This is a genomic window from Kribbella sp. NPDC059898, from assembly GCF_042730855.1.
In the GTDB taxonomy this organism is placed as follows: domain Bacteria; phylum Actinomycetota; class Actinomycetes; order Propionibacteriales; family Kribbellaceae; genus Kribbella.
Genome location: NZ_JBHWKR010000005.1, coordinates 444,110 through 555,161, shown reverse-complemented (window position 1 = coordinate 555,161; position 111,052 = coordinate 444,110). Strand labels below are relative to the sequence as shown.

Genomic DNA, 111,052 nt, shown 5'->3' with positions numbered 1-111,052 from the left:
AGTTCCGGGCCGGGCGGATCTGATGAGTACGCAAGCTCTTCCGGCCCGCCGGAGCGCTCGCGGGATCGACCTGTTGTCCGCCGAGTGGATCAAGTTCTGGTCACTGCGCTCGACCCCGATCGGCCTGGTGCTCGGTACGGCGCTGTCGATGTACCTCGCCATCGACAACAGCCGGCACGGCGTGCTTCCACTGGCCGGATCGCACGGCCCGCTCACGCCTGAACAGGCCGCGTTCGACGGATTCTCCTGGCTGCCGGCCATGCTCGGCGCGGGGCTGCTGGGGGCTCAGTTCGTCGTCGGGGAGTATGCCTCCGGCTTGATTCGTACGACGTTCACCGCGGTACCGGACCGCCGCCGGGTGGGCGCCGCCAAGATCGCCGTCCTTTCCGCCCTCACCGGCGCGGGTGCCCTGGTCATCGCAGCCTGCGGCCTGGTGATCGCGCTCAACGTCGTACCGCACCCGGATCCGGCCGGTACGCAACCGTTTCATGCGGTCTTGGCGTCCGTCCTGGCGCTGCCGACCTGCGCCCTCGTCGGTATGGCGCTGGGCGCCGTTCTCCGCAATGCGGCCGGAGCCGGGATCGGTGTCTGCGCTCTGCTCGGATTCGTACCAATCTTGGTGCGTCCAAACAGCAATCACTGGCTTACCGACATCGCGAACGCGCTGCCCTATTACTCGTGGGGCCGCCTGACGGCCGGCGCGGGAGCAGCTGGCACCATGCCGGTCACCACTGCCTGGGTCACCCTGGCCGCGTGGGTCGCCGGTTCAGTCGTCGTCATCGTCGTCACGCTCGACCGGAGGGATGTATGAACACGCTCACCCAGGTCCGCTTCCACCATCTGTTCGGTGCCGAATGGATCAAGCTCCGATCGCTGCGGTCCAACTTCGCCATCCTGGCCTTCGGCGTGCTCTTCGCCGCCGTCGGTGCCTGGCGGCTGGGCGGCCATGTCCGCGTCGCGCCCGGCGCCGCCGGTTCGTTCAACCCGCTGAGCTACCCATTCGATCAGCTCACCTGGGGTTTCGTCACCGTGCTCGCCGCGAGCTTCGGCGTACTGGCCATGACCGGCGAACTGTCGACCGGGCTGATCCGAACCACCCTCATCGCGGTCCCCGACCGGCGGCGCGTGATCGCGGCAAAATCCCTCACGGTCGCGCTGGTGATGCTCGTCTTCGGGCTGATCACCTCGTTCGCCTCCCTGTACATCGCGCGACAGGCCCTGACGAGTCAACTGTCCGGCCTCTCACTCAGCGACGGCCCGGCACTACGCGCCGCGCTGCTGTCGGCGGCACTCCCAGTCCTCGGCTCCCAAATAGGTCTCGGGATCGGCGCACTCATCCGCCACCCGCTGGCCGCCGTCGGCGCCACCTGGGGGCTCCTGCTGTTGCTACCGATGCTGCTCTCGAGCGGCACCCTCGGACTCGGCGTCATCACCGAGGCAATGCCGCTCTCAGCCTGGACGACCCTGGCCCACACCGCACCGACCGCGACCAACCAGAGCCCGACCCCGCCCGCCGGACTCGCCCTGACCCTCCTCCTCGCCTGGCCACTGGCAGGCATCGCGGTAACCGCGACCACCATGGCGAGCAGAGACGCCTGAACCCCGACCCACGAAGCCGAGCGAAGCGAAGGCACCCACGTAAGCCCGGATGGTGACCGACCCAGCCAACCCGACCACGGAGCCGAGCGAAGCGACGGCACCCACGCAGTACCTCAGCCCGAACGGCGACCGACCCACCCAACCCGACCCAAGAGTCGAGCGAAGCGAAGGCGTGAGGGGGTGCGGGTGGCGGAGCCCCCGCTCGGCGGCGAGCGAAGCGACGCCGCACAAATGACGAAGGCGACGTGGTCAGCAAAGCGGAACGCTTCGCGACACACGTCGCCCATCGCCTTCGTGGCGGGTGCAGGGTTCGAACCTGCGTAGGCATACGCCGACAGATTTACAGTCTGCTCCCTTTGGCCGCTCGGGCAACCCGCCAGGGGGGTGGTGCTGGTCCGAGGACCAGCGGGAGAGACTATACGACAGACAGTGCCCCTGACAGCAAATCGGAAAGGTAGTGCCCATGGCTTCGGAGTCCTCCTTCGACATCGTGAACAAGGTGGATCACCAGGAGGTGGACAACGCCGTCAACCAGGCGGCGAAGGAGATCAGCCAGCGGTTCGACTTCAAGAACGTGGATGCCGGGATCAAGTGGTCCGGGGAGTCGGTCGAGATGCAGGCGAACACCGAGGAGCGGGTGAGCGCCGTACTGGACGTGTTCAAGGACAAGCTGGTGAAGCGGCAGATCTCGCTGAAGGGGCTGGAGGCGGAGGACCCGAAGCTGTCGGGGAAGATCTACAAGATCGTGGCGACGATCGACGCCGGCATCACGCAGGAGAACGCGAAGAAGATCTCGAAGCTGATCCGCGACGAGGGCCCGAAAGGTGTGAAGGCGCAGATCCAGGGCGACGAACTGCGGGTGTCCAGCAAGAGCCGGGACGACCTGCAGGCGGTGCAGGCGCTGGTCAAGGGCCAGGACTACGACTTCGCGGTCCAGTTCGTGAACTACCGCTGACCGCGGCGCCCGGTAATCGGCTCGCTCGTGGGGCGGTTGCCGGGCATGCTGGCGGGCGTGGGTGACACGTTGCTGCGGAAGTGGTTGCTGGCGGACTTCGGGCTCGACGTGGTGCAGCTCACACCGGTGGCGTACGGCGCGGACGTCGCGGCGCAGGTGTGGCGGGCGGCGACGGCCACGAACGCGTACGCCGTGAAGTGGAGCGGCGCGGGGACGAACACCGGGCATCAGGTCGCGGCGTTCCTCGCCGACAGCGGGCTGCCCGGCGTACCGGAGCTGATCCGGACGTCCGAGGGCGGGCTGTGGAGTGTGCACGCGAAGAAGCGGTTGACGGTGACGCCGTGGATCGAGGGTCCGCGGGCGGCGGAGACGGGGCTGACGGACGAGCAGTGGTCGGAGTACGGCGTACTGCTCCGCCGGGTGCACGACGCGGAACCGCCGCCGCGGCTGCGGGACGCGCTGCCGAAGCACAGCCACATCGACGCGCGGACGCCGGCGGTGGTGGCCGACGTACGGCGGCGCCTCGAGACGCCGGAGGGGGAGGTCGCGGAGGAGCTCGCGGCGGTGTGGGCGACGTACGACGACATCCTCACCGACCTGCTGACGAACCGCCCGCCCGCGCCGGCCGGGCCGCGGGTGGTGTGCCACGGCGACCCGCACATCGGGAACGTGCTGGTCGACGGCGGGTTGCATCTGATCGACTGGGACGACGTGATCCACGCGCCGCGGGAGCAGGACCTGATGTTCATGCTCGGCGGCATGGGCGACGTCGGCCCGACCACGCCCGCTCAGCGGGAGGCGTTCCTGGCCGGCTACGGCCCACACACCCTCGACGAGGACGCGATCCACTACTACCGCCACGTCCGCGCCTACGAAGACGTCATCGGCTGGTCCCACCAGGCCCTCACCGGCCCCAACGAGCCGTACGCCCTCCAGGTCACCAAAGGCATCCTCACCACCGGCCTGGCCGCCCTGGCGGTGCAGTAGATGCTGACGGTCGAACAGATCCAGCAACACTTCATCGAGGGGCTGAACGGCGCGGTGCGCCGGCCGGGGATGTACGGCGGCGAGCTCGGGCTGTTCTACAAGTTCGACGAGGTCGTCTATGTCACCGAGACAGGCGCCAGCCGGACCTGGCAGGAGGCGCTGGAAGCTGCCGGTGCCTGGTCGTCGATCGGTGTTGCCGGCGTGGTGCGTCGTCTGATGCCGGGCGACGGAGCGGAGGCGATCGCGTCTGCGTACGCGGACTATGCCCACCAGCAAGGCTGGCTGACGATCGACCGGACGCTCGATGGGCTCGACCACGGCGACCTGCGCGGGCGGCTCGCCGGGTACTGCGCGACGGATCACACGGAGGCGGACGTACTCGACCTGTTCGGGGAGCCGTCGGTGCGGATCGGTGGGACCAATCCGCGGTATCCGAGTGTCCTCGGCTACGTGGATGCTGATGGGCCGATCGTGTGGTTCTACCTGTGGAATGGGAGCAAAACCGGGCGAGCCGGACAGCTGGCCCGTGTACGACGAGCCGGTTCTGCTGGCCGGCCGGTGCGGGCTTGCGCCGTTCAAGGAATCGTTCGTCTTCACACCCGAGGGTCAGGTGTGGCGGAGCCAGATGTTGGGTTCGACGTAGCGGCCGGTGTCGGCTTCGTGGTCTATGGCGAGGGTGGTGAGGCCGGCGGGGATTGTGTACGTGCCGGTGGAGGGGAAGCGCATCTTGGTCCAGGATTCCCAGTCGGCTACGGAGCCGGTCATGGTTTGGGAGGCGGGGGCCGGGGCGAGGAGGGTGGCGCCTAGGCGGACGTGGGTGCGGAGCCAGGGGTCGAGGGGGAGGCCGTCGGGACGGGTCCAGGTCATGAAGGTTTCGATCGGGGTGAGCGGGTAGCTCGACTTCAACGTCGGGCGGACCGGGGCGATCACCCGGGCGAGGCCGTGAGACACGGCGTGGTCGCGGACCGCGGTGATGACGCGGCCGGCGTGGCCTTGGCCCTGTTCGTCGGAGCGTACGGCGGCGGCCATCAGCACGAAGGTGTTCGGTACGACGCCTTCCTCGTACGACGTGACCGACCGCGCCAGCGCGTCCGTGAAGCCGCCGGGCAGGTCCTCGACCGTGCCGTCCCAGGCGAGCGGTACTCCCCAGCAGCCGGCGATCAGGTGGTCGCCGGAGACGAAATAGAACTCCCACTCGGGGAAGTACGCGACCCGTCGCTCGCGGTACTTCGGCACCTCGGCGTCGTGGAAGATGAACTCCGGCCAGTCCTCGGCGAACCGCACCTCGGCCTCGGCGTCGTACTGCGGGGCGTCACCGGCGGGGATCAACTCGTACATGCCCGGAACGCTAGACCCCCTGCCCGGCCCCGGCTACCACATTCCGTACGGCGCGTGGCGCGGCGCCGAGCTCCCGCCGGCAGGTCTTGTTGAACGCCTGCAGGTCCGGAATGCCGACCGACGCGGCGATCGCCGGAATCGACAGCGTCGACGACACCAGCAGGTGCCGGGCCCGCATCATCCGCCGCCGGCGCAGGTAGGCGACGACCGTCGAGCCGGTCTCGGCCACGAACAGCCGGGTCAGGTGGTTGTGCGAGACCCAGGCGATCCGGGCCAGCTCCGGGACGGTGAGCGGCTGCGCGAGGTTCGCCTCGATGTGCGCGATCGCGGCCGCGACGGCCGGGTGTCCCTCCTCGACCGGTGCGGGTGTCAGCTCGGCGATCCGCCACAGCGCGGTCCACACCTCGGCCGTCATCCGCGACGACCCGGACGGCGACGACTCGACCGCCGACCGCAGCAGCCCGGACAGCAGCGGCGCCGCCGCGCCCGCGTCCTGGACGACCGGGACGTACGACGGTTCGCCGACGGGAACCGGACGGAAGTGCACGTACAGGTGCTCGGACCGCCCGCGGTAGTCGAACCGCACCTGGGTCCCGGCCGGGGTCAGGGAAACGAATCCGGGTGCGACGGAGAACGTCTCGCCGAGCAGCGTCAGCTCGGCCGAGTAGTTGTACAGGTGCAGCTGCCACAGGTCAGGCAACCGGAAGACGTCCCGCCGGACCCGTGTTCCGTGGATTCCGGCGCCGGCGTTCACGACCTCCGGCGGTTGCGCCAGATGCAACTCGATCACGGTGAGAATTTACCACCAGTAGTGATCACAACCCACGCGAGACAACGGTGGTCGATCGCAGAATGGAGGAGTAGTGACCACTACCGGGAACAGGGAGTCTTCATGCCCCAACCGCATCGCAAGCATCTGCTCACCTCGGTGCAGATGGCGCACTTCGTCGCCACCGGCGCCCTCCGGATGGACGCCGTCGTACCGGACGACATGAACCAGCAGGCGATCGAGGTCCTGAACAACGGCATTCCGGGCGTTCCGTACGGCACCCCGCTGTCGGAGGCGTTCGTGGACAGCGAGTTCGTCCAGCGGCTGGTGCAGTTGCCGGAGGTGGCGGGCGCGATCCACAGCCTGGTCGGTCCCGAGCCGACCGTCGACCACCACGCGGTGCACATCCGCCGGGCGAACGAGGGCGAGGCGCAGAACCTGCACGGCGACGCGATCATCGACGTCCGTACGGACGCCTTCGACGTGCAGCTGATGTACTACCCGCAGGACGTCACGCTCGAGATGGGCGGCACACTCAGCGTCCCGGGCAGCCACCTGCGGCGGACGAACGAGTCCGACACCGGCCGGTACCAGAACCTGCTCGGCCAGACCCGCCTGGTCTGCCCGGCCGGCACCGTGGTGTTGCTGCACCACGGCATCTGGCACGGCGGCCGGAAGAACGACAGCAACGTCGACCGGTACATGTTCAAGATCCGCTTCAACCCGACGGTCCGTCAGGTGCGGCTCTGGAACACCGACGACCTGTACGACGAGGCGGTCGCGGCCGAGCTCGAGCAGAACTTCCCGTGGTACGAGAACGCCACCGGCCGGCTCGAACGGTACAACCGGATCCTGATGTGGCGCGCGATCAGCGGCGACGACACGTACGACCCGAACTACTGGGTCACGCGCGTCACCAACCGCCCGCAGCGGGTGGTGGCCGACCGCGTCGACAACCCGCACGCCGCCAACAAGAAGGAGATGGCATGACCGCCACGGCCGAGAACCCGCAGCGCACCGGCCTTCGCCAGCAGGTGCTGGTGCTGTACCTGGCGTCGTCCGCGCTGGACGCCCGCGTGGTCGGCTGGTCGACGTACGACGGCACGGGCGAGACGCACCCGACGACGGGTGACAGCGACGTACCGCCGTACGAGACCGGGCTGGACGCGCTCAAGGACGGCTGGCGGCTGTTCCAGGCGGCGCAGCTGAACCCGCCGTACCCGGGTCACGAGTACGACGTGTCCTTCCTCAAGCACGAGTTCTTCTTCGAGAAGCTCGTCTAGATCGGCAGGATGCACACCGGCCGCGGCCAGCTGACAGGCTCTCCCTGAGCGGTCAGCCGGCCGTCGTCGATGGTGAACGTGGCGATCTGGTCCGACTGCTCGTTGGCGGCGTACAGCACCGTGCCGTCGTTGCTGAAGGCAAGGTGTCGCGGCCAGTTCCCGCCCGACGAGATGGTCTGTACCAGCTCGACGCTCAGCCCGTCGTCGGCGACCGCGAAGACCGCGACGGTGTTGTCGCCGCGGTTCGAGCCGTACAGGAAGCGGCCGTCGGACGAGATCAGCAGCTCGGCCGGGTAGTTCTCGCCCGGCGAGTCGGCCGGCCGGGTCGACGCGGTCTGCACGGTCTGCAGCTTGCCGTTCGCGTAGCTGCAGACGGTGAGCGTCGAGTCGAGCTCGTTGATCACGTACGCCGCGCCGCCCGCCGGGTGGAAGACCAGGTGCCGCGGGCCGGCGCCCGGGTGGATGTGCAGCCGGTCGACCTCCTCCAGCTGACCGTCCGGGGTGAGTGTCGACGAGTAGACGGTGTCCGACCCGAGGTCGACGTCGAACACGTAGGTGCCCTCGACGTCGAACGCGATCTGGTGCGCGTGCGGACCTTCCTGGCGGTCGGCGTTCGGCCCGGAGCCTTCGCGCTGCAGGTACTGCGTGGCCTCGCCGAGCGAACCGTCCGCGGCGATCGGGTGGATCGCGACCGAGCCCGAGGTGTAGTTGGCGGACAGCAGGTACTGCCCGGACGGGTCGATGTCGAGGTGGCACGGGTGCGCGCCGTTCGTCGGCTGCTGGTTGAGCAGCTCGAGCCCGCCGTCCGCGCCGATCGCGAACGCCGCGACCTTGCCGTCCTGTTCCTCGTTGGTGGCGTAGAGGAACCGCCCGTCCGCGGACCTGACCAGGAACGACGGGTCGGCGATCGTCGCCGCCACGGCGAGCCCGCCCAGCGGGCCGACCGCGATCCCGTCCCCACCGCCGGCCTGAGTGGTGTAGCTCCCGACAAAGATCCGCTCAGCAGTCATGACGCCTACCCTGCCAGGTCAGGAGGTTTCCGGCACTCCTTTGTCCAGTCCGTAGAGGGCGCTGCCCCAGCCGAGGTCGGGGTAGAGCAGTTGCCAGCCCAACCGCCGGTACAGGCGCGGCGCCGGACCGTCGTCGACGTCCGTGCCGAGCAGCGCCCGGCGGTGCGGGAGGTCGCGCATCAGTTCGGTCATCAGCGCGGTGCCGAGCCCCTGGCGCTGGGCTTCCGGGTGTACGGCGAGTTCGACCACCTCGAAGTGTCCGCCGACCCACTCCGCGGCCAGCTCAGCCCCGACCGCCTCCACCACCCGCTCAGGCCACCACTGCCCCCGCTCCCCCGTATAGCCATAGGCGAACCCGACGAGCGGACCGTCCTGACGAACCGCGACCAACCGGAAGTCGGCGCGGGCCGCGTGTTTGGGGAGGGTTTCGGTGGTGAACCGGTCGGTGTCCTCCTCGGGGCCGAAGGAGGCCGCGTACAGCGGGCCGAGCTCGTCGGCGATGGCAATAGCTGCAGGTCCGTCGAGAACGTCGATCACCTCACCTAGCCTAGGGCGCATGGACACCACGGCCTTCCTGCAACGGATCGGGATCGACAGGTACGACGGCCCGCCGCGGCTGGAGGCGTTGACGCAGCTCCACGAGGCCTTCGTGGACCAGGTCCCGTACGAAACCGTGCAGTACCAGGTCACGCCGGGCGGCCCGCTCGATCCGGAGGAGGTTGCGAAGCGGATCGTCGCGCGCGAGACCGGCGGCTACTGCTTCCAGCTGAACGGCACGTTCGCGTTGCTGCTCACCGAACTCGGCTACCGCGTGCAGATGTACCGCGGCGGCGTGGAGACGGTCAACCGACCCAGCGTCATCGACGGCAGCCACCTGGTGCTCACGGTCAGCGGGCTGCTCGAGGACCCGGAGCGGGAGTGGCTGGTGGACGCCGGCCTCGGCGACGGCCTCCGCCACCCGATGCCGCTCGCGCCGGGCGAGGCCGAGCAGTACCCGTTCACCTTGCGGCTGCGCCCGTCCGAGATCGCCGACGGCTGGCGCCTCGACCACGACCCGCGCGCGAACCTGATCGGCATGGACTTCGAGGCATCCCCTGTGTCCCTCGAGTCCTTCACCGCGAAGCACGCGGAGCTGTCCGCCGACCCCGGCTCACGCTTCGTCCGGCTGGCCTCCGCGTTCCGCCGTACGCCGGAATCCGTTGTGGTACTGCGTTCCATCGGCCTGAGCGAAACGTTCGCCGACCGCGTCGACAACCGCCTGCTGGACAACCGCGCCGACTACTTCGCCGCCCTCGCGGACGTCTTCCACCTGCCGCTCCCGCACTACACCGAGGCGGATCGCGACGTACTGTGGCGGCGGGTGTGGGCGCAGTACGAGGACTTCCTGGCGCGGGCTACCCCTTCCTGAACCTCACGATGACGGTGTCGCCCTCGGCGTACGTCAGCGTCGCGATGTGGACCGGCCCGTTGCCGTCGTTCCACTGGACCGCGGCGAGCCCGCCGGCCACGCCGCCGACGCTGCCGTTGCCGGTGCGGCTGGAGGACGAGCCGGTCCGGCTCAACGAGATGTACCCGTGCGAGTCGGTGAGCTTGAGCGTGCCTTTCGCCACCGTCGCGGTGAACTTGTCCCCGTTGAGGTCAATCAAAGCCTTAGCCCGAACCAGCACCTCACAAGCACCGTCCACGCAGGCCTTGTAGTTCTGCCCGTCCTTCGCGGCCGGAACCGCCGGCGTCGGCGTCGCGGTGGTCGAAGACGCCGTGCTCGAAGGCGGCGTGGTGGAGGGCGCGGCGGTCGAGGGCCCCGAGCTTGGTGCGCTGGTCGGTGCGGGCGTCCCACTCTTGGTCGAGCCGCCGCAGGCGGCGAGTGTGAACAGCAGAACGGCGCCGGCAACTCCTCGTGCTTTCACCCACCGCAAGTTACCGACCCCGGCAGTCCATCGAGCCGCCCTTGACCGGAACCTGTCAGGTGACCAGCGCGAACATGATGCTGGGCAGCACCGACAGGACCGCGGTGAGGGCGGCGCAGGAGGTGAGCATGGCGACAGCCGGGGTTTCGATGTCGACCGAGAACGGGTCGTCGGCGGGTAGCCGGAAGAGTTCCGCGATCCAGCGCAGGTACACGGCCAGGCCGATCATCACGTTGATCGCCATCACGATCGCCAGCCAGCCGAGGTGGGCGTCGATCACCGCCTGGAACGCGGCGAACTTCGTGAACAGCCCGGCGAGGCCCGGCGGCAGCCCGGCGAGCACCACCAGGAAGAAGACCAGCGCCGCCGCCAGCCCCGGCTCGGACCGCACCATCCCGCGGTAGTCCGTGAGCAGCCCGCCCGCTCGATGCCGCTGCACCACGGCCACCGCTCCGAAGGCGCCGAGCGTCACCACGACGTACGCCGCCAGGTATCCGACAACGGCCCGCGCGTCACCGGCAGCGAGCGGTGCGAGCAGGAACCCGACCTGTCCGATCGACGACCAGGCGAGCAGCCGGACGGCCTCGACCTGGCGCAGGGCGGCGAGGTTTCCGACCGTCATCGTCACGGCGGCCAGGATCGCGACCACGGTCCGCAGCTCCGAACCGGCCGGTGCGATCCCGGACGTCACGATCACCAGCAGCCCGGCGACCCCGGCCGACTTCGACACCACGGCGAGGAAGGTCGTGACCTCGACCGGCGCCCCGACGTACGTGTCCGGCAACCACGCGTGGAACGGCACGGCCGCGATCTTGAACGCGAACCCGACGATCACGAACAGCCCGGCCGCGAAGGCGACCCGGGCGAGGTCCGGGTCGAGCCCGCTCAGCCGGTTCGCGATCGTCGTCAGGTACAGCGAACCGGTCACGCCGTACAGGTAGGAGACGCCGAACAGCATCACCGCCGTCGACAGCACCGAGACCAGGAACGCCTTCAGCGCGCCCTCGGACCCCCGCCGGTCGCGGCGCAGCCCGACCATCGCGAACGTCGGCAGCGACACCACCTCGAGCGCGATCACCAACGTCGCGAGGTCCCGCGCACCCGCGAGCACGGTCGCGCCGGTCAGCGCGCTGAGCAGCAGGAAGTGGTACTCCCCGATCGGTACGTCCTTGGCGAGCAGCCGGTACGTCGACAACCCGGCCACGCTGAGCCCGCCGATCAGCAGCACCGCCCACAACCCGGCCGTCAACGGCTCGAACACCAGGCTGCACTCGGCCGGCCCCTCGACCGCCGGCCGGCAGAACGCGGGCTTGAAGTCGCCGTGCTGCGCCCACACGAACACGAGCCCGAACAGGATCACCACGCTGGTCAGCACCGTGACGACGAGGTGCCGCAGCTCCGCCGGCGCGCTCTTCCAGAAGCTGTCGACGAGCAGTACGGCGATCGCACCGATCGCCAGCACCAACGGTACGGCGACGGCCTGCCAATCGGTCCACGTGAGCGTCATAGGACCATCCACTCGTTGAGCAGGGTGAACGGCCACAGGCCTAGCGCCACCGTGAGTACGGCGAGTGGCGCGAAGGTGGCGAACTCGATCCGGCTGAGGTCGACGGCGAACGGCGCGGCCGGGTACTCGGCCGGGTCGCCCTGGCAGAGGTTCCGGATCAGCCGGAGGAAGTACGCCGCGGTGAGGACGGCGCCCAGCCCGGCGATCACCATCAGCACCAGGAACGTTGCCCGCGGCAACCCATCGGCCGGGTGGTACGCGCCGAGCAGGACCAGCATCTCGCCCCAGAACCCGGCCAGCCCCGGCAGCCCGAGGGACGCCAGGCACGCGTACGTGAGCAGCCCGCCGATCCGCGGCAGCCGGGCGTACAACGCGCGGCCGATCGCCCGCAGGTCGCTGGTGTCGTGCCGGTCCTTGATCGCCCCGGCCAGGAAGAACAGCAGCCCGGTGATGACGCCGTGCGCGATGTTCGCGTACAGCGCGCCATTCAGCCCCTCCGGTGACAGCGTCGCGATGCCGAGCCCGATGAAGCCCATGTGCCCGACGCTGGAGTACGCGATCAGCCGCTTCACGTCGGTCTGCGCCAGGCAGGCCAGCGACCCGGCGACGATCGCGACCACGGAGAAGCCGGCCAGGTACGGCGCGATCGTGGCGGTCGCGTCGGGCAGGATCGGCAGCAGGATCCGGATCATGCCGTAGCTGCCGAGCTTCAGCAGGACGCCGGCCAGCAGCACCGAGCCGACCGTCGGCGCCTTCGCGTGCGCGTCCGGCAGCCAGATGTGCAGCGGCCAGAGCGGCATCTTCACCGCGAGCCCGACCGCGATCAGGACCGCCGCGGCGAGCGGGATCCCGTGCCCGCCACGCAACGGGTGCTCGCCGAGGAACGCCACGTCGAACGTCCCGGTCTGCCGATGGATCAGCAGGAAGCCAAGCAGCATCAACGCGGAGCCGAGCACGGTCATCAGGATGAACGTGTTCGCCGCCCGGCGCCGCCCGGCCCGGTCGTGGTGGTCGCCCCAGATGTCGATCACGAGCCACATTGGGATCAGGACGATCTCGAAGAACACGAAGAACAGCACCAGGTCGGCGGCCGCGAAGGTGCCGATCACCCCGGTCTCGATGAGCAGCAGCAGCGCGATCAGCGAGCGCATCCGGCCGATCTTCGGCGTGATCTTCAGCGAGTACAGGCTGCAGAGCAACACCAGCAGCGCGGTGAGCGTGATGAGCGGCATCGAGATGCCGTCGACCGCGAGGTGGAACCGCACGTCGAGCTGCGGGATCCAGGACACGTCGGTCTGGGCGTACGGCAACAACTTGCCTGGCAAGTTCCGCGGCGGGGATTCAAAGCCCACGAAGGTCGAGCTCACGGTGCACGGGCAGTGCGGACGACGCATGTCCCACCACAGGAACACCGAACCGGCCAGAACCAGACCCGACACCGCCGACCCGACGGTCGCCGCCACCCGTTCACCGATCAGCACCGGCAGCGCCCACAGCACCCCACCGGTCACCGCGGGAACGGCCACCAGCGCGATCAGCAACCACTGGCTCACGACCCGATCACCCCCGCCAGGATCGCCAGCGCGACCACCCCGACCACCGCGGCCGTCAGGTACGTCTGCACGTTCCCCGTCTGCAACTTCCGGACCCCGGCCGACGCCAGCACACCCGCCCGCCCGGTCGCCCGCACGTACGCCCCGATCACGTCCTGGTCCCCGCCGACCGTCAACCGCGCCAGCCACCGCACCGGCACGACGACCAGCCGCTGGTACGCCGGATCCACGCCGTACTCACGTTCCAGCAGCACCGGCCGCGGGTCTGCCCCGCGCCGCCACAGCGAGTACGCCGGCAGCGCGCCGAGCACCGCGAGCACGGTCGTGATGCCCGCGATCGGCCAGTTCACGTGGGCACCGTCGGCGTACCCGAGCCCGATCGCGCCGAGCGTCAGCAGGACCATCGGCGCCAGCATCAGCCAGGACCCCTCGCGGAGTTTGCGCACGTCCGGCTCGTCCAGGTCCGCCATCGCGTCGTCGTCCTCGAACGCACCGATCGCACCGACGACGGCCGGCGTACGGAAGAACACCCACAACCACAGGCGGACGCAGTAGAACGCGGTCATCATCGCGGTCACGCACACCGACACCAGCACGATCCAGCCCACGACCGAACCGTCCCGGGCGGTCTCCCAGGCCGCTTCGACCACGGAGTCCTTGGAGAAGAACCCGGCCAGCCCCGGTACGCCGGCCAGCGCCGCGAGGCCGATCGTCATCGTCACGAACGTCACCGGCAGCCGCTTCCGCAGCGCACCGCGCCGCGAGTACTTCCGCAGTACGACGAACGCCGCGCTGCCGACCTGATGCAGCAGGACGCCCGCGCAGAGGAACAACAAACCCTTGAAGGCCGCGTGCGTCAACAGGTGGAAGAGCGCCGCGTGCCGCCCGTCGCGGGAGCCGAGCGCGAGCCCGGAGAACATGATCGCCAGCTGGCTGACCGTCGACCAGGCGAGCACCCGCTTCACCTCGACCGCAGCCATCGCGCAGGACGCCGCGAACAGCATCGTCACGCAGGCGACCACGGCCAGCACCGTCAATGTGGTCTCGGCCTCGACGAACAGGTCGAACAGCCGCGCGATCAGGAAGACGCCCGCGGCAACCATCGTGGCCGCGTGGATCAGCGCGCTGACCGGGCTCGGGCCGGGCATCGCGTCCGGGAGCCAGGTCTGCAACGGGACCTGCGCCGACTTGCCGACCACGCCGACGAGCAGCAGCAACGTGCCGATCGTCAGCGTGTGCGGCTCGATCGGGCTGTGGCCGAGCTCGGAGATCCGGAACGTGTGGTACCCGACGCCGAGCACGAAGACCCCGAACAGGAAGCCGACATCGGCGAACCTGGTCATCAGGAAGGCCTTCATCGCACCGGCGCGGGCGTCCCGCCGCTCCCAGTAGTGGCCGATCAGCAGGTACGAGCAGGCGCCCATCACCTCCCACCCGATCAGCAGCAGGAACAGGTTGTCCGACACCACCACGGTCACCATCGCCGCGGTGAACAGCGTGACGAGCGCCGTGTACGACGCGACACGCTCGCGGACGTACCCGATCGAATAGACCTGCACGCACGCCGACACCACACCGACCACGGCGAGCATCAGCACGGTCAACCCGTCGGTGCGGAACTCGTACGAGAACCAGAAGTCCTCACCGATCATCGCGCCGCCGGCCGTGGTGTGCTGCGGCGTCACGCCGTACAGCAGGGCCGAGGCCAGGACGACGAGGAGCGAGAAGCCGACGCCGACGACCCGCCACGCGGTGCCGATCACGAAGCCTCCTCGGGCTCGAGCAGGTCCCGGGCCCGGTCGGCGTCGACATGACCGTGCCCGCGGAACAGCAGCAGCACGATCGCCAGGCCGAGCCCGATCTCGGCCGCCGCCAGCGTGATCACGAAGACCGCGAGCGTCTGCCCGGTCGCCTCGGTCACCCGCCAGGCGTCGAAGGCGACCAGGTTCAGGTTCACGGCGTTCAGCATCAGTTCGAACGACATCAGCAGCGTGATCACGTTCCGCCGGGCGAGCACGCCGTACACGCCGACGCAGAACAGCACCACTGCCAGCAGCAGCGGGAGGACCAACGGCATGTCAGTCCTCCTTCTTCCGCTGGGAGAGGGCGATCGCGCCGATCAGCGCGGCGAGCAGCAGGACGGACAGTACTTCGAACGGGAGGACCCAGTGCTTGAACACCTGGGTCCCGACCGCGGTCGCGGAGCCGTCGGCCACCGGCTTGACCTTCTCGTTGCCGAAGGCAAGGACGACGCCGGTGCCGAGGAGCACCGCGAGGACACCGGCGACCACGGCCGCGAACGGGCTGCGGCCGGTGGTCAGCTCGGGCAGCGGGTTCGTCGGGGCCTTGGTGAGCATCAGCGCGAACAGCACGAGGACGACGATCGCGCCGACGTACACGAGGATCTGGACCAGCGCCACGAACTCCGCGTGCAGGGCGCCGAAGCAGCCGGCCACGGCGCCGAGCGCGACCACCAGCCAGAGAGCGGCGTGCACGATCCGGCGGGAGGTGACGACCAGGACTGCGGCGGCGACCGCCACCACACCGGCGACGGAGAACAGGACCGTTGTCACTCGGCGTCCTCTGCGTCCCTGGGGTCCTCGGCGGCCGGGCCCGGGTCGATCGGCTGCGGCGCCGGGACGGTCCACATCCAGTCCCGGAGGCGCTCCTTCTCGTGGGTCAGGTTGCGGATGTCGGTCTCGGCGTACTCGAACTCCGGCGACCAGAACAGCGCGTCGAACGGGCAGGCCTCGATGCAGATCCCGCAGTACATGCAGAGGCTGAAGTCGATCGCGAACCGGTCCAGCACGTTCCGGCTGCGCTCCCGGGCCTGCTCACCGACCGACGGCGCGGTCTCGGTGTGCGAGTCGATGTAGATGCACCAGCTCGGGCACTCGCGGGCGCACAGCATGCAGGAGGTGCAGTTCTCCTCCAGCAGCGCGATCACGCCCCGGCTGCGTGGCGGCAGCTCCGGCTGGACGTCCGGATACTGCTCGGTGACGGACCGCCGGGCCAGCGTCCGCGCAGTGACCTTCAAACCTTCGACCAGCCCCTTGCCAGGCAGCCCCACACTCCACCTCCCGTCGGTTAACAGGACACTAGCGTCCCATGCTCCGTAGCAGGAACGCCCGTTCGGCTTGGTTGGTGTTGTGCGTGAGTGCGGTCTCATATGCCGCCTGCGCCTCCGCCGTGCGGCCCAGCCGGGTCAGCAGGCCGGCGCGGATCGCGTGAAAGAGGTAGTAGGTGTCGAGGGAGAGGTCGTCGACGAGCGCGAGCGCGGCGGCGGGGCCTTCCACCTCGGCCACCACGACGGCCCGGTTGAGGGCGACGACCGGGGTCGGGTCCAGCGTCAGGAGGTGGTCGTAGAGCTGGAGGATCTGCGGCCAGTCGGTCGCCTCGGCGGTGGCGGCGTCGGCATGTACGGCGTTGATCGCCGCCTGCAGCTGGTACGGACCGGGGTGGTTGCGGCGGAGGCAGCGCCGTACCAGGTCGTGCCCTTCGGTGATGAGGGCGCGGTCCCACCGGGTCCGGTCCTGGTCGCGGAGGCGGATCAGCGAGCCGTCGGGCGCGACCCGCGCCGGGCGACGGGAGTGCTGGAGGAGCATCAGCGCGAGCAGCCCGACCGCCTCGGGTTCGTCCGGCATCAGGTCGACGATCAGCCGGCCGAGCCGGATCGCCTCGACCGCGAGCTCGTCGCGGACCAGGGTCTCGCCGGACGACGCGGCGTACCCCTCGTTGAAGATCAGGTACACGACCGCCAGTACGCCGCGGACGCGGTCTGGCAGGTCCGCCTCGTACGGCACCCGGTACGGGATGCCCGCGACCTTGATCTTCGCCTTCGCGCGGACCAGGCGCTGCGCCATCGTCGCTTCCGGGACCAGGAACGCGCGGGCGATCTCCGTCGTACTGAGTCCGCCGAGCATCCGGAGCGTGAGGGCGACCCGGACGTTCAGCGCGAGGGCAGGGTGGCAGCAGGTGAAGATCAGCCGCAGGCGGTCGTCGTGCACGGCACCCTCCTCCACCGGCTCGGCCTCGGCGTGCAGCAGCGCCGCCTGGGCGTGTTTGTCGGCCCGCGCCGACTCCCGGCGCAGGCGATCGATCGCACGGTTCCGCGCGGTCGTGATGATCCAGCCGGCCGGACTCGGCGGTACGCCGGTCTCCGGCCACTTCTCCAGCGCCGCCGCGAACGCGTCCTGGACGGCGTCCTCGGCGATCTCCAGGTCGCCGAACACGCGCGTCAGTACGGCGACCGCGCGCCCGTGCTCGGCCCGGAAGATCGCCGCGAGGTCGGGAGTCACGACTGCGACGGCCGGACCTCTACCGGAAGACCGAGCACCGTGGCGAGGCGGCGTCCCCAGTGCAGCGCGGCGTCGAGATCCTCGACGCGGATCACGATGAAGCCGCCGAGGTGTTCCTTGCCCTCGGTGAACGGGCCGTCGGTGACCAGGACCTCGTCACCCTTCACCCGCAGCACGGTCGCGGTCTCGGGCGGGTGCATGCCGGCGTCGAACACCCAGACTCCGGCTTTCCTGAGGTCCGCGTTCAGGACTTCGAGGTCGCGCATGATCGGGTCGAGGATCTCGGGAGCGGGCGGCGGGCCGTCGGGCTGGTAGATGCTGAGTACGTACTGGGTCATGGAGTCCTCCTTCTCGTCACCTACACGAACGGCCTCACCCTGGATCGACAGGCAGCACCACAGTAATTTCCAGACCACCTCCGGCGCGCGGTACGGCGTCCACCGTGCCACCGTGCGCCTCCGCCACCGACCGCACGATCGACAACCCGAGCCCGGCCCCCTTCCCGCCGACGAGCCGTTCGGCGCCGAGGCGGTAGAACGGCTCGAACAAACTCCCCACCTCGTACGGCGGGATCTCGGGCCCGGTGTTCGTGACGACGACCCGCACCTCGTCGCCGACGCACTTGCTCACCACCCTCACCCACCGCTCGCCCGCTCCGGCGTTGTGGCGGATGCCGTTCTCGACGAGGTTGTGGACGAGCCGTTCCAGCAGCAGCGCGTCACCCTTGGTCGGGGCGTCGCCGGGGCCGCGGATCACCTCGACGCCGGCCGCGGCGGCCTCGCTCGACAGCTGGCCCGCGACGTGCGTGACGACATCGCTCAGGTTCACCGGGTAGACCGCGGTCAGCTGCTTCTCGGAGTCCGCGAGGATCAGCAGCCCCTCGATCAGCTGCTCGTGCCGGGCGTTGATCGTCAGCAGACTCTCGCCCAGCTCCTTCACGTCCGCGGACGCCGTACGCCGGTGCATCGCGACCTCGACGAGCGCCCGGCCGAGCGTCAACGGCGTACGCAGCTCGTGGGACGCGTTCGCGACGAACCGGCGCTGGCCGTCGAACGAATGGTCCAGCCGCTCGACCATCGTGTCGAACGCGTCTGCCAGGTTCTTCACCTCGTCGTCGGGTCCGTTCAGCCCGATCCGCTCGTGCAACGCGGCCAGCGAAGCCGCAATCCGCCGAGCCGTGTCCGTCACCCGATGCAGCGGCGCCAGCACCCGCCCGGCAACCAGCCAGCCGAACCCAGCGGCCAGCGCACCGACAGCCACGAGCGCGATGCTCCCCTGCGTCAACATCGACTTGATCGCCGCCTGCCGCACCTGCTCACGCTGCTCGTTCATCACGCGTTCGGCGTCGGAGCCGGTCAGCAGCGCACCGTCCTTGTTCAGCACGTACGCCTGATCAGGTGGCGGCGGCTTGGTCGCGGTACCCGAAGGATTCAGGTACGTCCCCTTCACGATCACCTGGTACTTCTGGCCCAGGTTCGCGCTGAACAGTGCATAGGTGACGCCGAGCAGCAGCACGCCAGCGACCAGGAACAGGCCGCCGTACAGCAGGGTCAGGCGGCCACGCAGCGAGAGCCGCCTCAGGGGATTCTGTAGCCGACGCCGGTGACGGTCTCGACCAGTCCCGGCTCGCCCAGCTTCCGGCGCAGCTTCAGGATCGTCAGTCGTACCGCCCCCGTGAACGGGTCCACGTGCTCGTCCCATGCCTTCTCCAGCAGTTGTTCGGCCGACACTGTCGCGCCGTCGGCCCGCAGCAGCTCCGCGAGTACGGCGAACTCCTTCTTCGACAACGGCACGTACCGGCCGTCGCGGAACACCTCGTGCCGCGCCGGATCGAGCGCGACCCCGGCACGGCGCAGTACGGGCGGATCGGCCGGGCGGCTGCGGCGGCCGAGCGCCAGTACCCGGGCCGCCAGCTCCGCGAACGCGAACGGCTTCGTCAGGTAGTCGTCCGCGCCGAGCCCGAGGCCCTCCACCCGGTCCGTCACCGCGGCCGCCGCGGTCAGCATCAGCACCCGCGTCGCCGACCCGGACGCCACCAGTTGCCAGCACACCTCGTCGCCGTGAACGACCGGGATGTCGCGGTCCAGGACGAGTACGTCGTACCCGTTCACGGACAGCCGCTCGAGGGCGGCGCCGCCGTCTGCGGCCACGTCGACGGCGTGCGAGTCGTCGCGCAACCACTCCGCGATCGCTGCCGCCAGCAACGGTTCGTCCTCGACCACCAGTACCCGCACGCACCCCATGGTGCCCGACGGCGCTGTTTCCCCGGTGTTTCCGTCCGCGGAAACGGTCCGGAAACGACGGACCGCGCAGGGTTTCCAAAAACTGATTAGGAGCAACGATGCGCAACACCATTCTGGCCGCGTCTGTTCTGCTGGCCGGCCTGATCCTGACCGGCTGCGGAGCCGACAAGCCCGACGCCCAGGTCGCGTCCGGCGGGGAACCCCAGTCCACCGCGGCGAGCAGCGCCCCGGCCAGCCTCAGCCAGGACGAGATGGCGGTCAAGTTCACCCAGTGCCTGCGGGAACACGGCCTGAACGTGCCGGACCCGGAACCCGGCAAGGGTCCGATGCTGAAGTTCGACAAGAACTCCGGCGTCACCCAGGACCAGGTCCAGAAGGCGATGGAGGCATGCCGGGAGTACGACCCGCAGGCTTCCGGGAGTGCCAATCCGCAGCAGCAGGAGAACGGCCGGAAATACGCGGAGTGCATGCGGAAGAACGGCGTCGAGAAGTTCCCGGACCCGAAGCCGGACCAGCGCGGGATCATGATCGGCCCGGGCGTCGCGGACGACCCGGACTTCACGAAGGCACAGGACGCGTGCCAGAGCATCCTGGCGGCGCGCTGATGCGGAAGGCGATCACCGCGGTCGTGGTGCTCGCTGCCGGCGGCGCCGCAAGCTTCTTCTTGGTGAACCGGGGCGACGCCGGCCAGGCCGCGAGCCAGGCAGCGCAGCCGCTCCCGGTCAACACCACCAAGGTCACGCAGCAGACCCTGAAGGACACCGAGACGCAGAACGGCACACTCGGCTTCGGCAGCACGTCCGCGGCGGTGGACCGGGTCGCCGGCACCGTCACCGCCGTACCGGACAGCGGGCAGGAGCTGCGGCGCGGGAACACCGTCTACAGCATCGACAACAAGCCGACGACGTTGCTGTACGGCGCGCTACCGGCGTACAGGCGGCTCGCGGTCGGGACCGAGGGGACCGACGTCCTGCAGCTCGAGCAGAACCTGCGGGCGATGGGCTACACCGGGTTCACCGTCGACGACACGTACACGGCCGCTACGGCGACCGCGGTGAAGGCGTGGCAGGACGACCTCGGGCTGGACGAGACGGGCGTGGTCGAGCTGGGCAGTGTGCTGTTCGCGCCCGGGCACATCCGGGTGGACAGCGTGCCGGCGCAGGAAGGTTCACCACTCGGGCCGAACCAGCCGGTGCTCAACTTCACCGGGACGACGCGGGCGGTCACCGTGCAGCTGGACGCCGCGGATCAACGGCTCGCGGTGATGGGTGCGGCGGTGTCGGTCGCGTTGCCGAGCGGGGAAGACGTCGTCGGAAAGATCCAGAAGGTCTCCACGGTGGTGATTCCGGCGGAGAGTCCGGACAAGGACCCGGAGACGAAGGTCCAGGTGATCGTTGGGATCGCCAATCAGAAGGCGGTGGCGGCCTGGACCTCCGCGGCCACCGACGTCACGTTCACCGCATCGGAGCGGAAGAACGTGCTGACCGTCCCGGTCGCGGCGCTGGTCGCGCTCCGGGAGGGCGGGTTCGGGGTGGAGGTCACGGACGGTACGACGTCGCGGTACGTGCCGGTGAAGACCGGGCTGTTCGCAAGCGGGCAGGTCGAGATCAGCGGGACCGGGATCACCGCCGGGACGACGGTAGGGATCCCGAAATGATCGAGTTGCGGGACGTGACGAAGGTGTACGCGGGCGGGGTGCGGGCGCTCGGCGGAGTGAGCCTGCGGATCGAACCCGGCGAACTGGTCGCGATCGTCGGCCCGTCCGGCTCCGGGAAGTCGACGATGCTGAACGTGCTCGGGACCCTCGACCGGCCGACGTCCGGGACGGTCCGGATCGACCGGTACGACGTGGCGCGGTTGTCCGACGCGGGGCTGTCGGCGTTGCGGGCGAGCCGGATCGGGTTCGTGTTCCAGCAGTTCCACCTCGCGGCCGGCGTACGGGCGGTCGACAACGTGGCGGACGGGTTGCTGTACTCCGGGCTGCGGCTGTCGGCGCGTCGTCAGCGTGCGGCGGCCGCGCTGGAACGGGTCGGTCTCGGCCATCGCCTGCGCCACGAGCCGCACGAGTTGTCCGGCGGCGAGCGTCAACGCGTCGCGGTCGCCCGAGCCGTCGTCGGCGAACCCGCCGTACTCCTCGCCGACGAACCCACCGGGGCCCTCGACTCCGCCTCCGGCGCCGGCGTCATGCAACTCCTCCGCGACCTCAACACCACCGGCACCACTGTCGTCGTCATCACCCACGACCGCGACATAGCCGCCACCCTCCCGCACCAAGTCCACATGCGAGACGGCCACCTAGTCGAGGAAGTCCACCCATGAGCAACCAGAGGGAGTTGAAGCCTGCCAGCCTTGGATTGTGGGATGTGGTGCGGGTGGGGGCCGTTGGGTTGCGGACTCGGCCGACGCGGGCGTTGCTGTCGGCGTTGGGGATTGCGATCGGGATTGCGGCGATGGTTGCCGTGGTGGGGATCTCGTCGTCGTCGCGGGCGCAGCTCGACGGGCAGCTGGACGCGTTGGGGACGAATCTGCTGACCGTGACCCCGGGAACACGCCTGACCGGCGGCCAGGCGCAGTTGCCGTTGGCCGCGGAGGGGATGGTCGCGCGGATCGCCCCGGTGCGGGCCGAGTCGGCGATCGGCAAGGTGGACGACGCGTCTGTGTACCGGACCAACAAGATCCCGGACGTCGAGACGAACGGGATCATCCCGTACGCCGCCCGCCCCAACCTGCTCGACACCATCGGCGGCACGGTCCGCAGCGGGAAATGGCTGGACACCGCGACCGGTACCTTTCCGGCGACCGTTCTCGGTGCGACCGCCGCGGACCGGCTCGGGATCACCAAGGCCGGCCCGGACACCCAGGTGCTGATCGGCACCACCTGGTTCACCGTGCTCGGCATCCTCGAACCGGCCGCGCTCGCCCCGGAACTCGACAGCGCCGCCCTGATCGGCTGGCCCGCCGCCAGCGGGAGGCTGTCCTTCGACGGCCATCCGACCACGATCTACACCCGCTCCGACGACACCCAGGTCCAGGCGGTCCGATCGGTGCTCGGGGCAACGGCCAACCCGGAGGCGCCGAACGAGGTCGAGGTCTCCCGCCCGTCCGACGCGCTCGCCGCGAAAGAGGCCGCCGGGCAGGCGTTCACCGGCCTGCTGCTCGGCCTCGGCGCGGTCGCGCTGCTGGTCGGCGGGGTCGGTGTCGCGAACATCATGGTGATCTCGGTCCTCGAACGCCGCGCCGAGATCGGCCTCCGGCGTTCCCTCGGCGCCACCCGCGCCCAGATCCGTACCCAGTTCCTCACCGAGTCGCTCCTGCTGTCCGCACTGGGCGGCCTCGGCGGCGCACTCCTCGGAGCAGCCGTCACCGCGGCGTACGCCTCGTACCAGAACTGGCTCACCGTGATCCCGGTCTGGGCGCTCGCCGGTGGGGTTGTCGCCACCCTCGTGATCGGCGCACTGGCCGGCCTCTACCCCGCCGTCCGAGCCTCCCGCCTCGCCCCGACGGAGGCGCTCGCGACCCCCTAGAACAGAACGACGCCGATGCCGGTGAGCGCGAGCTGCAGCAGCGCCACCGGGACCAGGCCCTGCCACGCCAGCTTCTGGAGTTGGTCGGCGCGCATCCGCGGGAACGACACCCGCACCCAGATCACCACGACCGACACCAGCGCGACCTTCACGATCGTCCAGATCCACCCGATCGACTCCGGCCCGGGACCGCTCCAGCCGCCGAGGAACAGCACCGTGGTGAGGCCCGCGAGTACGACGATCCCGGCGTACTCGGCGAGCAGGAACATCGCGAACCGGAGCCCGGTGTACTCCGTGTACGGCCCGAAGATCACCTCGGAGTCCGCGACCGGCATGTCGAACGGCGGCCGCTGCAACTCGGCCAGCCCCGCGATGAAGAACACGACCATGCCGGGCAGCTGCCACAGCAACCACCACGGGTTCCACGCGTGGGCGATCGTGGTCAGGCTCAACGACCCGGCCGCGACCGCGACGCTCGCCGCGGAGAGTACGAACGGCAGCTCGTAGCTCATCAGCTGGGCCGCCACCCGGAGCCCACCGAGCAGGCTGTACTTGTTCCCGCTGCCCCAGCCCGCCATCAGCGAACCGAGTACGCCGATGCTCATCACCGCGAGTACGAAGAACAGGCCGGAGTCGAGGTCCGCGCCGACGATCCCCGGCGCCAGCGGGATCGCGGCGAGCGCGGCGAGGTACGGCAGGATCGCGACCACCGGCGCCCACTCGAAGACCCGCTTGTCCGCGGCCGCCGGGACCACGCTCTCCTTCTGGACGAACTTCACGCCGTCCGCGACCAGCTGCGCCCAGCCGTGGAACCCCCCGGCGTACATCGGGCCGAGCCGTGACTGCATGTGCGCCATCACCTTGTGCTCGGCCTGCCCGACCAGCAAGGGCGCCACCAGGAAGGCGACCAGAACGCCCACCACCCGCACCACGAACTCCAGCATGAACGTCAGCCTAGTGCGTCCGGCTTGACCTCAACCAGCGTTCAGGTCCGAGGGTGGGGGGCATGAGAACAATCCTTGTCACCGGAGCCACCGGCCGCGTCGGCCGGCACGTCGTCGACGGACTGCGTGCGGCGGGCGTCTCCGTCCGGGCCCTCGTCCGTACGCCGGAACGCGCCGCCCTTCCGCCCGACGTCGAGCTGATCCAGGGCGACATCACCGACCCGGCCGCCGTACGACGGGCCGCGGACGGCGCGGACGCGGCGTTCCTGCTCTGGCCGTCGTTCAGCGCCGACGGAGCAGCGGCCGTGGTCCCCGAACTGCCGCAGCGCGTCGTCTACCTGTCCTCGTTGAGCGCGCCGTCCGGCGGGGTGTGGGGCGACGTCGAGGCGTTGCTGAAGGACAAGGACTGGACGTTCGTCCGCCCCGGCGGGTTCGCCGTGAACGCGCAGGGCTGGGCCGACGACTTCCGCACCGGCGACGTGGTCCGGGTCGCGTACCCCGAGGCCGGGCGGTCGCTGATCCACGAGCGCGACATCGCCGCGGTCGCCGTACTCGCGCTGCTCGGCGACCACCACACCGGCCGGAGCTACGACCTCACCGGCCCGGAGGTGCTGACGCAGGCCGAGCAGATCCGCACCATCGCGCGCGTGGTCGGCAAGCCGATGCGGGTCGAGGCGCTGTCCGCCGACGCCGCCCGGCAGGCGATGCTCGACCTCGGCGCCGACCCGATCCTCGCGGACAGCTCGGTCAACTACTGGGCCGGACTCGTCGACAACCCCGAACCGGTCACCACCACGGTCGCCGAACTGACCGGCCGGCCCGCCCGCACGTTCGCCGAGTGGGCCGCGGACCACGCCGCCGAGTTCCGCGTACCGACGACGACCGAGGTCGCCCGCCAGTACACCGCCGCTCTCTCCACGGGCCGCCTCACCGAAGCGCTCGCCCTCACCGCCCCCGACATGGTCCGCGTCGCACCCCTCGAAACCGACGGCGAAGAACTCGAGATCAAAGGCACCGACGCCATCCTCGCCCACGCCCACCAGCAAACCGCCGACACCCAGCACGACGCCATCGACGTCCTGGGCCCCCTCGTCACCGACGATCACTTCGCCATCCGCTTCACCTTCCACCACAACACCACCCAAACCACCAAACTCTCCCTCTGCACAGTCAAGTCCGGCCGCATAGTCCGCGAGGAAGTCTTCTACTACACGCCGCCTCGCGCTTGATATCATCAGATATCAGAAGAAGGGAGCCGTACATGAGTGACGTGCTTATTCGCGATGTACCCGACGAGGTGCTCGCCGTGCTCGACCAGCGAGCAGCCAGCCAGGGGTTGTCCAGAAGCGAATACCTGCGTCGGCAACTCAGCCAGGAAGCGGCGCGCTCCGAGGTCACTGTCACGCTCGCGGACCTCCAGCGACTGTCGGAACTGGCTCGCGACGTGAAGGACCCTGAGGTCATGGCTCAGGCCTGGTCGTGACTCCGACGCTCGACTCACGGCGCTGGCTGATCGACAAGTCGGCCCTCGTGCGGCTGGGCGCCGCGCCCGATTGGGAGGACTGGGTAAATCGCATCAGCCGCGGACTCGTGCACGTCAGCACGATGACCTTGCTCGAGGTCGGGTTCTCCGCGCGATCGGCGGAGGAACATCGAACTCTCCTGCAACAACCGCCAGTCGCTGCGATGCCGGTGGAGAACGTCACCCCAGCGGCTGAGCGCCGTGCCGTGGTAGTGCAGGCGCAACTGGCGTCCGCGGGCCAGCATCGAGCACCGTCTGTGCCGGACCTGCTGATCGCGGCCACGGCGGAACAGACGGGTCTGATCGTGCTGCACCTCGACAAGGACTTCGAGCTCATCGCCAACCTGACCGGGCAGCCGACCGAGCGGCTGAGTCAGAGCGGGAGCTGAACCCAGCCGCCTACGTCGTGGCGGCCGGAGGTGAGGGCGGCGGTGCGGGCGCCGTGGTTGGCGGAGTGGATGGTGCCGATCAGGATGCGGGTGGGGTCGGGGAGGGACTGGGCCAGGAGGGCGCTCAGGTGGCGGCCGTAGCCGTGGCCGCGGTGGGCGGGGGCGAGGACGAGTTCGCGGACGACGTACGCGGGCAGGCCGAGCGCGTCGTCGGGTTTGATGATCGCGGCGGCGTACCCGGCCCACTCGTCGTTCACGGTGACGTCGTACAGCAGGCCGTCGTCGGCGGACTCCTGCAGGTCGTCGAGGTCCTGGAGGGTCGCCTCGTCCGCGTGGTGCGGGTGTTCGGCGTCGACGGCGGCGTACGCGCGGCGGGCGTCGTCGTAGTGGTCGACGGTCTTCGCCGGGCGGAGCGCAAGGCCTTCCGGTACGTCGTACGGCCGCAGTTCGCTGATCGGCGCGCCGAGGAACCGCCGGTCGGGGGCAGTGCCGTCGATGCCGGCGCCGGCGGTCCAGAGGCGGACGTAGAGCGGGTTGTGGATGCCGTAGTACTCGCGGGCCGCGGCGGCGAGCGCGGCGAGGTCGGACTGCTCTGGGGTGCGGGTCATCGGGGTGGCGTCGACGAACGGCTTCGCCAGGTTCATGTTCTCGAAGCGCATGCTGAACATCACGCACAGGTCGTTGCCGACGGCAACCCAGCGGTTGAGCATCGACTCGGCCGGCTTGCCCGGGGCCAGCCGCTGCGCCCGCGCGGCGGCGATGTCCAGGTCCTCGGCCAGCAGGATGTCCAGCGCGGCATGCTCCTCGGCGAGGATCGCCAGCCGGCGCGCGTCGTCCACCCACTCCCGCGTGAGCGGATGCTGCCGCTCCAACGTCCAACCGGCCAGCTCTTCAGCAGTAGGAATCACAACCGCTCACCCTACGACTCGGGCGGCGGTTCCGAGGGAGGGGCTTGGCGGCGGGTGCGTCGTTCGCCGGGGGCGGTGGTGCGTCGCGGGCGGGCGGGAGTGGCGGCAGCTTCGGCAGGGGCCAGGGGGTCGGGTGCCGGGGAGCCGGGTGGGCGAGGGCCCCAGGTCTCGGGGTCGGGGACGCCGGGCGGGAGGGTGCGGCGGCGGCTGGGGGCTCCGGACGGGGCGTGGTCGGATTCGCCGGGTTCCTTGGCGCCGGGCCACGGCTTGGCGACGCGCGAAGCCAGCACGAACTCCTTGCGCAGCGGGTGGCCCTCGAACTCCTCGGGGAGCAGCAGCGTCGTCAGGTTCGGGTGCCCGGTGAAGTCGATGCCGAACATCTCGTGCGTCTCCCGCTCGTGCCAGTTCGCCCCGGCGTACACCTCGGTCAACGTCGGCAGTACGGCGTGGTCCCGCGGCACCAGCGTCCGCACCAGCACATGGTCGACGTGCGACCCGCCCCAGAAGTCCGCGAGGTGCGACACCACCCGGAACCCGTCCTTGAGCTCGTCCGACGCGCTCAGGAAGTCGAAGAACGTCAAGCCGACCGCGTCCCGCAGTACCTCGTGCGCCGCGACCCACGCCGACGCCGGTACGTCGATCGCGACCGGCCCGAACGAACTCGCGGACGTCGCGGCGATCCCGGCGCCGGTCAGCGCCTCGACAGCGTCGGTGGTCAAGGCTGCACCAGGCCCCGCGTCAGGGCGGCCGCCGACGGCTCCTCGTACCGGCTCGCGACGGTCTCGCCGGCGATCTTCTCCTGCAGCTTGAGGATGCCCTGCAGCAGCGCCTCCGGCCGCGGCGGGCAGCCGGGTACGTACACGTCGACCGGGATGATCTGGTCGACGCCCTTGGTCACGCAGTACGAGTCCCAGTACGGGCCGCCGGAGTTCGAGCAGGAGCCGAAGCTGATCACGTACTTCGGTTCCGGCATCTGGTCGTACAGCCGTTTGATGGCGGGCGCCATCTTGTCCGTGACGGTGCCGGACACCACCATCAGGTCGGCCTGCCGCGGTCCGGGCGCGAACGGGATCACACCGAGCCGGATGAAGTCGTGCCGGCCCATCGACGCCGCGATGAACTCGATCGCGCAGCAGGCGAGGCCGAAGTTGAACACCCAGAGCGAGTACTTCCGGCCCCAGTTCAGCAGGTACCGCACCGGCTCCGGCGCGAGCCGTGCCAGCGCGCCGACTGCCGGTCGCACCGTCGGCATCCCCAGCTCGGTCTCGGCCATGCGCTCAGCCTAGTCCGACAATCTCCTCCGCGAGGATCTCCGGGTACTCGAGCGGCGCGTAGTGCCCCACACCGTCCACCGGCCGGACCCGGAGGTCGCTGAAGTAGTCGTCCACCCGATCCGACCAGGCGCGCGGGAACAGCGGGTCGAACTCCGGCCAGAGCACGACGGTCGGTACGGCGATCCGGTCGTACGACGGGGGCGCGGTCTCGGCCGCGGAGACGGCGACCGCCCCGGCACCTGCCCGGTACCAGTTGATCGACGCGGTGAAGGCGCCCGGCGCCGAGTACACCTCGACCAGGTGATCGAGGTCCGGCTCGAAGCCCGGACCGGACCAGTGCGTCCAGAAGTGCCGCAGGTACGCGCGGACCGCGGCCGGCTGCCCGTCGATCAGCTCCTCGACCACCGGCAGCCGGTGGAACGCCTGGTACCAGAACTCCGTCTGCGCCTGCTCGGAGAACACCCGCTTCCCGATCCCCGGCAGCGGCGGCGCGATCACCAGACCCTCCACCAGTTCGGGACCGGTCCGCGCGATCCGCTGCGCGATCCGGCTGCCGATGTCGTACCCGGCGAGCACCGGCCGGTCGAGCCCCAGCTCCTTCACCAGCGCGAGCACGCTCCGTGCCTGCGCGTCGGCGCCGTACTGCACCGGGTCCGGGTCGGAGCGGTCCGACGCACCGAATCCGCGCAGGTCCGGCACCACGACCTCGCATCCCCGCTCCACCAGCATCGGCGCGAGCACGCGGTAGTCCGTGCGGTCGCCGGGCCAGCCGTGCAGCAGCACGACCGCCGGTCCTTCGCCGTACCGGTCGTAGGCCAGCCTGAACCCGTCCACCGCGCCGCTGAGCTGCATGGCATTCATTGTTGACCACCCGACCGGCCGGGCCTACCGTGTTTGAACAGGACTGAACAGGTTCATTTGAGGAGCCGAGATGACCGGTCAGGTCGAGGTGCAGCAGACTCGCGCGCTCTCCGTCGAGAGCAACGGGCTGAACGTGATCGCGGACGCGGACCGGAAGGGCCGCCCGAGCCAGCTGTTCTGGCCGTGGTTCGGGGCCAACGTCTCTGTCCTGGGGCTGAGCTACGGCGCGTTCGCGCTCGGGTTCGGGATCTCGTTCTGGCAGGCGGTGATCGCCGGGCTGATCGGGGTGGTGTTCTCGTTCCTGCTCTGCGGGCTGATCGCGCTGGCCGGAAAACGTGGTTCGGCGCCGACGATGGTGCTCGGCCGGGCCGCGTTCGGGGTCCGCGGAAACAAGCTTCCGTCGCTGGTTTCCTGGCTGCTGACGGTCGGCTGGGAGACCGTACTGACGATCCTCGCGACGCTGGCGACCGCGACCGTGTTCGACCGGCTCGGCTGGGGCGGCGGCGCGCTGACCAAGGTGATCGCGCTGGTCGTGGTCGGGCTGCTGACGGTCGCGTGCGGCGTGCTCGGGTTCGACCTGATCATGCGGGCGCAGACCGTGATCACGATCGTGACCGGCGTACTGACCGTCGTCTACATGATCCTGGTCGCCGACCAGATCCACTGGACGACGGTGTCGCAGATTCCGAACGGTTCCACCCAGGCGGTGATCGGTGCGCTGGTGTTCCTGATGACGGGCTTCGGGCTCGGCTGGGTGAACGCGGCGGCGGACTACTCGCGGTACCTCCCGCGCCGGGCGTCGAGCCGGGGCGTGGTCGGCTGGACGACGGTCGGCGGCTCGGTCGCTCCCGTCGTCCTGCTGGTGTTCGGGCTGCTGCTCGCCGGGTCGTCGAAGGACCTGAGTACGGCGATCGGCGGGGACCCGATCGGTGCGCTGGCGGCGACGCTGCCGACCTGGTTCCTGGTGCCGTTCGTGATCGTCGCCGTACTCGGGCTGGTCGGTGGCGCGGTGCTCGACATCTACTCGTCGGGGCTGGCGCTGCTGGCGCTCGGGTTGCCGGTCAAGCGGTACGTCGCAGCGTTCGTCGACGGGGTGGTGATGATCGGCGGGACGATCTACGTGGTGTTCTACGGCGGGAAGTTCCTCGCCCAGTTCCAGGGGTTCCTGATCACGCTCGGCGTACCGATCGCGGCCTGGTGCGGGATCATCCTGGCCGACATCGCGGCCCGCCGGCGCGACTACGCCGAGGACGACCTGTATCGGCCGGCCGGGCGGTACGGCGATGTCCGGTGGCTGCCGGTACTGACGATGGTCGTTGCCACGGGCATCGGGTGGGGGCTGGTGACGAATACGGCGGCGTCGTGGCTGACCTGGCAGGGGTACCTGCTCGGACCGCTCGGGCTCGGCCCGAAGGACGGCGCGTGGGCGTTCGCGAACCTCGGCGTACTGGCGGCGCTGGTGCTCGGGTTCGTCGCGCAGTGGTTCGGCGGACGGTCCGCCGTACGGCGGCAGGAGGCGTGAGACGTGCTGGCACTGATCGATCTGCAGCGGATCTTCGCGGACCCTTCGTCGGGGTGGGCGACGCCGGACTTCCGGCGGGTGATCGAGCCGACGCGGGAGCTGATCAGGCTGTTCTCGCCGGAGGTGGTGTTCACGCGGTTCGTCGCGCCGGACAAGCCTGACGGGGCGTGGGTGGGGTACTACGAAGCGTTCCCGTTCGCGTTGCAGCCGGCCGATGCGGCCGACTACCAGTTGGTGGACGAGTTCAAGGGCGCTCCAACTCTCGACAAGACGACGTTCGGTGCCTGGGGCCCCGAACTGGCGGCGCAGGTCGACGGGCGGCTCGTGCTGGCCGGCGTGGCGACCGACTGTTGTGTGATCAGTACGGCGCTGGCCGCGGTCGACGCCGGCGTACAGGTGCAGGTGGTGGAGGAGGCGTGCGCCGGGTCCACCGCGGAGAACCACGCGAAGGCGATCGACCTGATGCGGTTGTACGCGCCGATGCTGGAGATCGTCAGCGTGGAGCAGTTGCGATGATCCGGCTCAAGCACGAGCGGGTGGCCCGGGTGCTGGCGCGGGAGATCAAGTCCGGCGTCGTCCGGCCCGGTGCGCAACTGCCGGGCGAGATGGAGTTGGCGCGGCGCTTCGCGGTCAGCCGGAACACGGTCCGCGCGGCCCTCGCCGTACTCGCGGAGGACGAGCTGATCGCCACCCGGACCGGGAAGGGTTCGTACGTGCTGTTCGACGGGCGCCCGTTGGACGGGCGGCTCGGCTGGACGCACGCCCTGTCCGAACAGGGCGTCGAGACCCGGATGCGGACGGTACGGATCGAACGCGAGGAGGATCCGGCGCTGGCCGAACGCCTCGGGCTCGGCTCGTCGTCGTTCGTGGTGATCGAACGCGTCCGGCAGCTGACGGACGGTACGGCGATCTCGCTCGAGCGGAGCCAGGTCCCCGCGCTCGAGCAACTCCGCGACCTACCGGAGCGCGGGCTCGACAACGGCTCGATCAGCGTCACGCTGAACCGCGCCGGGCTGTACCTCGACCACTGCGAACAACGCCTCCGCGGCCGCGTCCTCACCCCGATCGAGGCCGGCCACCTGGAGCGGCCGGACAACACCTGGTTCCTGCACACCACCCGCACCAGCTGGACCGCGACAGACGAGTTCGCCGAACACGCCGACGAACTCCTCGACCCCACCCACTACGAGCTCAACCTCACCTACAACGCCTGACTAAGGGGGTAGTTGCCGCAGGCATAGGGAGTAGTGCTGATGTGGGGGGTCTCCTCAGAGACGGACTGTTTTCTCAGCAGCGAGAGCAGCCGGAGGAGATCATGTTCGTTTACTCGACCGCCGCGGTTCAGGCGGAGATGAAGTACCGCCAGGAGCGGATCCGCCGCGACTTCCAGCGCCCCCTGTGGTTCCGCAAGCGCGCACCGCAGCCGCCCCAGCCCTGCGCGCCCGAATTGCGGGCCCGGCCCGCGATGTGACCGCACGTTCACCGCCAAAGACCCCTTCCCCCCGGCGGGGGGGGGGGGGGCCCCCCCCCCCCCCCCCCCCCCCCCGCCACCGTCTTTTCAGGGGTCCTAAGACCCCCTAAGCGCACCTAGGAGTGCGCCTACGGCGGGGATAGGGAGGAGTTCCGATGTGCGGGGTCACCTCAGACGAGCAGATTAAGGGTGTCGGCAGGGAGCCGGCACAGCACAACGGAGGAACACATGTTCACCAACGCAAGCGTCAAGGCAGAGGTCGACTACCGCCGGGAGCGCCTCAGCCGCGACTTCCGGCAGCACCGGAGGACCTCCGGGACCCGTCGGACCTTCAGCCACCTGTTCGGCCGGAAAGCCTGAAGGGAGGAAAACACCATGATCTCCATTCCACTGACCCCCGATTCGATGCGAGCCGAGGCGGCGTACCGCCTGGAGCGCGCCAAGCGTGACTACCGGGCGGCGAACCGCCGGGAGCGCACAGTGAAGGGTTCCGAGCCCAAGCCGCGGCCGGCCCTCCGTCCCCGTCCGGTCGCATGACCGCCGGGACCGCCGTCCCTGATCGGGAAACACCGATCAGGGACGGCGTTTCTGTCTCTGCTGCCGGGCCGGTTTCTGTACCGCCTTCTGCGACCGGGAGAACCCACGGAACGGGATGCCGTCGATTTGTGTCGGCGCCAGGGGCGAAGATGGACGACGTGCCCTGGAACTCGACACCTCTCGTCGGCCGCTCGTCCGAGATGGCCGCCCTGCTCAGCGCCGTGGACGACGCGAAGACGCGCCGCGCCGGTGCCGTGCTGCTGTCCGGCGACGCCGGCGTCGGCAAGACCCGGATGCTGGACGAGGTCGCGACCGGGGCACACGAGCGCGGTTTCGGCGTCCTCGTCGGGCACTGCACCGACTTCGGCGACGCCGGCCTGCCGTACCAGCCGTTCTCGGAGATCTTCGGCCGGCTGGCCGGCGACCGCCCGGACCTGGTCGAGGGCGTGCTGACGAACTTCCCCGCGATCGGCCGGCTGCTGCCCGCGCACCGGCTGCTCGGCGCCCAGCCCGCGCCGCAGCAGGAGGGCCAGCTGGACCGGGCCGCGCTGTTCGACGCGGTGCTCGGCGGGTTCACCGCGCTGTCCACCAGCGAGCCGCTGCTGGTGATCATCGAGGACGCGCACTGGGCCGACGACTCGACCCGGGACCTGATCGGTTTCCTCATCACCCGGCTGACCTCGCAGCGACTCGCCCTGGTGGTCTCGTACCGCAGCGACGACCTGCATCGCCGGCACCCGCTCCGCCGCCCGATCGCCGAGTGGTCCCGGAACCCGCGGGTCCGCCGGGTCAACCTGCTGCCTCTGGACGCCGACGAGGCCCGGACGCTGCTGCACTCGCTGCTCACCGATCCGCTGCCCGCCGAGGAGGAGCGCCGGATCCTGGAGCGCGCCGGCGGGAACGCGTTCTTCACCGAGGAGCTGGCCGCGGCGGCCTCGATGGGCGACAACGACGGCGTGCCGCCGGATCTGGCCGACCTGCTGCTGGTCCGGCTCGACCCGCTGTCCGACAACGCCCGCCAGGTGGCCCGGGTGATCGCGGTCGCCGGGCACCGCGTCCCGCACACGCTGCTCACCGCGGTCGCGAAGCTCCCGGACCGCGAGCTCGACGACGCCCTGCGGGAGCTGATCGACGCGCACATCATCGACGTACCGACCAGCGATCGGTACTACTTCCGGCACGCGCTGCTGGCCGAGGCCGTGTACGACGACCTGCTGCCGGGCGAGCGCGTCCGCGAGCACGCGGCGTACGTGCAGGCCCTGGAGAACCAGACCGTCGCGGGCACCGCCGCCGAGCTGGCCGGGCACGCCACCCGGTCGCACGATCTGGCGACGGCGTTCGAGGCGCGGGTCCGGGCCGGGCAGGAGGCGCTGTCGGTCGCCGCGCCGCAGGAGGCCCTGAAGCACTATGAGATGGCGCTCGAGCTGTTCCCGAACGCGGCGCCGACCACCACGGTCGACAAGACCTGGCTGATCGTCGACACCGCGACCGCCGCGACGTTGTCCTCGCAGCACCTGCGTGGGCTCAAGCTGCTCCGGAAGGCGCTGGCCGAGCTGCCGGAGGAGGCACCGAAGCGGCAGCGCGCCGAGCTGCTGCTGCCACTCGCCGACATCGCGCTGATCATCGACAACGACCAGGAGTCCAACGAGGCCGTCTCGCAGGCGCTGAAGCTGGTGAACGACGAGCCGGCCAGCGTGTTCAAGGCGCAGGTCGCCTCGCTGTACGCGCGGGTCTCGGACGCGCTCGGCCGCCCGATGGAGGCCGAGCGCTGGGCGCACAAGGCGCTGGAGATCGCCCGCGAGGCCGGGCAGGAGTCCGCGGCCAGCGACGCCGGGATCACGCTCGCCCAGCTGCGCCGCCGGGCCGGTGACCCGGAGACGGCGGCCAAGCAGCTCGAGGAGGCCGCCGTACGGGCGCAGCTCACCGGCGATCCGGCCGCGGAGGTGCGGAGCCGGTTCCTGCTCGGGTCGACGCGGTACGAGCAGGGCGACCTGCTGAACGCGAAGGCGGCGTTGTCGTTCGCGACCAAGCGGGCGGGTGAGCTCGGGCGACAGTGGGCGGCGTACGGGTTCGACGCGCGGCGGATGCTGGCGCTGACCCAGTTCATGCTCGGCGAGTGGGACGACGCGTCGGCGACCGCGCGGACCGACGCGATGACGCCGGCGGCGGCCGGGGCTGCGCTGCGGGCGGTGGAGTTCTCGGTGCGTGGCGGGCGTGGGGACACCGCGGTGGCGGAGGAGTTCGAGATGTCCCGCAAGTGGTGGGACCTGGACATCATGCTGCCGATCATTGGGCTGCAGCCGGCCGTGGATGCGTACCGGGCGCTCGACAAGCCGGCCGCGGCGGAGAAGCTGGTCGCGGACGTGACCATGCTGTGCGCGGACGTGTTCCAGACCGAGTGGTTCCTGGGGCGGATCCGGTTCGCGACGCTCGGGTTGCAGCTGCTGTGTCATCGGGCGGTGGGTGAGCCTTCGGCCGCGGCCGACCTGGTTGCGCGCGGGGCGGAGCTGGTGTCGATGGGTCAGTCGACCGCGGAGAAGGGGTTGCCGCCGGGGCGCCTGATGGGGGTTGAAGGGCTCGCGTGGCTGGCGCGGCTGGAGTCGGAGTGGGAGCGGCTGCGGTGGCTGGCCGGGGTCGACGCGCCGACGCCCGAGGAGCATGTCGCGGCGTGGCAGCGGACCACGGACGCGTTCGGGTACGGGTACGTGTTCGAGCAGGCGTGGTCGCGGGTCCGGTTGTCGGCGGCGCTGCGGGCGGCCGGGCGGGTCGCGGAGGCAAACGAGCAGGCGGCGCTGGCGGCCGAGGCCGGCCGCGAGTTGAGCGCGCGGCCGCTGCTGGAGGAGGCGGGTGGCGGGGACTCGCACGGCGCGAGTGCGCTGACGTCGCGGGAGACCGAAGTACTGCGTTTGCTCGCCGAGGGCCGGACGAACCGGCAGCTGGCGCGGGAGCTGTACATCAGCGAGAAGACGGTCAGCGTGCACGTCTCCAACATCCTCGCCAAACTCGGCGTCCGCTCCCGCACCGAAGCGGCAGCAGTAGCCCGCCGGGACGGCCTGCTGGAAGACGCTTAGCCGTGGCGGCGGTTGTGGGTGGTGTCCTGGGTTTGGTGGCGGGCTCGGGCGCGGGCCAGTTCGTCAGGCTCGGGCTCGTGGGCCTCGGGGCGGTGTTCCGGCTCGGTGATGTCGTCGAAGACCTGGCGGGCGTGCCGCATTCTCGCTGCGGCCCAGAGCACCAGCCCGACCGCGGCAAGAGCTATCACTACCCACAGTTGCCACGACATAGCCTCACCACCACGTACTCGCCCCGTTCCCCCGAGTAATCACCATAGTCGCGAACCCTGCGCTTGGCGACCACTTGTACGCATTCCGTTGAACAGAACGCTTGATTCTCACGCTCGTTGCCGCGCGCAAGCACAAACGGTGATCAGGCAACAGAAACTGCAACAACTCTCAGTTACTCCGCGGCGTCAGCCGCCCACCCCGGAACAGATACGCCGCGCGACCGTCCACCGGGCTCCGGAACGCCAGCACCGCATGCACCCCGCCCTCCGGCTCGGCCGCGATCAGCCGGGTCTCGTCGAGCCCCACCAGCCGGGTCCGTTGCGACTCCGGCATCAGCGCCCGCGCCTCCTCGCTGACCGGCTCGTCGAGCACCCAGAACTCTCCGTCCTCGACGCTGACCGTCGACTGCTGGAGTACGCCGGTGTACCGCCCGGTGACCAGCTCCGCCGGGACCCGCACGGGCTCCTCGGGCGGCGTCGGCCGGACCGCCAGCTCGATCCCGGTCGTCTCGCGGAGGACGTGCCCGACGAGTTCGTCGTACAGCGCGCCCGTGTCCCCGCCGTTCGTGAGCAGCACGACCCCGACGCCCTGCTCCGGAGCGAGCCGGAAGAACGCCGACTGGCCGAGCGTGCCGCCGTCGTGCCCGTACAGCCGGCCGCCGTCGAGGTCGAAGATCATCCAGCCGAGTCCCCAGTGGTCCGCGAACCCACCGATCGCCGGTACGTCGATCTGCGGCTCCCACAATCGGTCGATCGTCTCCCGGTCGAGCAGCTTCGCGTCCAGGTACGCCCGCCCGAACGACAGCAGGTCGCCCGCGCTCATCGCCAGCAACGACCCGGCCGGCGCCATCGCGTGCACCAGGCTCCACATCGGCGCCGCCCGGAGCGGGTCCCCGGGCGCCGGCGCGATGTGCCCGAGCGCGGCGCGGTACAGCAGGGCCTCGTCCGGGAGCGTCGCGACGTGCTCCAGCTCCAGCGGTACGGCGATGTGCTCGCGGATCAGCTGGTGGTACGGCTTGCCCCGCAGTACCTCGGCGATCCGGCCGAGCACCACGAAGCCGGAGTTGTTGTACGAGAACCCGGCGCCCGGCGGCACCTCCTGCGGCAGCTCGGGCAGTACGTCGTGGACGAACAGCTCGACCGCGTCGTCGCCGCGCGACGTCGGCGTGAACGCGTCGCCGGAGAACCCGCTGGAGTGCGTGAGCAGCTGCCGTGGGGTGATCGCCGCGGCCGCTGCCTCGTCGGAGAGCCGGAAGTCGGGCAGGTACTCGCGGACCGGCCGGTCCAGGTCCAGCTTGCCGTCGGCAACCAGCTGCATGATCAGTGTGGTCGTCCAGAGCTTGGTGATCGACCCGATCTGGAACACCGAGTCGGTGGTGGCCTCGACGCCGGTGTTCAGGTTCAGGATGCCCGCGGCCGCCGTACTCACCTGGCCGCCGGCCAGCACCGCGACCGAGGCCGCCGGGACGCCGTGTTTGGTGATCAGGTCCGTGAGGTTCTCGTCCAGCCAGCTCTGCACGTCGTCGCTCCTTGGTAGGCGGAGGCCTCAGAATATGCTCGGGCGGGTGATCGTGCTCTCCGCCGAAGATGTCCGCCGGGCCGTGCCGATGAGTACGGCGATCGACGCCGTCCGGGACGGGTTCCGGGAACTCGCCGCCGGGCACTTCGTACTGCCGCCGCGGCAGATCTTCGGCGACGGCGCGGTGCTGGTGATGTCGGCGTACCACTCCCCGACCGGGACCGCGGTGGTGAAGAAGATCGGGATCGCGCTCGACCAGGTGCCGGCGATCCGGGCGACCGTGATCTGGACCGGCGACGGCGAGCAGCTGGTCGCCGAGGGCAGCTCGATCACCACGCTCCGGACCGGCGCGGTGGTCGGCGTCGCGACGGATCTGCTCGCGCCCGCGGACGCGTCCCGGCTGACCGTGATCGGGACCGGCGCCCAGGCCCCCGACCAGGTCCGCGCGGTCCTCGCCGTACGCCCGATCACCTCGGTCACCGTGACCGGTCGCTCCGCCGACCGCGCCACCGCGCTGGCTCGGACTCTGGCGGCGGAGTTCCCCGACGTCCGCTTCACCCCGACGACGGACCTCGACGCCTCGATCGCCACCCCGCACATCATCTGCTGCGCGACCTCCTCGAGCACGCCGCTCTTCACCGCGGACGCGCTCCCGGAGCAGGTCCACGTGAACGCGATCGGCGCCTTCCGCCCCACCATGCGCGAGCTCCCCCGGAACCTGTTCACCAACAGCACCGTCGTGGTCGACCAACGCGAAGCCGCCCTCGAAGAATCCGGCGAGATCATCGATGCAATCGCCAAGGGCACCCTCACCGAAACCGACCTCATCGAACTCGGCCCAGCCCTCACCAACCCACCCCACCCGACCAGCCGAACCGTCTTCAAGTCAGTAGGCGTCGGCTGCCAGGACTGGTCGATCGCGGCCGCGCTGGCTCAGGTCCAGCGCAGGACGCCCTTGCGGTAGGCGTACAGGAGGCCGACGGCGACGAAGGCGAGGAAGACGAACATCTCGATCAGCGTGGCGAAGCCGAGGGTGTTGAAGATGGTGGCCCAGGGGAAGAGGTAGATCGCGTCCACGGCGAAGATCACGTAGAGGTACGCGAACAGGTAGTACCGGATGTGGACCTGCGCCCAGCCCTCGCCGACCGGGTCGACGCCCGACTCGTACGTCTTGAGCTTGCCCTCGGTCGGATACGTGACCGTCAGCGCCTTGTTCAGCGCGAACGCACCGATCAGCCCGACCAGGCCGAGCGCGACCACCGCGGCGACGACGCCATAGCTGTCCGACACGGGCAAGAGTCTAGTTCGTACAGAGCAGGAGCGAGTCGATCGAGACGTACGGGCCGTAGCCGGAGCGGATGTCGGTGACCTGGAGGCGGAGGCGAGTGATGCCGGAGATGTCGTAGTTCAGCCAGGTCTCGGTCTCCTGCTGCATCCGGAGCGAGGTGACCGCCGTGGTCCCGTTGTGCAGCGACACCCGGACCAGGCCGTCGGTTAGGTTGCCCAGCCAGTTGCGCGAGTACCGGCAGCCGGTCGAGTCGACCTCGCCCCAGACGTACCCGCCCTGGTCCGCCAGCAGGTCGGCCTCGGACCGGCGCGGCCCTTCCTTCGGCGGTACGACGTTGAACTGCGGCTGCCCCGCCCCGCCGACCGCGAGCACGCCCTTCTTGAAGATCCCCCGCCACACGTAGTGCTTGAAGGAGATCATCGGCGACAGCGCCGCGGCGTACGGCGCCTGCGCCCCGACGGCGATCCGGTACGTGCGGACCGACCCGGGCTGGACCGTGGTGATCGTCACGCTACCGCCCGTCGAGTAGCCGTGCGCGATCTCCTGCCAGCGCTTCTGCGACGGGATCCACTGGTGCAACGGGATCCTGGTCCCGTTCGCCGGCGCCGGAGACAGCGTGCCGACGACCGTGATCACGCCCTTGGTCGCATCCGTCGTACGAATGCTCGCGATTTTCAGCGTGCGCACCGGCGACGGGACCGCGGACGCGCTCGGGACCACGCTGCCGAGCAGCAGCACCATCAGCAGTCCGGCCAGCAGTCGCCGCATCGAACAACTCCCTGAAATCGCAGTCAGTGGACGCCACCCTGCCGGTTCTCACTCCGGATCGCAACCGGGCGCTGACCGCCCGCTACCGCATCGGAGACGCTTGTAACACCGCGTCCCAGGCTGTGGACCATCGGGGCTTCCGCATGGTTCCGTTCTAAGGGCGAACTAATATTGGGGTTATCGCCCTGACGGGGGGATCGACGTGCCGCTCACAAGGCGCAGGCCGACCCAAGCTTCGACTTGGAGATGAACAGAACAGTGACCATCGAGGTCAAGCAGCTCGACCGCGTGGTGATCCGGTTCGCCGGCGACTCCGGTGACGGAATGCAGCTCACGGGGGACCGGTTCACAGCGGAAACGGCGTCGTTCGGCAATGACCTGTCGACGCTGCCCAACTTCCCGGCGGAGATCCGCGCACCAGCCGGAACCCTGCCCGGGGTCAGCTCCTTCCAGTTGCATTTCGCCGATCACGACATCCTGACGCCGGGCGACGCGCCCGACGTCCTGATCGCGATGAACCCGGCCGCCCTGAAGGCGAACCTGAAGGACGTGCCGCGGGGCGCGACGCTGATCGTCGACACCGCCGACTTCACCGCGCGGAACCTGAAACGGATCGGGTACGACGAGAACCCGCTGGAGACCGGCGAGCTCGACGGCTACCACGTCGTACCGCTGAACCTGACCGGCATGACGGTGGAGTCGGTCAAGGAGTTCGGCCTGTCCCGCAAGGACGCGTCCCGGGCGAAGAACATGTACGCGCTCGGCCTGGTGTCCTGGCTGTTCCAGCGGCCGGTCGAGTCGACGATCACGTTCCTGGAGACCAAGTTCGCGAAGAACCCGGCCATCCGGGACGCGAACATCGCCGCCTTCCGGGCCGGCTACAACTTCGGCGAGACCGCCGAGGAGTTCTCGGTCCGGTACGAGGTGAAGCCGGCCAAGATGGCGACCGGGACGTACCGGAACATCTCCGGCAACCTGGCGCTGGCGTACGGCCTGGTGGCCGGCGCGCAGCGGGCCGGGCTGCCGCTGGTGCTCGGCGCGTACCCGATCACCCCGGCGTCCGACGTACTGCACGAGCTGTCCAAGCTCAAGCGGTTCAACGTCACCACGATCCAGGCCGAGGACGAGATCGCCGGTGTCGGCGCCGCTCTGGGCGCGTCGTTCGGCGGGGCGCTCGGCGTCACCACCTCGTCCGGCCCGGGCATCAGCCTGAAGTCGGAGACGATCGGCCTCGGCGTGATGCTCGAGCTGCCGCTGGTGGTCTGCGACATCCAGCGCGCCGGCCCGTCGACCGGGATGCCGACCAAGACCGAGCAGGCCGACCTGCTGCAGGTGATGTTCGGGCGGAACGGCGAGGCGCCGCTGCCGGTGCTCGCCGCGCAGTCCCCGGCGGACTGCTTCGCGATCGCGGTCGAGGCGGCCCGGATCGCGATCACCTACCGGACGCCGGTGATCGTGCTGTCCGACGGCTACCTGGCGAACGGGTCCGAGCCGTGGCAGATCCCGGTGATCGAGGACCTGCCGACGGTCGACCCGAACTTCACCACCGCGCCGAACACGCCCGACGGCAAGTACCTGCCGTACGAGCGTGACCCGGAGACCCTCGCGCGCGCCTGGGCGGTCCCGGGGACGCCGGGCCTGGACCACCGGATCGGCGGTCTGGAGAAGGAGGACAAGACCGGGAACATCTCCTACGACCCGGCCAACCACGACCTGATGATCCGCACCCGGCAGGCGAAGGTGGACGCGGTCGCGCGGACGATCCCGCCGGTCGAGGTCGACGACCCGGACGGTACGGCGAAGGTCCTGGTGCTCGGGTGGGGTTCGACGTACGGCCCGATCGGCGCCGGTGTCCGCCGGGTCCGTACGGTCGGCGGCAAGATCGCGCAGGCGCACCTGCGGCACCTGAACCCGTTCCCGTCGAACCTCGGCGACGTGCTGCGGTCGTACGAGAAGGTGCTCGTGCCGGAGATGAACCTGGGCCAGCTGGCGATGCTGCTGCGGTCGAAGTACCTGGTCGACGTCGTCTCGTACGCGCAGGTCCGCGGCATGCCGCTGGGCGCCGCGGAGCTGGCCGAGGTGATCGGCAACCTGGTCGAGGAGACCGAGGGTATCGACGACGACGCCCGGCACCTCGGCACCGCGGCGGCCGCGTTGAAGCACGGCGAAGCACTCGCCGACCAGAACGGCCACCTCAAGGAGGGAGCACGATGAGCGCCGTAGAGCTCGGCATGCCGAGCCTGCCCGACGGCCTGCGGAACGTCCCGCCCGCGACCGATCCGCAGAACCGCAAGGAGTACGTGTCGGACCAGGAGGTCCGCTGGTGCCCCGGCTGCGGTGACTACGCCGTACTCGCGGCCTTCCAGGGCTTCCTGCCCGAGCTCGGGATCAAGCGCGAGAACGTCGCGATCGTCTCCGGCATCGGCTGCTCGTCCCGCTTCCCGTACTACCTGTCGACGTACGGCATGCACTCGATCCACGGCCGGGCGCCGGCGATCGCGACCGGTCTCGCGACCGCGCGGCCGGACCTGAGCGTGTGGGTGGTGACCGGTGACGGCGACGCGCTGTCGATCGGCGGCAACCACCTGATCCACACGCTCCGGCGGAACGTGAACCTGAAGATCCTGCTGTTCAACAACCGGATCTACGGGCTCACCAAGGGGCAGTACTCGCCGACCTCGGAGCCGGGCAAGGTGACGAAGTCGACGCCGATGGGGTCGGTGGACAACCCGTTCAACCCGGTCTCGCTGGCGCTCGGCGCAGAGGCGACGTTCGTGGCCCGGACGATCGACTCCGACCGCAAGCACCTGACGTCGGTACTGCGAGCCGCGGCCGAGCACCGCGGTACGGCGTTCGTGGAGATCTACCAGAACTGCCCGATCTTCAACGACAACGCGTTCGAGGCGTTCAAGGACCCGGAGACTCGGGACGACGCGATCATCCCGCTCGTCCACGGCGAACCGATCCGGTTCGGCACGGACGGCCGGCTCGGCGTGGTCCGCGACGGGTTCGCCTCGCTCGCGGTCCGCGAGGTCGCTTCGCTGCCGGGCGGCGAGGCCGACCTGGTGGTGCACGACGCGCATGTCGACGACCCGGCGTACGCGTTCGCACTGTCCCGCCTCACCGACGGCGGCGTCCTGCACCGGGCCCCGGTCGGCGTCTTCCGCAACGTCGACCGCCCGGCGTACGACGACCAGGTCCGCCAGCAGATCATCACCGCCCAGGAGACCCAGGGCACCGGCGACCTCCAGGCACTGGTCACCGGCGCCGACACCTGGACGATCAACTAGTTGCACGGCTGCTGGGTCTGCGCGCGACGCGCAGATCCAGCAGCTACAGCAGGTCGAGCAGGCCGTGGCCGGTCGACCGGTCGAGGTGCCGAGCGGTCATCCCGGCCGCGCGTGCCGCCAGCACGTCGAGCTCCAGGTTGTCCCCGATCATCAGCGCATCGGCCGGCGCGACACCCAGCTCCTCACAAACCCGCTGATAGGCCAACGGATCGGGCTTGCTGACGCCGAGTGATTCGGACGCGCACACCACGTCGACGTACTCAGCGAGCCCGATCGCCTCGAGCTTCGCGTTCTGCTGTGTGGTGTTCCCGTTGGTCAGCACCCCGATCCGCCACCCGTTGCCCCGGGCAACCTCCAACGCGGGCCGCGCGTCCGGGAACGCCACCCAGCTGCCGCGATACTGCTTCAGATACCCCTCGAACACCACATCCAGCTCGGCCTCGGCAGCCGGCACCTCCCGCCCCAGCACCGGCAGAAACTCCCGAAGCCGCGCCCGCCGCTGCCCTTGATGCGTGAGCTCACGCCGCAGATACGCGTCGTACACCCGCTCCTCGATCGCGAACCACTCGGCGACCACCTCATCCGTCGGCATGATCCCGAGCCCCGCGACCCACTCCCGCAGCGCCCGCTCAGCAGACCCACTGTGGTCGAACAACGTATTGTCCAGATCGAAAACAACAGCCTTCACAGGCCGACCCCGAGCAGGTCCTCAAGGTCGAGGAAGTCCTTCGGCCTGCGGGTGTACATCCGCGTGACGGCGTCGAGCACCGCTCTCATCGGTTCGGCTCCCACGGGTCTGCCAGGTTGTGATCGACGAGTTCGCGATCGGTTGCCCAGTCCTCGTCCGTCCGGCGGCGCAGGACGTCTGCGACCTCGTCGTACCGGCGCCAGTGGTCACGCTCCAGCGGCCCGAGCACGGCGGCGGGCCGGCCGGACACCGTGATCAGCAGGTGCTCACCAGCTTCAGCACGGCGGACCAGATCACTCGCGTGCTGCCGCAACTCCCGCAGCCCCACGGCATCCATGCCTCGAGAGTAGCGCCTAGCCACGTACCACCGAGTCGCGGTTCAGTTCGCGGTGGTTGGCGTAGCCGGAGAGGGCCAGGGTGAGGTCGAGTTCGGCGAGGAAGCAGCGGAGGACGTGCTCGACTCCTGCCTGGCCTGCCAGCGCCAGGCCGTAGAGGAGGGGGCGGCCGAGGAGGACAGCCTTCGCGCCGAGGGCGAGGGCCTTCGCGGCGTCGGAACCGGTGCGTACGCCGGAATCTAACAGGATCGTGAGCTGCTCGCCGACCGCGTCCGCGATCGCCGGCAGGGCGTCGAGGGCGGCGACGGCGCCGTCGACCTGGCGGCCGCCGTGGTTCGAGACCACGATGCCGTCGACGCCGTGCTCGGCCGCGAGCTTGGCGTCCTCGACGTGTGTGATGCCCTTCAGCACGATCGGCCCGTCCCAGTTGTCGCGCAGGAACGACAGGTCGTCCCAGGCCAGCCCGACGTTCGGGAACATCTGTGCCCAGTGCATCACCGCCGCCCCCGGGTCCTCCGCGACCGGCTTCGCCAGCTTCGCCTGGAACGCGGGGTCGCTGAAGTAGTTCGCCAGTCCCTCCCCCTTCAGGAAGGGCAGGAACCCGCGGTCCAGATCGGCCGGCCGCCAGCCGATCGTCCCGGTGTCGAGCGTGACCACGAGTACGGCGTACCCAGCGGCCTTCGCGCGCCGCAGGAAGCTGAGGCAGACGTCACGGTCGGTCGGGTAGTACAGCTGGAACCACTTGTTCGCCGCCTCGATCTGCTCGATCGCGTGGCTGGCCTGAGTCGAGTGCGTGTACGTGAGCCCGAGGGCGTCCGCGGCGCGGGACGTCGCGAGCTCGCCGTCCGGGTGCGCGAGGGTCTGGACACCGATCGGCGCGACCAGCACCGGCGCCGGCATCGACGTACCGAGGATCGTGCAGGACAGGTCACGGTCCGTGCTGCCGCGGAGCATCCGGGGTGCCAGCCGCCAGCGGTCGAACGCCGCCTGGTTCGCGCGGGCCGTCGCGCCGCCGCCCGCGCTCGGCACGATGTACCCCATCGCCTCGACCGGCAGTTTCCCGGCCGCCTGCGACTCCAGCCGGGCCAGGTCGGTGGTGATCTCCGGCGTCGTCCCCTGCAGCATCCCCTGCAGGTAGATCTGCAACTGGTAGTCCCCGAAGTTGCCCATGCCGGATGCTCCCACGCCCGCCACGCCGACTCAACAGCACCACTCCGGCGACCGCGACCAGCCCGCACAGCCAGGCGAACCAGTCTCCCCAGGCGGTGTAGACGGTACGGTCGATGCCCGGGCGGAGCTCGCCGATCAGCGTCGCGGGGGCGTCCGCCGGGGCGGTCGTCTCGGCGACGACGCGGCCGTTCGCGTCGGTCAGGGTGAGGCGGCCTTTGCTGCCGGCGCGGGCGATCGGGATGCCGTTCTCGATGCCGCGCAGGATCGCCATCCGGCTGTGCAGCCAGCCGTCGTCGACGAAATCGAGCGCGGGGACCAGCAGCAGGCCGGTGCCGAGCTTGCCGTACTGGCGGGCGAGCGCCGGGAAGTCCATGTCCTTGCAGATCATCAGACCCCAGTCGTCGTACGTCGCCAGCTGGTCGCCGGGCGGGTACGACTCGAGGCCGGGGATCAGGTGGTGCTTGTCGTACGACGTCGGCGTACTGCCGTCCGGGTGGAAGATCAGCGCGCGGTTGCGGTCGCCGCCGAGACCGACGACCAGCTGAATCTTGTTGCTGGCGGAAAGCTCCTGGAAGAGTGGCGGCAGCTGCCCGTCGTGGACGTCGATCATCTTCTCCGGGAGGAGGACGATCTGCGCGCCCTCCTTTGCTGCGTTGACGATCAGCGGGCGGTAGCGGTCCAGGATCGCCGGGCCGCCCGCGTTGGGCCAGCCCGCTTCGTCTGCGCCTTCGGCGGACAGTACGGCGATCTTCACCGGCGGATCGGTGGCGTGGTCGAGGCGCGCGACGCCGTACAGGCAGGTGCCTGTGGCAACTATCGCCAGGATGCCGACGAGGATCCACCGGCGGGCTGCCATCACCGCGGCCGGGAACAGCAGCAGAAAGCTCACACCCCACGGGCCGGTGAACGAGACGATCTGGTTGATCGGGGCAACATCTGCCTGCGTGTACGCGAGACTGGTGAACGCTCCGTGCGGTGAGAAGGTCGCGATCAGGCAGTCGAGCGCCGCCCACAGAGCAGGCGCCGCCAACGCCGCCGCCACCGGATGCCCGCGCACCATCAACGCCCGGAAGAACAGCACGGTCAGCGCAAACACCGCCGCCAACGCCACCAAGAACCCGAGCGCAACCACTGGCAGCTCGAGATCCGTCAACAAATACCGCACCAGGTTGCTCAACCCCAGGACCCACCCCACGAACGCAACCACACCCGCCACCCACCCCCGCACCAAAGGCGCCACCCAAAACACGGGCACCGCCGCACACCACGTCAGCGCAGGAACCGCATGCAACCCCGACCCCAGGAACAACAACACCCCAGTAGCAAGCGCAGCTGAAGCGCCAACACCCCACGCCCGCACCCCCACCAAACGCGACCGCTCGCGAGTGCCGGCGGGAGACTCATTTCCGGAGTTCATTGATCATCCTTTCGCCCAGGCGGAGACACAGGGTGCGGAAGGCGGGGTCGGGCATGCCGACGCGGTCGCCGTGGTGGAGCTGGATCAGGCCGTGGAGGAGCGCCGCGAACATCAGGCTGGTCTCCCACACGTCCTCGTCGCGGAACAGGTCCTGCTCGACGCCGGCCGTGATCGCGTCCGCGACCAGGTTCAGCGTCGGCGACCGCCGCGCCCGGAAATCGTCCGGGAACTGCCGGGCCTGGTCCCGCCGTTCGGTGAACATGTAGTCGTACAACCGCGGCTGCTCCAGCGCGAAGTCGACGTGGTCGAGCAGCATCTCCCGGAGCCGCTCGTCCGCCGCGACCGGCCGGTCCGCCGATTCCCAGCGCCGGACCAGCTCCGCGAACGCCGCGTCCGCGACCGCGTTCAGCAGCGTCTCCCGATCGGGGAAGTACTGGTAGATCGCCATCGGCGTGATGCCGACCGCGGCCGCCACCTTCCGCATCGTCACCCCGGCCGCGCCGTGCTCGGTCAGCAGGTACGTCGCCGCCGCGGTGATCCGCTCCTTCGTCCTCATGACATCAATAAGAACGCATTCCCTATACGCTGTATAGGCATTTCAACCCTGATCGAACCCGGAGACCGTGACATCCGTCAGGCACCGGACCGGCCCGGACGTCAGCCCCGGATCCGGACGAATCGCATCCGCTCCGGCCGCCCGCCGCGACCAGAGTGATGACCATGACGAACACGAACGTGGTGACCGCTCCCCGACGGAGCGGCGTGAAGCGCGCACTGCCGGCTCTCGGCCTGTTCTTCCTGTCCCCGATGGTCGCCGAGTTCCTGCTCGGGAACATCCCGATCAGCGGCCTCTTCGCCCTGTTCGTCCTGGCCCCGCTGTACGGCGGCGGCGCGGTCCTGATCCGCGAGGTCGCCCGCCGCCGCGGCTGGGGTTACCCGGCCATCCTGGTCCTGGCGCTCGCGTACGGCGTCATCGAGGAGGGCATCACCACCCAGTCGCTGTTCAACCCGAACTACGCCGGCCTCCGGCTCCTCGATCCCGGCCACATCTCGTTCCTCGGCATGGGCGCACCGTGGACGGTGATGGTCCTCGGCCTGCACACCCTCTGGAGCATCACGGTCCCGATCGTCGTGATGGAGTCGTTGTCGCGCCGCCCGCGGGAGCCGTGGCTCGGCAAGCTCGGTCTCAGCGTGTACGCCGTACTCTTCGTCGTCGGCGTTGTCGCGACCACTGCGTTCGGCTACACGAAGGACCCGTTCCGCGCCTCGGCCGGGCAGGACATCGGCGTCGCGGTCGCAGTCGCCGTACTGATCGCCCTCGCGGTCTGGGTCGGCCGCCGCGCGCCTCGTCGTACCACCGGATCCGTCCCGGCCGCGTGGATCGCCGGCGTCGTCGGGCTCCTGGTCAGCAGCGGCTGGATGCTCGTGAACGACGAGATCAAGAACGGCTGGATCTGCGCCGCGGTGTCGCTCGCGATCGACGTACTCGCGATCGTGGTGTTCGTCACCTGGTCCCGGCGGACCGGCTGGACCCGGATGCACACGCTCGCCGCCGCGGGTGGCGCGATGCTCACCTACGCTTGGCACGCGTTCCCGGAGAGCCCGACTCTCGGCGCGTCGATGACTGTCGACCTGATCGGGAACGGCGTCTTCGCCGCGATTGCGGTGGTCCTGCTGATCTCTGCGACAATCAGGTGTGACAAGTTCGTTCGCTCCTGACAGCCGTACCGCGCGGCACGTCAACCTGGCGTTGTTCGCGCTGGCGACCGGTGGTTTCGCGATCGGGACCACCGAGTTCGTCACGATGGGGCTGCTCCCGCAGATCGCGGACGGAGTGCGGATCTCGATCCCGACCGCCGGCCATGTCGTCTCGGCGTACGCGCTGGGCGTCGTGGTCGGCGCTCCGGTGATCGCGGCGCTCGGTGCGAGGACGGGGAGAAAACGCCTGCTGCTCGGCCTGATGGCGGTGTTCGTGGTCGGCAACGTGCTGTCGTCGGTTGCCTCGAGCTACGAGTTCCTGCTGGCCGCGCGATTCCTGTCCGGGCTGCCGCACGGGGCGTTCTTCGGGATCGGCGCGGTGGTCGGCTCCTCGATGGTGGCACCCGAGCGGCGGGCGCGGGCGGTGTCGATGACGATGCTGGGGCTCCCGGTCGCGAACATCATCGGCGTACCGGTGACGACGCTGCTCGGGCAGCAGCTCGGCTGGCAGGTCCCGTTCCTCGCGGTCGGCGTACTCGGCCTGCTGACGCTGGTCGCGGTCTGGTTCTGGGTGCCGCCGCAGCCGGTCGGGAGCGACGTGAACGTCCGCAGCGAGCTCAGCGCGCTGGCCAGACCGCAGGTCTGGATGGCGCTGCTGGTCGGGATGGTCGGCTTCGGCGGGATGTTCGCGACCTACTCCTACATCACCCCGACGATGACGGAACTGGCCGGTTTCTCGCCGTCCGCGGTGACGATCGTGCTCGGCGTGTACGGCGTCGGCATGACCGTCGGCACCGTCCTCGGCGGGCGGCTGGCGGACCGGTCGCTGATGGGCAGCGTGTACGGCGGCCTGGTCGCGGTCGCCGTCGTCCTGGGAACGTTCGGCTGGCTCGCGCAGACCCGGCCCGGGGCGCTGGTCGCGGTGTTCGCGATGGGCTGTTCCGCGAGCATCCTGGTGCCGGCGCTGCAGACCCGCCTGATGGACGTCGCCCACGAAGGCCAGTCGCTGGCGGCGTCGCTGAACCACTCGACGCTGAACATCGCGAACGCGCTCGGCGCCTGGCTCGGCGGCGTCGTACTGGCCGCCGGCTACGGGTACCAATGGCCCAGCCGCCTCGGCGCGGGCCTGGCGCTGGCCGGTCTGGTCCTGGCCGTCGTCTCGGGCCTGATGGAACGCCGAGGGTCGACTCAGGTACTTGCCTGAGGGTTTCCTGACCACGGACTTGGTTAGATCGGGGTATGGCGACCTTGACGTTGGGCGCTGCCGATCTGGTACGGCGGCGCGGGCTGCGGCGGATGCGTTCGGTGGCACTGGCCCTGCTGGTGCTGGCGGCGGCGATCTACGTGGCGACGCTGCACCGGTCCGGTGGCTGGGCGTACCTGAACGCCGCGTCCGAGGCGGCGATGGTGGGTGCACTGGCGGACTGGTTCGCGGTCACCGCGCTGTTCCGGCGCCCGCTCGGGCTGCCGATCCCGCACACGGCGATCGTGCCGACCCGCAAGGACAGCCTGGCGGAGAGCCTCGAACAGTTCGTGACCGAGAACTTCCTGTCCGAGGAAGTCGTCGCGGAGAAGATGCGGACCGCCGAGATCAGCCGCCGGGTCGGCGAGTGGCTTGCCGACGGCAACCATGCCGAGCGGATCGTCGCGGAGGGTGCCCGGACGGTCGGCGCGGCGCTGCCGAAGCTCGGCGACGACGACGTCGCGGCGTTCGTCCGCGGGTCGCTGCTGCCGCGGTTCGTGCAGGAGCCGCTGAGCCCGATCGCCGGGCACTTCGTCCAGTCGGTGGTGGAGGACGGCGCGCATCACGCGCTGCTCGACCTGCTGATGGTGGAGGCGTACGACTGGCTGGCCGGCAACCGGGACCTGCTCGCGGACGTGGTCGGGCCGCGCGCGCCGCGGTGGTCGCCGCAGTGGGTGGACCGGCTGGTGGTGGACCGGATCCACCGCGAGGCGCTGGCCTGGCTGGCCGACGTACGCGACAACCAGACGCACCCCGCCCGCCGGGCCGTCGACCGGCTGCTCGGGCAGCTGGCCGACGACCTGCAGCACGACCCGGAGACGATGGAACGCTTCGAGGCGTGGAAGGCGCGGATGCTCACGCACCCGGACATGGGCAACAGCCTGACCGCGGTGTGGGACGCGATGCGGACCGCGCTGATCGACTCGATCAACGACCCGGACAGCACGCTCCGGATCCGCGGCATCAAGGTCCTGCACGACCTCGGCGACCGCCTGCAGAACGACGAAACCCTCAGCGCCCGGGTCGACACCCGCGCCGCCGAGGCCGTCGGGTACGTGGTCCGCACGTACGGAACGGAGATCGTCTCGGTCATCTCCGACACCATCGAGCGCTGGGACGGCCGCGAGGCCGCGGCCCGCATCGAACTCCACGTAGGCCGCGACCTCCAGTTCATCCGCATCAACGGCACCGTAGTAGGAGCCCTCGTCGGCCTCCTCATCTACACGATCAGTCAGCTGATCTAGATCCCGCAGTTCGGGGCGGACCAGGTGTTCGTCGTACGAATATCCACGTGGGTGTGGTCGTTGTGGTCGGGGTAGCCGGGGCCGAAGATTCCGCCGAAGCCGTGGTTGCGGGCTTCTTTGGCCATGGTGCAGAAGGAGTGCACGCCGGTGAGGTCCGCGGCGCGGCCGGTGAGGTGTTCGCTGTTGCTGGCGCCGCCGACCGAACGGTTGCACGGGATGCTCCGGAAACCGCTGGAAATGTTGAGCGGCTGATCGCCCAGCGCGTGCCGGAGCGCCTCCAGTTGCCACATCGCGCGCAGCGCGTTCGCCCTGGTCGCCGCCTCGGACAGCGTTCCACCGTCGAACCCGGAGCCGCCGCACCCGTCGTCGAGTTCGGCGTACGTGAAGTGGATCGGTGTGCAGTCGTCGTCCTGCAGCGCGTAGATCTTGCCGTACGTCGCCGGCCCGGCGATCCCGTCGGACACCAGCCCGTACGCCGACTGGAACCGCTGTACGGCGGCCTTCGTCGCGGGACCGAACGAGCCGTCGATCGCGAGGTGAGCGCCGTACCCGGGCCAGCCGGCGACGCGGATCTGGAGCTGGCGCACGTCCTCGCCGGACGCGCTCTGGCTGAGCGTGCGGCCCCACGTGTAGCAGCCGTCGGCGTGCGCGACCGTGGTGGCCAGGACCTGTGAGGTGGTGAGCGTGGCCGCGAACAGCAGCAGTACGGCGAGCAGCCGCGGCAAGGGTCGGGTGATGGACATCGGAACAACCTCCGGGGCGGTGAAGGGAACCTGTCGCGCACCAGCATCCCGGCACTTTCCGTCCTTTGGCCAGTCGTCGCGGAAACTTTCCGTCACCGGCTGTTCACCTTCGTGAGCCGCGGGCGCTGGATGATGGCGGCACTGTCCACCGACGACCGGCTGCGGGGTTGACGATGAAGGGCTTCACGCGCCCGAACCTGCTGGATGCGTTCACGCGGATCTGCACGCTGGCCGACGGCCAGCACGGGATGTTCGCGATCGCCCAGCTCCGCGGCGAGGTGACCGACCAGGTCCTCGCCCAGCTGCGGGACGCCGAGATCGTGGAACCCGTCGTCGACGGCGTACTCCGGGTCCGCGCCGGCGCCACGCATCCGCACCAGACGCTGTACGCGACCTGGCTGCTCGCCGAGGCCACGCCCGCCTGGGAGCGATCACTGACCACGCTGGTCGTCTCGCACCAGACGGCGGCCCAGCTGTACGGCGCCGGCACCGCGAGCGGCTCCCGCATCGAGTTCTCGGGTCGCGCCAGGAACACGTTGCCGGACAACGTGACGGTGTTTCCGCGGTCGGTGCCGGAAGAGCAGTGCACCGTGGTCGAAGGCCTCCCGGTCACCGGCCCGGCCCGGACCCTCGCGGACCTCGCCGACGGGCAGGGATTCGACCTGTCCGACCTCGGCCGGCTGGCCCGCTCGTTCATCAGCCAGGGCTGGACGACCGCCGAACAGCTCGGCCCGGAGCTGACGGAGCAGTTCGCCGGCCGCGATCCGGCGTACGACGGCCCGGCCTGGCTCGAGTCCGCGCTCGCGGCGGCCGGGAGGGGCTGACATGTACACCGGCCACCTCGACCTGAAGGTCTTCCGCGGCTCGTACCCGACGTGGTCCCGGCTGATGGCCCGGCTGCGGGAGATCGGTACGCCGCGGTTCACTGCCGACCGCGCGATGCGGCAGCTCGCCGGCGCCGACTTCCTCAGCCAGCTCAACCACGGCACCGACGCGTACGAGAAGACCGGCTCGGACGCACTTCCCGGATACGCCGAGGCCTGGTCCGGTACGTCGGGATCCGGCATCGACCCGGTGTACGAGCTGGCGCGGACGGCCAACGACCTCGACCTCTACAACGGCGCGCTCGGCGACCTGACCGACGAGCAGTACCTGGACCGGATCCGCGCGGACATCCTCGCGGTCGCGCCGCTGCGGCAGAACCCGGTCGACGGCGCCCCCGGTCTCGGCGGGCTGGTGCGGTACACGACGCGGAACGTCGAGATCGCCGGGAACGGGCATGCCGTCTTCACGATCGACGTACAGCCGGTCGACGACAGCCGCGGACCACTCGGGGTCCGGGCCGCCGGGGACAGGTTCTCGATCGAGGTCGACGTGAAGATGCCGACCATGATCCAGCGGTCGAGCCCGTCCGAACGCGCCCGGCGGTCGATCGTCGGCGCGCAGCTCGACGGCGTGCGGCCGATCACACCGTTGATGCGGCCGGTGGCGGATCTGACCGCGGACAAGATGGCGGCGCTCGCGCTGCAGCCGGGGGTCGGGGACGGCATCGCCGCGCCGCGGTTCAAGGACATCGCGGACCTGTACTACATCGCACGGACCTGCCCGGTGGAGGGCGACGCGCTCCGGAAGGCGTTGTCGGAGAACTGGCATTGGAAGGAGGCGGGGCTCAGCGGGCCGCCGCGTCCGTACCGGTTCTACGGGCAGCCCCCGGCGCCTTCGCACGAGACGGAAATCCTGTGGGAACACGGTTTCGCGCAGCTTCGCGAGCGGATTCCGCAGCTGCGGGAGTACCCGGAGTTCGCGACGATGGTGGAGACCATCGACACCTTCCTGGACGGGGCCGCGGATCCGTCGAACGGGAAGTGGGACCCGGTACGCGGGCAGTGGCAGCAGAACGTGCGCAGCGAGGTCGCGTCGACGATGGACCATGCGCTGGCACCGGTTCGTGCGGCGGAGCGTGCGGAGCAGCCGATGGTCCCGATGGTTCCCATGCAGAAGCATCTGATCGTCTTCGATGTGGATCAGACGATCAGCAAGTACGACACCTTGCACACGCTGGCCGAGCGGGCGGGGCGGCTGGCCGAGGTCGACGCGTGCCGGGATCCGGACTACGAGACGTCGATCCGGGCGAAGGTCGCGCAGTTGCGCGGGGTGGACGCGGCGCTGGTCCGGGAGGTCGCGGACACGATCGTGCTGAACGAGGGCGTCGAGGAGCTGATCCGCGATCTGAAGGCGGCCGGGCACGAGGTCGCGATCGCCAGCGGCGGGTTCGACGCGATCGTGGGTCCGCTGGCCGAACGGCTGAGCGTCGAGCGGTACGCGGCGGGCCACCTGGAGATCGCGGACGGGGTGCTGACCGGGGAGGTGAGCAACCTGGTCGACGCGGACGGGAAGGTCGAGTTCATCGGGACGACACAGGCCGAGCTCGGCATCCCCCGCGAGCGGACGATCGCGGTCGGCGACGGCAGCAACGACGTACCGATGCTCAAGAACGTCGGCTTCGGCGCCGGCTACGAACCCGGCGAGGCCGCCGCCGGGGTCGCCCACACGATCATCCACGGCGACATGTCCCAACTGAAACGAATCCTCCACCTGCCGGCCCCCGACCGCCCCGCCACCCCCGACCCACGCCCCGCCACGACCCGCTTCCCAGCCGCTCCCACCCGCCGCCCCGAACCCAGCCGCACCCCGTAACTCCAGCCCCAGCTGAACTTCGGTTTGTCGTGGTGGGGCAACCATTCGGTGGGGGTGGGGGGTCGTTGGGGGTGTGAGTATCGATACGGGGGTGCCTACGGTGGCCGTCGAGGAGCGGGCCGCGGGGTTTGACGCGTTCGTGGCGGCGCGGTCGCAGGCTCTGGTGCGCACGGCGTACCTGCTGACCCGCGATCACGCGCTCGCCGAGGACCTCGTCCAGACGGCGCTCGCGAAGGCCTGGTTCCACTGGGCGAGGATCCGCGACGACAACCCGGAGCCGTACGTCCGCCGGATCCTGGTCACGACGTACTCCTCCTGGTGGCGCCGGCGCTGGAACGGCGAGATCCCGACCGCGGACCTCCCGGACGCGCCCGCCCCGCGCACCGAGGACGGCCTGGACCTCTGGGACGCGATCGGCCGCCTCCCCCGCCGGCAACGCGCCGTCGTCGTACTGCGCTTCTACGAAGACCTCACCGAGGCCGAGACCGCGCGCCTGATGGGCAGCAGCGTCGGCACCGTCAAGAGCCAGACCGCCAAGGCGCTGGCGAAACTCCGACTCGACCCGGCCCTCAGTACGCCGGCAGACCTGGAGACCCCGCGATGAACCTCCAAGACCTCCGCGACGAGCTGCACGTCCGCGCCGCCGACTCCGACCGGGAGCAGTCCGACCTGCTGCCCGGCGTACACCGGAAGATCCGCCGGACCAAGCGCCGCCGGATCGTCGCCACCGCCGGTGCGGCCGCCGCCGCGGTCGCGCTCGCGGTCACGATCGTCCCCGGCGTACTGGCGAACTCCCGCTCCGACCCCGCCCGCACCCCGTCGTACACCCAGAACGGCTTCACGCTGCCTGGCGAGAAGGACGGGCAACCACTGGTGAAGGGCTGGACCGGCAAGACCGGCGAGAGCCACGTCGAGTTCAGCTGGACGCCGACAACGAAGGACGTCAAATTCGTTGCCTATTGCCAACGGAATGCCGAAGCGACGGTGTGGATCCGGGTCAACGGCTTCGACGTGAACCACAACGACTGCACGGACAACGGGCACCCGGCCAGCGACAGCCTGCCCGCGGGTACCGCGCTCTGGGCCGACGCACCAATCGGCAAACCGGCCAAGGTCACGCTGGATCTGGTCGGCGTGGACGGACGGCCGCTGACGGACGTGAAGCAGCAGCTGGGGGTCGGGATCTACCGGGACCCGTCGGGCGGAACCGGCACACCGCCCGGACCGGCGCGGCCGGACGACTACGTGAGCAACGGTCTGCGGTTCCGGCAGCAGGTCGGCCGGCAGACCCGGCTGGGCGCAGTGATCGGCGACCGCGGTCAGCGCCAGGTCGCGACCAGCTTCGTCCCTAGGAGCCGGTCGGTGGTTGTCCAGGTGATCGGAACTCAGGACGACTACGTGATGGGATGGCAGGCCCTCCGGCCGGAGTACCGGGTGCAGGTGCGGTTCAGCGACGGCACCGTCGTGAACTGCTACACCGGGTACGGCGACGACCTGCAACAGAACCTCAGCGAGCGACTGCAGCTGATCGCACCGCCCGGCTCGCCGGTCGCGGTGACGGCGCGGCTGGTCGACAAGGACGGTCGCGAGGTCCCGATGTCGCCGAGGGCGCGGGTCGGGGTCGCGGTGTACGACGCCGGCCCGCAGATCACGCGGTACGGCGTCGACTTCAACCGCGAGATGGAGTCCGACGGCGCCCGCTACCGGTTCGTCCGCGCGGTGGTGGCTCCTGGGAAGGACGGGAAGGTCCAGCTGACCACCCCGGTCGGTACGCCGTTCCTGTGGACGTTCGGCAGCGTGGGCGTCGGGCCGACGGTCTGGACCCGCTGGGACGGCCTGACCGCGCACCAGGACGGCCCGCGAGCCGGCGGCATGCGCTGGACCACCGAGGTGGCCCAGACCGGGCCGAAGACCGTCGACTTCTACGTCAACGCAGGCAAACCGACCGGCGGCAAGCTGTACATCGGGCTGTACGAGCCGATCCGCTAGACCCAGCTGTGCAGGTCCGCGGCGTCCCGGGTGAACTGTTCGGTGGAGTCGTCGGCGACGAACTCGAGCAGGGCGTTGATCTCCCGGGGCTCCGCGGCGAGGCGCTCGAGGACCGGGCGCCACAGGGACTCGCGGGCCGCGAGCGGCAGCCGGTTGTTGGACGGCCACCAGGAGAACACGTGCACCGTGCTCAGCCAGGGCATCAACGACTCGAGCTGCCGCAGGCACTCCGCGTCGTCCAGGTCGACCGGCGGCTGCCAGTACGTCTTCAGGTTCGGCGCGCCGACGTCCAGCAGCAGCGTGATCGTCGAGTCCACCTCGTCGGTGAGCGTGTTCCGGTGGAACTCCATCGCGATCTCGATGCCGGACCCGGCAGCCATGTCCGCGAGCTCGCCGAGCCCGCGAGTGACCGCCATCCGGTCGCCGACGCCCGCGTCCGCCGTACCGACGTTGCCGGCCCAGACCCGGATCATGGGCGCGCCGAGCGCCTCCGCGGTGGCCACCGCGGACCGCATCTCCTCGCGGTCCACGTTGCCCGCCCGCAGGTACGAGCCGTACGCCGCCACTTGCAGCCCGTGCACCTCGGTGAGGTTCCGGACCCGCTTCGCGTTCACCAGATTGCCGAGCGGGACATGGATGTCACCGCCCCATTCGATCGCCGAGAGCCCCGACTCCGCCGCCACCTCGACCACCTGGTCGACAGCCAACTGGCGGAACGTCACCGAGACCAGACCGGTCCTCACACCCACGCGCGCCTCCTCGTCTGCACCCCTCTATCCAACCCCATCGGGCCAGCGTGTCTCACGTCATGAGCAAAGCAGTTGGATGCGACTGTCGCGCGGGCTTACGCTGAACGCCGTGCCCGAACAGCGAAAAGGCTTCACCTACGGATTCACGGCGTACCTGATCTGGGGCCTGTTCCCGCTGTACTGGAAGCTCCTCGACCACACCGGCGCGGTCGAACTGCTGGCCCACCGCATCCTCTGGTCGCTGGTCACGATCGTGATCCTGGTCTCGGTACTGCGGAAGTTCGCGCAGGTGAAGGCCCTGCTCGCGGAACCGCGCCGGCGCTGGCAGTTGATCGCGGCCGCGTTCCTGATCTCGGCGAACTGGGGCACGTACATCTGGGGCGTCGGCCACGGGCACGTCGTGGAGACATCGCTCGGGTACTTCATCACCCCGCTGTTCACGGTCCTGCTCGGCGTCTTCGTCCTGAAGGAACGCCTCCGCCGGGTCCAGTGGACCGCGCTCGGGATCGCGTTCGTCGCGGTCGTCGGCCTGACCATCGAGAACGGCCGGCCGCCGTGGGTGGCGATCATCCTGACCTTCTCGTTCGGGTTCTACGGCCTCGCGAAGAAGCAGGCGGGCGCCGGCGCGATCGAGGGCATGGCGATCGAGTCCGGCACGGTCGCACCGCTCGCCGCCATCGCGATCCTGGTCCTCGGCCTGCAGGGCGACAGCACGGTCACGCACCACGGTACGGGGTACCTCGTCCTGGTCCTCCTGACCGGCCCGATTACCGCCGTACCGCTTCTGCTCTTCGGCGCGGCCGCGACCCGGGTCTCGATGACGACGCTCGGCCTGCTGAACTACATCGCCCCGATCATGCAGTTCATCTGCGGCCTGGTGATCTTCCACGAACAGATGACCACCATGCGCTGGGCCGGCTTCGGCCTGGTCTGGGTGGCCCTCGTCCTGTTCACCTTCGACAGCATGCACACCCGCCGCCGCACCCTCGCCCTCGAACGAGCCGCCCTCACCGCCTCAGCGGTCTGACAGATCGCAGCCGGCTCGGGCTGGGGGTGATGTGTGACACGGGGCGTCACAGTTGGCGGGGCTGCGGTGTCTTAGTGGTATGAGGCGTCCTTGGAGTGACCTTCGAGCGCGGGTGTTTCCGGATCACTGGTCGTTGTTGTTCGGCCAGATTGCCTTCTACAGCTTCCTCATGCTCATCGTCAGCGGCGTGGTGCTGACGGTGTACTACGAGCCGTCCGCCAGTCAGGTTGTGTACGACGGGACGTACGCCCCGTTGCGCGGGCTGCCGATGTCGCGGGCGTTGGACTCGACGCTGCGGTTGTCGTTCGACGTTCGCGGCGGGCTGCTGGTGCGGCAGGTCCACCACTGGTCCACGCTGCTGATGGTCGCGGCGATCACGCTGCACCTGTTGCGGCTGTTCTTCACGGCCGGTTTCCGGCGCCCGCGGCGGTTGGGCTGGCTTGTCGTCTTCGGCCTGCTGGTCGTCACGCTCGGCGCGTCTCTCACCGGTACGTCGCTCCCGGACGACGTGGCCTCCGGGACGAGTCTCGCCGTACTGGACGGCGTACTGCAGGCGACCCCGTTCGTCGGATCCGCCTTGTCGTACGTGCTGTTCGGCGGCGAGTTTCCCGGCGACGTGATCTCGCGGTTCTATCCGCTGCACGTCATCGTGCTTCCCGCCGCACTGCTGCTGCTCTTCGCCGCCGGCGGGTACCTCTCGCTGAAGCGGAAGCCCGCACGGTTCGCCAACGGGCGTACGAAGACCGCGAAGGTGGCGGCGGTGCAGGGCGCGGGCCTGTTCGCGTTCGTGGCCGGCGTCGGGATCGTGATGGGCGCGACCACGACGATCAACCCGGTCTGGCTCTACGGCCCGGCCGATCCCGCGGCCGTCTCGGCCGGAGTCGGCCCGGCCTGGTACCTCGCGTTCCTCGACGGCTCGCTCCGGCTCGCGCCGGGATGGGAGGTCGTCTTGTGGGGCAACACGATCAGCCTGGCCGTGCTGCTGCCGGTCGGAGTCTGCACGCTGTTCCTGGCGCTCGTCGCGGGCTGGCCGTTCATCGAGGAGCGGCTGACGGGGGACAAGAAGGACCGTCACGTGCTCGAGCGACCGCGCGACAACCCGATCCGGACCGGCATCGGCGTCGCCGGGATGACGTTCTACGGCGTGCTCTGGGCAGCCGCGGGTGCGGACACGATCGCCGTCCAGTTCCACCTCTCGATGAACCTGCTGCTGCACACGTTCCAGGTGCTGCTGGTCGTCGGCCCACCCGCGGCGTTGTTCCTCACCCGCCGCATCTGCCTCGGCCTGCAGCAGAGCGACACCGAGGTCGCGGAACACGGCATCGAGACCGGCCGGATCATCCGACGGCCCGACGGCGGGTACGTCGAAGTCCACCGCCCACCCCGTCGACGTCCTACCGAGCTGACATCCCACTGAGCGCAGCGGCCGGCATCCCCGAGGACGTCGTACGGGGAGCGGCCGCCGGCCGGGTCCCGCCATGGATCCGGCCGGTGGTGGTCGACAACGGGCGGGCACTCGCGGCGGACCGGCTCGCGATGATCTCCGCCGCGATCGAGATCGCCGTCTCCTCCGGCGTCCGCGCGCCGAGGTCCAGCCCGGTCGGCGACGACATCCGCGCCAGCTCGGCCTCGGTCACCCCGGCGGCCCGCAACCGCACCAAGCGGTCCTCGTGGGTACGCCGCGACCCCATCGCCCCGATGTACCCGGCGTCCGTCCGCAACGCCAACTCCAGCAGCGGTACGTCGAACTTCGGGTCATGCGTCAGCACGCACAACGCCGTACGGCTGTCGACCGTGTCCAGCACCCGCGCCAGGAACCGGTGCGGCCAGTCGACCACCACCTCGTCCGCCTCCGGGAACCGCGCCCGGGTCGCGAACACGCCGCGCGCGTCGCACACGGTCACGTGGTACCCGAGGAACTTCCCGACCCGCGCGACAGCCGCCGCGAAGTCGATCGCCCCGAACACCACCATCCGCGGCGGCGGCGCCAGCGCCTGCACGAAGACGGCGACGTCCGTACGCTCACACTCCCCGTGCACGCCGTACGAGCGGATCCCCGTCGACCCGCTGCCGAGCATCCCGAGCGCGTCCTCCACCACCGCACTGTCCAGTCCGGGATCGCCCAGACTGCCACCGTTCGATTGGCCGATGACGAGGCGCCGGCCAAGGCGCTCGCCCGCCGTGACCACGGTCGCCACCGCCACCGGCCGGCCCGACTCGGCCGCCTCCGCGACCGTGCCGAACTCCGCGAACGACGCCCGGTCCACCGGCTCCACCAGTACGTCGAGGATGCCGCCGCACGTCAGCCCGACCGCGAACACGTCGTCGTCGGAGATCCCGTACCGGCGTACCACCGGAACGCCGGACCGGATCACCTCCTGCGCCACCGCGTAGACGTCGCCCTCCACGCAGCCGCCCGACACGCTGCCCACGACCACGCCGTCCGCGGACACCGCCATCGTCGCCCCTGGCCGGCGCGGCGCCGACCGGAACGTGTCGATCACCGTCGCCAGCGCGAACCGTTCGCCGGACGCGTACCACTCGCGGACGGTCGCGAGGACGTCACGCACCCATGTGCTCCGCGCCGGCCTTGACCGCTTCGCGGATCCGCGTGTACGTCCCGCAGCGGCAGATGTTGCGCAGCTCGTCGAGGTCCGCGTCGGTGATCTCGCGGCCCTCCGCGCGGACCTGCTTCACCTTTGCGACCGCCGCCATGATCTGCCCGGGCTGGCAGTACCCGCATTGCGCCACGTCGTACTCCAGCCAGGCCTCCTGCATCGGGTGCAGGTCCTTGCCGACCGTGTCCGGCAGCCCTTCGATCGTGGTGATCTCGTCGGTCGGCCCGATGTCCTTGACCGGCACGGAGCACGGGTTGAACGCCTTGCCGTTGATGTGCGACGTACAGGACTTGCACACGTTCAGCGCGCAGCCGTACTTCGGTCCGGTGACGCCGAGCAGGTCGCGCAGCACCCACAGCAGCCGCACCGAGTCCTCGGCGTCGACGCTGATCTGCTTGCCGTTGAGCTTGAAGGTGTGAGTTGGCATGGGTTCCTCAGAACGTGTGGTCGAGGCCGTCGGTCGGCGACTGCGGGGTGGACGGCTGGACCGGCAACGGCTCGAACCCGAGCGTGCCGTGGTTGATCGGGAAGTACGTCGGCAGCGTGCCGGTCGCCCGCGCGTACGCACAGGCGACCGCGGCGAACGCCGGCGCCACCGCCAGCTCGCCGGCACCGCTCGGGCTGTCGCTGGTGTTCGGCATGATCAGCACCTGGACGTCGAGGGGCGAGTTCCACTCCCGGGTGTAGAAGTAGTTGTCCCAGCTGCCCTCGAGCGGGATGCCGTCCTTGATGTGCAGGCTGGACGTCAGCGCCAGCGCGATCGCGTCCTGCAGGCCGCCGAACATCTGCGCCTCCAGGCCCTTCGGGTTGATGCAGAACCCGGGGTCGACGACGATCAGCGCCTTGGTCACCCGCGGCCCGGTCACGCCCTCGCCAGGCAGCGGCCGGTTCACCGTCGCCGGCCGGCAGTCGATCTCGACCAGCGTCGCGACCGCGGCCCGGTACTCCGAGTGCACGCCGATGCCCTGCGCCGTACCCTTCGGCATCGCCTTGCCCCAGTTGCCGACCTCGGCCGCCTTGTCCAGGACGGCGAGCAGCCGCCGGTCCTTGAGGAAGCTCCGGCGGAACCGGACCGGGTCCTGGCCCATCTTCGCGGCCAGCTGATCGACCATCAGCTCCTCGGCGCAGACCACGTTCGGCGAGTAGATGTTCCGCATGCTGCCGGTGTTGAACTTCAGCGGCACCTCGTTCAGCAGCTGCGTCGTGACGCCGAAGTTGTACGGCGACGACTGGCTGAGCTCGAAGATCGACTCCGCGAACGACAGGTTGCCGGCGATCGGCAGGTCGGCCGCGAACGCCGTCAGCATCTCGCCGAGGCCGTGCCCGAAGTCCGTCTGCACGCTGGTGTGCCGCTGCTCGTAGCTGATCACGTTGCCGGCGGCGTAGTTCACCCGGACCCGCGACGTACACATCGGGTGCGTGCGGCCCTGCCGGAAGTTGTCGGTCCGCGACCAGGACAGCTTGACCGGCTTGCCCATCTTCTGCGAGATCTCCGCCGCCTCGGCCGCGACGTCGTGGAACAGGTGCCGGCCGAACGAGCCGCCACCCTGGACCACGTGCACCTTGACCGCGTCGATCGGCAGCCCGAGCTGCTTCGCGATGTCCTCCTGCGCGACGATCGGCACCTTCAGGCTGGACCAGATCTCGGCGCTGTCCGGGCCGACGTCCGCGATCGCGCAGTCCGGCTCGAGCGGGCTGTTGCTGGCGAACGCGAACACGAACTCGGCGTCGATCGACTGCGTCAGCAGCGGCGGCACGGTCATCGGCAGCTGCGCGGCGCGGAGCTTCTTCAGCACGGTGGCGTCGGACTCGTTGTCGACGGTGCCCGGGCCCCAGGTCGCGTCGACCTTCTGGATCGCGTCGATGCACTGGCCGAACGTGTCCGCGCGGATCGCCACACCGTGGGCGATCCCAACGACATCGGTGACGCCCGGCAGCGCCCGCAGCGCCGTGAGGTTGTTGATGCTGCGAAGCGTGCCGTTGATCGTCGGCGGCCGGGCGACCATCGTCGGCTTCGCGCCCGGCACGTGCATGTCCATCGCGAACTGCTTGCTCCCGGTGACGATGTCGTGCGCGTCGACCCGGTTGTGCGGCTTGCCCAGCACCTTGAAGTCGGCCTTGGCCTTCAACTGGGCGGCCACCTTGACGGTCTGCGTGACAGCAGCCGCCTGGGCGAGCGCGCCGTACGTCGCCGTCACGCCGTTCGGCCCGGTCAATACGCCGGCCGCCGCGGTCACCTTGTCGACCGCGACACCCCACTGCAGTGCGGCCACCTCGACCAGGCGCTGGCGGGTGATCGCCGCCGCCGTACGGACCGGGACATACATGCTGCGCATCGAGTTCGAGCCGCCGGTGAGCTGGTTCATCAGCAGCTCGGGGCGGGCGTCGGCGAGGGTGATCCGCACCTTGTCGATCGGCAGGTCCAGCTCCTCGGCGACGATCATCGCGAACGCGGTCGTGATGCCCTGCCCGACCTCGGCCCGCGGCACCGCGAAGTGCGCCGTACCGTCGGTGCGCATCTCGACCGTGATCAGGCCGGACGTCGGCGCGGCCGCCAGGTTCTGCAGGTCGCCGAGGTCGAAGATGTCCTCCGGCTGCGGCAGCGACGGTACGGCGGCGTCGGCCGGTCGCGGGTCGGAATCGTTGACCAGCCAGCTCACCCCGACCGCGAGCGTCGGCGCGGCGATCAGGTACCCGAGCACGCGTCTGCGCCCCAGCAGACCGCGGCCGCCCGTGTCGCTTGGTGCGTCCAACGATCGGCGGTGTTCGGCCATGGGGAGGACCTCCGTGCTAGCTAGAGCAATGCTGGGAACGCAGTCTGGCACCGACGACCGGGCCGCGGCATGGCCGCTGTGCCCAGGTTTTCGGCACCTTCACTGTGCACAACGCACAGCAAGGCGTTCGGTCACGCGGGGAAGAGCCGGAAAGCCTTCAGCGCAAGGCCGAGCTCCAACTGGTAGCCGTCCTCGGTGATGTCACGGCCGGTGATCTGTTCGACCCGGTGCAGGCGGTTGATGACTGTGTTCCGGTGACAGTGTGCGAGTTCCGCCGTACGACGGACCGAGCCGGCGGACCGGACCCACTTGTCCAAGGTATCCAGTAATAGTTCGCGTTCCGGGGCTGACGTCGTTGTCAACGGCATCAGCCACGACCGGATCAGCTGGTCGGCGAGCTCGGGGGCGCTGAGCAGCAGGGCTTCGGGAAGTCGCTCGGGCAAGGCCGCGACGTCGATCTGGCCGGGCACGAGGGTACGGCGGGCCAGCATCGCCTGCCGGTACGCGACGTCCACCTCGGCCAGACCCGCGACCACGCCGGACAGCCCCGCAGGCGCATCTACGAGTTGCCGCAGCAGTCGCAGCACCGCATCTGCGGATTCGGTGCCCAGGGCAAGCAATCCGACGACGGTCTGCGGGCGCACCTGCCACGCGGACGGCACCCGGATCCCGGCGAGCCGGCGCGCGAACGACGTCGTCGTACTGTCGTCGTCGACCAGGTTGTCGATCGCGACCACGACGTACGGGCCGTTCACCGGTACGTCGAGCACGCTGGCCGCGTCCTGCACGAACGCGCGGTTCGCCCGCCCTTGCAGGAGGCCTTCCCAGAGCGTGGAGCGGCGCTGCTCGTCGGCGCGGACCAGGTAGCGTTCGGCGGCGTGGTACGCGGTGGCGACCTGGGACGACGTACGGTCGACCACTTCCCAAACCTTGCCCGCCACGTCCAGCAGCACCTCGGACTCGGCGGTCCCCTGCGCCCGGGCCTCGTCGATCAGCGCCTCCCACACCAGCCGCCCACCGAGCCGGAACGACTTCAGTACGTCGTCCAACGGCATCCGCTGCTCCGCCCGCCGCCGCCCGGTCGCCTGCGCCGCGTCGAACCGGTCGTCGCCACTGGCAATCATCTGCACGACCCGCGCGACGTTGTCATGACACGACCGCCACAGATCCTGCCGCGGCACCGAGTCCAGCTCCAGGTACGCCGGATTCTGCGCGTAGATGATCCCGACCAACTGATCCGTCAGCGCCGGCAACCGCCCCAGCACCCGCTGCGCCAACGACTCCACCGTCAGCACAGCCTCTTCCACAACCTTACCCATAGTCGGCACAGCATCGCACACCGTCGCGAAGGCGCACAGCCCTCAGACCCGCGTGAATTTCGACAGGAGGTGTCGGTCCACGGCCTGTCCCATGCAGGCTCAAGGACGGCGTGCGGAGGGTGTTGCGGGTGACTACGTCCTGTCGGTTTCTACGCCGGCCGGCCGCGGTGTCAGACGGAGCGGGTGACCACCAGGTCGCAGAGGGCGTCGAGGGCGTTGCGGGCGGGGCCTTCGGGGAGGGTGGTGAGGAGCTTGCGGGCGTCGGCGGCTCGGCGGCGGACGTCGTCCTCGGCCTGGCGGAAGGACGGGTGGGCGCGGAGCAGGTCTAGGGTTTCCGCAAGGCGGGCGTCGTCGGACAGGTCCGAGTCGAGCAGGTCGAGCAGGCGCGCGTCGGTCGGGTTGTCCGGGTCGGCCTGGGCGCGGAAGATCAGCACCGGCAGGGTGGGTACGCCCTCGCGCAGGTCCGTGCCGGGCGTCTTGCCGGACTGGTCGGACTCCGAGGCGATGTCGAGGATGTCGTCGGCGAGCTGGAACGCCATGCCGATCTCCTCGGCGAAGGTCTGCAGCGCCTCCTGGATCTCCACCGAGGCGCCGGCGAACCGGGCGCCGAACAGCACCGACGTCGCGAACAGCGAGCCGGTCTTGTCGGAGATCACCGACAGGTAGTGCTTGAGCGGGTCCTGGCCCTCGCCGACCCCGAGCGTCTCCCGGATCTGCCCCTCGACCAGCCGGCCGAAGGTGCGTGCCTGGATCCGGACCGCCTCCGGGCCGAGGTCCGCGACCAGGTCCGAGGCGCGGGCGAACAGCCAGTCGCCGGACAGGATCGCGATCGAGTTGTCCCAGCGGGCGTTCGCCGTCGCCGAGCCGCGGCGCAGCGCCGCCTCGTCCATCACGTCGTCGTGGTGCAGCGTCGCGACGTGCGTCAGCTCGACGACCGCCGCGGCCTTCACGACCTCGACCGCGGCCGGGTCCGGTCCGAACTCGGCCGCCATCAGCACCAGCAGCGGCCGGAACCGCTTGCCGCCGACGAACATCACGTTCTGGGCGGCGGCGGTGACGAACGGCGCCTCGGACTGGCTGGCGTCACGCAGTACCTGCTCGACGGCCTCCAGGCCGGTACGAACCCGGGCCTCGAGGCCGGCATCGGCGAACTCGAGTCCCAGGCTCTCGGCCGGCAGCGGGGTCGGACTCAACGGATGAACTCACCAGCTCGGGCCGCCAGGTCGAGCACCGGTCCGGGAACCAGACCGAGCACCACCGTGGCGGCGAGACCCAGCGCCACCGCCGACGTGGTCTGCCAGCCCGGCAGCGCCACGTCCGGCGCGTCGGCCGGCAGGTCGGAGAAGAACATCAGCACGATCACCCGGATGTAGAAGAACGCGGCCACCAGGCTCGACAGTACTGCGACCACGACCAGCGGCCACGCGCCACCGCTCCAGGCCGCGCTGAAGACCGCCCACTTGCCGGTGAAGCCCGCGGTCAGCGGGATGCCGGCGAAGGACAGCAGGAAGAACGCGAAGATCCCGGCCAGCAGCGGCGACTTCTTGCCCAGGCCCGCCCAGCGGGACAGGTGCGTCGCCTCGCCGCCCGCGTCCCGGACCAGCGTGACGACCGCGAACGCGCCGATCGTCGGGAAGCCGTACGACACCAGGTAGAACAGCACCGCCTGGGTCGAGGTGATCCCGTTGTGGACGCCGTTGCCCGCCTGCGCGAGGCCGACGAACGCGGTCAGCAGGAAGCCCGCGTGCGCGATCGACGAGTACGCCAGCATCCGCTTCACGTCGGTCTGGGTGATCGCGACGATCGAACCGACCACCATGGTGAGGATCGCGATGATCCACATCATCGGCGCCCAGTCCCAGCGCGTGCCACCGAGCGCGACGTAGAAGACCCGCATCAGGCCGACGAACGCCGCGATCTTCGTGCAGGCCGCCATGAAGCCGGTGACCGGCGTCGGGGCGCCCTGGTACACGTCCGGGGTCCAGGAGTGGAACGGTACGCCGCCGACCTTGAACAGCAGGCCGACCCCGACCAGACCGGTACCGGCCAGCAGGATCGTGTCGCCGCCGGTCTGGGTGCCGAGCGCGTCCGCGATGCCGCCGAGCGACATGGTGCCGGCGTACCCGTAGAGCAGCGCGATCCCGAACAGCAGGAACGCCGACGAGAACGCGCCGAGCAGGAAGTACTTCATCGCGGCTTCCTGCGAGATCAGCCGGCGACGGCGCGCCAGGCCGCAGAGCAGGTACAGCGGCAGCGAGAAGACCTCGAGCGCGACGAACAGGATCAGCAGGTCGTTCGACGCCGCGAACAGCATCATGCCGCCGACCGCGAACAGCGTCAGCGGGAAGATCTCGGTGTGCTCGACGCGGGCCGCCGTACCCTCCCGCTCGGCCTCCGAGCCCGGGACCGCGGCCGCCTGGCCGGCGAACGCCGACAGGCCGCCGTCGATCGACCGCTCGGCGAACAGCAGCACGCTGATCAGCGTCAGCGCGAGCAGGATGATCCAGGTGAACAGCGCCGGGCCGTCGATCGCGATCGCGCCCTGGGCGGCGACCAGTTCCTTGCCTTTGTGCATCTCGAAGCCGGTCAGTACGCCGGCCGCGACCACGGCGACCACCGTGATCGCCAGCTGCACCAGGTGCCGCAGCGGTCGCGGCAGGAACGCCTCGACCAGGACGCCGACGGCAGCCGCACCGAAGACGACGAACAGCGGAGCCAGTTCGCCGTACTCGATGCTGGGCTTCGTGAAGTCCGCCAGCGGCAGCAACATCGCGGTCACTTCTGTCCCTCCGTCACGGGGATCTGCGGTGCCTTGTCGGTCACGCCCACCCGCTGCATGGTCGAGTCGACCGCGGGCTTGATGATGTCGACGATCGGCTTCGGGAAGATGCCCAGCCCGATGATCAGGATCACGAGCGGTGCGATCGCCAGCACCTCACGCCGGTTCAGGTCCTTCAGCTTCTCGATACCTTCGCGGACCGGGCCGGTCATCGTGCGTTGGTACATCAGCAGGATGTACAGCGCGGCCAGCACGATCCCGAGTACGGCGATCACCGCGATCACCTTGTGCCGGCTGAACGTCCCGGCCAGCACCATGAACTCGGAGATGAACGGCGACAGGCCGGGCAGCGCCAGGCTGGACAGGCCGGCGAACAGGAACGTCCCGGCGAGCACCGGTGCGACCTTCTCGACGCCGCCGAAGTCGGCGATCCGGGCGGACCCGCGCCGGGAGATCAGGTACCCGGCGACCAGGAACAGTGCCGCGGTGGAGAGACCGTGGTTGAACATGTACAGCGTCGACCCGGTCAGGCCCTGCGACGTCAGCGCGAAGATGCCCATCACGATGAAGCCGAAGTGCGAGATCGACGTGTACGCGATCAGCCGCTTGATGTCGGTCTGCCCGATCGCCAGCAGGGCGCCGTACAGGACCGAGATCAGCGCCAGCACCAGCACCACCGGGGTGGCCCACTGGGACGCGTTCGGGAACAGGCCCAGGCAGAACCGGATCATCCCGAAGGTGCCGATCTTGTCCAGGATGCCGACCAGCAGCACCGAGGTGCCCGGCGTCGCCTCACCGGCCGCGTCCGGCAGCCAGGTGTGGAACGGCACCATCGGCGCCTTCACCGCGAATGCGAAGAAGAACCCGAGGAACAGCCAGCGCTCGGTGTTCTGGCTCATGTCCAGCTTCACCATGTCGGACAGCAGGTACGACGGGGCGCCGTGCTTGGCCGAGACGACGTACAGGCCGACCACCGACGCCAGCATCAGCAGACCGCCGAGCAGCGAGTAGAGCAGGAACTTCACCGCGGCGTACGAACGCTGCGGGCCGCCGAAGCCGCCGATCAGGAAGTACATCGGGATCAGCGTGGCCTCGAACAGCACGTAGAAGAGGAACACGTCGGTGGCGGAGAAGACACCGATCGACAGTGCCTCCAGGCCGAGGACCCAGGCGAAGAACGACTTCTCCGACCAGCGGCCGTGCGCGGCGTCGTTCCAGGACGCGATGATCACGACCGGCGAGAGCAGCGCGGTCAGCACCACCATCACGATGCCGAGACCGTCGAGGCCGAGCGCGTAGTGCGCGCCGAACGCCTTGATCCAGGTGTGCGTCTCGGCGTAGTCCGCGGCGCCGTTGCGGTGGTACCCGATCGCGACGATCACGGTCAGTACCAGCGTCACGAGCGAGAACCCGAGCGCGACCTGCTTGGCCGTCAGCGCCTTCGCCTTCGGCACCAGCATCGTCGCGATGGCCCCGACGAACGGCAGGAGCAGTAACAGGGTCAGCCAACCGATGTTCACGACAACCTCACCGCGAGGAGGGCGACGACCACGAATGCGGCGCCGAAGACCATGCTGAGTGCGTACGAACGGACGAAGCCCGTCTGGAACCGGCGGAGCCGGCCGGACAGTCCGCCGAAGAGTGCGGCCAGCCCGTTGACCAGGCCGTCGACGCCCCGGTTGTCCAGCCAGACCAGCGTCCGGGTCAGGTACTGACCGGGCCGCATGAAGAGCGCCTCGTTGAGCGCGTCGCCGTACAGGTCACGCCGTGCGAGCGTGGTGACCGGCGAGCCGGCCGGGGCCTCGCGCGGGATGTCCCGGCGGTACATGACCACCGAGATCGCGATGCCGACGGCCACCACCGCGAGGGTGATGATCGTCATCACGACCGCGTTCAGCGGGGCGTGCTCCTCCTCGTGCCCGACCACCGGGGTCAGCCACTTCACGATCCAGTCGCCGACGAAGTACAGCGCACCGCCGCCCAGCGACAGCGCCGCCAGGATGATCAGCGGCCAGGTCATCACCTTCGGCGACTCGTGCGGGTGCACGTCCTCGGCCCAGCGCTTCTTGCCGAAGAACGTCATCAGCATCACCCGGGTCATGTAGAACGCGGTGATGCCGGCGCCGAGCAGCGCGCAGAGACCGATCACGATGTTGTGCGCGAACGCCGCCTCGATGATCTTGTCCTTGCTGAAGAAGCCGGCGAACGGCGGGATGCCGAGGATCGCGAGGTAGCCGAAGCCGAAGGTCACGAAGGTGACCTTCATCGCCGACCGCAGCGCGCCGTAGTGCCGCATGTTCACGTCGTCGTTCATGCCGTGCATGACGGATCCGGCGCCGAGGAACATGTTCGCCTTGAAGAAGCCGTGCGTGAGCAGGTGGAAGATCGCGAACACGTACCCGGCCGGGCCGAGGCCCGCGGCCAGCATCATGTAGCCGATCTGGCTCATCGTCGAACCGGCCAGCGCCTTCTTGATGTCGTCCTTGGCGCAACCGATGATCGCACCGGCGAGCGCGGTCACCGTACCGACGATCACCACCGCGGTGGCGGCCGACTGACTCTGCTCGAAGATCGCGTGCGACCGAACCACCAGGTAGACGCCGGCCGTGACCATGGTTGCCGCGTGGATCAGCGCCGACACCGGGGTCGGGCCTTCCATCGCGTCCAGCAGCCAGGACTGCAGCGGCACCTGCGCGGACTTGCCGCAGGCGGCCAGCAGCAGCATCAGGCCGAGCAGCGTGGCCCAGGTCTTCGACAGGTGCTCGGCACCGGCGTTCACCGAGGAGAAGGCCGACGAGCCGAACAGCGCCCACATGCTCATGACCGCGAGCGAGAGGCCGATGTCACCGACCCGGTTCACCACGAACGCCTTCTTCGCGGCGACGGCTGCCGAGTTCTTGTGCTGCCAGAAGCCGATCAGCAGGTACGACGCCAGGCCGACGCCCTCCCAGCCGACGAAGACCAGCAGGTAGTCGGCGGCCAGCACCAGCAGCAGCATCGAGGCGATGAACAGGTTCAGGTAGCCGAAGAACCGGCGCCGCCGCGGGTCGTGCTCCATGTAGCCGATCGAGTAGATGTGGATCAGCGAACCCACACCGGTGATCAGCAGCACGAAGAGGATCGACAGCGGGTCGATCAGCAGCGTGAAGTCGACCTTGATGTGGCCGACCGAGAACCACTCGAACAGCCGGACCGTCGCCGACCGCTCACCGTCCGGTTTGCCCTGCATCTGGAAGAACAGCACGACGCCGAAGGCGAAGGAGATCACCGGCGCCAGCGTGCCCAGCAGGTGACCCCACGCGTTGGTGGCCTTGCCACCGAGCAGCAGGATCGCCGCGGACAGCGCCGGTACCGCGACCAGCAGCCACGTCAGCTCATGACTCATCGGTTGCTACCTCAGTACTTGAGCAGGTTGGCGTCGTCGACCGAGGCCGAGCGACGGGTGCGGAAGATGGCCATGATGATGGCCAGCCCGATAACCACCTCGGCCGCGGCCACCACCATCACGAAGAAGGCGGCGATCTGACCGTCGAGGTTGCCGTGCTGGCGCGCGAAGCTGACGAACGCCAGGTTGGTCGCGTTCAGCATGAGCTCGACGCACATGAAGACGACGATCGCGTTCCGGCGGACCAGCACGCCGAGCGCGCCGATACTGAACAGGATCGCCGCGAGCACGATGTACGGCTCGGTAGTCACTTGCTGTCCTCCTCGACCGGGTATTCGCCGTCGTTGGTGAGTTCGCGGACCTCATCGACGTCCGCGCGCTCCTCCGCTTCGGGGAACACGGTGCCACGTGCCTGGAGCACACGCGAAACCGAGGTCGGTGCGATCGACCCGTCCGGCAGCAGCGCCGGCGTGTCGACCGCGTTGTGCCGGGCCAGTACGCCGGGGGTCGGCAGCGGGCCGGGGTGGATCCCCTGCTCGGCGTACTTGCGGATCCGCTCCTCGGCGTGGTCGCGCTGCGTCTTCTTCTTGGTCAGCCGCTCGCGGTGCGCCAGCATCATCGCGCCCATCGCCGCGGTGATCAGCAGCGCCGAGGTGACCTCGAACGCGAACACGTACTTGCCGAACAGCAGCTGCGCGATGCCCTTCGGGTTGCCGTCCGGCTGCGCGTCGGCGAGGCCGGTCGGGTGCCCGTAGATCGCGTTGCCGACCGCGGCGACCAGCAGGATGCCGAAGCCCAGGAACGCGATCCCGGCCAGCAGCCGCTGACCGCGGATGGTCTCGACCAGCGAGTCGGACGCGTCAACGCCGACCAGCATCAGCACGAACAGGAACAGCATCAGGATCGCGCCGGTGTAGACGATGATCTGTACGGCGAACAGGAACGGCGCGTCCTGCGCGGCGTACTGCACCGCCAGGCAGATCATCACGGTCGCCAGCAGCAGCGCCGAGTGCACCGCCTTGCGGACCAGCACCATGCCGATCGCGGCCAGGATCATGACCGGGGCCAGCAGCCAGAACGCGACCTGCGGGCCGGTGACGAGACCGATCACTTCGCGTCACTCCCTTCGGCCTTGGCCGCGGCACCGGTGAGACCGAGGTAGTAGTCCTTCTCGGTCTTGCCCAGCTGCATCTCGTGCGGCGGCTCCTGCATGCCCGGGAGCAGCGGCGCCAGCAGGTCCTTCTTCTCGTAGATGAGGGACGCGCGGCTGGTGTCGGCCAGCTCGTACTCGTTGGTCATCGTCAGCGCCCGGGTCGGGCACGCCTCGATGCACAGCCCGCAGAGGATGCAGCGCAGGTAGTTGATCTGGTACACCCGGCCGTACCGCTCGCCAGGCGAGAACCGGTCGCCCTCGGTGTTCGAGGCACCCTCGACGTAGATCGCGTCCGCGGGGCAGGCCCACGCGCACAGCTCGCAGCCGACGCACTTCTCCAGCCCGTCCGGCCAGCGGTTCAGCTGGTGCCGGCCGTGGAACCGGGGGGCGGTCGGCTTCTTCTCGAACGGGTACTCCTCGGTGAACACCTTCCGGAACATCGTCCGGAAGGTGACGCCGAAACCGGCTACCGGGTCCCAGAGGGACTCTTTGACACTAGCCACGGCTGCCTTCCTTGCTCAAAGACTCAGTCTTGCTCTGGCTCGGAGTGTTGACGGCCATCGGTGGTGGCACCGGGAAGCCGCCGGCGAAGGCGTCGAAGTCCTTGCCGTCGGCAACCTCCGCCTTCTCGGGCTTGGGCTTGGCCGGGACGAACATGCTGACGATCGCGATCACCAGCACGATCGCGGCGGCGACCAGCAGCGTGGTCCGGCTGAAGTTCGTCTCCCGGCCGACCGCGCGGACGGTGGCGACCAGCAGGATCCAGACCAGCGAGACCGGGATCAGGATCTTCCAGCCGAACTTCATGAACTGGTCGTAGCGCAGTCGCGGCAGCGTTCCGCGCAGCCAGATGTAGAAGAAGATGAAGCACATCAGCTTGCCCATGAACCACAGCACCGGCCAGTAGCCGGAGTTCGCGCCGTCCCAGATCGAAATCGGCCACGGTGCCCGCCAGCCGCCGAGGAACAGCGTGGTCGCCAGCGCCGACACGGTCGCCATGTTGATGTACTCGGCCAGGAAGAACATCGCGTACTTGATCGAGGAGTACTCGGTCAGGAAGCCCGCGACCAGCTCGCCCTCGGCCTCCGGGAGGTCGAACGGCGCCCGGTTCGTCTCGCCGACCATCGAGATCACGTAGATCACGAACGACGGGAACAGCAGGAACCCGTACCACCCGGGCAGCGGGATCGACGCCCCGAACCAGTGCACGGTCTGGTGCCCCTGCGCGGCCACGATGTCCGAGGTGGACAGCGAGCCGGCGAACAGGAACACCGTGACCAGCGCCAGGCCCATCGCGACCTCGTACGAGATCATCTGGGCGCTGGAGCGCAGACCGCCGAGCAGCGAGTACGTCGAGTTCGACGACCAGCCGCCGAGCACGATGCCGTAGATGCCGATCGAGGCGACCGCCATCACGTACAGCACCGAGACCGGCAGGTCGGTGAGCTGCAGCCGGGTGTAGGTGTCGGTCCACGGAATCCGCACCGTCGGCCCGAACGGGATCACCGCGAAGGTGAGGAAGGCCGGGATGGCGACGATCGCGGGCGCCAGGACGAACACCAGCTTGTCGACGCCCTTGGGCGTCAGGTCTTCCTTCAGCATCAGCTTCACGCCGTCGGCCAGCGACTGCAGCAGACCCTGCGGGCCGTGCACGTTCGGGCCGATGCGCTGCTGCATCCGCGCCACCACCCGGCGTTCCCACCAGATGTTGAACAGCGTCAGCAGCACCAGGAAGACGAAGATGAACAGCACCTTGATGAGGATGACCCACCACGGGTCATGCCCGACCCCCGCGTCGGGTACCGCGAGCGACATCATGCGTTTCCTCCGGCGATCGTCACGATCGAGCCATGGTCGGCGTGCAGTGAACGGCGGACGTGGGAGTCGGCCGAGTTCGTCGGCAGCCAGACCACGTTGTCGGTCATCGGGGTGATCACCACCGGCAGCCGGATGCTCCCGGCGTCGGTGCTCACCGCCAGCTCGTCCCCGTCGGCGACACCGATCCGGTGCGCGGTGGTGAGCGAGATCCGGGCCACCGGCTTGCGCGCGGTCGCGGTCAGGTGCGGCTCACCGTCGCAGGCCCGGCTGTCGTCGATCAGCATCCGCCAGGTCGCCAGCCGGGTGGAGTCGAACGCGCCGAGCGCCGGACCGGCGTGGTACGTCGGCTCCTGCGCGCGGTCGCCGTCCCAGCGGCCGAGCTCGTCGAACTCCTGCTTCGCGCCCTCGGGGGTGCTGAAGCCGAGCGGCGTACCCATCTCCTGCGCCAGCGCGGCCAGCGCCCGGGTGTCCGGCATCGCGGTCGGCACCGTGAGTACGACGGGGAACGGCCGCTCGCGGCCCTCCCAGTTCACGAAGGTGCCGGACTTCTCGACCGTCGGTACGACCGGGAACACCACGTCGGCGTACTCGGTGACCTGCGAGTTGCGGACCTCGAAGCTGACCACGAACGGCGCCGCCGCGAGCGCGGCGAGCGCCGCGGCCGGGTCGGGCAGGTCGTCGATCTCGACGCCCGCGACGACCAGCGCCTGCAGGGAGCCCGCGTTGGCGATGATCTCGGTCAGGTCCTTGCCGTTCCCGGCGGGCAGGTTCTCGACGCCCCACGCGGCCTGCATGTCGACCCGCGCCTGCGGGTCGGCGACCAGCCGGCCGCCGGGCAGCAGGCCCGGCAGGCAGCCGGCCTCGAGCGCGGCCCGGTCGCCCGCGCGCCGCGGGATCCAGGCCAGCTGCGCACCGGTGTCGAGCGCCAGCCGCAGGGCGGCCGAGTACCCGCCCGGCGCGCTCGCCAGCCGCTCGCCGACGACGATGATCGAGTCCGCACCCAGCGCGGCCCGGGCGGCGGCCCCGGCCGCACCGGCGTTGCCGAGATCCCCGAGTACGGCGGCCTCGGTGCCGGGCGAGGTGTGGACGACGACCCCGTCGAGCTTCTCCACCCCGCGCGACGCGTACGCCGCGAGCGTGAACACCTTGGTGCCGTGCCGCTTCGCGCCCTTGCGGACGCGCAGGAACACCGACGGCGCTTCCTCTTCCGGCTCGATCCCGGCGAACAGCACCGTGTCGGCCTTCTCCAGGTCCGCGAACGTCGTACCGAGACCGGTGCCGGCCACCGCGGCGGCCAGGAAGTCGGCCTCCTCGGCGGAGTGCGGCCGGGCCCGGAAGTCGATGTCGTTGCTGCCCAGCGCGACCCGCGCGAACTTCGAGTACGCGTAGGCGTCCTCGAGGGGCAGCCGGCCACCGGTCAGCACCGCCGCGTTGCCGCGTGCCGCGGTGAGCTTCCCGGCCGCGAACGTGAGCGCCTCCGGCCAGGACGCCGGCCGCAGCTCGCCGTCCTCGCGGATCAGCGGGTGCGTCAGCCGGTCTCCGGTGGTCGCGTACTGGAACGCGAACCGGTCCTTGTCGGAGATCCACTCCTCGTTGACCTGCGGGTCGTCGCCGGACAGCCGGCGCATCACCTTGCCGCGCCGGTGGTCGATCCGGATCGCCGCGCCGGACGAGTCGTGCTCGGCCACCGACGGCACCGACACCAGGTCGAACGGCCGCGAACGGAAGCGGTACGCCGCACTCGTCAGTGCACCGACCGGGCAGATCTGGATGGTGTTGCCGGAGAAGTAGCTCTCGAAGGGCTCCTTCTCGTAGATGCCGACCTGCTGCAGCGCGCCACGCTCGATCAGCGCGATGAACGGGTCACCCGCGATCTGCTCGGAGAACCGGGTGCAGCGCGCGCAGAGGATGCAGCGCTCGCGGTCCAGCAGCACCTCGGCGGAGATGTTGATCGGCTTCGGGTAGGTCCGCTTCACCCCATGGCTGGTGTGGAACCGGGACTCGCCGGCGCCGTTGCTCATCGCCTGGTTCTGCAGCGGGCACTCGCCGCCCTTGTCGCAGACCGGGCAGTCCAGCGGGTGGTTGATGAGCAGGAACTCCATCTGCCCGTGCTGCGCCTTGTCCGCCACCGGGGAGCTCACCTGGGTCCGGACCACCATGCCGTCGGCGACGGTGATCGTGCAGGAGGCCTGCGGTTTCGGCATCCCGCGGCCGTTCCCGGCGTCGGTGATCTCGACCAGGCACTGCCGGCAGGCGCCGACCGGGTCGAGCAGCGGGTGGTCGCAGAACCGCGGGATCTGGATCCCGATCTGTTCCGCGGCCCGGATCAGCAGGGTGTTCTTCGGGACCTTGACCTCGATGTCGTCGATGGTCACGGTGACCAGATCGGTCCGCTCCACCTCGGCACCGGCCGGTGGGTTCGCTTGGATCGTCATGCGCTAGCTCCAGCAGTCGCGAAGACAGTGCTTGCCATCGGGTCGAGCGGGCAGCCGCCGTGCTCGAAGTGCGCCAGGTACTCGTCCTTGAAGTGCTGGATCGAGCTGGTGATCGGCGCCGTGGCACCGTCACCGAGCGCACAGAACGCCCGGCCGAGGATGTTCTCGGACAGGTCGAGGAGGGTGTCGAGGTCCTCCTCGGACCCCTTGCCCGCCTCCAGCCGCTCGAGGATCTGCACCAGCCACCAGGTGCCCTCGCGGCACGGCGTGCACTTGCCGCAGGACTCGTGCTTGTAGAACTCGGTCCAGCGCAGTACGGCGCGCACCACGCAGGTGGTCTCGTCGAACATCTGCAGCGCCTTCGTGCCGAGCATCGACCCGACCGAACCGACGCCCTCGTAGTCCAGCGGGATGTCGAGGTGTTCCGGCGTCAGCAGCGGCGTCGACGAACCGCCCGGCGTCCAGAACTTCAGCTGGTGGCCCTCGCGGATCCCGCCGGCCATGTCGAGCAGCTCGCGCAGCGTGATGCCGAGCGGCGCCTCGTACTGCCCCGGGCGGGTGACGTGCCCGGACAGCGAGTAGAGCGTCATGCCCTTGGACTTCTCGGTGCCCATCGAGCCGAACCAGTCCGCGCCGTTCTTGATGATCGCGGGAACGGATGCGATCGATTCGACGTTGTTGATGACAGTGGGGCACCCGTACAGACCGGCGACGGCCGGGAAGGGAGGACGCAGCCGAGGTTGACCGCGACGTCCTTCCAGCGAGTCCAGCAGCGCCGTCTCCTCGCCGCAGATGTAGGCGCCGGCGCCGGCGTGCACGACGACGTCCAGGTCGTAGCCGGTGCCGAGGATGTTCGTGCCGATGTAGCCGGCGTCCTTGGCCTCCTGCACCGCCTGCTGCAGCCGGCGGACGACGTGCAGCACCTCGCCGCGCACATAGATGAACGCGGCGCTCGCGCGGATCGCGTAGGACGCGATGATGACGCCCTCGACCAGCGTGTGCGGCGAGGCCATCATCAGCGGGATGTCCTTGCAGGTGCCCGGCTCGGACTCGTCCGCGTTCACCACCAGGTACTTCGGCTTCGGGTTGTCCTGCGGGATGAACGACCACTTCATCCCGGTCGGGAAGCCCGCGCCGCCACGGCCGCGCAGACCGGAGTCCTTGACCGTCGCGACGACGTCGGCCGGCTGCATCGTGAGCGCCTTGCGGAGGGCGTCGTACCCGCCGGTGCGCTGGTACGACGTCAGCTGCCAGGCGTTGATCTGGTCCCAGTTGTCGGACAGGACCGGGGTCAGCGTGGTCATGGTCAGCCCTCCTTCGGGGTCTCGGCGCCGTTCGGGGCCGACCAGTTGCGCTCCCGGGCCAGCCGGAGGCCGGCCAGCGTGGCCTTGCCGCCGGTCGGGCCCTCGTCGGCGCGCCCGTCCGGGAAGCCGGCCAGCACCCGCTCGGCCTCGCGCCAGGTGCAGATCGTGGCGCCCCGCGGCGACTTCACCTCGGCGCCCGCGCGCAGGTCGTCGACCAGCTGGGTGGCCGTCTCCGGCGTCATGTCGTCGAAGAACTCCCAGTTGACCATCATCACCGGCGCGTAGTCGCAGGCCGCGTTGCACTCGAGGTGCTCGAGGGTGACCTTGCCGTCCTCGGTGGTCTCGTCGTTGCCGACGTCGAGGTGCTGCTTCAGCCGCTCGAAGATCAGGTCGCCGCCCATCACCGCGCACAGCGTGTTCGTGCAGACGCCGACGTGGTAGTCGCCGACCGGGCGGCGCTTGTACATCGTGTAGAACGTCGCCACCGCGGACACCTCGGCGCCGGTCAGCCCGAGCACGTCGGCGCAGGCCTCGATGCCCTCCGGGGTGACCCGGCCCTCGACCGACTGCACCAGGTGCAGCATCGGCAGCAGCGCCGACCGGGCCTCGGGGTACCGGGCCGCGATCTCGCGCATCTCCGCGATCGTGGTCTCGGTGATCTTCGAGTCGCCCGTGCTGTAGGGCACGGTCTTGTCGGTAGCAGTCGTGTGGTTCTCGGCCATTTAGCGGTCCACTCCACCCATCACCGGGTCAAGGCTGGCGACGGCGACGATCACGTCGGCGACCTGGCCGCCCTCGCACATGATCGGCATCGCCTGCAGGTTTGCGAAGGACGGGTCACGGAAGTGCACCCGGAACGGCTTGGTGCCGCCGTCGGAGACGACGTGCGCACCCATCTCGCCACGCGGCGACTCGATCGCCACGTAGGCCTGGCCGGCCGGGACCCGGAAGCCCTCGGTGACCAGCTTGAAGTGGTGGATCAGGGCTTCCATCGACTCGCCCATGATGTGCTTGATGTGGTCGAGCGAGTTGCCCATCCCGTCGGCGCCGACCGCCAGCTGGCTCGGCCAGCCGATCTTCTTGTCGGCGACCATCACCGGCTGGCCGTCCATCTTCTCCAGCCGGTCGGCGCACTGCTCGACGATCTTCAGCGACTCGTGCATCTCCTGCAGCCGGACCCGGAAGCGGCCGTAGGCGTCGGAGGAGTCCCAGGTCGGTACGTCGAAGTCGTACGTCTCGTACCCGCAGTACGGCTGGCTCTTGCGCAGGTCCAGCGCGTACCCGGTGGAACGCACCGTCGGGCCGGAGATGCCGAGCGCCATGCAGCCGGCCAGGTCCAGGTAGCCGACGTTCTGCAGCCGGGCCTTGAAGATCGGGTTCGCGTTGCAGAGGTCGGCGTACTCCGGCAGGTGCTTGTTCATCCAGGTGATGTACTCGCGGATCTTGTCCAGCGCACCCGGCGGCAGGTCCTGCGCGACACCGCCCGGCCGGATGAACGCGTGGTTCATCCGCAGCCCGGTGATCAGCTCGAACAGGTCCAGGGTCTTCTCGCGCTCACGGAAGCCGATCGTCATCACGGTCAGCGCGCCGATCTCCATACCGCCGGTGGCGATACAGACCAGGTGGCTGCTGATCCGGTTGAGCTCCATCAGGAGCACCCGCATGACGTCGGCCTTCTCCGGGATCTGGTCCTCGATCCCGAGCAGGCGCTCGACCGACAGGCAGTACGCCGCCTCGTTGTGGAACGGCGACAGGTAGTCCATCCGGGTGACGAACGTGACGCCCTGCACCCAGGAGCGGAACTCGAGGTTCTTCTCGATGCCGGTGTGCAGGTAGCCGATGCCGCAGCGGGCCTCGGTCACGTTCTCACCGTCGAGCTCCAGGATGAGCCGCAGTACGCCGTGCGTGGACGGGTGCTGCGGGCCCATGTTGACGACGACGCGCTCTTCCGGCTCCTCACCGAGGCCGGAGACCACCGAGTCCCAGTCCTGGCCGGTGACCGTGAAGACCTTGCCCTCGGTGGTGTCGCGGGTGGTCGCGTAAGGGTCTGTAGTGGTCATCAGTTGTAAGACCTCCGCGTGTCGGGCGGCGGGATGACAGCGCCCTTGTACTCGACGTCGATGCCGCCGAGCGGGTAGTCCTTGCGCTGCGGGTGCCCCGGCCAGTCGTCGGGCATCAGGACCCGGGTCAGCGCCGGGTGCCCGTCGAAGATGATGCCGAACATGTCCCAGGTCTCCCGCTCGTGCCAGTCGTTGGCCGGGTAGACCGCGACGATCGACGGGATGTGCGGGTCGCTGTCGGGAGCCGCCACCTCCAGCCGGATCCGGCGGTTGTGGGTGATCGACAGGAAGTGGTAGACGGCGTGCAGCTCGCGGCCGGTCTCGTGCGGGTAGTGCACCCCGCTGACGCCGGAGCAGAACTCGAACCGCAGCGCCTCGTCGTCGCGCAGCTGCCGGCACACCTCGACGATGTTCTCGCGCCTGATGTGCAGCGTCAGCTCGCCGCGGTCGACGACGACCTTTTCGATCGCGCCCGCCGTGGTCAGGCCCTCGAGCCGCTCCACCGCGCCGTCGAACCAGGAGCCGTACGGCTTCGGGGTCGACCCCGGCAGGACGACGTTGCGCTGCAGGCCGCCGAACCCGGAGGTGTCACCGCTGCCGCGGACCCCGAACATGCCGGTCCGCTCCTCGATGACCTCGGGAGTCGAGCCCTCAGGCGTCGCCGGAAGGTTCTCGGAGTCGCTCACCGCAGCAGCCCCTTCATCTCAATGGTCGGCGCGGCGGTCAGGGCCGCGGCCTCCTGCTCGGTCTGCAGCGCCTTCTTGTGCGCGCCGAGCTTCATATGCTGGATCTGGTCGTGGATCTTCAGGAACGCGTCCAGCAGCATCTCCGGCCGCGGCGGGCAGCCGGGCAGGTACATGTCGACCGGTACGACGTGGTCCACGCCCTGCACGATCGCGTAGTTGTTGAACATGCCGCCCGAGGACGCGCAGACGCCCATCGCCAGCACCCACTTCGGGCCGGGCATCTGGTCGTAGATCTGACGCAGTACCGGGGCCATCTTCTGGCTCACCCGGCCGGCCACGATCATCAGGTCGGCCTGCCGCGGCGACGCCCGGAAGACCTCCATGCCGAACCGGGCCGCGTCGTAGCGCGGAGCGCCGGTGGTCATCATCTCGATCGCGCAGCAGGCCAGCCCGAAGGTTGCCGGCCACAACGAGGCCTTGCGCATGTAGCCGAGCAGTCCTTCGACCGTGCTCAGCAGGACGCCTGCCGGAAGCTGTTCCTCAAGACCCATGTCAGTCCCACTCCAGTCCGCCGCGCCGCCACACGTAGGTGTACGCGATGAAGACGGTCACGATGAAGATGACCATCTCGACCAGCCCGAAGAGCGCCATCTGGTCGAAGGCGACCGCCCACGGGTAGAGGAAGATGATCTCGATGTCGAACACGATGAACAGCATCGCGGTGATGTAGTACTTCACCGGGAAGCGGCCGCCGCCGACCGGCTGCGGGGTCGGTTCGATGCCGCACTCGTACGAGTCCAGCCTGGCCCGGTTGTACCGCTTCGGGCCGACCAGCGCACTCACGGTGATGCTGCCCGCCACGAAGAGCAGCGCGAGCACACCAAGAGCAAGAATCGGTGTGTAGGGGTGCATCGCTGCGTGCTCCCTCCTTCAGCCGGTGGTCTGTCGGTGTCTGTGTCTGTTGTTATCAGTACCGCTGTGGCTCAGCTCACTCGCCCCGCCGCTCAGGCGGCGGGAGCCAGCTTGGTGAGCCCGTTGATGATCTTGTCCATCACGTCGCCGTCGCGCGGGTCGGTGAGGTTGGCAAGCAACTTCAGGGTGAACTTCATCAGGGTGGTGCGCGGCAGACCGTACTTCGTGCAGAGCCGCATCACCTCCGGATTTCCGATCAGCTTCACGAAGATCCGGCCGAGCGTGTAGTAGCCGCCGTACTCCTGCTTGAGCGCCTTCGGGTATGCCGAGAGCGCCCGCTCGCGCTGGTTCGGCTGCCGGCGCAGCGCCTGGGCGGCGACCTCGGCGGCGAACGCCCCGGACTCCATCGCGTACGGGATGCCCTCGCCGTTGAACGGGTTGACCATGCCGCCGGCGTCGCCGAGCAGCATCAGGCCGCGGGTGTAGTGCGGCTGCCGGTTGAAGCCCATCGGCAGCGCCGCCCCGCGGATCGGGATGGTCTGGAACTCGTCGCGGAACTGCCACTCCTCCGGGGTGTTCTTCAGCCACGCCTTCAGCAGGTCGGCGTAATCGACCTTGCCGAACGCGTCGGAGGTGTTCAGGATGCCGAGGCCGACGTTCACGGTGCCGTCGCCCATCCCGAAGATCCAGCCGTACCCCGGCAGCAGCACCTTGCCGCCCGGCTGCTTCGGGTCGTCGGCCCACAGCTCCAGCCAGGACTCGAGGTAGTCGTCGTCGGTCCGCGGGCTGGTGAAGTACGTCCGGACGGCGACGCCCATCGGCCGGTCGTCGCGCTTGTGCAGGCCCATCGCGATGCTCAGCCGGGACGAGTTGCCGTCGGCCGCCATCACCAGTGGCGCCCGGAACTCGAGGTCGTCGCCGGCCCGCCGGCCGTTGTCGTCGACCGGCTTCGCGGTGACGCCGACGATGTGGCCGCGGTCGTCCAGGATCGGCCCGCTGACGTTGGTCCGCTCGCGCAGCCGCGCCCCGGCCTTCACGGCCTGCCGGGCGAGCATGTCGTCGAAGTCCATCCGGTTCCGGGTCAGGCCGTAGTTCGGGTGGCTGGCCAGGTCCGGCCAGTCGAGCTGCAGCTGGTGCCCGGCGCCCTGGATCCGGAGGCCGTAGTTACGGATCCAGCCGGCTTCCTCGGAGATGTCGATGCCCATGTTGATCAGCTGCTTGGTGCCGCGCGGGGTGAGCCCGTCGCCGCACACCTTCTCCCGCGGGAACGCGGTCTTCTCCAGCAGCAGTACGTCGAGACCGGCGTTCGCCAGGTGGTACGCGGCTGCCGATCCGGCGGGTCCGGCACCGACGACGATCACATCGGCGGTCTCCGCCTGCTGCCCGCTCGGCACGCTCTGGCTCATCTCTCCGGCCTGGATGTTCTTGGGGGCGTGTGCGCTCGTGAACGACTTCACGAGCACTCTTCACTCGACAGTCTAGGACTGCCTGACGTGGACACGAAACTCGCCCCAACCGCCTTGCGGGCAAGCCAATTTCGCATAATTTCCGTTGCGTAATTAACTGGGCATCAACTGGGCTTGACGGCCCGGTGGATGGCGACCAGACCACCGGTCAGGTTGCGCCACTGCACCCTGGTCCAGCCGGCCTCCTCGATCGCCCGGGCCAGCGGCTCCTGCGGCAGCCAGGCGCGGGTCGACTCGGCCAGGTACTCGTACGCCTCGGGGTTCGTCGACACCACCTTCGCGACCGCGGGCACCGCGCGCATCATGTACTCCAGGTACACCACCCGGAACGGCTTCCAGGTCGGGTGCGACTGCTCGAGGACGACGAGCCGCCCGCCCGGCCGGGTGACCCGGAGCATCTCGCGGAGCGCCAGCGCCACGTCGTTCACGTTCCGCAGCGCCCAGGAGATCGTCACCACGTCGAAGGACTCGTCCGCGAACGGCAGCCGGAGCGCGTCGCCGGCGATCAGGTCCAGCTCCGGGTGCCGGCGCTTGCCGACCGTGAGCATGCCGACCGAGAAGTCGCAGGACACCACCTCGGCGCCGGACTCGCGCAGGTTGATGCTGGACGCGCCGGTGCCGGCCGCCAGGTCGAGGATCTTCAGGCCCTTCCGGGGCGCGATCTCCTTGACCGTCTCCGGGCGCCAGTACAGCTTCTCCAGCCCCATCGTCGCGACCGCGTTGGTCCGGTCGTACCCCTCGGCCACGTTGTCGAACATGGCCGCCACGGCCTGCGGTTCCTTGCTCAGATCTGCGCGTGTCACCTGTCTAGTTCATCACGCGGGCACGGGCCGGCCGGACGGCAGGCATACTCTTGCCTTTCGTGAGTGCATCTCCAGGTAGCCGTGCGGCCCTCGCGACCCGAGGCCCCGCACCGCAATTGGTGGTCCGCAGTCAACCGGTGGACGGCGTGTCGGCGCACCTGCTCGACCACTTGCCGGACGAGGGCGGACTCGCGTGGGTACGGCGGGGCGACGGCCACGTCGGCTGGGGCGTCGCCGCCCGGCTCGACGTTGCCGGGAGCAACCGCTTCGAGCAGGCCGCGCGCTGGTGGCAGGAGCTCGTCGGGGCCGCCGTGGTCCGCGACGAGGTCGGCGTCCCCGGTTCCGGGCTGATCTCCTTCGGGTCCTTCGGCTTCACCGATCAGGACCCGGGTGAGCTGGTCGTGCCCGAGGTGATCGTCGGCCGCCGTGGCGGCACCACCTGGGTGACGACGGTCTCGCCGGCCAGTTCGCTGGCCGCGCCGCCGGAGCTGCGGATCCACGAGCCGTCGCCGGTGTACGACGTGACGTTCGCGGACGGCGCCCGCACCGGGACGGACTGGTCGAGCATCGTCGCCGACGCGGTCCGCCGGATCACCGCGGGCGACCTGGACAAGGTCGTCCTGGCCCGCGACCTGATCGCGTACGCCGAGCAGCCGATCGACCTGCGCTGGCCGTTGCACCGGCTCGCCACGGCGTACCCGAACTGCTGGACGTTCTCCGTCGACGGGCTGATCGGCGCCACGCCCGAGCTGCTCGTCCGCCGGGAGAAGGGCCTGATCACGTCCCGGGTGCTGGCCGGCACAATCCGCCGTACCGGCGACGACGCCCACGACCTGGCGCTGGCCGCGTCGCTGGCGCGGTCGTCGAAGGACCTCGAGGAGCACGAGTTCGCGGTCCGCTCGGTCGCCGACGCGCTCGAGCCGCACTGCTCGTCGATGAACGTCCCGGAGACCCCGTTCGTGCTGCACCTGCCGAACGTGATGCACCTCGCCACCGACGTCGCGGGTGTCGCGAACAACGGCGCCTCCGCGCTCGGGCTGGCCGCCGCGCTGCACCCGTCCGCGGCGGTCTGCGGTACGCCGACCCCGGTCGCGCGGGACCTGATCGGCGAGATCGAGGGGATGGAACGCGGCCGGTTCAGCGGACCGGTCGGCTGGATGGACGCGGCCGGCGACGGCGAGTGGTGCATCGCCCTGCGCTGCGGCCAGGCCGACCCGGACGAGCCCCGCCGGATGCGGCTGTTCGCCGGCGCCGGCATCGTCGCGGGCTCCAACCCGGACGCCGAACTGGCCGAGACGAACGCCAAGCTGGTACCGATGCGAGACGCTCTAGGAGATCTATGAAGCTGACGAAGTTCGCCCACGCCTGTGTCCGGCTGGAGAAGGACGGGAAGACGCTGCTGGTCGACCCCGGGTCGTTCAGCGAGGACGCCGCCTTCGAGAAGGCGGACGCGATCCTGGTCACGCACGAGCACCAGGACCACCTCGACGTCGACCGGGTCGCCGCCCTCGACGTACCCGTCTACACGAACGCCGGCGTCGCGGCGCAGCTGACCGCGCTGGGCGACCGGGTCCACGTGGTCGCGGGCGGCCAGTCGTTCGAGGCGGCCGGCTTCTCGGTCAGTGCCTACGGCAAGGACCACGCGGTGATCCTGCCCGAGTGGGGCGTGCCGTGCGAGAACGTCGGCTTCCTGATCGACGACGCGGTCTATCACCCGGGCGACTCGTTCACCCTGCCCGACCGCGCCGTCCACACGACCCTGGTGCCGATCTCCGGCCCGTGGTTCTCGCTGCCGCCGGCGGTCGAGTACGCCCGAGCGATCAAGTCCGACCAGATGGTCGGCATCCACGACGCCCTGCTCAGCCCGGTCGGCCTGAGCATGTTCGCCCGCTTCTTCACCACCGACGAACGCCCGTACCTCGGCCTCGCCCCCGGCGAGTCGACCGAGATCAGCTGAACCTGCACCCCGAAGTCCCGGACCGCGCGGTCAGCTATCTGAAGGGTTGGCCGCTGAGATGGTGGGTTGGCTGCTTGCATGCAGGCGGTGAAACCCACCATTTCGGAGGCTGACCTCTCAAACGACGGTGAGGGCGGTCACGCGGTGAACTCCACGTCGACGAAGTCGGCCACCGGGCGGTAGCCGGCCTGGTGGTAGATCTTGTTGGAGGTGGGGTTGGCGAGGTCCGTGTAGAGGCAGGCCTGGTTGCCGTCGGCAAGGATCATGGCGGTGACGTGGCTGGTCAGGGCGCCGGCGTAGCCGTGGCGGCGGTGCTCCGGCGGGGTGTAGACCGGGCCGACCCGGCTGACGCCGTACAACGGCAAGTGGTAGCCGACCATGGTCACCGGGACCCCGCCGGCCTCCCAGATCCACAGCGTCCGATCCGCGAGGTGGCGCTCGGCCCACGCGTGGTTGTCGGTCGCGACCACGTCGGCGACCTCGGCGGCGAAGCCGTCGGCCCAGCCGGCCACCAGCTCGACGTCGTCCGCCCGCATCGGGCGCGGATCGCCCTCCGCCGCGAGCGGCGTCAGCTCGATCAGCTTGTGCAGCCGGGTGCCGCGCCTCTCGGTCGCCATACCACCCCGCAGCTCGCACCAGCGCCGTCCGAACCGGAACGCCGCCGGCCGGTCCCCCGCGACCCCCTTCAGCTCCGGCAGGACGTCCGCGTACGCCTCGGCGATCGGCTCCGCGAGCTCCTCCCGCAGCGCGCCGACGTACACCCCGAACCCCGGTGTCCGCATCGCGACGCCGACGACGTCCGGGGCGTGCACGGACACGAAGTACGACGGCTCGTCCTCGGACCGCGCCGTACCGTTCGCGCGCTCGTGGACGTTGCTCATGATGATCGTGTGCAGCACCGGATCCTGTTGCAGGAAAGGGAAAACGGTCTGCTCGAAGGCCTGCGGATCGGTCGTCACACGCACATCCATGCACCGGAGCGTACGCCTGCGGCCCCAGCGCGGTCGCCCGGATTTACACTGCGGCTATGTCCACCACCCGGTTGCTGCTGCTCGGCGTCGTGCGGATCTTCCAGCCGGCGTACGGGTACCAGTTGCGCCGTGAGCTGCTGACCTGGAACGTGCAGGCGTGGGCGAACATCAACCCCGGCTCGATCTACACCGGCCTGCGGACGCTGGCCAAGCACGGGTACCTGCAGGAGCTCGAGCAGGACGGCGCGCACCGGCCCGGGCGGACGTCGTACAAGCTGACCGCGGACGGCGAGACGGAGTACTTCTCGCTGCTGCGCGGGATGCTGTGGACGGTCGACGGGTTCCACCCGGACAAGATGCAGGCGACGATCAGCTTCCTGTGGTCGCTGCGCCGTGACGAGGTGATCGCGGCGCTGGAGGCGCGGATCACGCAACTGGAGTCCTGGCTGAAGTCCGAGCCGTTCTCCGAGCGCGCGATCCTCGAGGACCCGGCGACGCCGAACCACGTGGTCGAGATGTTCCGGATCACCACCGCCCGCGACAACGGCGAGCTGCGGTGGACCCGCGAGTTCCTGGACCGGATCCGGAACGGCGACTACGCCTTCGCAGGCGAGCCCGCCGACTGGGCGCCGTACCCCGGCATGGTGACGCACTGGGGCGAGATCCCCGACCCACCCCCGAACTAGCCCCCTCCCCCTTCCCTCCACCCCACCCATCCCCATCTCCCCACCACCCCTCCCGCCCTTCCCCTCCCCACCACCCCTCCTCCCCTCCCCACCACCCCTCCTCCCCTCCCCACCACCCCTCCTCCCCTCCCCTCCCCTCACCCCACCCAGCCCCGCCTCCCCACCACCCCTCCTCCCCTTCCCCACACCCCACCCAGCCCCGCCTCCCCGCCTCCCCACCACCCCTCCCTCCCTTCCCTTCCCTTCCCCTCACTCCACCCCGGCCACTATTCAAGATTGACTAGTCAATGTTGATCATCGACACTGTCTCGCATGATGATCGAAGCGCGCGGGCTGGTGCGGACGTTCAAGACGAAGCGGGGGGCGGTCCAGGCCGTCCAAGGGGTTGACCTGGATGTGGCCGACGGGGAGATCGTCGGGTTCCTCGGGCCCAACGGGGCCGGCAAGACCACGACGATGCGGATGCTGGCGACGCTGATCAAGCCGACCAGCGGGACCGCGACGGTCGCCGGGTGCGACCTCGCGAAGGACCCGGTCGGGGTACGGCGGGGCATCGGGTACGTCCCGCAGAGCGGGTCCACGCTGCCCGAGGCGGTGGCCGGCGACGAGGTGGTCGACCACGCCCGGCTGTACGGCGTACCGAAGGCGAAGGCGGCTGCGGACGGGCAGCGGCTGTTCGAGGAGCTCGACCTGCCGGGGCTGTGGCGACGGCAGTGCAAGACGCTGTCCGGCGGCCAGCGGCGCCGGCTGGACATCGTGATGGGGCTGATCCACGACCCGAAGCTGATCTTCCTGGACGAGCCGACCACCGGCCTCGACCCGCAGGCGCGGGCGAACCTGTGGGAGCACATCCGCGGCCTCCGGGACCGTGGCGCGACGATCTTCCTGACCACGCACTACCTGGACGAGGCGGACGCGCTCTGCGACCGGATCCTGGTCATCGACCACGGCAAGATCGTGGCGGCCGGTACGCCGGAGAACCTGAAGCAGCAGGTCTCCGGCGACGCGGTCCGGCTGAGCCTGGCCGCGCCGGCGCAGGCGCCCGCGGTGACCAAGATCGTCGAGCAGCTCGACGGTGCGACGGAGGTGGAGACCGACGACGACGTGGTCGGGTTCCGGATCCCGCGCGGCGGCTCGGTGCTGCCCGGGCTGCTCCGCTCGATCGATGCCCAGGGCATCGAACTGCACGGCGTCGAGGTGCACCGGCCGACGCTCGACGACGTGTTCCTGACGATGACCGGCCGCTCCCTGCGTGACGAGGACGCGGCACCCGGGAAGGAGACTGCGGCATGACCGTCCTCAGAGAGACCTGGATCGTGTTCCACCGGGCGATGCGGCTGTCGCTGCGGAACCCGATGTGGTCGATCCTGATGCTCAGCCAGCCGTTGATGTACCTGTTCCTGTTCGGACCGCTGCTGAAGCCGATCACCGCGCAGATCAGCCAGGGCCACGCGACCAACGCGTACCAGGTGTTCATCCCGGGCCTGATCGTGCAGCTCGGCATGTTCGGCGCGATGTTCGTCGGCTTCGGCCTGATCGCGGAGTACCGGGCCGGCGTGATCGAGGCGGACCGGGTCACCCCGGCGTCCCGGATCGCGCTGATGGCCGGGCGGGTACTGCGGGACGTCGTGGTGCTGGTCGCGCAGTCGATCCTGCTGCTGCTCGCCGCGCTCCCGCTCGGCCTGCGGGCGCCGTGGGGCGGCGTACTGCTGTCGCTGGTGATCGTCGCGCTGCTCGGCGCCACGTTCGCCTCGCTGTCGTACTCGGTCGCGCTCATCACCAAGAGCGAGGACGCGCTCGCACCGCTGCTGAACGGGATCGCCATGCCGCTCCTGCTGCTGTCAGGCATCCTGCTGCCGATGCAGATCGGCCCGAAGTGGCTGCAGCGGCTGTCCGACATCAGCCCGTTGAAGCATGTCGTGAACGGCGTCCGCGCCCTGTTCCGCGGCGACATCGGCAGCTCGGCCTCGCTGTGGGGCCTGTTCTGGGTGGTCCTGCTGACGATCATCGGACTAGCTGTCGGCGCAAGAACCTTCCGGAAGGAATCTGCCTAGAGTTCATCGACGTGTTGCATGGCGGCGCTACGGTGCCGCCATGCGCTCGCCGATGGTCCGTGGGGTCGTCGGGTCTGTCGTAGTCGCTGTCGCCAGTCTGGTGACGTCGGTGGTGCCTGAGTCGTCCTGGGTCGCGTCGTTCCCGCTGCGGGACTCGCTGGCCGGGCGGATGGTCGGGCTGACGTTCATGGTGGCCGGGCTCGGGCTGATGGCCTGGGCCTGGCTGACCGCGGGCCGGCGGGTGATGGCCGGCGAGCGGCTCCCGCTGCTCCGGATGACGGCGTACTGGAGCATTCCGCTGCTGCTGGCGCCGCCGCTGTTCAGCCGCGACGCCTGGAGCTACGCGGCCCAGGGCGCACTGGTGGCGGAGGGCTACAACCCGTACGACGTGGGACCCGGCGTACTGTCCGGCCACATCGTCGAGGCGGTCGACCCGATGTGGATGCAGACCCCCGCACCGTACGGTCCCCTGCCGCTCGCCTACGGCGGCCTGGTCGCCCACCTGACCATGAACCCGTACCTGCTGATGCTGGCGCACCGCCTGCTCGCCGTACTCGGCATAGTCCTCATCGCGTGGGCCGTGCCGCGCCTTGCGACCGCCTGCCGCGTAGACCCGGCCTTTGCCACCTGGCTGGTCGTTCTGAACCCGATGCTGATCACGCACGGCATCGGCGCCGCCCACAACGACATCCTGATGCTGGGACTCGCCTGCAGCGCCTTCGCACTGGCCCTGACGGGCCGTTGGGGTACGGCGGCCGTAGTGGCCGGCGCTGCCGCGGCAGTGAAGCTCCCGGGCGGGCTGGTTGCGATAGCCATCGCTGCGGTCATGAGCCCGTTGGCCGGCCGGCTGCACCGGTTCGCCAGCCTGGTGATCGCCGGGTTCGTCTCAGTGGTCACCCTGGTCACGATCGGCGCCCTGACCGGCGTGGGCTCCGGCTGGCTCGGCGCGCTCGACGTACCCGGGCTGGTCCGTTCACCGTTCTCCATCGCCAACCTGGTCGGTATGGCGGCGTCCGGCGTACTGGGCTGGCTGGGCGAGGACACTGCCGCCGCACAGGCGCTACAGATCGTCAGGCTGATCGGCATGCTCGCCGCACTGAGCCTGATCGCGTGGCTGAGCCTCAGGTCGTCCATCCACTACGCAGCACGAGCCGTAGGCGTCGCCCTGCTCGCGGTTGTCGTCCTTGGCCCGAGTGCGCACGACTGGTACTTCCTGTGGTGCCTGCCGTTCCTGGCCGTCGCACGTCCCGGCCGACGGCTGACCACGATCATCACCGCGGTCAGCCTGATCTTCACGATCGCCGCGCCGCTCAACTCGTCGCTGCGCGGTGCGACCATCCCGATCCTGACCACGACCGCCCTGGTGATCGCGATCGCGGTGCCGCTGCTCAACCACCTCCGCACGCTCCAGCCGTCGCGGAAGGTCCCGGTTACAGCTGCTTGAGGGTCTCCACCAGCGACCGGCTCAACGGCCGGTGACTGTCCCGGTCAAGACGTACCTCGACCACGTCCAGCCCGGCCACCGTCCGCACAAGAGCAGCCCGTAGCTCGTCGGCTGTCCGAACCAGCGCGTACGGCGTACCAGTGGCGGCGCACAGTGCGGACAGGTCCACGTTGTGCGGCGTACCGAAGACGCGCTCGAAGTGCGTGGCGTGGTTCGGGTCGCCCTGCTCGAGGGTGGAGAAGATGCCGCCGCCGTTGTCGTTGACGACCACGATCCGCAGGTCCGGGCGGGCCTCGTCCGGTCCGATCACCAGGCCGTTGCTGTCGTGCAGGAACGCGAGGTCGCCGATCAGCGCGTACGTCGGGCCCGCGTTCGCGAGCGCGGCGCCGACGGCGGTGGAGATCGTGCCGTCGATCCCGGCCAGGCCTCGGTTCGCCACGGTCCGGATCGGCACCACCGGGGCGAGGTCGAGGTCGCGGACCGGGTTCGAGGAGGCGACCACGAGCATGCCATCGGCGCCGACCGCCTCGCCGACGAGCTGGGCAACCCGGGGCCCGCTCAGGCCGTCCGCGAGCAGCTTGTCGATCTCCGGCCGGGCCGCCTGGTCCGCGGCCTGCCAGCGCGCCAGCCAGTCGGTCGGGTCGGGCCCGGTGACCTGCAGCCCGGTCACCACGGAGGCCGCCCGGCGGGCCGGATCCGGCCAGTGCCCGGTCGGCGACACCACGACCACCTCGACATCGGCCCGTGCCAGCAGCTGCGAGATCGGCCGCGACAGCGTCGGGTGCCCGAATACCAGCACCCGCTCGATCTCCCCGGCCAACTCGCTTGCCTGCAGCAACAACCGGTACAGCGAGACGACCGACGCCCCGACCCGCGCCCGGCTGGAAGGCTCGGCAAACAACGGCCACCGCCCAGCCTCGGCAACCAACCGAGCCGCCTGCGAAGCCCCATCCCCCGCAACCACCACAGTCCTGGGACCCGGAGACACTGCCGCAGGTTGAGCATTCGCAGCATGCACAGCCGTCCACGGCCCAGTACTGCGCCCCGCCAACGCCTCAGGCCAGTCAGGCCCCTCAGTAGGCACCAACGGCTCACTGAACGGGCAGTTCAGCTGCACAGGCCCCGGGTCCGCCGACCGGGCGCCGGTAGCGACAGCCACCGCCCGCGCGACCTGCGACCGCCAGTACGCGACCTGCCCGATCTCACGGACCGGCGTACCCATCTCGTGGAACAGCCGGACCGCGGACCCGAACACCTTCAACTGATCCGTCGTCTGGTTCGCCCCGCTGCCCCTTAGCGAAGGCGGCCGGTCGGCGCTCAGCACAATGAGCGGCAGACCGCTGTGCGACGCCTCTAGCACGGCAGGGTGCAGGTTGGCCACCGCAGTGCCCGAGGTTGTCACCACAGGCACCGGTAGACCCGTACCGCGCATCAAACCGATCGCCAGGAAGCCCGCAGTACGTTCGTCGATGCGCACGTGCAGGCGGAGCCGCCCATCGCGATCCGCAGCGGCCAAGGCCAGCGCCAGCGGGGCGCTCCTGGACCCTGGTGACACCACGGCCTCGCGGACGCCGCAGCGGATCAGTTCGTCGACCACCACAGTCGCGAACGCTGTGGACGGGTTCATCCGGCACTCCTTACTCGGGACAGGCGCTCTTCCCACACCCTGGTCCGCTCAGCATCAGCACGGGACGCCTGTAGCAGTTGGGGATCCGGGACGACGCGTTTGACCGGCAGGAACCCGTTGGTCGGCAACAAGGGCTCTGTGACGACCTCTTGGGTAAACATGGAGACCGTGGCCAAGCCGCACGCGTAGGGCAGCTCAGGAAGCGCAGCGGCGAGTGCGACGCCGGCCGCGATCCCTACCGAGGTTTCCAGCGCCGACGACACCACAACGGGCAGCCCGATCTGTTCTGCGATGCTCAGACACGCACGGACGCCACCGATGGGTTGCACCTTCAGTACGGCGATGTCGGCCGCGTCGAGCTTCTTCACCCGCAGCGGGTCCTCCGCCCGGCGGATGGACTCGTCAGCCGCAACAGGGACGTCCGTACGGCGCCTGACCTCCGCCAGCTCCTCCACCGCCGCGCAGGGCTGCTCGACGTACTCCAGGTCGAACCTCTGCAGCTCCTTAAGGCTCCGCAACGCCTGGTCGACCGACCACAGCCCGTTGGCGTCGATGCGCACGTTTCCGTTGCCTATGGCGTCCCGTACCGCTTCCACACGCTCCAGGTCGTCAGCCAGCGTCTGACCCGGCTCAGCCACCTTCACCTTCGCCGTACTGCATCCTGACGCTCTGACGATCGCCGCGGCCTTCTCTGGCCCTACTGCCGGAACAGTGCAGTTGACCGGGACCTGGTCGCGTACGGGTGCCGGCCACCCGTCCTCAGCCGCTTCACGCGCCGCACGCAGCCAGGAGACGCAAGTGGCGTCGTCGTAGTCCAGGAACGGGCTCCACTCCGCCCAGCCGGCAGGGCCTTCGTACAGCATGCCCTCGCGAACAGTAATACCGCGGAACTTGTTCTTCAGGCCGATGGAGTACGTGATCACCGCACGTCCTCCAGCAGCCGTTGCCGGTCGACCTTGCCCGAAGCAAGCATCGGCAACGCCTCCAGTTGTACGACGTCCTGCGGCGCCCAGGTCCGCGGCAGCGTCTCGCTGACCCAGTCGCGGACCTCCTCCCGCGTGGGCTCACCGACGACGAAAGCGACCACCCGGGTCCCCCACTCCGCGTCAGGAGCTCCCAGTACGACGGCGTCCTTCACGCGGGGGTGTTCGAGCAGCCGCGCCTGCACGGTGGTCAGCGTGACGTTCACGCCGCCGGAGATCACGACGTCGTCGACCCGCCCGACGACTCGCAGCCGTCCGTCCACGAGCTCGCCGCGGTCCTGCGTACGGAACCAGCCGTCCCGCAGTACGTCGGCCGTGAGCTCCGGGCGCAGCCGGTACCCGGAGAACAGCGTGCTGCCCTTGATCAGGATCCGCCCGTCGTCCAGGTCGATCGACGTACCGTCCAGCGGCACCCCGGCGTACACGCAGCCGCTGCCCGTCTCGGTCATCCCGTACGCCGGGATCGCGGTCACGCCGGCCTCCCGCGCGCGCTGCTTGAGCGGCTCCGGCGTCGACGCCCCGCCGATGATGATCGCGTCGAACGAGCGCAGCGCCTCCAGATCCGTGTCGAGGTACCGCGCCAGCTGCGTCGGGACCATCGCGGTGTACCGGCGGTCCCCGGTCAGCCTGGCGGCCGCGGCGGTGAGGCTGTCGCCGACCGGCACCGGCGTCGTACCGGCGACCAGCGAGCGGGTGAGGATCTGCAGGCCGCCGACGAAGTACGGCTTCATCGGCAGCAGCCACTGCCCGGGGCCGCCGAGCCGGTCATGGGTGGCGACGGCCGAAGCGATCAGCGCGTCCCGCGACAGCAGCACACCCTTCGGTTCGCCGGAGGAGCCGGACGTGGTCAGCACCACAGCGCAGTCGTCCTCGAGCGGCTCGTCCGGCGCTGCGGCCTGCCGCACCCGCTCGGCCCCGGCCGGATCGTCCGGCACGGGCGCGAACGGCGTACCGCTCCCGTCGAGTACGTCGCTCAACGCCGCCAGCACCGCATCCGGCGTACCGGGAATCAGCCGCAAGGTAGACATGTCAGACCGAGCGTACGACCCGCCGCCGGACCGCAGCACATTGGACAGCCAGGGCCGCCGCCGCCGGTTGCCCGTGCGGCTGACAGAATCGACGGTCATGGCTACCCCTGCCCAGTGGATCGAAGGCGCCCGCCCCCGCACCTTGCCCGCCGCGATCTCCCCCGTGCTCGTCGGAACCGGCGCGGCCGCGTTCCTGGACGGCTTCGTCTGGTGGAAGGCGCTGCTCGCTCTCGGCGTCGCCCTCGCACTGCAGATCGGCGTGAACTACGCCAACGACTACAGCGACGGCATCCGCGGTACCGACGAGAACCGGGTCGGCCCGTTGCGCCTGGTCGGCTCCAAGGTCGCCACTCCGGGCGCCGTGAAGACGGCTGCGTTCACGTGCTTCGGTGTGGGCGCCGTACTCGGCATCGTGCTGTCTGCGACGACCACGTGGTGGCTGCTGGTCGTCGGGGCCGCGTCGCTCCTCGGCGCGTGGTTCTACACGGGTGGGAAGAAGCCGTACGGCTACCGCGCCCTGGGCGAGGTCAGCGTGTTCCTGTTCTTCGGCCTGGTCGCTGTGCTCGGTACGACGTACGTCCAGGCCGAGAGCCTGCATTGGACGGCCGTGGCGGGCGCGGTCTCGGTCGGCTCGATCGCGTGTGCGCTGCTGGTGGCCAACAACCTCCGCGACATCCCGACCGACTCGGTGACCGGCAAGCGCACGCTGGCCGTCGTCCTGGGTGCGGCGAACTCCCGCCGGCTGTACGCCGCTCTGGTGGTGCTCGCCTTTGTCCTGGCCGCCGTGTCGGCTGTCGCGACCCCGTGGACGCTGCTGGCCTTCATCGCCGTTCCGTTGGCCATCAAGTCGACCCGGGTGATCCTGAGCGACGCGGTCGGCCCGGCGTTGATCCCTGTACTGAAGAACACCGGCCTCACCGAGCTCCTGTATGCCGTCGGCCTCGGGGTCGGACTAGCAATAGGTGGCTAAACATGACTGTGCCGGCTGCTGTGGTGGACCTGACCGATCGCTTTCTGGCCGAGGTGGACAGCCGGATTCCAGGCCGGCTGACGGGGTTGTTCCTGCACGGGTCGATCTGCTGGGGCGAGTTCTTCCCCGGGAGTGACGTCGACTTCGTCGCGGTGTGGGACGACGTACCGGACAACGCTCTGCTGCAGGAAGTACACGAGGCAGCCAAGACAGTGTTGACCTTCGACGGCTTCCACTGCACGGCGGCCGACCTGGCCGCCGATCCCTCGACGCTCGGGACGCGCCCGGTGTTCTTCCAGGGCGCGTTCGACCCTGCGGGCGCCACCGACATCAACCTCGTCACCTGGCACGAACTGGCCGAGCGCGCGGTGGATGTCCGCGGCGAACTCCCGCCGGTCTACACGAACCTCGACGCCCTGATCGCCTACACCCGGACGAACCTCGACACGTACTGGCGCTCCATCGCCGACCGGATCGCAACCGCCGACCTCGCCACGGCCGGCCGGAACGACGCCGCCGTCGCCTGGGTCGCCCTCGGCGCACCCCGCCTCCACCACCTCCTCGCCACCCGCACGCTCACCTCGAAGAGCGGCGCCGGCCGGTACGTCATCGACTCCCTCGATCCCCGCTGGCACAAGATCGCCCGCGAAGCCCTCGCGATCCGCGAGACCCCCGGCACCCCGACGACGTACAGCACCCCCACCGAACGCGCCGAGGACGTTCGCGACCTCCTCGCGTGGATCCTGGAGAACTAGCTCACGAGTCGCTCGACCGCGTCGGCGAGGGCCGAGACGGGTTGCCGGGTGTCGAGTTCGAGCGTTGCGCCCTGGCGGAGCAGGGGTTCGACGGTCTCGACGTACTGGGCGATTTCGGCTTGTTCTGCTGGGGTTCGGCCGTACGGGTTGTTGGTACGGCGGCGTACTCGGTCGATCAGGATCTCGAGCGGCGCGGTGAACAGGACGACGTGGTGGAAGCGGTCGTAGAAGGTGCCCTGGTTCTCGACGGTGCCTGAGACGATCACGTCCGGGCGCGTCAGCAGCTGCCGCATGCGGGGCTCGTCCCAGGTGCCGTCGGGACGGGTCCAGCCGTCGTAGTCGGTGTCGACGGTGTGGTGGCCGCGACGGGCGAGTTCGTCGAGGACCGTGGTCTTGCCGGCGCCGGACATGCCGGTGACGAGGATGCGGGTCACCGCGCGTCCCAGGCGGCCATCGCGCAGGTGATGACGGTCTCCAGTTCGGCGCGGGTGGCGCCGTCGCGGGCCTGGACGGAGAGGCCTTGTACGACGGTCGTGTAGTAGCGGGCGACCGCGTCGAGCCGGGCCGGCGGTACGTCGGCGGCGAGGCGCGCGCGGATCTCCTCGTACATACCGTGCCGTCCGTCGGCGAGGAACTGGCGTACGGCGTGGTTCTCGACGGCGCCGGTGGGGGCGGCGAGGATCAGCATGCAGTAGTGCGGGTGCTCGGGGTGCGTGATCTGGTCCGCGGTCGCCCGCAACATCGCGTGGACCGCCTCACGGGCGGTCGCGCCCTCGCGGAGCGCCCGGCGGGGCGGCTCGCCGGCGGTGGCGCCGTACAGGGTCATGACCTGGCGGAACAGGTCCTCCTTGCTGCCGAAGTACGCGTAGATGCTCGCGGATCGGATGCCCATGGCGTCGGCGAGGTCGCTCAGCGAGGTGCCTTCGTAACCTCGCTCCCAGAAGACGTCGAGGGCCTGGCGCAGGGCGACGTCCGGGTCGAACGTACGCGGTCTGCCGCGGGTCGCCATTCGCTCCTCCAGATTTGTTGGTCGATCGACCAAGTTTATCTTGACGGGTTCGATCGCGTCCTGGCACGCTTTGTTGGTCGATCGACCAACAAAGGGGCGTGGGATGCGAGCACTGGTACAGACGTCGCTGGACGGACCGCAGGACCTGAAGCTGACCGACGAGCCGGTCCCCCGCCCCGGACCGGGCGAGATCCTCGTCCGGGTGACCGCCGCCGGCGTGAACTTCGTCGACATCTCCCAGTCCCACGGCACCTTCGCGGGCGGACCGCACCCGCCCTACGTCGCCGGCATCGAAGCCGCCGGAGAAATCGTCTCCGTCGGTGACAGCGCCGGGCTCGCGGTCGGGATGCGTGTGGTCGGGGTGTGTGTCGGGGGTGGGGCGTTCGCGGAGTACGTCGTACTGCCCGCTGTCGCGGTGCTCCCGGTGCCGCCGGGGTGGGACGACGCGCAGGCGCTCGGGCTGGTCGTCAACTGGCCGACGGCGCTCGCCGCCCTCCGTCCGCTGGGCGGCCTCGCCCCGGGTGAAACCGTCCTCGTCCACGCGGCCGCCGGCGCCACCGGCCAAGCCGCCGTCCGCATCGCCAAGCACTACGGCGCCACGGTCATCGCCACCGCCTCCCCGGAGAAGCACGACGTGGTCCGTGCTCTCGGCGCCGACCACGTCCTGGACTCCCGCTCCGCCAGCCTGACCACCGACATCCTCGCGCTGACCGACGGCGTCGACCTGTCCCTCGAGTCCACCACCCTCACCAGCCTCGAGGTGACCAAACCGGTCACCGGCCGAGTAGTCGTCTACGGCCTGGCCGCCGGAATCTCACCCGTCACCAACTGGGACCTGGTCTACAAACACCAACTCCACTTGATCGGCCTGAACCTGGGCGCCCTGATCCAACACACACCCCACCTGTACGGCGAAGTCCTCACCGAACTCTTCTCGCTGATCGCGGCCGGAGTCCTCACCCCCGCGACCCCAACCACGTACCCCCTACCCGACGGCCCCCAGGCCCTCACCGCCCTCGAGTCCCGCACCACAATCGGCAAACTCGCCCTGGTGCCCTGACTCCGCCCGCTCTTCGGTACGGCGCCAGCGTGCGAAGGTCGGCCGCGTCGGGTCGGCCGCGGGGGTGGGTTACTCCGGTTCGGTCCAGTGGCCGGTGGTGGCGAAGGTTTCGAGGGTGGTGGCGTACGGGGTGATGTCGATGCCGGCGGTGCGGAGCCAGGTGTCGTCGTAGTAGGTGTTGCCGTAGCGTTCGCCGCTGTCGCAGAGCAGGGTGACGATGCTGCCGCGGGCGCCGGTACGGCGCATTTCGGCGGCCAGTCTGAGCGCGCCCCAGAGGTTGGTGCCGGTGGAGCCGCCGACGAGGCGGCCGGTGACGCGGGAGCAGAAGCGCATGGCGGCGATCGAGGCGGCGTCGGGGACGGAGATCATCCGGTCGACGACGCCGAGGACGAAGGAGGGTTCGACGCGGGGTCGGCCGATGCCTTCGATCCGGGACGGGCGGCCGGTGGAGAACTCGTGGTCGCCGGCTTCGAAGGCCGGGAAGAACGCGGAGTTCTCCGGGTCGACGACCGCGACCGAGGTCTCGTGGCGCTGGTAGCGGACGTACCGGCCGATGGTGGCCGACGTACCGCCGGTGCCGGCGCCGACCACGATCCAGGTCGGGATCGGGTGCTGCTCCAGCGAGAGCTGCCCGAAGATCGACTCGGCGATGTTGTTGTTGCCGCGCCAGTCGGTGGCGCGTTCGGCGTACGTGAACTGGTCCATGTAGTGCCCGCCGGTCTCCTCGGCGAGCCGCTTGGCCTCGCCGTAGATCTGGCCGGAGCGTTCGACGAAGTGGCAGCGGCCGCCGTAGAACTCGATCAGCTCGACCTTCTCGGGGCTGGTCGAGCGCGGCATCACGGCGACGAACGGGAGGCCGAGCAGGCGGGCGAAGTACGCCTCGCTGACCGCGGTGGAGCCGCTGGACGCCTCGATCACCGCGGTGCCCTCGTGGATCCAGCCGTTGCAGAGCGCGTACAGGAACAGCGACCGGGCCAGGCGGTGCTTGAGCGAGCCGGTCGGGTGCACGGACTCGTCCTTGAGGTACAGGTCCACGCCGGTACCGTCCGGCATCGGGAACACGTGCAGATGCGTGTCCGCGCTCCGGTTCGCGTCGGCGTCGACGATCCGGATCGCCTCGGACACCCAGGCGCGGACCTTCTCGTCGCGGCGATCGACCTCGCGGCACACCCCGTCAACCTCACTCATGCGGGCCAGGCTAAGACGTAGAACCCGATTTGAGTATTCCTACGCTCGGTGACCGGACGCGAGCTTGCCGGCCGCGTGGCTGCTCAATCCCCGCAGGACCCCGAAAGCGAGCTACTGTCGGAACCCATGACGACCGGGCAGGGGGAACGATGACCGAGAACAGTGATCGGCCGACGCGGCAGCGGGTGACGTTGACCGATATCAGCTCGCGGGCGTGGGAGCACCCCGCGGACCGGGGCGCGCTGGTGGCGCTGCGGCAGCTGAAGGGGTTCGACTACGTACTGCGGAAGATGTCCGGGCTGATCAACGAGCGCGCCTTCCGGCTGCAGTTCCTGGGGTCGGCGATCCGGGTCGACGAGCGGCAGTTCCCGACCGTGAACCGGCTGTACACCGAGGCGGCGAGCACCCTCGACGTACGGGACCTGCCGGAGCTGTTCGTCACCAACAGCCCGATCTGGAACGCGGTCACGATCGGCATGGACAAGCCGTTCATCGTCGTGAACAGCGCGCTCCTGCAGGGCCTCGACGAGGAGGAGCTGCGGTTCGTCCTCGGTCACGAGCTCGGCCACGCGCAGAGCGGCCACGCGTTGTACCAGTCGCTGCTGATGTGGCTGATGCGGCTGACCGGCGCGTTCAACTGGATGCCGATCGGCGCGCTCGGCCTGCGCGCGATCATCGCCGCGCTGCACGAGTGGTCCCGCAAGGCGGAGCTGTCCGGCGACCGGGCCGGGCTGCTCGCGACCCAGGACCCGGCGGTCGCGCTGCGGGTGCAGATGAAGCTCGCCAGCGGCGGCCAGCTGCAGGAGCTGGACACCACCGCGTTCCTTGCCCAGGGCACGGAGTACGAGAGCGCCGGCGACCTGCGCGACAGCGTGCTGAAGCTACTGCTGCTCGAGGCGCAGTCGCACCCGCTGGCCGTGATCCGGGCGCACGAGCTGCGCCGCTGGGTGGACGAGGGCGAGTACACGACGATCGTCTCCGGCGACTACCCGAAGCGTCAGGACGACGGTGACGCGTCGATCTCGCAGGAGGCGAAGAACGCCGCGAAGTCGTACTCCGAAGCCTTCAACCGCTCGCAGGACCCGCTGGCCAAGCTCCTCCGCGACTTCGGCGAGGGCCTCGGCGGCGTCCGCGACTGGGTCTCCTCGAAGTTCCCCCGAAACTGACTGGCCGGTCGCCGGGCCGTTTTGCGATCCTGTACGCCGTGATCGACGTACAAGCAATCGGCCCGGACGACTGGAAGGCCTGGCGCGACCTCCGCCTGGCCGCGCTGCAGGAGGCCGCGTTCGCGTTCGGCTCGCAGTACGCGGACTGGGCCGACGCGCCCGAGGACCGCTGGCGGCAGCGGCTCTCCGAACCCGGCGCCTACCAGGTGATCGCGAGCGTCGACGGTACGCCGGCCGGAATGGCGGGCGGGTTCCCGGACGGCGACACGGCCGAGCTGGTCTCGATGTGGGTCGCCCCGGAAGGCCGCGGCAAGGGCGTCGGCAATGCGCTGATGCAGGCCGTCGAGGACTGGGCCCGCAGCACCGGCGCCACCAGCCTCCAGCTGTCCGTTGTCCCCGGCAACGACCCTGCGCACAACCTCTACCTCCGCCATGGGTACGTCGACACCGACGAGCCCGGCGACCTGATGGCCGACGGCGTACGTCGCGAACTCGTGATGCGCAAACCCCTGTAGCAAAAGACGAAGGGCCCGCTTCCCCCCTCCCGGAAAGCGGGCCCTTCGCGACCATGCACTCAGCCCATGTGGACCGGGCTCTGCCCGTCGTTGGCGAGGTCCTTGTGCTTGATCGACAGGCCGATCAGCGTGATGAGACCCGCACCGAGCGCCAGGAACGAAGACCACAGGAACGCGCGGGTGAACCCGTGCGTCGTGGCCAGCGCCGTGAACTGCCCCTGCAGCTGCTTGATCTGCTCCGGCGACTGCCCGGACTCCGCCGCCTTCTGCAGGCCCGGGGCCAGCTCGGCGAACTTGTCCTTGATCGCGCTCGTGGAGATCGTCCCGAGCAGCGCCAGGCCGACCGCGCCACCGATCTGCTGCACCGTGTTCAGTACGGCGGACCCGACACCCGAGTCCTCCGCCGCGACCCCGCTGACCGCGGTCAGCGTCAACGGCACGAAGATCAGGCCCATCCCGAACGACAGCACCAGGATGTACGGCAGCAGGTGCGTCAGGTACGTCGAGTCCACCTGCAGCCGGCTGAACCCGAACATGCCGGCCGCCACGAACACGCCGCCCGCACCGGCGATCCAGCGCGGGTCGATCCGCGCCACCAGCGCCGACGCGACCTGCGCCGCGACCACGATGCCGACACTGAACGGCAGGAACGAGACACCGGTCTTCAGCGCGCTGTAGCCCATGATCGACTGCACGAAGATGCCCAGGAAGTAGAACATCGAGAACATCGCCGCGCCGACGATCAGCATCACGAAGAAGCTCACGCCGCGGGTCTTGTTGGCGAGGATCCGGAACGGCATCAGCGCGTGCCGCGACCGGGCCTCGATCGCCAGGAAGGTACCGATCAGCGCCAGGCCGGCGAAGATGAAGATCAGCGTCCAGGTGTCGCCCCAGCCGTTCGTGGCCGCGTGCGTCAGGCCGTAGACCAGCGAGGTCAGACCCGCCGTACCGGTGATCGCGCCGGGCAGGTCGAACTTTCCGCTCTGGCGCTCCGACTCACCGAGGAAGCGGAAGGCCAGTACGGCGACCAGCAGGCCGATCGGCGTGTTGATGAAGAACGTCCAGCGCCAGGACGCCTCGGTCAGCGCACCGCCGAGGATCAGGCCGACGGCCGCACCGGCGCCGGACATCGCGGCGTACACGCCCATCGCGCGGTTCCGCTCCTTGCCGGCCGGGAAGGTCGTGGTGATCAGGGCCAGCGCGTTCGGCGAGGCCATGGCGGCCGCCAAACCCTGCAGGATCCGGCTGGTCAGCAGGACGCCTTCGCTCTGCGCGATACCGCCGACGAACGACGCGAGGCCGAACAGCACGACGCCGATCACGAAGACCTTGCGGCGGCCGACGATGTCGCCGATCCGGCCGCCGAGCAGCAGCAGACCGCCGAACGCCAGCGCGTACGCGTTCACCACCCACGGCAGCGAGGCGTCACTGAAGCCGAGCGCGCTCTTGATGTGCGGCAGCGCGATGTTCACGATCGTGCCGTCCAGCACCACCATCAGCTGCGCCATGCAGATCAGCGCGAGCGCGATGCCGAGGTTGCGGTGGCCGTTCGCCGGGGCCGCGGCCACGGTGTCGGCCGGCCGTCCTTCCGGCGGATCGGCGTTGATGGTTCCTTCGGACATAAGAATATTTCCCCTCTTGGGCAGACTGTCTTGGTTGCCGGACCGGCCCCTCACCGGTCAGCTCGCCTGCGGCCCCCGCGCCGCAGGCATGATCACGTTGTCGATCACTCGGAGGATCAGTTCGTCGGTCGGCTCGACGCCGAGGATGTAGGCGTGGTGGATGATCACCGCGGGCAGCGTCACCGACAGCAGCTCGACGTCCACCTCCGGCGCGATCTCGCCGCGCGCGACGGCACGCTCGTACACCTTGCTGGTCAGGGCGTTCCGGGGCGCCAGGAAGCGCTCCCGGAAGGCCGTCTGCAGGTCGTCGTCGCGGTGCAGCGCGGTCAGCAGGCCGGCCACCACCGACATCGGCAGCTCGTCGGTGAACCCGCCGTCGCCGCACGCCATCGAGATCAGGTCGCCGCGCAGGCTGCCGGTGTCGACGTCCTCCGGCATCGGGCAGCCCTTGGCCCGGCTGATCGCGTCCACGACCAGCTCGGCCTTGGTGGACCAGCGCCGGTACAGCGTCGCCTTGCTGGCCTTCGCCGCGGTCGCCACCGCGTCCATCGTCAGCCGGTCGTAACCGAGCTCGGCCACCACCGCGACGGTCGCGTCGAGGATCTCCTCCTCGCGCCCGCCTTCGACCCGGGGCCGCTGCCGCACTGTCTCCACATGCATCACCCTGCGTAGCTACATCATCACGATGGAACGAAACCGTTTCGTTTCATCCACCACGGTACGACTCATGTGAAGGAATGCACAAACGAATTTGCCCGGAATTCACGAGTGGCATAGGTCACTCTCCGTACCAGTCGACCACTGGTACGGCGTTGCCGCGCGGGCGCTGAGCCCTAGTCGTCGTCCTCCGCCGAGCGGGCCTGCTCGAGGCGGGAGGAGATCTTCGCGGCCCGGGTCTCGATCTTGCCGGCCAGCCGGTCCCGGGCGGCCCGGAGCACGAAGATCGACAGGATCGACGACACCACCAGGGCGAGCAGCGCGATCGGCCAGATCGACAACCAGCTGCGCAGCACGACCCACATGATCCCGAAGCAGACCGCGAACAGCCCGGCCCGCAGGCCGGTGTAGATACCGAACTCCTTCACGCCTACAGCATCACACATGGCCGCCGCGCATCCTGACGACCCTCAGGCTAACTACAGTGTGTGACAATCCCACTACTCTATGAGAGGTGCCATCATGCGTCTCGCTGTTGCCCTGAGCGCCGCCGTCTGCTGCTTGCTACCAGCACAAACCGCGGCCGCGGCACCCACGCCGGATCCGGTGTACGCCTACGCCGTCGCGTATCCTTTGGACCTCGCGGGGCTGGACCGGGTCTCCCGAGAGCACACCGGGGCCGGGATCGAGGTGCAGTTGAACGGCTTCGCACAGCCGCTCACGGGCCCGCAGGCACAACGCGTTCTCGACGCGCGCTGGACGGCGCGCAAGGCCGGCCGGGATCCGGCGGACAACCTCAGCGTCGGATTCGTCTGGGTCGGCACGGTGGCCCGCGGGATCTGGGACTTCCGCGACGGCTTCGTCGGCGGCGTCAAGCCTGTTGACCTTTCCAGCGTGCAACTGTCGCTCGGCTGCACCCGGATCAAGCAGACGATCACGCGCACCTACGACTACACGAACGAGCAGACGCCGAATGCGGCGTACCTGTACAGCGGCGGTCTCGGGACCAACGCGCCGATCAGTGCCGTCAAGGACGCGACCTCCGGGCACAAGATGGTCACCGACCACGGTGTGACCGACGTGATCCTCACCCGGCCCAGGGGCTGCTCCAAGCACGGCCACGGAGCGCAGTACACGTACGAGCACAACCAGGGCCAGTCCGGATTCAGCGCCTCGGCCGGGTGGGGATTCCTCAGCGTCAGCTACAGCGGCAGCGGAGTCCACTTCCAGAAGGGCACCGACCCCTCCTACAAGACCTTCTGATGCCGAGCATCGCGGCAACAGTCGCTCTGGTCGGCACGCTGCTGACGCCGTCGGCGCCCGACTGGATCACCGACTGCCAGTACGGCACCTATCAGGACAGAGCAAGCAACCGGCTCACCTCGGGACGGCTCGAGACAGGGCTGTGCAGTTACTCGACCTCCGCGGTGTCGCAGGTGAACATCCGCTACCACAAGGAACGCGGGAACCCTGTCACGCTCCGCTTCGCCTGGGAGTTCGTGAACAAGGAAGGCACCGTCCTGACCGGAACCCGCCACGACCTGGGGAAGTTCAGGCAGGCTGCCGGGCAGACCAGGTACTACTCCTGGAAGTACCCGTTCCCCGGGACCAGGCGACCGGCCGCTCCGCTGGTGTGCGGGCGTGGCGTGATGGTGCAGTACGACGATGCCGACGGGAGTCTCGTCGGGCGCTACCAGACCGGAGTGATCTGCTGGTAGTACGCCGGCTCAGAGGCCGGAGTACGCGTGGAAGCCGGACAGCAGCAGGTTGACGCCGACGAAGTTGAACAGGAAGACGCACCACCCGGCGATCGCTACCCAGGCTGCCCGGCGACCACGCCAGCCCGCGGTGGCGCGAGCATGCAGGTACGACGCGTACACCACCCAGGTGATGAGCGACCAGACTTCCTTCGGGTCCCAGCCCCACGCGCGGCCCCAGGCGTAGTACGCCCAAATCGGCCCGGCGACCAGGACCGCGAACGTCCACACCGGCAACGAGAAGGCGTGCACCTTGTAGGCGACCGCGTCGATCCGCGCGGCGGACGGGACCCGGCGCAGCGCGGCCGGCATCGGCTTTCCGTCGAGGTCGCGGGCCTCGGCCCGGGACTTGATGAGGTACAGGATGGACGCCAGCCCGCCCAGCGTGAACCCGCCACCCGCGATCGCGGCCGCGGACACATGGATGACCAGCCAGTACGAGTGCAGTGCCGGCAGCAGGTCACCGGCTGGGACGTAGAAGGCCAGTACGGCGATGCCGAGAGCCGCGGTGATGACGAACGTGACGCCGAGCCCGAGCCACTGCAACCGCTGACGCTTGAGCAGCGCCAGGTACACGATCGCCACCGCCAGCGAAGCGGTGATGGAGAACTCGTACATGTTCCCCCAGGGCACGCGCCCCGCGGCGAGCCCGCGGGTCAGCACACCCCCGAGGTGCAGCACGAACGCGAGCACGGTCAGCAGCACACCGATCCGGCCGGCCTGCTCCCCACGCAGCGAGGAGCCGTCCTCCTCCGCGGCCTCCGAGCTCTCATCGACACCCTGAGCGGGCACCTCGGCGCCGTCCGAGGCGACCAGCACCTTCGGCTTCGCGTGTTCCTTGTGCACCACCCGGAGGCCGGTGGCCCATTCGGCCGTGTGGGCGAGCATGGCGAGGGCGTAGATGATCGTCGCGGTCGGGATCAGCAGATTCGACAGCGATGCCAGAGTGGCCGGGTTCATACCTGCTCCTGCTTCCTCAGAGCCTTCACGATCGCGTCGATCTCGTCACCGAGCCCACGCTCCAGTCCCCGGTCCAGGCCGGCGACCTCGACCACGGTACGCCCGTCGGTCTCGCGGACCCGCACCCAGGTACGCCGCGGGTGCACGAACAGCGAGGCCATCAGGCCCAGGATCGCCAGCAGGATGCCGGCGAGCGCCAGGTTCGTCCCGGGGGTGTGGCTGATCTGCAGCTTCACCCACCGGCTGTAGCCGTTGAACGTGATCGAGCCGGACTTGTCGGGCAGTGCGACGCTCTGCCCGGGCGCCAGCTGGAACCGCCACTTGTCACCGTTCTGCGTGAACTGCGTCAGCTTCGTCTTGTCCAGCTGGTACACCGACTCCGGCTTCCCGGTCTCGGGCTGCGGACGGCCGTAGTACCCGGTCATGACGAGCGCCGGGTTCAGGCTGTCCGGGAACACCGACACAGGTCCTTGCTGGCCGATCACGGCGGTCGGCAGGAAGTACCCCTCGAACCCGAGGGTCTTCGGCCGCGCGTCCGGCGCCTTGATCACGCCGAACGACGAGAAGTTGGCGTCCTGCGGCAGGAAAGGCGCCGGACCCGAGAACGCCACGTTGCCCTGCCCGTCGCGGACGGTCACCCGCGGCGCGTACCCGTGCCCCAGCAAGAAGACGTTGCTGCCGTCCAGCTTCAGCGGGTGGTTGACCTCGAGCAGGTACGACTTCTCTGGGGCGTCCGGTGTCGCCTGGTAGGCCAGCTGCGCCTTGAAGGAGCGGGCCGCGCCCTTCTGCGGGCCGTCCTCCTGGAACCTGACCTGGAAGTCCTTCACGGTCAGCGAGAACGGCGGCAGGTCGGCGTCGCCGGTGAACGCGCGGCCGGGCGTGAAGTCGTCGTACTGCGCCACCGAGTTGGAGAAACCGTTGCCTACGACAACAAGTACGGTGCCGTGGTACCCGAACAACGAGCCCCAGGCGATGCCGACCAGCGCCACGATCAGCGAGAAGTGGAAGAGCAGATTGCCGGCCTCGCGGAGGTATCCACGCTCGGCGGCGACGGCACCGTCGTACGACTCGACCCGGAACCGGCGGCGCTTCAGCTCCCGCTTCGCGACCTCCAGCACGTCGCCCGGCGAGTCGACCTCGAAGCTCTGGTAACCCGGCAGCCGGTTCAGGTTCCGCGGCGGCTTCGGCGGGCGGGACCGCAGCGCCTTGAAGTACACCGACAGCCGCGGTACGACGCAGCCGATCAGCGAGATGAACAGCAGCAGGTAGATCGCCGAGAACCAGGCGGACTTGTAGACGTCGAAGAGCCCGAGCTTGTCGTACAGCGGGCCGAGCGTCTTGTGTGCCGCGAGGAAGTCCGACACCTTGATCGGGTCGATCGGGGTCTGCGGGATCAGCGACCCGGGCACCGCTCCGAGCGCCAGCAGGAACAGCAGCACCAGCGCGGTCTTCATCGACGTCAGCTGTCGCCAGGTCCAGCGCAGCCAGCCGACCAGGCCGAGCGCGGGCGGCGGCTCGTTGCCGGAGTTGCCGGTCGGCGCGGTGATGGAGTCCTTGACCCCCTGATCGACACGGGTCATGTCACACCGCCGACCCGAAGTTGGCGACCCACTGCCGAAGGTCCGCGGTCATCGAGTCCCACACTCCTGTCAGCAGCAGCAGTCCCACCGCGATCATCAGTACGCCGCCGATCCGGATCACCAGCAGCTGGTGCTTGCGGACCCAGGCCACCGCGGCCAGCATCCGCCGGAACGCCAGCGCCGCCACGATGAACGGGATCCCGAGCCCCAGGCTGAACACCAGCGCGAGCAGTGCGCCGCGCCCGGTGCTGCCCTGGGTGGTGGCCAGCGTCATCACGGTCCCGAGCGTCGGACCGATACACGGCGTCCAGCCGAATCCGAACAGTACGCCGAGCAGCGGCGCGGCCGCGATCCCGACCGCCGGCACCCGGTGCACGCGAACGTCGCGCTGCAGGAAGCCGAAGCCGCCGAGGAACACCACGCCGAGGACGACGGTCAGCCCGCCGAGCACCCGGGTGATCGCGGTCTGGTGGTCGATCAGCAGGTCACCGGCCTTGCCGAACAGCACGCCGGTGAGGATGAACACGGCGGAGAACCCGGCCACGAACAACGCCGTACCGGCCAGCATCCGGCCGCGCTTCCCGGAGCCGAGCTCCGCGGCGGACAGACCGGTGACGTACGAGAGGTAGCCCGGCAGCAGCGGTACGACGCACGGCGAGAAGAACGAGATCGCCCCGGCCAGCACCGCGATCGGCAGCGCCACCAGCATCGAGCCCGTCATCGACGAGGCGAACCACTGTCCCATCAGGCTGCGTCTTTCACCATTCCTAGCAGGGTCTGCTTCGTCACTTCGCCGACGACGCGCCCCGCGACCTTGCCGGTCTTGTCGATCACCAGCGTGGTCGGGATCGCGGCCGGCGAGATCTGGCCGCGGAACCGCAGCAGCGCCCGGCCGTCCGGGTCGTAGACGTTCGGGTACGGAACGCCGAACTCCTGGACGAACTTCTTGGCCTGTGCCGGGTCGAGGTCGCGAGTGTTCAGCCCGACGAACTGCACCGACGGCCCCAGCTCCTTGGCGGCTGCGACCAGGTCAGGTGCTTCCTTCCGGCATGGAGGGCACCAGGAGCCCCACACGTTGAGCACCACCACTTGACCGCGATGGTCGGACAGGGTCCAGGTCTTGCCGTCCAGCGTCTTGCCGGTCAGCTCGGGCGCGACCTTGCGGTCGGCGGCCGCGAACACCGACACGTTGCCGTTGCCGCTGACGAAACCCGCCTGGCCCTGGCGATTCTGTGCTGCCTGCTGGCCTGAGCTGCATCCGGTGATCAGCAGCAGTCCGGCGATCACCAACCCCACGCGTCGCATCACGCGCCTCCGACGAACTTCTTCGGGTGCTTCACCGGCAGCAGGTCCTTCGCCGGTTCGGAGTACCCGACCGAGACGATCTGGTCGCCGTGGAAGGTGAACGACGTCAGGCTCGCGAGGCTGCACTGGCGTTTGCGCGGGTCGTGGAACATCCGGCGGCCCTCGATCGCGGAGCGCACGATCCAGATCGGCAGCTGGTGCGAGACGATCAGCGCCTCGTGCCCGGCGGCCTTCTCCCGGGCGGTCTCGACCGCGTCCCGCATCCGCCGGACGAGCTGCGAGTACGGCTCGCCCCAGGACGGCTTGAACGGGTTCCGCAGCAGCCACCAGGCGCTCGGGTTCTTCAGCGCACCGTCACCGACGCCGAACTTCTTGCCCTCGAACAGGTTCGCGGCCTCGATCACCCGCTCGTCGATGTCCGGGGTGATCCCGAACACCTTGGCGATCGGCTCCATCGTCTCCTGCGCGCGCTCCAGCGGCGAGCAGACCAGGTGCACGATGTCGCGGCCCTTGACGTGCTCCGCGACCCGCTCGGCCATCTGCCGGCCGAGCTCGGACAGGTGGTATCCGGGAATCCGGCCGTACAGCACACCGGTTGGGTTGTACACCTCGCCGTGACGCATCAGGTGCACGACCGTCGTTTCGGTCACCACTGTCCCTTCAGTCCTTTACTGCGGCCGCGGCGCGGGCCGCAGGTGCCAGGGCGGACTCGAGCTCCGCGAGCGCGTCGTCGTCGATCGCCGCGCTCACGAACCAGGCCTCGAACGCGCTCGGCGGCAGGTAGACCCCGGCGTCCAGCATGGCATGGAAGAACGCCGTGAACCGGGGCAGCACCTGGGCGTTGGCTCCGGCGAAGTCCCGGATCTCGGCAGATCCCTCCGAGGACTCCACGAAGAAGACGCTGAAGAGGTTCCCGGCCGCGGAGATGACGTGCGGCACACCCTCCTTGTCCAGCGCGGTCGACACCAGCCGCTGGACGGTCAGCGAGGTCTCGTCGAGCTTCGCGTAGACCTCGTCGGTGGCCAGCCGGAGCGTGGTCAGCCCGGCGGTCGTCGCGATCGGGTTCCCGGACAGCGTGCCGGCCTGGTAGACCGAGCCCTCGGGCGCCAGGTGCGCCATCACGTCGGCGCGGCCGCCGAACGCCGCGGCCGGGAAGCCGCCGCCCATCACCTTGCCGAAGGTCATCAGGTCCGGCCGTACGCCGTCCACGCCGTACCAGCCGGACCTGGTGATCCGGAACCCGGTCATCACCTCGTCGGAGATGAACAGCGCGCCGTTGTCCTGGCAGATCTGGGCAAGGAACCCGTTGAAGTTGTCCCGCGGCGGTACGACGCCCATGTTGCCCGGCGACGCCTCCGTGATCACGGCCGCGATCTGGTCGCCGTACTCCGCGAACGCCGCGGTCACGGCCGCCTGGTCGTTGTAGGGCAACACGATCGTGTCCGCCGTGGTGGCCTCGGTGACGCCCGGCGTCCCCGGGATGCCCAGCGTCAGTACGCCGGAACCGGCCTGCGCGAGCAGTGCGTCCACGTGGCCGTGGTAGCAGCCGGCGAACTTCACGATCTTGGCGCGGCCGGTGAACCCGCGGGCCAGCCGCAGCGCGGACATCGTCGCCTCGGTCCCGGACGACACCAGCCGGACCTTGTCCACCGGCGTCCGCGCGACGATCTCCTCGCCGAGCAGTACTTCGGTCTCGGTGGGCGTCCCGTACGACGTACCGCGGGCGACCGCGGCCTGGACGGCGGCGATCACCTCGGGGTGCGCGTGGCCGAGCAGCAGCGGACCCCAGGAACTGACCAGGTCGAGATAGCGGTTGCCGTCGACATCGGTCATGTGACATCCGTCACCGGAGGCCATGAAACGCGGGACGCCGCCGACGGCGCGGAACGCCCGGACCGGAGAGTTGACCCCGCCCGGGGTGACAGTGGAGGCCCTGTCGAAGAGCTTGGCGGACTGTTCTGTGTGATCGGGCACGCCGGCCATTCTCCCCCCGCGGTCACCCGGGCCGATCACCAGGGCAGGGCAGATTTCCGGCCCCGATCGTTCGCAAGGGGTTCACACAGGCTTTGTTACGCGCCAGTATGGGTACCCGGTGACCGCACGTACACGGTCTGGGTCCGGCGCGTAACCCACGCAACGGGGCGGACGTTAGACCTATTACGACGGGCAACCGACATTGACACAAAGACTGTCCGCAGCGTGGGGCCGGACGAGTCGTTGAGTCACGGAGGGGATTCATCGATGGCGAAGGGCAAGCGCCGCGCCACGAGTGGCGGCTGGCGTCAGGTGGCGCCGCTGATCCCGGTGGCGTTGTTCGCGAGCGCGTTCACCGTCAGTGCCACGGACAATCCGGCGATCGCCACCGCGTCGCTGGAGAACGGACTGTCCGGGAACACCTCGGTCGTCGTGCCGAAGCAGCCGATCGCGCAGCCGGCGAACGTTCCGGTGCCGGGCACCGTCGGGCCGGGGGTCGACCCCGGTGAGCAGCCGACCCAGGTGGTCTCCGGGCTGTCCAGCAACGGCATTCCGAACGCCGCACTGAAGGCCTACTCGCGCGCCCAGCAGGTGCTGGCGCAGGCGGACCCGGGCTGTCACCTGCCGTGGACGCTGGTGGCCGCGATCGGCCGGGTCGAGTCCAACCACGGCCGGTTCGGCGGCAACTCGCTGAACTCGCACGGCGTCGCCGTGCCGGGCATCTTC

Annotated in this window: 115 protein-coding genes, 1 tRNA gene and 1 pseudogene (2 of these 117 cut by a window edge); 48 read left to right on the top strand and 69 right to left on the bottom strand. The window is 69.6% G+C overall.

The features are described 5' to 3' along the window. The 3 genes in view from ACFV9C_RS19835 to ACFV9C_RS19825 are tightly spaced (each overlapping or abutting the next) and all read left to right on the top strand, a layout consistent with a single transcriptional unit that may run on beyond the window. Positions 1 to 23, top strand: partial view of an ABC transporter ATP-binding protein gene (locus ACFV9C_RS19835; RefSeq protein WP_380195480.1) — the final stretch only. The gene continues 721 nt to the left of window position 1, outside the view; only the last 23 of its 744 coding nucleotides appear in the window; its start codon lies off the left edge, out of view; it ends in the stop codon at positions 21 to 23. After that, entirely contained in the window at positions 23 to 811 is a 789-nt protein-coding gene (locus ACFV9C_RS19830) for a hypothetical protein (RefSeq protein WP_380195479.1), read from the top strand. The genes ACFV9C_RS19835 and ACFV9C_RS19830 overlap by 1 nt, the downstream gene beginning before the upstream one ends. Then, positions 808 to 1,599 (top strand): hypothetical protein, encoded by a 792-nt coding sequence (locus ACFV9C_RS19825; RefSeq protein ID WP_380195477.1) that lies wholly within the window; start codon positions 808 to 810, stop codon positions 1,597 to 1,599. Before ACFV9C_RS19830 ends, ACFV9C_RS19825 begins: the two co-directional genes overlap by 4 nt. Positions 1,600 to 1,894: 295 nt before the next feature. On the opposite strand, the gene ACFV9C_RS19820 is transcribed toward ACFV9C_RS19825, so the two are convergent. Then, positions 1,895 to 1,977, bottom strand: a tRNA-Tyr gene (locus tag ACFV9C_RS19820). Positions 1,978 to 2,062: 85 nt separating this feature from the next. Here ACFV9C_RS19820 and ACFV9C_RS19815 point away from each other — a divergent pair. Continuing rightward, entirely contained in the window at positions 2,063 to 2,554 is a 492-nt protein-coding gene (locus ACFV9C_RS19815) for a YajQ family cyclic di-GMP-binding protein (RefSeq protein ID WP_209692699.1), read from the top strand. A gap of 57 nt (positions 2,555 to 2,611) precedes the next feature. After that, positions 2,612 to 3,541 (top strand): phosphotransferase enzyme family protein, encoded by a 930-nt coding sequence (locus tag ACFV9C_RS19810; protein ID WP_380195475.1) that lies wholly within the window; start codon positions 2,612 to 2,614, stop codon positions 3,539 to 3,541. A gap of 606 nt (positions 3,542 to 4,147) precedes the next feature. Here the strand turns inward: ACFV9C_RS19810 and ACFV9C_RS19805 are convergent. Then, positions 4,148 to 4,879 carry a hypothetical protein gene (locus ACFV9C_RS19805; RefSeq protein WP_380195473.1) on the bottom strand — a complete coding sequence of 244 codons (732 nt, stop codon included), beginning with the start codon at positions 4,877 to 4,879 and terminating at the stop codon, positions 4,148 to 4,150. 10 nt (positions 4,880 to 4,889) lie between these two features. After that, on the bottom strand, positions 4,890 to 5,669 hold the full coding sequence (locus ACFV9C_RS19800; protein WP_380195471.1) for a helix-turn-helix domain-containing protein: 780 nt from the start codon (positions 5,667 to 5,669) through the stop codon (positions 4,890 to 4,892). Positions 5,670 to 5,771: 102 nt separating this feature from the next. Here ACFV9C_RS19800 and ACFV9C_RS19795 point away from each other — a divergent pair, with 102 nt between their 5' ends. Together ACFV9C_RS19795 and ACFV9C_RS19790 are read left to right on the top strand one after the other, a co-directional pair. Continuing rightward, positions 5,772 to 6,638 (top strand): phytanoyl-CoA dioxygenase family protein, encoded by an 867-nt coding sequence (locus ACFV9C_RS19795; RefSeq protein WP_380195470.1) that lies wholly within the window; start codon positions 5,772 to 5,774, stop codon positions 6,636 to 6,638. Further along, positions 6,635 to 6,931, top strand: coding sequence for a hypothetical protein (locus ACFV9C_RS19790; protein WP_380195468.1), 297 nt, complete (start codon positions 6,635 to 6,637; stop codon positions 6,929 to 6,931). The genes ACFV9C_RS19795 and ACFV9C_RS19790 overlap by 4 nt, the downstream gene beginning before the upstream one ends. On the opposite strand, the gene ACFV9C_RS19785 is transcribed toward ACFV9C_RS19790, so the two are convergent. Together ACFV9C_RS19785 and ACFV9C_RS19780 are read right to left on the bottom strand one after the other, a co-directional pair. Further along, entirely contained in the window at positions 6,928 to 7,941 is a 1,014-nt protein-coding gene (locus tag ACFV9C_RS19785) for a lactonase family protein (RefSeq protein ID WP_380195466.1), read from the bottom strand. The genes ACFV9C_RS19790 and ACFV9C_RS19785 overlap by 4 nt on opposite strands. A gap of 18 nt (positions 7,942 to 7,959) precedes the next feature. After that, entirely contained in the window at positions 7,960 to 8,478 is a 519-nt protein-coding gene (locus ACFV9C_RS19780; protein ID WP_380195465.1) for a GNAT family N-acetyltransferase, read from the bottom strand. 19 nt (positions 8,479 to 8,497) lie between these two features. On the opposite strand from ACFV9C_RS19780, the gene ACFV9C_RS19775 reads away from it, so the two are divergent. Then, positions 8,498 to 9,349, top strand: coding sequence for an arylamine N-acetyltransferase (locus tag ACFV9C_RS19775; protein WP_380195464.1), 852 nt, complete (start codon positions 8,498 to 8,500; stop codon positions 9,347 to 9,349). Here the strand turns inward: ACFV9C_RS19775 and ACFV9C_RS19770 are convergent. The 11 genes and pseudogenes from ACFV9C_RS19770 to ACFV9C_RS19720 all read right to left on the bottom strand — a co-directional run bounded on the left by ACFV9C_RS19770 (position 9,336) and on the right by ACFV9C_RS19720 (position 19,440). After that, the gene (locus tag ACFV9C_RS19770; RefSeq protein ID WP_380195463.1) at positions 9,336 to 9,848 is read right to left on the bottom strand and encodes a hypothetical protein; all 513 of its coding nucleotides are present in this window, start codon (positions 9,846 to 9,848) and stop codon (positions 9,336 to 9,338) included. The two genes, ACFV9C_RS19775 and ACFV9C_RS19770, sit on opposite strands and share 14 nt — an antisense overlap. Before the next feature lie 55 nt (positions 9,849 to 9,903). Further along, complete coding sequence (locus ACFV9C_RS19765; RefSeq protein WP_380195461.1) at positions 9,904 to 11,355, bottom strand: NADH-quinone oxidoreductase subunit N; 1,452 nt, start codon at positions 11,353 to 11,355, stop codon at positions 9,904 to 9,906. Beyond that, positions 11,352 to 12,908 (bottom strand): NuoM family protein, encoded by a 1,557-nt coding sequence (locus ACFV9C_RS19760; RefSeq protein ID WP_380195460.1) that lies wholly within the window; start codon positions 12,906 to 12,908, stop codon positions 11,352 to 11,354. The genes ACFV9C_RS19765 and ACFV9C_RS19760 overlap by 4 nt, the downstream gene beginning before the upstream one ends. Further along, complete coding sequence (locus tag ACFV9C_RS19755) at positions 12,905 to 14,671, bottom strand: NADH-quinone oxidoreductase subunit L (protein ID WP_380195458.1); 1,767 nt, start codon at positions 14,669 to 14,671, stop codon at positions 12,905 to 12,907. Before ACFV9C_RS19755 ends, ACFV9C_RS19760 begins: the two co-directional genes overlap by 4 nt. Continuing rightward, positions 14,668 to 14,985 (bottom strand): NADH-quinone oxidoreductase subunit NuoK, encoded by a 318-nt coding sequence (gene nuoK, locus ACFV9C_RS19750; protein WP_380195456.1) that lies wholly within the window; start codon positions 14,983 to 14,985, stop codon positions 14,668 to 14,670. The genes ACFV9C_RS19755 and nuoK (ACFV9C_RS19750) overlap by 4 nt, the downstream gene beginning before the upstream one ends. Position 14,986: 1 nt before the next feature. Further along, the gene (locus tag ACFV9C_RS19745) at positions 14,987 to 15,481 is read right to left on the bottom strand and encodes an NADH-quinone oxidoreductase subunit J (RefSeq protein ID WP_380195454.1); all 495 of its coding nucleotides are present in this window, start codon (positions 15,479 to 15,481) and stop codon (positions 14,987 to 14,989) included. A 146-nt stretch (positions 15,482 to 15,627) separates the two neighbouring features. Then, positions 15,628 to 15,855, bottom strand: a pseudogene (locus ACFV9C_RS19740) (4Fe-4S binding protein); the annotation flags it as partial. A gap of 151 nt (positions 15,856 to 16,006) precedes the next feature. Beyond that, the gene (locus ACFV9C_RS19735) at positions 16,007 to 17,206 is read right to left on the bottom strand and encodes an RNA polymerase sigma factor (protein ID WP_380195453.1); all 1,200 of its coding nucleotides are present in this window, start codon (positions 17,204 to 17,206) and stop codon (positions 16,007 to 16,009) included. Next, positions 17,203 to 17,544 carry a YciI family protein gene (locus ACFV9C_RS19730; protein ID WP_380195451.1) on the bottom strand — a complete coding sequence of 114 codons (342 nt, stop codon included), beginning with the start codon at positions 17,542 to 17,544 and terminating at the stop codon, positions 17,203 to 17,205. The genes ACFV9C_RS19735 and ACFV9C_RS19730 overlap by 4 nt, the downstream gene beginning before the upstream one ends. Positions 17,545 to 17,578: 34 nt before the next feature. Beyond that, on the bottom strand, positions 17,579 to 18,721 hold the full coding sequence (locus ACFV9C_RS19725; RefSeq protein ID WP_380195449.1) for a sensor histidine kinase: 1,143 nt from the start codon (positions 18,719 to 18,721) through the stop codon (positions 17,579 to 17,581). A 62-nt stretch (positions 18,722 to 18,783) separates the two neighbouring features. Next, entirely contained in the window at positions 18,784 to 19,440 is a 657-nt protein-coding gene (locus tag ACFV9C_RS19720; protein ID WP_380195448.1) for a response regulator transcription factor, read from the bottom strand. A 107-nt stretch (positions 19,441 to 19,547) separates the two neighbouring features. Here ACFV9C_RS19720 and ACFV9C_RS19715 point away from each other — a divergent pair, with 107 nt between their 5' ends. Genes ACFV9C_RS19715 through ACFV9C_RS19700 form a run of 4 tightly spaced genes read left to right on the top strand, consistent with a single transcriptional unit; the run spans position 19,548 to position 22,973 of the window. After that, the gene (locus ACFV9C_RS19715; RefSeq protein WP_380195446.1) at positions 19,548 to 20,054 is read left to right on the top strand and encodes a hypothetical protein; all 507 of its coding nucleotides are present in this window, start codon (positions 19,548 to 19,550) and stop codon (positions 20,052 to 20,054) included. After that, positions 20,027 to 21,106, top strand: a complete 1,080-nt coding sequence (locus tag ACFV9C_RS19710) for a peptidoglycan-binding protein (protein WP_380195444.1) — start codon at positions 20,027 to 20,029, stop codon at positions 21,104 to 21,106. Before ACFV9C_RS19715 ends, ACFV9C_RS19710 begins: the two co-directional genes overlap by 28 nt. After that, the gene (locus tag ACFV9C_RS19705; RefSeq protein ID WP_380195442.1) at positions 21,103 to 21,768 is read left to right on the top strand and encodes an ABC transporter ATP-binding protein; all 666 of its coding nucleotides are present in this window, start codon (positions 21,103 to 21,105) and stop codon (positions 21,766 to 21,768) included. Before ACFV9C_RS19710 ends, ACFV9C_RS19705 begins: the two co-directional genes overlap by 4 nt. Next, positions 21,765 to 22,973 (top strand): ABC transporter permease, encoded by a 1,209-nt coding sequence (locus ACFV9C_RS19700; RefSeq protein WP_380195440.1) that lies wholly within the window; start codon positions 21,765 to 21,767, stop codon positions 22,971 to 22,973. The genes ACFV9C_RS19705 and ACFV9C_RS19700 overlap by 4 nt, the downstream gene beginning before the upstream one ends. Here ACFV9C_RS19700 and ACFV9C_RS19695 read toward each other — a convergent pair. Beyond that, positions 22,970 to 23,917, bottom strand: coding sequence for an NADH-quinone oxidoreductase subunit H (locus tag ACFV9C_RS19695; protein WP_380195439.1), 948 nt, complete (start codon positions 23,915 to 23,917; stop codon positions 22,970 to 22,972). The genes ACFV9C_RS19700 and ACFV9C_RS19695 overlap by 4 nt on opposite strands. Before the next feature lie 62 nt (positions 23,918 to 23,979). Between ACFV9C_RS19695 and ACFV9C_RS19690 the strand changes: the two genes are divergently transcribed. From ACFV9C_RS19690 to ACFV9C_RS19680, 3 genes are read left to right on the top strand one after another with little or no spacing between them, the layout of a single operon-like run. Continuing rightward, positions 23,980 to 25,146, top strand: a complete 1,167-nt coding sequence (locus tag ACFV9C_RS19690; protein ID WP_380195437.1) for an NAD(P)H-binding protein — start codon at positions 23,980 to 23,982, stop codon at positions 25,144 to 25,146. Between the two features lie 32 nt (positions 25,147 to 25,178). Further along, the gene (locus ACFV9C_RS19685) at positions 25,179 to 25,400 is read left to right on the top strand and encodes a ribbon-helix-helix protein, CopG family (RefSeq protein WP_380195436.1); all 222 of its coding nucleotides are present in this window, start codon (positions 25,179 to 25,181) and stop codon (positions 25,398 to 25,400) included. After that, complete coding sequence (locus ACFV9C_RS19680) at positions 25,397 to 25,828, top strand: PIN domain nuclease (RefSeq protein ID WP_380195435.1); 432 nt, start codon at positions 25,397 to 25,399, stop codon at positions 25,826 to 25,828. The genes ACFV9C_RS19685 and ACFV9C_RS19680 overlap by 4 nt, the downstream gene beginning before the upstream one ends. On the opposite strand, the gene ACFV9C_RS19675 is transcribed toward ACFV9C_RS19680, so the two are convergent. Genes ACFV9C_RS19675 through ACFV9C_RS19660 form a run of 4 tightly spaced genes read right to left on the bottom strand, consistent with a single transcriptional unit; the run spans position 25,813 to position 28,862 of the window. After that, entirely contained in the window at positions 25,813 to 26,736 is a 924-nt protein-coding gene (locus ACFV9C_RS19675; protein ID WP_380195433.1) for a GNAT family N-acetyltransferase, read from the bottom strand. The genes ACFV9C_RS19680 and ACFV9C_RS19675 overlap by 16 nt on opposite strands. Positions 26,737 to 26,747: 11 nt before the next feature. Continuing rightward, on the bottom strand, positions 26,748 to 27,455 hold the full coding sequence (locus ACFV9C_RS19670) for an NADH-quinone oxidoreductase subunit C (protein ID WP_380195432.1): 708 nt from the start codon (positions 27,453 to 27,455) through the stop codon (positions 26,748 to 26,750). Continuing rightward, on the bottom strand, positions 27,452 to 28,009 hold the full coding sequence (locus ACFV9C_RS19665; RefSeq protein ID WP_380195431.1) for an NADH-quinone oxidoreductase subunit B: 558 nt from the start codon (positions 28,007 to 28,009) through the stop codon (positions 27,452 to 27,454). Before ACFV9C_RS19665 ends, ACFV9C_RS19670 begins: the two co-directional genes overlap by 4 nt. A 4-nt stretch (positions 28,010 to 28,013) precedes the next feature. Further along, complete coding sequence (locus ACFV9C_RS19660) at positions 28,014 to 28,862, bottom strand: alpha/beta fold hydrolase (RefSeq protein WP_380195429.1); 849 nt, start codon at positions 28,860 to 28,862, stop codon at positions 28,014 to 28,016. A gap of 79 nt (positions 28,863 to 28,941) precedes the next feature. On the opposite strand from ACFV9C_RS19660, the gene ACFV9C_RS19655 reads away from it, so the two are divergent. From ACFV9C_RS19655 to ACFV9C_RS19625, 7 genes are all read left to right on the top strand, one after another. Beyond that, on the top strand, positions 28,942 to 30,393 hold the full coding sequence (locus tag ACFV9C_RS19655; RefSeq protein WP_380195427.1) for a purine-cytosine permease family protein: 1,452 nt from the start codon (positions 28,942 to 28,944) through the stop codon (positions 30,391 to 30,393). 3 nt (positions 30,394 to 30,396) lie between these two features. Further along, positions 30,397 to 30,909 carry a cysteine hydrolase family protein gene (locus ACFV9C_RS19650; protein ID WP_380195425.1) on the top strand — a complete coding sequence of 171 codons (513 nt, stop codon included), beginning with the start codon at positions 30,397 to 30,399 and terminating at the stop codon, positions 30,907 to 30,909. Continuing rightward, positions 30,906 to 31,607, top strand: coding sequence for a GntR family transcriptional regulator (locus ACFV9C_RS19645; protein ID WP_380195423.1), 702 nt, complete (start codon positions 30,906 to 30,908; stop codon positions 31,605 to 31,607). Before ACFV9C_RS19650 ends, ACFV9C_RS19645 begins: the two co-directional genes overlap by 4 nt. Positions 31,608 to 31,708: 101 nt before the next feature. Further along, a complete protein-coding gene (locus ACFV9C_RS19640) occupies positions 31,709 to 31,864 on the top strand; it encodes a hypothetical protein (protein ID WP_380195421.1) in 156 nt (51 codons plus the stop codon). Between the two features lie 228 nt (positions 31,865 to 32,092). Beyond that, on the top strand, positions 32,093 to 32,224 hold the full coding sequence (locus tag ACFV9C_RS19635) for a hypothetical protein (protein ID WP_380195419.1): 132 nt from the start codon (positions 32,093 to 32,095) through the stop codon (positions 32,222 to 32,224). A 15-nt stretch (positions 32,225 to 32,239) separates the two neighbouring features. Next, a complete protein-coding gene (locus ACFV9C_RS19630) occupies positions 32,240 to 32,401 on the top strand; it encodes a hypothetical protein (protein WP_380195418.1) in 162 nt (53 codons plus the stop codon). A 149-nt stretch (positions 32,402 to 32,550) separates the two neighbouring features. Then, positions 32,551 to 35,472, top strand: coding sequence for an AAA family ATPase (locus ACFV9C_RS19625; protein WP_380195416.1), 2,922 nt, complete (start codon positions 32,551 to 32,553; stop codon positions 35,470 to 35,472). Here ACFV9C_RS19625 and ACFV9C_RS19620 read toward each other — a convergent pair. After that, on the bottom strand, positions 35,469 to 35,681 hold the full coding sequence (locus ACFV9C_RS19620) for a hypothetical protein (protein WP_380195415.1): 213 nt from the start codon (positions 35,679 to 35,681) through the stop codon (positions 35,469 to 35,471). The two genes, ACFV9C_RS19625 and ACFV9C_RS19620, sit on opposite strands and share 4 nt — an antisense overlap. A 169-nt stretch (positions 35,682 to 35,850) precedes the next feature. Next, positions 35,851 to 37,200 (bottom strand): serine hydrolase domain-containing protein, encoded by a 1,350-nt coding sequence (locus tag ACFV9C_RS19615; protein WP_380195413.1) that lies wholly within the window; start codon positions 37,198 to 37,200, stop codon positions 35,851 to 35,853. A gap of 46 nt (positions 37,201 to 37,246) precedes the next feature. Here ACFV9C_RS19615 and ACFV9C_RS19610 point away from each other — a divergent pair, with 46 nt between their 5' ends. After that, the gene (locus tag ACFV9C_RS19610) at positions 37,247 to 38,164 is read left to right on the top strand and encodes an ornithine cyclodeaminase family protein (RefSeq protein WP_380195411.1); all 918 of its coding nucleotides are present in this window, start codon (positions 37,247 to 37,249) and stop codon (positions 38,162 to 38,164) included. Here the strand turns inward: ACFV9C_RS19610 and ACFV9C_RS19605 are convergent. Both ACFV9C_RS19605 and ACFV9C_RS19600 read right to left on the bottom strand, forming a co-directional pair. Next, entirely contained in the window at positions 38,134 to 38,490 is a 357-nt protein-coding gene (locus tag ACFV9C_RS19605) for an NADH-quinone oxidoreductase subunit A (protein WP_141855095.1), read from the bottom strand. The genes ACFV9C_RS19610 and ACFV9C_RS19605 overlap by 31 nt on opposite strands. A gap of 10 nt (positions 38,491 to 38,500) precedes the next feature. Next, a complete protein-coding gene (locus ACFV9C_RS19600; protein WP_380195409.1) occupies positions 38,501 to 39,256 on the bottom strand; it encodes a hypothetical protein in 756 nt (251 codons plus the stop codon). Positions 39,257 to 39,502: 246 nt separating this feature from the next. Here ACFV9C_RS19600 and ACFV9C_RS19595 point away from each other — a divergent pair, with 246 nt between their 5' ends. Beyond that, a complete protein-coding gene (locus ACFV9C_RS19595) occupies positions 39,503 to 41,470 on the top strand; it encodes a 2-oxoacid:acceptor oxidoreductase subunit alpha (RefSeq protein ID WP_380195407.1) in 1,968 nt (655 codons plus the stop codon). Next, complete coding sequence (locus ACFV9C_RS19590; protein ID WP_380195405.1) at positions 41,467 to 42,546, top strand: 2-oxoacid:ferredoxin oxidoreductase subunit beta; 1,080 nt, start codon at positions 41,467 to 41,469, stop codon at positions 42,544 to 42,546. Before ACFV9C_RS19595 ends, ACFV9C_RS19590 begins: the two co-directional genes overlap by 4 nt. 43 nt (positions 42,547 to 42,589) lie before the next feature. Here ACFV9C_RS19590 and ACFV9C_RS19585 read toward each other — a convergent pair whose 3' ends face one another. The 5 genes from ACFV9C_RS19585 to ACFV9C_RS19565 form a co-directional block, all read right to left on the bottom strand. Beyond that, a complete protein-coding gene (locus tag ACFV9C_RS19585) occupies positions 42,590 to 43,234 on the bottom strand; it encodes an HAD family hydrolase (RefSeq protein WP_380195403.1) in 645 nt (214 codons plus the stop codon). An 85-nt stretch (positions 43,235 to 43,319) separates the two neighbouring features. Further along, positions 43,320 to 43,571 carry a type II toxin-antitoxin system Phd/YefM family antitoxin gene (locus ACFV9C_RS19580; RefSeq protein ID WP_380195401.1) on the bottom strand — a complete coding sequence of 84 codons (252 nt, stop codon included), beginning with the start codon at positions 43,569 to 43,571 and terminating at the stop codon, positions 43,320 to 43,322. Positions 43,572 to 43,587: 16 nt separating this feature from the next. Beyond that, positions 43,588 to 44,610: an alpha-hydroxy-acid oxidizing protein gene (locus tag ACFV9C_RS19575; RefSeq protein ID WP_380195399.1), complete on the bottom strand. Its 1,023-nt coding sequence runs from the start codon at positions 44,608 to 44,610 to the stop codon at positions 43,588 to 43,590. Further along, the gene (locus tag ACFV9C_RS19570) at positions 44,498 to 46,156 is read right to left on the bottom strand and encodes a nitrilase-related carbon-nitrogen hydrolase (protein WP_380195397.1); all 1,659 of its coding nucleotides are present in this window, start codon (positions 46,154 to 46,156) and stop codon (positions 44,498 to 44,500) included. The genes ACFV9C_RS19575 and ACFV9C_RS19570 overlap by 113 nt, the downstream gene beginning before the upstream one ends. Continuing rightward, the gene (locus tag ACFV9C_RS19565) at positions 46,140 to 46,712 is read right to left on the bottom strand and encodes a TetR/AcrR family transcriptional regulator (protein WP_380195395.1); all 573 of its coding nucleotides are present in this window, start codon (positions 46,710 to 46,712) and stop codon (positions 46,140 to 46,142) included. The genes ACFV9C_RS19570 and ACFV9C_RS19565 overlap by 17 nt, the downstream gene beginning before the upstream one ends. A gap of 164 nt (positions 46,713 to 46,876) precedes the next feature. On the opposite strand from ACFV9C_RS19565, the gene ACFV9C_RS19560 reads away from it, so the two are divergent. From ACFV9C_RS19560 to ACFV9C_RS19550, 3 genes are read left to right on the top strand one after another with little or no spacing between them, the layout of a single operon-like run. Beyond that, positions 46,877 to 47,875, top strand: a complete 999-nt coding sequence (locus ACFV9C_RS19560) for a hypothetical protein (RefSeq protein ID WP_380195394.1) — start codon at positions 46,877 to 46,879, stop codon at positions 47,873 to 47,875. Beyond that, on the top strand, positions 47,853 to 49,058 hold the full coding sequence (locus ACFV9C_RS19555; RefSeq protein ID WP_380195393.1) for an MFS transporter: 1,206 nt from the start codon (positions 47,853 to 47,855) through the stop codon (positions 49,056 to 49,058). Before ACFV9C_RS19560 ends, ACFV9C_RS19555 begins: the two co-directional genes overlap by 23 nt. 35 nt (positions 49,059 to 49,093) lie before the next feature. Then, positions 49,094 to 50,341, top strand: a complete 1,248-nt coding sequence (locus ACFV9C_RS19550) for a DUF445 domain-containing protein (protein WP_380195391.1) — start codon at positions 49,094 to 49,096, stop codon at positions 50,339 to 50,341. Here ACFV9C_RS19550 and ACFV9C_RS19545 read toward each other — a convergent pair. Further along, complete coding sequence (locus ACFV9C_RS19545) at positions 50,338 to 51,084, bottom strand: D-Ala-D-Ala carboxypeptidase family metallohydrolase (protein WP_380195389.1); 747 nt, start codon at positions 51,082 to 51,084, stop codon at positions 50,338 to 50,340. The two genes, ACFV9C_RS19550 and ACFV9C_RS19545, sit on opposite strands and share 4 nt — an antisense overlap. Positions 51,085 to 51,257: 173 nt before the next feature. On the opposite strand from ACFV9C_RS19545, the gene ACFV9C_RS19540 reads away from it, so the two are divergent. From ACFV9C_RS19540 to ACFV9C_RS19525, 4 genes are all read left to right on the top strand, one after another. Then, positions 51,258 to 51,908 carry a hypothetical protein gene (locus tag ACFV9C_RS19540; protein ID WP_380195387.1) on the top strand — a complete coding sequence of 217 codons (651 nt, stop codon included), beginning with the start codon at positions 51,258 to 51,260 and terminating at the stop codon, positions 51,906 to 51,908. Between the two features lies 1 nt (position 51,909). Continuing rightward, positions 51,910 to 53,781 carry an HAD family hydrolase gene (locus ACFV9C_RS19535; protein ID WP_380195386.1) on the top strand — a complete coding sequence of 624 codons (1,872 nt, stop codon included), beginning with the start codon at positions 51,910 to 51,912 and terminating at the stop codon, positions 53,779 to 53,781. Between the two features lie 100 nt (positions 53,782 to 53,881). Further along, positions 53,882 to 54,385 (top strand): SigE family RNA polymerase sigma factor, encoded by a 504-nt coding sequence (locus ACFV9C_RS19530; RefSeq protein ID WP_380195385.1) that lies wholly within the window; start codon positions 53,882 to 53,884, stop codon positions 54,383 to 54,385. Then, positions 54,382 to 55,770: a hypothetical protein gene (locus tag ACFV9C_RS19525; protein WP_380195384.1), complete on the top strand. Its 1,389-nt coding sequence runs from the start codon at positions 54,382 to 54,384 to the stop codon at positions 55,768 to 55,770. The genes ACFV9C_RS19530 and ACFV9C_RS19525 overlap by 4 nt, the downstream gene beginning before the upstream one ends. On the opposite strand, the gene ACFV9C_RS19520 is transcribed toward ACFV9C_RS19525, so the two are convergent. Then, a complete protein-coding gene (locus ACFV9C_RS19520; protein ID WP_380195383.1) occupies positions 55,767 to 56,519 on the bottom strand; it encodes a sugar phosphate isomerase/epimerase family protein in 753 nt (250 codons plus the stop codon). The genes ACFV9C_RS19525 and ACFV9C_RS19520 overlap by 4 nt on opposite strands. Before the next feature lie 109 nt (positions 56,520 to 56,628). Here ACFV9C_RS19520 and rarD point away from each other — a divergent pair, with 109 nt between their 5' ends. Further along, positions 56,629 to 57,546 carry an EamA family transporter RarD gene (rarD, locus tag ACFV9C_RS19515; protein ID WP_380195381.1) on the top strand — a complete coding sequence of 306 codons (918 nt, stop codon included), beginning with the start codon at positions 56,629 to 56,631 and terminating at the stop codon, positions 57,544 to 57,546. A 169-nt stretch (positions 57,547 to 57,715) separates the two neighbouring features. After that, positions 57,716 to 58,963 carry a cytochrome bc complex cytochrome b subunit gene (locus ACFV9C_RS19510; RefSeq protein WP_380195379.1) on the top strand — a complete coding sequence of 416 codons (1,248 nt, stop codon included), beginning with the start codon at positions 57,716 to 57,718 and terminating at the stop codon, positions 58,961 to 58,963. On the opposite strand, the gene ACFV9C_RS19505 is transcribed toward ACFV9C_RS19510, so the two are convergent. The 21 genes from ACFV9C_RS19505 to ACFV9C_RS19405 form a co-directional block, all read right to left on the bottom strand. Then, positions 58,941 to 60,116: an XdhC family protein gene (locus ACFV9C_RS19505; protein ID WP_380195378.1), complete on the bottom strand. Its 1,176-nt coding sequence runs from the start codon at positions 60,114 to 60,116 to the stop codon at positions 58,941 to 58,943. The genes ACFV9C_RS19510 and ACFV9C_RS19505 overlap by 23 nt on opposite strands. Further along, positions 60,109 to 60,591 (bottom strand): (2Fe-2S)-binding protein, encoded by a 483-nt coding sequence (locus ACFV9C_RS19500; protein WP_380195376.1) that lies wholly within the window; start codon positions 60,589 to 60,591, stop codon positions 60,109 to 60,111. Before ACFV9C_RS19500 ends, ACFV9C_RS19505 begins: the two co-directional genes overlap by 8 nt. A gap of 7 nt (positions 60,592 to 60,598) precedes the next feature. Further along, positions 60,599 to 62,938 (bottom strand): molybdopterin cofactor-binding domain-containing protein, encoded by a 2,340-nt coding sequence (locus ACFV9C_RS19495; RefSeq protein ID WP_380195374.1) that lies wholly within the window; start codon positions 62,936 to 62,938, stop codon positions 60,599 to 60,601. A gap of 131 nt (positions 62,939 to 63,069) precedes the next feature. Next, entirely contained in the window at positions 63,070 to 64,257 is a 1,188-nt protein-coding gene (locus tag ACFV9C_RS19490; RefSeq protein ID WP_380195372.1) for a PucR family transcriptional regulator, read from the bottom strand. Between the two features lie 170 nt (positions 64,258 to 64,427). Beyond that, positions 64,428 to 65,420 carry a polyprenyl synthetase family protein gene (locus ACFV9C_RS19485; protein ID WP_380195519.1) on the bottom strand — a complete coding sequence of 331 codons (993 nt, stop codon included), beginning with the start codon at positions 65,418 to 65,420 and terminating at the stop codon, positions 64,428 to 64,430. Between the two features lie 26 nt (positions 65,421 to 65,446). Then, a complete protein-coding gene (nuoN, locus tag ACFV9C_RS19480) occupies positions 65,447 to 67,027 on the bottom strand; it encodes an NADH-quinone oxidoreductase subunit NuoN (protein WP_380195517.1) in 1,581 nt (526 codons plus the stop codon). A gap of 5 nt (positions 67,028 to 67,032) precedes the next feature. After that, positions 67,033 to 68,556: an NADH-quinone oxidoreductase subunit M gene (locus ACFV9C_RS19475; protein WP_380195370.1), complete on the bottom strand. Its 1,524-nt coding sequence runs from the start codon at positions 68,554 to 68,556 to the stop codon at positions 67,033 to 67,035. Next, on the bottom strand, positions 68,553 to 70,421 hold the full coding sequence (gene nuoL / locus ACFV9C_RS19470; RefSeq protein WP_380195368.1) for an NADH-quinone oxidoreductase subunit L: 1,869 nt from the start codon (positions 70,419 to 70,421) through the stop codon (positions 68,553 to 68,555). The genes ACFV9C_RS19475 and nuoL overlap by 4 nt, the downstream gene beginning before the upstream one ends. An 11-nt stretch (positions 70,422 to 70,432) precedes the next feature. Then, complete coding sequence (gene nuoK / locus ACFV9C_RS19465) at positions 70,433 to 70,732, bottom strand: NADH-quinone oxidoreductase subunit NuoK (RefSeq protein ID WP_130384807.1); 300 nt, start codon at positions 70,730 to 70,732, stop codon at positions 70,433 to 70,435. Further along, positions 70,729 to 71,532, bottom strand: a complete 804-nt coding sequence (locus ACFV9C_RS19460) for an NADH-quinone oxidoreductase subunit J (RefSeq protein ID WP_380195366.1) — start codon at positions 71,530 to 71,532, stop codon at positions 70,729 to 70,731. The genes nuoK (ACFV9C_RS19465) and ACFV9C_RS19460 overlap by 4 nt, the downstream gene beginning before the upstream one ends. Then, positions 71,529 to 72,077: an NADH-quinone oxidoreductase subunit NuoI gene (nuoI, locus tag ACFV9C_RS19455; protein WP_380195365.1), complete on the bottom strand. Its 549-nt coding sequence runs from the start codon at positions 72,075 to 72,077 to the stop codon at positions 71,529 to 71,531. The genes ACFV9C_RS19460 and nuoI overlap by 4 nt, the downstream gene beginning before the upstream one ends. Further along, complete coding sequence (nuoH, locus tag ACFV9C_RS19450) at positions 72,070 to 73,389, bottom strand: NADH-quinone oxidoreductase subunit NuoH (RefSeq protein ID WP_380195364.1); 1,320 nt, start codon at positions 73,387 to 73,389, stop codon at positions 72,070 to 72,072. Before nuoH ends, nuoI begins: the two co-directional genes overlap by 8 nt. Continuing rightward, positions 73,389 to 75,827 (bottom strand): NADH-quinone oxidoreductase subunit G, encoded by a 2,439-nt coding sequence (locus ACFV9C_RS19445; RefSeq protein ID WP_380195362.1) that lies wholly within the window; start codon positions 75,825 to 75,827, stop codon positions 73,389 to 73,391. Before ACFV9C_RS19445 ends, nuoH begins: the two co-directional genes overlap by 1 nt. Then, a complete protein-coding gene (nuoF, locus tag ACFV9C_RS19440; RefSeq protein ID WP_380195360.1) occupies positions 75,824 to 77,131 on the bottom strand; it encodes an NADH-quinone oxidoreductase subunit NuoF in 1,308 nt (435 codons plus the stop codon). The genes ACFV9C_RS19445 and nuoF overlap by 4 nt, the downstream gene beginning before the upstream one ends. A 2-nt stretch (positions 77,132 to 77,133) precedes the next feature. After that, positions 77,134 to 77,853: an NADH-quinone oxidoreductase subunit NuoE gene (gene nuoE, locus ACFV9C_RS19435; RefSeq protein WP_380195359.1), complete on the bottom strand. Its 720-nt coding sequence runs from the start codon at positions 77,851 to 77,853 to the stop codon at positions 77,134 to 77,136. Further along, positions 77,854 to 79,191 (bottom strand): NADH-quinone oxidoreductase subunit D, encoded by a 1,338-nt coding sequence (locus tag ACFV9C_RS19430; RefSeq protein ID WP_380195357.1) that lies wholly within the window; start codon positions 79,189 to 79,191, stop codon positions 77,854 to 77,856. Next, entirely contained in the window at positions 79,191 to 79,877 is a 687-nt protein-coding gene (locus ACFV9C_RS19425) for an NADH-quinone oxidoreductase subunit C (RefSeq protein ID WP_380195356.1), read from the bottom strand. The genes ACFV9C_RS19430 and ACFV9C_RS19425 overlap by 1 nt, the downstream gene beginning before the upstream one ends. Next, the gene (locus ACFV9C_RS19420) at positions 79,874 to 80,428 is read right to left on the bottom strand and encodes an NADH-quinone oxidoreductase subunit B family protein (RefSeq protein ID WP_131286677.1); all 555 of its coding nucleotides are present in this window, start codon (positions 80,426 to 80,428) and stop codon (positions 79,874 to 79,876) included. Before ACFV9C_RS19420 ends, ACFV9C_RS19425 begins: the two co-directional genes overlap by 4 nt. A 1-nt stretch (position 80,429) precedes the next feature. Beyond that, positions 80,430 to 80,789, bottom strand: a complete 360-nt coding sequence (locus tag ACFV9C_RS19415; protein WP_380195354.1) for an NADH-quinone oxidoreductase subunit A — start codon at positions 80,787 to 80,789, stop codon at positions 80,430 to 80,432. A 92-nt stretch (positions 80,790 to 80,881) separates the two neighbouring features. After that, positions 80,882 to 82,195, bottom strand: coding sequence for a geranylgeranyl reductase family protein (locus ACFV9C_RS19410; RefSeq protein ID WP_380195515.1), 1,314 nt, complete (start codon positions 82,193 to 82,195; stop codon positions 80,882 to 80,884). Positions 82,196 to 82,359: 164 nt separating this feature from the next. After that, positions 82,360 to 83,058 carry a demethylmenaquinone methyltransferase gene (locus tag ACFV9C_RS19405; protein WP_380195352.1) on the bottom strand — a complete coding sequence of 233 codons (699 nt, stop codon included), beginning with the start codon at positions 83,056 to 83,058 and terminating at the stop codon, positions 82,360 to 82,362. Positions 83,059 to 83,117: 59 nt separating this feature from the next. On the opposite strand from ACFV9C_RS19405, the gene ACFV9C_RS19400 reads away from it, so the two are divergent. Further along, positions 83,118 to 84,401 carry an isochorismate synthase MenF gene (locus ACFV9C_RS19400; protein ID WP_380195351.1) on the top strand — a complete coding sequence of 428 codons (1,284 nt, stop codon included), beginning with the start codon at positions 83,118 to 83,120 and terminating at the stop codon, positions 84,399 to 84,401. Beyond that, positions 84,398 to 85,015, top strand: a complete 618-nt coding sequence (locus ACFV9C_RS19395; protein ID WP_380195348.1) for an MBL fold metallo-hydrolase — start codon at positions 84,398 to 84,400, stop codon at positions 85,013 to 85,015. Before ACFV9C_RS19400 ends, ACFV9C_RS19395 begins: the two co-directional genes overlap by 4 nt. Positions 85,016 to 85,152: 137 nt before the next feature. Here ACFV9C_RS19395 and ACFV9C_RS19390 read toward each other — a convergent pair whose 3' ends face one another. After that, positions 85,153 to 85,986 carry a GNAT family N-acetyltransferase gene (locus ACFV9C_RS19390; protein ID WP_380195346.1) on the bottom strand — a complete coding sequence of 278 codons (834 nt, stop codon included), beginning with the start codon at positions 85,984 to 85,986 and terminating at the stop codon, positions 85,153 to 85,155. A gap of 56 nt (positions 85,987 to 86,042) precedes the next feature. On the opposite strand from ACFV9C_RS19390, the gene ACFV9C_RS19385 reads away from it, so the two are divergent. The 4 genes from ACFV9C_RS19385 (at position 86,043) to mptB (ending at position 90,170) form a co-directional block, all read left to right on the top strand. Continuing rightward, a complete protein-coding gene (locus ACFV9C_RS19385; RefSeq protein WP_380195345.1) occupies positions 86,043 to 86,672 on the top strand; it encodes a PadR family transcriptional regulator in 630 nt (209 codons plus the stop codon). Between the two features lie 312 nt (positions 86,673 to 86,984). Next, on the top strand, positions 86,985 to 87,965 hold the full coding sequence (locus ACFV9C_RS19380; protein WP_380195343.1) for an ATP-binding cassette domain-containing protein: 981 nt from the start codon (positions 86,985 to 86,987) through the stop codon (positions 87,963 to 87,965). After that, positions 87,962 to 88,726 carry an ABC transporter permease gene (locus ACFV9C_RS19375; protein ID WP_380195342.1) on the top strand — a complete coding sequence of 255 codons (765 nt, stop codon included), beginning with the start codon at positions 87,962 to 87,964 and terminating at the stop codon, positions 88,724 to 88,726. The genes ACFV9C_RS19380 and ACFV9C_RS19375 overlap by 4 nt, the downstream gene beginning before the upstream one ends. A 40-nt stretch (positions 88,727 to 88,766) precedes the next feature. Continuing rightward, positions 88,767 to 90,170 (top strand): polyprenol phosphomannose-dependent alpha 1,6 mannosyltransferase MptB, encoded by a 1,404-nt coding sequence (gene mptB, locus ACFV9C_RS19370; protein WP_380195340.1) that lies wholly within the window; start codon positions 88,767 to 88,769, stop codon positions 90,168 to 90,170. On the opposite strand, the gene menD is transcribed toward mptB, so the two are convergent. From menD to menE, 3 genes are read right to left on the bottom strand one after another with little or no spacing between them, the layout of a single operon-like run. Further along, positions 90,157 to 91,797, bottom strand: coding sequence for a 2-succinyl-5-enolpyruvyl-6-hydroxy-3-cyclohexene-1-carboxylic-acid synthase (gene menD / locus ACFV9C_RS19365; protein ID WP_380195338.1), 1,641 nt, complete (start codon positions 91,795 to 91,797; stop codon positions 90,157 to 90,159). The two genes, mptB and menD, sit on opposite strands and share 14 nt — an antisense overlap. Continuing rightward, the gene (locus tag ACFV9C_RS19360) at positions 91,794 to 92,720 is read right to left on the bottom strand and encodes an o-succinylbenzoate synthase (RefSeq protein ID WP_380195337.1); all 927 of its coding nucleotides are present in this window, start codon (positions 92,718 to 92,720) and stop codon (positions 91,794 to 91,796) included. The genes menD and ACFV9C_RS19360 overlap by 4 nt, the downstream gene beginning before the upstream one ends. Beyond that, positions 92,717 to 93,808 (bottom strand): o-succinylbenzoate--CoA ligase, encoded by a 1,092-nt coding sequence (gene menE, locus ACFV9C_RS19355; protein WP_380195335.1) that lies wholly within the window; start codon positions 93,806 to 93,808, stop codon positions 92,717 to 92,719. The genes ACFV9C_RS19360 and menE overlap by 4 nt, the downstream gene beginning before the upstream one ends. 97 nt (positions 93,809 to 93,905) lie before the next feature. On the opposite strand from menE, the gene ACFV9C_RS19350 reads away from it, so the two are divergent. Further along, a complete protein-coding gene (locus ACFV9C_RS19350) occupies positions 93,906 to 94,778 on the top strand; it encodes a 1,4-dihydroxy-2-naphthoate polyprenyltransferase (RefSeq protein ID WP_380195333.1) in 873 nt (290 codons plus the stop codon). 2 nt (positions 94,779 to 94,780) lie between these two features. Then, complete coding sequence (locus ACFV9C_RS19345; protein WP_380195331.1) at positions 94,781 to 95,533, top strand: hypothetical protein; 753 nt, start codon at positions 94,781 to 94,783, stop codon at positions 95,531 to 95,533. Here ACFV9C_RS19345 and ACFV9C_RS19340 read toward each other — a convergent pair. Together ACFV9C_RS19340 and ACFV9C_RS19335 are read right to left on the bottom strand one after the other, a co-directional pair. Continuing rightward, a complete protein-coding gene (locus ACFV9C_RS19340) occupies positions 95,530 to 95,967 on the bottom strand; it encodes an AAA family ATPase (protein WP_380195329.1) in 438 nt (145 codons plus the stop codon). The genes ACFV9C_RS19345 and ACFV9C_RS19340 overlap by 4 nt on opposite strands. Beyond that, on the bottom strand, positions 95,964 to 96,542 hold the full coding sequence (locus ACFV9C_RS19335; RefSeq protein ID WP_380195327.1) for a TetR/AcrR family transcriptional regulator: 579 nt from the start codon (positions 96,540 to 96,542) through the stop codon (positions 95,964 to 95,966). Before ACFV9C_RS19335 ends, ACFV9C_RS19340 begins: the two co-directional genes overlap by 4 nt. A 103-nt stretch (positions 96,543 to 96,645) precedes the next feature. Between ACFV9C_RS19335 and ACFV9C_RS19330 the strand changes: the two genes are divergently transcribed. Beyond that, positions 96,646 to 97,602: an alcohol dehydrogenase catalytic domain-containing protein gene (locus ACFV9C_RS19330; RefSeq protein ID WP_380195325.1), complete on the top strand. Its 957-nt coding sequence runs from the start codon at positions 96,646 to 96,648 to the stop codon at positions 97,600 to 97,602. Positions 97,603 to 97,671: 69 nt separating this feature from the next. On the opposite strand, the gene ACFV9C_RS19325 is transcribed toward ACFV9C_RS19330, so the two are convergent. Then, complete coding sequence (locus ACFV9C_RS19325) at positions 97,672 to 98,790, bottom strand: PLP-dependent cysteine synthase family protein (RefSeq protein ID WP_380195323.1); 1,119 nt, start codon at positions 98,788 to 98,790, stop codon at positions 97,672 to 97,674. Positions 98,791 to 98,939: 149 nt separating this feature from the next. Here ACFV9C_RS19325 and ACFV9C_RS19320 point away from each other — a divergent pair, with 149 nt between their 5' ends. Next, positions 98,940 to 99,956, top strand: a complete 1,017-nt coding sequence (locus ACFV9C_RS19320) for a M48 family metallopeptidase (protein WP_380195321.1) — start codon at positions 98,940 to 98,942, stop codon at positions 99,954 to 99,956. Between the two features lie 38 nt (positions 99,957 to 99,994). After that, positions 99,995 to 100,471: a GNAT family N-acetyltransferase gene (locus ACFV9C_RS19315; RefSeq protein ID WP_380195319.1), complete on the top strand. Its 477-nt coding sequence runs from the start codon at positions 99,995 to 99,997 to the stop codon at positions 100,469 to 100,471. A 59-nt stretch (positions 100,472 to 100,530) separates the two neighbouring features. Here the strand turns inward: ACFV9C_RS19315 and ACFV9C_RS19310 are convergent, their stop codons facing one another. The 3 genes from ACFV9C_RS19310 to ACFV9C_RS19300 form a co-directional block, all read right to left on the bottom strand. After that, positions 100,531 to 102,093: an MFS transporter gene (locus ACFV9C_RS19310; protein WP_380195317.1), complete on the bottom strand. Its 1,563-nt coding sequence runs from the start codon at positions 102,091 to 102,093 to the stop codon at positions 100,531 to 100,533. A 57-nt stretch (positions 102,094 to 102,150) separates the two neighbouring features. Next, the gene (locus tag ACFV9C_RS19305) at positions 102,151 to 102,747 is read right to left on the bottom strand and encodes a TetR-like C-terminal domain-containing protein (RefSeq protein WP_380195315.1); all 597 of its coding nucleotides are present in this window, start codon (positions 102,745 to 102,747) and stop codon (positions 102,151 to 102,153) included. 179 nt (positions 102,748 to 102,926) lie between these two features. Next, complete coding sequence (locus tag ACFV9C_RS19300; protein WP_380195314.1) at positions 102,927 to 103,178, bottom strand: DUF4229 domain-containing protein; 252 nt, start codon at positions 103,176 to 103,178, stop codon at positions 102,927 to 102,929. Between the two features lie 94 nt (positions 103,179 to 103,272). Here ACFV9C_RS19300 and ACFV9C_RS19295 point away from each other — a divergent pair, with 94 nt between their 5' ends. Next, positions 103,273 to 104,013, top strand: coding sequence for a hypothetical protein (locus tag ACFV9C_RS19295; RefSeq protein WP_380195312.1), 741 nt, complete (start codon positions 103,273 to 103,275; stop codon positions 104,011 to 104,013). Further along, a complete protein-coding gene (locus ACFV9C_RS19290) occupies positions 104,013 to 104,468 on the top strand; it encodes a hypothetical protein (RefSeq protein ID WP_380195310.1) in 456 nt (151 codons plus the stop codon). Before ACFV9C_RS19295 ends, ACFV9C_RS19290 begins: the two co-directional genes overlap by 1 nt. Positions 104,469 to 104,477: 9 nt before the next feature. Here the strand turns inward: ACFV9C_RS19290 and ccsB are convergent, their stop codons facing one another. The 6 genes from ccsB to hemL are packed head-to-tail and all read right to left on the bottom strand — an operon-like array spanning position 104,478 to position 110,335. Further along, entirely contained in the window at positions 104,478 to 105,467 is a 990-nt protein-coding gene (gene ccsB / locus ACFV9C_RS19285) for a c-type cytochrome biogenesis protein CcsB (protein WP_380195308.1), read from the bottom strand. Next, complete coding sequence (locus tag ACFV9C_RS19280; RefSeq protein ID WP_380195306.1) at positions 105,464 to 107,047, bottom strand: cytochrome c biogenesis protein ResB; 1,584 nt, start codon at positions 107,045 to 107,047, stop codon at positions 105,464 to 105,466. The genes ccsB and ACFV9C_RS19280 overlap by 4 nt, the downstream gene beginning before the upstream one ends. Before the next feature lies 1 nt (position 107,048). After that, entirely contained in the window at positions 107,049 to 107,792 is a 744-nt protein-coding gene (locus tag ACFV9C_RS19275; RefSeq protein WP_380195304.1) for a cytochrome c biogenesis CcdA family protein, read from the bottom strand. Then, positions 107,792 to 108,352, bottom strand: coding sequence for a TlpA family protein disulfide reductase (locus tag ACFV9C_RS19270; RefSeq protein ID WP_380195302.1), 561 nt, complete (start codon positions 108,350 to 108,352; stop codon positions 107,792 to 107,794). The genes ACFV9C_RS19275 and ACFV9C_RS19270 overlap by 1 nt, the downstream gene beginning before the upstream one ends. Continuing rightward, positions 108,352 to 108,975, bottom strand: coding sequence for a histidine phosphatase family protein (locus ACFV9C_RS19265; RefSeq protein WP_380195514.1), 624 nt, complete (start codon positions 108,973 to 108,975; stop codon positions 108,352 to 108,354). Before ACFV9C_RS19265 ends, ACFV9C_RS19270 begins: the two co-directional genes overlap by 1 nt. A 37-nt stretch (positions 108,976 to 109,012) precedes the next feature. Then, a complete protein-coding gene (gene hemL / locus ACFV9C_RS19260; RefSeq protein WP_380195300.1) occupies positions 109,013 to 110,335 on the bottom strand; it encodes a glutamate-1-semialdehyde 2,1-aminomutase in 1,323 nt (440 codons plus the stop codon). 258 nt (positions 110,336 to 110,593) lie between these two features. On the opposite strand from hemL, the gene ACFV9C_RS19255 reads away from it, so the two are divergent. Further along, positions 110,594 to 111,052, top strand: partial view of a lytic murein transglycosylase gene (locus tag ACFV9C_RS19255; RefSeq protein ID WP_380195299.1) — the start only. Its footprint extends 915 nt past the window's final position; 459 of the gene's 1,374 nt are visible here — the first part of the coding sequence; the start codon lies at positions 110,594 to 110,596; its stop codon lies off the right edge, out of view.

Bases quoted from the DNA above. Each gene is read 5' to 3' on its own strand.
- ACFV9C_RS19830 (WP_380195479.1), top strand. From the start codon at position 23: ATGAGTACGCAAGCTCTTCCGGCCCGCCGGAGCGCTCGCGGGATCGAC.
- ACFV9C_RS19825 (WP_380195477.1), top strand. From the start codon at position 808: ATGAACACGCTCACCCAGGTCCGCTTCCACCATCTGTTCGGTGCCGAA.
- ACFV9C_RS19815 (WP_209692699.1), top strand. From the start codon at position 2,063: ATGGCTTCGGAGTCCTCCTTCGACATCGTGAACAAGGTGGATCACCAG.
- ACFV9C_RS19805 (WP_380195473.1), bottom strand. From the start codon at position 4,879: ATGTACGAGTTGATCCCCGCCGGTGACGCCCCGCAGTACGACGCCGAG.
- ACFV9C_RS19795 (WP_380195470.1), top strand. From the start codon at position 5,772: ATGCCCCAACCGCATCGCAAGCATCTGCTCACCTCGGTGCAGATGGCG.
- ACFV9C_RS19790 (WP_380195468.1), top strand. From the start codon at position 6,635: ATGACCGCCACGGCCGAGAACCCGCAGCGCACCGGCCTTCGCCAGCAG.
- ACFV9C_RS19785 (WP_380195466.1), bottom strand. From the start codon at position 7,941: ATGACTGCTGAGCGGATCTTTGTCGGGAGCTACACCACTCAGGCCGGC.
- ACFV9C_RS19775 (WP_380195464.1), top strand. From the start codon at position 8,498: ATGGACACCACGGCCTTCCTGCAACGGATCGGGATCGACAGGTACGAC.
- ACFV9C_RS19765 (WP_380195461.1), bottom strand. From the start codon at position 11,355: ATGACGCTCACGTGGACCGATTGGCAGGCCGTCGCCGTACCGTTGGTG.
- nuoK (WP_380195456.1), bottom strand. From the start codon at position 14,985: ATGCCGTTGGTCCTCCCGCTGCTGCTGGCAGTGGTGCTGTTCTGCGTC.
- ACFV9C_RS19730 (WP_380195451.1), bottom strand. From the start codon at position 17,544: ATGACCCAGTACGTACTCAGCATCTACCAGCCCGACGGCCCGCCGCCC.
- ACFV9C_RS19715 (WP_380195446.1), top strand. From the start codon at position 19,548: ATGCGCAACACCATTCTGGCCGCGTCTGTTCTGCTGGCCGGCCTGATC.
- ACFV9C_RS19705 (WP_380195442.1), top strand. From the start codon at position 21,103: ATGATCGAGTTGCGGGACGTGACGAAGGTGTACGCGGGCGGGGTGCGG.
- ACFV9C_RS19700 (WP_380195440.1), top strand. From the start codon at position 21,765: ATGAGCAACCAGAGGGAGTTGAAGCCTGCCAGCCTTGGATTGTGGGAT.
- ACFV9C_RS19695 (WP_380195439.1), bottom strand. From the start codon at position 23,917: ATGCTGGAGTTCGTGGTGCGGGTGGTGGGCGTTCTGGTCGCCTTCCTG.
- ACFV9C_RS19690 (WP_380195437.1), top strand. From the start codon at position 23,980: ATGAGAACAATCCTTGTCACCGGAGCCACCGGCCGCGTCGGCCGGCAC.
- ACFV9C_RS19685 (WP_380195436.1), top strand. From the start codon at position 25,179: ATGAGTGACGTGCTTATTCGCGATGTACCCGACGAGGTGCTCGCCGTG.
- ACFV9C_RS19665 (WP_380195431.1), bottom strand. From the start codon at position 28,009: ATGGCCGAGACCGAGCTGGGGATGCCGACGGTGCGACCGGCAGTCGGC.
- ACFV9C_RS19660 (WP_380195429.1), bottom strand. From the start codon at position 28,862: ATGCAGCTCAGCGGCGCGGTGGACGGGTTCAGGCTGGCCTACGACCGG.
- ACFV9C_RS19655 (WP_380195427.1), top strand. From the start codon at position 28,942: ATGACCGGTCAGGTCGAGGTGCAGCAGACTCGCGCGCTCTCCGTCGAG.
- ACFV9C_RS19645 (WP_380195423.1), top strand. From the start codon at position 30,906: ATGATCCGGCTCAAGCACGAGCGGGTGGCCCGGGTGCTGGCGCGGGAG.
- ACFV9C_RS19640 (WP_380195421.1), top strand. From the start codon at position 31,709: ATGTTCGTTTACTCGACCGCCGCGGTTCAGGCGGAGATGAAGTACCGC.
- ACFV9C_RS19635 (WP_380195419.1), top strand. From the start codon at position 32,093: ATGTTCACCAACGCAAGCGTCAAGGCAGAGGTCGACTACCGCCGGGAG.
- ACFV9C_RS19630 (WP_380195418.1), top strand. From the start codon at position 32,240: ATGATCTCCATTCCACTGACCCCCGATTCGATGCGAGCCGAGGCGGCG.
- ACFV9C_RS19625 (WP_380195416.1), top strand. From the start codon at position 32,551: ATGGACGACGTGCCCTGGAACTCGACACCTCTCGTCGGCCGCTCGTCC.
- ACFV9C_RS19620 (WP_380195415.1), bottom strand. From the start codon at position 35,681: ATGTCGTGGCAACTGTGGGTAGTGATAGCTCTTGCCGCGGTCGGGCTG.
- ACFV9C_RS19600 (WP_380195409.1), bottom strand. From the start codon at position 39,256: ATGCGGCGACTGCTGGCCGGACTGCTGATGGTGCTGCTGCTCGGCAGC.
- ACFV9C_RS19595 (WP_380195407.1), top strand. From the start codon at position 39,503: ATGAACAGAACAGTGACCATCGAGGTCAAGCAGCTCGACCGCGTGGTG.
- ACFV9C_RS19590 (WP_380195405.1), top strand. From the start codon at position 41,467: ATGAGCGCCGTAGAGCTCGGCATGCCGAGCCTGCCCGACGGCCTGCGG.
- ACFV9C_RS19580 (WP_380195401.1), bottom strand. From the start codon at position 43,571: ATGGATGCCGTGGGGCTGCGGGAGTTGCGGCAGCACGCGAGTGATCTG.
- ACFV9C_RS19575 (WP_380195399.1), bottom strand. From the start codon at position 44,610: ATGGGGTACATCGTGCCGAGCGCGGGCGGCGGCGCGACGGCCCGCGCG.
- ACFV9C_RS19570 (WP_380195397.1), bottom strand. From the start codon at position 46,156: ATGAACTCCGGAAATGAGTCTCCCGCCGGCACTCGCGAGCGGTCGCGT.
- ACFV9C_RS19565 (WP_380195395.1), bottom strand. From the start codon at position 46,712: ATGAGGACGAAGGAGCGGATCACCGCGGCGGCGACGTACCTGCTGACC.
- ACFV9C_RS19560 (WP_380195394.1), top strand. From the start codon at position 46,877: ATGACGAACACGAACGTGGTGACCGCTCCCCGACGGAGCGGCGTGAAG.
- ACFV9C_RS19550 (WP_380195391.1), top strand. From the start codon at position 49,094: ATGGCGACCTTGACGTTGGGCGCTGCCGATCTGGTACGGCGGCGCGGG.
- ACFV9C_RS19545 (WP_380195389.1), bottom strand. From the start codon at position 51,084: ATGTCCATCACCCGACCCTTGCCGCGGCTGCTCGCCGTACTGCTGCTG.
- ACFV9C_RS19540 (WP_380195387.1), top strand. From the start codon at position 51,258: ATGAAGGGCTTCACGCGCCCGAACCTGCTGGATGCGTTCACGCGGATC.
- ACFV9C_RS19535 (WP_380195386.1), top strand. From the start codon at position 51,910: ATGTACACCGGCCACCTCGACCTGAAGGTCTTCCGCGGCTCGTACCCG.
- ACFV9C_RS19525 (WP_380195384.1), top strand. From the start codon at position 54,382: ATGAACCTCCAAGACCTCCGCGACGAGCTGCACGTCCGCGCCGCCGAC.
- ACFV9C_RS19510 (WP_380195379.1), top strand. From the start codon at position 57,716: ATGCTCATCGTCAGCGGCGTGGTGCTGACGGTGTACTACGAGCCGTCC.
- ACFV9C_RS19500 (WP_380195376.1), bottom strand. From the start codon at position 60,591: ATGCCAACTCACACCTTCAAGCTCAACGGCAAGCAGATCAGCGTCGAC.
- ACFV9C_RS19495 (WP_380195374.1), bottom strand. From the start codon at position 62,938: ATGGCCGAACACCGCCGATCGTTGGACGCACCAAGCGACACGGGCGGC.
- ACFV9C_RS19490 (WP_380195372.1), bottom strand. From the start codon at position 64,257: ATGGGTAAGGTTGTGGAAGAGGCTGTGCTGACGGTGGAGTCGTTGGCG.
- nuoN (WP_380195517.1), bottom strand. From the start codon at position 67,027: ATGTTGCTGCCGCTGGCGGACTTCACGAAGCCCAGCATCGAGTACGGC.
- nuoL (WP_380195368.1), bottom strand. From the start codon at position 70,421: ATGAGTCATGAGCTGACGTGGCTGCTGGTCGCGGTACCGGCGCTGTCC.
- nuoH (WP_380195364.1), bottom strand. From the start codon at position 73,389: ATGTCGCTCGCGGTACCCGACGCGGGGGTCGGGCATGACCCGTGGTGG.
- ACFV9C_RS19445 (WP_380195362.1), bottom strand. From the start codon at position 75,827: ATGACGATCCAAGCGAACCCACCGGCCGGTGCCGAGGTGGAGCGGACC.
- nuoF (WP_380195360.1), bottom strand. From the start codon at position 77,131: ATGACCACGCTGACCCCGGTCCTGTCCGACAACTGGGACCAGATCAAC.
- nuoE (WP_380195359.1), bottom strand. From the start codon at position 77,853: ATGGCCGAGAACCACACGACTGCTACCGACAAGACCGTGCCCTACAGC.
- ACFV9C_RS19430 (WP_380195357.1), bottom strand. From the start codon at position 79,191: ATGACCACTACAGACCCTTACGCGACCACCCGCGACACCACCGAGGGC.
- ACFV9C_RS19420 (WP_131286677.1), bottom strand. From the start codon at position 80,428: ATGGGTCTTGAGGAACAGCTTCCGGCAGGCGTCCTGCTGAGCACGGTC.
- ACFV9C_RS19415 (WP_380195354.1), bottom strand. From the start codon at position 80,789: ATGCACCCCTACACACCGATTCTTGCTCTTGGTGTGCTCGCGCTGCTC.
- ACFV9C_RS19410 (WP_380195515.1), bottom strand. From the start codon at position 82,195: ATGAGCCAGAGCGTGCCGAGCGGGCAGCAGGCGGAGACCGCCGATGTG.
- ACFV9C_RS19395 (WP_380195348.1), top strand. From the start codon at position 84,398: ATGAAGCTGACGAAGTTCGCCCACGCCTGTGTCCGGCTGGAGAAGGAC.
- ACFV9C_RS19390 (WP_380195346.1), bottom strand. From the start codon at position 85,986: ATGGATGTGCGTGTGACGACCGATCCGCAGGCCTTCGAGCAGACCGTT.
- ACFV9C_RS19385 (WP_380195345.1), top strand. From the start codon at position 86,043: ATGTCCACCACCCGGTTGCTGCTGCTCGGCGTCGTGCGGATCTTCCAG.
- ACFV9C_RS19380 (WP_380195343.1), top strand. From the start codon at position 86,985: ATGATGATCGAAGCGCGCGGGCTGGTGCGGACGTTCAAGACGAAGCGG.
- ACFV9C_RS19375 (WP_380195342.1), top strand. From the start codon at position 87,962: ATGACCGTCCTCAGAGAGACCTGGATCGTGTTCCACCGGGCGATGCGG.
- mptB (WP_380195340.1), top strand. From the start codon at position 88,767: ATGCGCTCGCCGATGGTCCGTGGGGTCGTCGGGTCTGTCGTAGTCGCT.
- menD (WP_380195338.1), bottom strand. From the start codon at position 91,797: ATGAACCCGTCCACAGCGTTCGCGACTGTGGTGGTCGACGAACTGATC.
- menE (WP_380195335.1), bottom strand. From the start codon at position 93,808: ATGTCTACCTTGCGGCTGATTCCCGGTACGCCGGATGCGGTGCTGGCG.
- ACFV9C_RS19350 (WP_380195333.1), top strand. From the start codon at position 93,906: ATGGCTACCCCTGCCCAGTGGATCGAAGGCGCCCGCCCCCGCACCTTG.
- ACFV9C_RS19345 (WP_380195331.1), top strand. From the start codon at position 94,781: ATGACTGTGCCGGCTGCTGTGGTGGACCTGACCGATCGCTTTCTGGCC.
- ACFV9C_RS19335 (WP_380195327.1), bottom strand. From the start codon at position 96,542: ATGGCGACCCGCGGCAGACCGCGTACGTTCGACCCGGACGTCGCCCTG.
- ACFV9C_RS19330 (WP_380195325.1), top strand. From the start codon at position 96,646: ATGCGAGCACTGGTACAGACGTCGCTGGACGGACCGCAGGACCTGAAG.
- ACFV9C_RS19325 (WP_380195323.1), bottom strand. From the start codon at position 98,790: ATGAGTGAGGTTGACGGGGTGTGCCGCGAGGTCGATCGCCGCGACGAG.
- ACFV9C_RS19320 (WP_380195321.1), top strand. From the start codon at position 98,940: ATGACCGAGAACAGTGATCGGCCGACGCGGCAGCGGGTGACGTTGACC.
- ACFV9C_RS19310 (WP_380195317.1), bottom strand. From the start codon at position 102,093: ATGTCCGAAGGAACCATCAACGCCGATCCGCCGGAAGGACGGCCGGCC.
- ACFV9C_RS19295 (WP_380195312.1), top strand. From the start codon at position 103,273: ATGCGTCTCGCTGTTGCCCTGAGCGCCGCCGTCTGCTGCTTGCTACCA.
- ACFV9C_RS19290 (WP_380195310.1), top strand. From the start codon at position 104,013: ATGCCGAGCATCGCGGCAACAGTCGCTCTGGTCGGCACGCTGCTGACG.
- ccsB (WP_380195308.1), bottom strand. From the start codon at position 105,467: ATGAACCCGGCCACTCTGGCATCGCTGTCGAATCTGCTGATCCCGACC.
- ACFV9C_RS19280 (WP_380195306.1), bottom strand. From the start codon at position 107,047: ATGACCCGTGTCGATCAGGGGGTCAAGGACTCCATCACCGCGCCGACC.
- ACFV9C_RS19275 (WP_380195304.1), bottom strand. From the start codon at position 107,792: ATGGGACAGTGGTTCGCCTCGTCGATGACGGGCTCGATGCTGGTGGCG.
- ACFV9C_RS19270 (WP_380195302.1), bottom strand. From the start codon at position 108,352: ATGCGACGCGTGGGGTTGGTGATCGCCGGACTGCTGCTGATCACCGGA.
- ACFV9C_RS19265 (WP_380195514.1), bottom strand. From the start codon at position 108,975: ATGCGTCACGGCGAGGTGTACAACCCAACCGGTGTGCTGTACGGCCGG.
- hemL (WP_380195300.1), bottom strand. From the start codon at position 110,335: ATGGCCGGCGTGCCCGATCACACAGAACAGTCCGCCAAGCTCTTCGAC.